Source organism: Veillonella sp. HPA0037, assembly GCF_000411535.1.
GTDB classification, from domain to species: domain Bacteria; phylum Bacillota; class Negativicutes; order Veillonellales; family Veillonellaceae; genus Veillonella; species Veillonella atypica.
Genome location: NZ_KE150483.1, coordinates 57,672 through 173,014, shown reverse-complemented (window position 1 = coordinate 173,014; position 115,343 = coordinate 57,672). Strand labels below are relative to the sequence as shown.

107 protein-coding genes (2 of these 107 cut by a window edge) are annotated in these 115,343 nt (G+C 38.0%); 6 read left to right on the top strand and 101 right to left on the bottom strand.

Features of this window, described 5'->3' with window-relative positions; translation table 11 throughout:
• The 23 genes from HMPREF1477_RS00790 to HMPREF1477_RS00680 form a co-directional block, all read right to left on the bottom strand.
• Window positions 1–1,953, bottom strand: the 5' portion of a protein-coding gene (locus HMPREF1477_RS00790; protein ID WP_016475474.1) for a polyribonucleotide nucleotidyltransferase. 117 nt of this gene lie to the left of the window's left edge; only the first 1,953 of its 2,070 coding nucleotides appear in the window; it begins with the start codon at window positions 1,951–1,953; its stop codon lies beyond the left edge, outside the window.
• A 385-nt stretch (window positions 1,954–2,338) separates the two neighbouring features.
• Window positions 2,339–2,605: a 30S ribosomal protein S15 gene (gene rpsO / locus HMPREF1477_RS00785; RefSeq protein ID WP_005379030.1), complete on the bottom strand. Its 267-nt coding sequence runs from the start codon at window positions 2,603–2,605 to the stop codon at window positions 2,339–2,341.
• Between the two features lie 186 nt (window positions 2,606–2,791).
• On the bottom strand, window positions 2,792–3,589 hold the full coding sequence (locus HMPREF1477_RS00780) for an ABC transporter ATP-binding protein (protein WP_005379071.1): 798 nt from the start codon (window positions 3,587–3,589) through the stop codon (window positions 2,792–2,794).
• Window positions 3,590–3,599: 10 nt separating this feature from the next.
• Window positions 3,600–4,472 (bottom strand): ABC transporter permease, encoded by an 873-nt coding sequence (locus HMPREF1477_RS00775; RefSeq protein WP_005378866.1) that lies wholly within the window; start codon window positions 4,470–4,472, stop codon window positions 3,600–3,602.
• 14 nt (window positions 4,473–4,486) lie between these two features.
• Window positions 4,487–5,467 (bottom strand): ABC transporter substrate-binding protein, encoded by a 981-nt coding sequence (locus tag HMPREF1477_RS00770; RefSeq protein ID WP_016475473.1) that lies wholly within the window; start codon window positions 5,465–5,467, stop codon window positions 4,487–4,489.
• Window positions 5,468–5,491: 24 nt separating this feature from the next.
• On the bottom strand, window positions 5,492–6,469 hold the full coding sequence (locus tag HMPREF1477_RS00765; protein WP_016475472.1) for an ABC transporter substrate-binding protein: 978 nt from the start codon (window positions 6,467–6,469) through the stop codon (window positions 5,492–5,494).
• 133 nt (window positions 6,470–6,602) lie between these two features.
• A complete protein-coding gene (locus tag HMPREF1477_RS00760) occupies window positions 6,603–6,980 on the bottom strand; it encodes a hypothetical protein (protein WP_005383868.1) in 378 nt (125 codons plus the stop codon).
• A gap of 51 nt (window positions 6,981–7,031) precedes the next feature.
• On the bottom strand, window positions 7,032–8,423 hold the full coding sequence (locus HMPREF1477_RS00755; RefSeq protein ID WP_016475471.1) for an aminopeptidase: 1,392 nt from the start codon (window positions 8,421–8,423) through the stop codon (window positions 7,032–7,034).
• 46 nt (window positions 8,424–8,469) lie between these two features.
• Window positions 8,470–9,453: a 3'-5' exonuclease gene (locus HMPREF1477_RS00750; protein ID WP_016475470.1), complete on the bottom strand. Its 984-nt coding sequence runs from the start codon at window positions 9,451–9,453 to the stop codon at window positions 8,470–8,472.
• 3 nt (window positions 9,454–9,456) lie between these two features.
• Entirely contained in the window at window positions 9,457–10,494 is a 1,038-nt protein-coding gene (locus HMPREF1477_RS00745; protein WP_005380800.1) for a glycosyltransferase family 9 protein, read from the bottom strand.
• Complete coding sequence (locus tag HMPREF1477_RS00740) at window positions 10,494–11,513, bottom strand: glycosyltransferase family 9 protein (RefSeq protein ID WP_016475469.1); 1,020 nt, start codon at window positions 11,511–11,513, stop codon at window positions 10,494–10,496. Before HMPREF1477_RS00740 ends, HMPREF1477_RS00745 begins: the two co-directional genes overlap by 1 nt.
• A gap of 51 nt (window positions 11,514–11,564) precedes the next feature.
• A complete protein-coding gene (locus tag HMPREF1477_RS00735; RefSeq protein ID WP_005378926.1) occupies window positions 11,565–12,065 on the bottom strand; it encodes a D-glycero-beta-D-manno-heptose 1,7-bisphosphate 7-phosphatase in 501 nt (166 codons plus the stop codon).
• Between the two features lie 51 nt (window positions 12,066–12,116).
• Window positions 12,117–13,082 (bottom strand): ADP-glyceromanno-heptose 6-epimerase, encoded by a 966-nt coding sequence (gene rfaD / locus HMPREF1477_RS00730; RefSeq protein WP_005378797.1) that lies wholly within the window; start codon window positions 13,080–13,082, stop codon window positions 12,117–12,119.
• The gene (gene rfaE1 / locus HMPREF1477_RS00725) at window positions 13,079–14,557 is read right to left on the bottom strand and encodes a D-glycero-beta-D-manno-heptose-7-phosphate kinase (RefSeq protein WP_016475468.1); all 1,479 of its coding nucleotides are present in this window, start codon (window positions 14,555–14,557) and stop codon (window positions 13,079–13,081) included. Before rfaE1 ends, rfaD begins: the two co-directional genes overlap by 4 nt.
• A 42-nt stretch (window positions 14,558–14,599) precedes the next feature.
• Window positions 14,600–15,169 (bottom strand): D-sedoheptulose 7-phosphate isomerase, encoded by a 570-nt coding sequence (gmhA, locus tag HMPREF1477_RS00720; RefSeq protein ID WP_005381034.1) that lies wholly within the window; start codon window positions 15,167–15,169, stop codon window positions 14,600–14,602.
• Window positions 15,169–16,095, bottom strand: a complete 927-nt coding sequence (locus HMPREF1477_RS00715) for a dipeptidase (protein WP_016475467.1) — start codon at window positions 16,093–16,095, stop codon at window positions 15,169–15,171. Before HMPREF1477_RS00715 ends, gmhA begins: the two co-directional genes overlap by 1 nt.
• Before the next feature lie 9 nt (window positions 16,096–16,104).
• Entirely contained in the window at window positions 16,105–16,578 is a 474-nt protein-coding gene (nrdR, locus tag HMPREF1477_RS00710; protein ID WP_005379058.1) for a transcriptional regulator NrdR, read from the bottom strand.
• A 339-nt stretch (window positions 16,579–16,917) separates the two neighbouring features.
• Entirely contained in the window at window positions 16,918–20,364 is a 3,447-nt protein-coding gene (locus HMPREF1477_RS00705) for a pyruvate carboxylase (protein WP_005383880.1), read from the bottom strand.
• A 293-nt stretch (window positions 20,365–20,657) separates the two neighbouring features.
• A complete protein-coding gene (locus tag HMPREF1477_RS00700) occupies window positions 20,658–21,956 on the bottom strand; it encodes a M18 family aminopeptidase (RefSeq protein ID WP_016475466.1) in 1,299 nt (432 codons plus the stop codon).
• A 135-nt stretch (window positions 21,957–22,091) separates the two neighbouring features.
• Window positions 22,092–23,492 carry an anion permease gene (locus HMPREF1477_RS00695; protein ID WP_016475465.1) on the bottom strand — a complete coding sequence of 467 codons (1,401 nt, stop codon included), beginning with the start codon at window positions 23,490–23,492 and terminating at the stop codon, window positions 22,092–22,094.
• Window positions 23,493–23,585: 93 nt separating this feature from the next.
• A complete protein-coding gene (locus HMPREF1477_RS00690; RefSeq protein ID WP_005383883.1) occupies window positions 23,586–24,419 on the bottom strand; it encodes an Mrp/NBP35 family ATP-binding protein in 834 nt (277 codons plus the stop codon).
• Between the two features lie 184 nt (window positions 24,420–24,603).
• Window positions 24,604–25,797 carry a PLP-dependent aminotransferase family protein gene (locus tag HMPREF1477_RS00685; protein WP_005380789.1) on the bottom strand — a complete coding sequence of 398 codons (1,194 nt, stop codon included), beginning with the start codon at window positions 25,795–25,797 and terminating at the stop codon, window positions 24,604–24,606.
• Between the two features lie 43 nt (window positions 25,798–25,840).
• Window positions 25,841–26,578, bottom strand: a complete 738-nt coding sequence (locus tag HMPREF1477_RS00680; RefSeq protein WP_005380858.1) for a TVP38/TMEM64 family protein — start codon at window positions 26,576–26,578, stop codon at window positions 25,841–25,843.
• Window positions 26,579–26,748: 170 nt separating this feature from the next.
• Between HMPREF1477_RS00680 and HMPREF1477_RS00675 the strand changes: the two genes are divergently transcribed.
• A complete protein-coding gene (locus HMPREF1477_RS00675) occupies window positions 26,749–27,141 on the top strand; it encodes a thioesterase family protein (protein WP_016475464.1) in 393 nt (130 codons plus the stop codon).
• Window positions 27,142–27,181: 40 nt separating this feature from the next.
• On the opposite strand, the gene HMPREF1477_RS00670 is transcribed toward HMPREF1477_RS00675, so the two are convergent.
• The 3 genes from HMPREF1477_RS00670 to HMPREF1477_RS00660 all read right to left on the bottom strand — a co-directional run bounded on the left by HMPREF1477_RS00670 (window position 27,182) and on the right by HMPREF1477_RS00660 (window position 30,870).
• Window positions 27,182–28,300, bottom strand: a complete 1,119-nt coding sequence (locus tag HMPREF1477_RS00670) for an IS256-like element ISVesp1 family transposase (RefSeq protein ID WP_016475463.1) — start codon at window positions 28,298–28,300, stop codon at window positions 27,182–27,184.
• A 298-nt stretch (window positions 28,301–28,598) separates the two neighbouring features.
• Window positions 28,599–29,621 (bottom strand): branched-chain amino acid aminotransferase, encoded by a 1,023-nt coding sequence (locus HMPREF1477_RS00665; protein ID WP_016475462.1) that lies wholly within the window; start codon window positions 29,619–29,621, stop codon window positions 28,599–28,601.
• A 43-nt stretch (window positions 29,622–29,664) separates the two neighbouring features.
• Window positions 29,665–30,870, bottom strand: coding sequence for a hypothetical protein (locus HMPREF1477_RS00660; protein ID WP_016475461.1), 1,206 nt, complete (start codon window positions 30,868–30,870; stop codon window positions 29,665–29,667).
• A gap of 159 nt (window positions 30,871–31,029) precedes the next feature.
• Between HMPREF1477_RS00660 and HMPREF1477_RS00655 the strand changes: the two genes are divergently transcribed.
• The gene (locus tag HMPREF1477_RS00655; RefSeq protein WP_016475460.1) at window positions 31,030–31,695 is read left to right on the top strand and encodes a fumarylacetoacetate hydrolase family protein; all 666 of its coding nucleotides are present in this window, start codon (window positions 31,030–31,032) and stop codon (window positions 31,693–31,695) included.
• Between the two features lie 113 nt (window positions 31,696–31,808).
• Here HMPREF1477_RS00655 and HMPREF1477_RS00650 read toward each other — a convergent pair whose 3' ends face one another.
• The 13 genes from HMPREF1477_RS00650 to HMPREF1477_RS00590 form a co-directional block, all read right to left on the bottom strand.
• Entirely contained in the window at window positions 31,809–32,306 is a 498-nt protein-coding gene (locus tag HMPREF1477_RS00650) for a methylated-DNA--[protein]-cysteine S-methyltransferase (protein WP_016475459.1), read from the bottom strand.
• A 102-nt stretch (window positions 32,307–32,408) separates the two neighbouring features.
• Window positions 32,409–33,188 (bottom strand): protein-ADP-ribose hydrolase, encoded by a 780-nt coding sequence (locus HMPREF1477_RS00645; RefSeq protein ID WP_016475458.1) that lies wholly within the window; start codon window positions 33,186–33,188, stop codon window positions 32,409–32,411.
• 111 nt (window positions 33,189–33,299) lie between these two features.
• Window positions 33,300–34,067 carry an antibiotic biosynthesis monooxygenase family protein gene (locus HMPREF1477_RS00640; RefSeq protein ID WP_016475457.1) on the bottom strand — a complete coding sequence of 256 codons (768 nt, stop codon included), beginning with the start codon at window positions 34,065–34,067 and terminating at the stop codon, window positions 33,300–33,302.
• Window positions 34,068–34,078: 11 nt separating this feature from the next.
• On the bottom strand, window positions 34,079–35,419 hold the full coding sequence (locus HMPREF1477_RS00635) for a radical SAM protein (RefSeq protein ID WP_016475456.1): 1,341 nt from the start codon (window positions 35,417–35,419) through the stop codon (window positions 34,079–34,081).
• A gap of 21 nt (window positions 35,420–35,440) precedes the next feature.
• Window positions 35,441–35,926 (bottom strand): prolyl-tRNA synthetase associated domain-containing protein, encoded by a 486-nt coding sequence (locus HMPREF1477_RS00630; protein ID WP_016475455.1) that lies wholly within the window; start codon window positions 35,924–35,926, stop codon window positions 35,441–35,443.
• A 61-nt stretch (window positions 35,927–35,987) separates the two neighbouring features.
• On the bottom strand, window positions 35,988–37,010 hold the full coding sequence (locus HMPREF1477_RS00625) for a DMP19 family protein (RefSeq protein WP_016475454.1): 1,023 nt from the start codon (window positions 37,008–37,010) through the stop codon (window positions 35,988–35,990).
• Between the two features lie 56 nt (window positions 37,011–37,066).
• A complete protein-coding gene (locus tag HMPREF1477_RS00620) occupies window positions 37,067–38,581 on the bottom strand; it encodes an SMI1/KNR4 family protein (RefSeq protein WP_016475453.1) in 1,515 nt (504 codons plus the stop codon).
• Window positions 38,582–38,612: 31 nt separating this feature from the next.
• Window positions 38,613–39,083: a hypothetical protein gene (locus tag HMPREF1477_RS09795; protein ID WP_016475452.1), complete on the bottom strand. Its 471-nt coding sequence runs from the start codon at window positions 39,081–39,083 to the stop codon at window positions 38,613–38,615.
• Between the two features lie 50 nt (window positions 39,084–39,133).
• Window positions 39,134–39,493, bottom strand: a complete 360-nt coding sequence (locus tag HMPREF1477_RS00610) for a hypothetical protein (protein WP_016475451.1) — start codon at window positions 39,491–39,493, stop codon at window positions 39,134–39,136.
• Window positions 39,486–39,905 carry a hypothetical protein gene (locus HMPREF1477_RS00605; RefSeq protein WP_016475450.1) on the bottom strand — a complete coding sequence of 140 codons (420 nt, stop codon included), beginning with the start codon at window positions 39,903–39,905 and terminating at the stop codon, window positions 39,486–39,488. Before HMPREF1477_RS00605 ends, HMPREF1477_RS00610 begins: the two co-directional genes overlap by 8 nt.
• Before the next feature lie 28 nt (window positions 39,906–39,933).
• Entirely contained in the window at window positions 39,934–40,995 is a 1,062-nt protein-coding gene (locus tag HMPREF1477_RS00600; protein ID WP_016475449.1) for an ankyrin repeat domain-containing protein, read from the bottom strand.
• A gap of 26 nt (window positions 40,996–41,021) precedes the next feature.
• Complete coding sequence (locus tag HMPREF1477_RS00595; RefSeq protein WP_016475448.1) at window positions 41,022–41,819, bottom strand: ADP-ribosylglycohydrolase family protein; 798 nt, start codon at window positions 41,817–41,819, stop codon at window positions 41,022–41,024.
• A 200-nt stretch (window positions 41,820–42,019) separates the two neighbouring features.
• Window positions 42,020–43,600: a YadA-like family protein gene (locus tag HMPREF1477_RS00590; protein WP_016475447.1), complete on the bottom strand. Its 1,581-nt coding sequence runs from the start codon at window positions 43,598–43,600 to the stop codon at window positions 42,020–42,022.
• A 269-nt stretch (window positions 43,601–43,869) separates the two neighbouring features.
• Between HMPREF1477_RS00590 and HMPREF1477_RS00585 the strand changes: the two genes are divergently transcribed.
• Complete coding sequence (locus HMPREF1477_RS00585; protein ID WP_016475446.1) at window positions 43,870–46,149, top strand: TonB-dependent receptor; 2,280 nt, start codon at window positions 43,870–43,872, stop codon at window positions 46,147–46,149.
• Between the two features lie 129 nt (window positions 46,150–46,278).
• Here the strand turns inward: HMPREF1477_RS00585 and HMPREF1477_RS00580 are convergent, their stop codons facing one another.
• The 6 genes from HMPREF1477_RS00580 to HMPREF1477_RS00555 form a co-directional block, all read right to left on the bottom strand.
• Window positions 46,279–46,929 carry a DUF4304 domain-containing protein gene (locus HMPREF1477_RS00580; protein ID WP_016475445.1) on the bottom strand — a complete coding sequence of 217 codons (651 nt, stop codon included), beginning with the start codon at window positions 46,927–46,929 and terminating at the stop codon, window positions 46,279–46,281.
• Between the two features lie 68 nt (window positions 46,930–46,997).
• Window positions 46,998–47,417: a hypothetical protein gene (locus tag HMPREF1477_RS00575; protein ID WP_016475444.1), complete on the bottom strand. Its 420-nt coding sequence runs from the start codon at window positions 47,415–47,417 to the stop codon at window positions 46,998–47,000.
• Window positions 47,418–47,581: 164 nt separating this feature from the next.
• Window positions 47,582–48,334 (bottom strand): hypothetical protein, encoded by a 753-nt coding sequence (locus HMPREF1477_RS00570; protein WP_016475443.1) that lies wholly within the window; start codon window positions 48,332–48,334, stop codon window positions 47,582–47,584.
• 156 nt (window positions 48,335–48,490) lie between these two features.
• A complete protein-coding gene (gene rlmD, locus HMPREF1477_RS00565) occupies window positions 48,491–49,954 on the bottom strand; it encodes a 23S rRNA (uracil(1939)-C(5))-methyltransferase RlmD (RefSeq protein WP_016475442.1) in 1,464 nt (487 codons plus the stop codon).
• A complete protein-coding gene (locus tag HMPREF1477_RS00560) occupies window positions 49,954–50,622 on the bottom strand; it encodes a TerC family protein (RefSeq protein WP_016475441.1) in 669 nt (222 codons plus the stop codon). Before HMPREF1477_RS00560 ends, rlmD begins: the two co-directional genes overlap by 1 nt.
• A 161-nt stretch (window positions 50,623–50,783) precedes the next feature.
• Window positions 50,784–51,443, bottom strand: a complete 660-nt coding sequence (locus HMPREF1477_RS00555; protein ID WP_016475440.1) for a TerC family protein — start codon at window positions 51,441–51,443, stop codon at window positions 50,784–50,786.
• Between the two features lie 191 nt (window positions 51,444–51,634).
• On the opposite strand from HMPREF1477_RS00555, the gene HMPREF1477_RS00550 reads away from it, so the two are divergent.
• Window positions 51,635–52,990: an MATE family efflux transporter gene (locus tag HMPREF1477_RS00550; protein WP_016475439.1), complete on the top strand. Its 1,356-nt coding sequence runs from the start codon at window positions 51,635–51,637 to the stop codon at window positions 52,988–52,990.
• Between the two features lie 73 nt (window positions 52,991–53,063).
• Here HMPREF1477_RS00550 and uvrC read toward each other — a convergent pair whose 3' ends face one another.
• The 20 genes from uvrC to HMPREF1477_RS00450 form a co-directional block, all read right to left on the bottom strand.
• Window positions 53,064–54,902 carry an excinuclease ABC subunit UvrC gene (uvrC, locus tag HMPREF1477_RS00545; RefSeq protein WP_016475438.1) on the bottom strand — a complete coding sequence of 613 codons (1,839 nt, stop codon included), beginning with the start codon at window positions 54,900–54,902 and terminating at the stop codon, window positions 53,064–53,066.
• Window positions 54,903–54,985: 83 nt separating this feature from the next.
• Window positions 54,986–57,838: an excinuclease ABC subunit UvrA gene (gene uvrA, locus HMPREF1477_RS00540; RefSeq protein ID WP_016475437.1), complete on the bottom strand. Its 2,853-nt coding sequence runs from the start codon at window positions 57,836–57,838 to the stop codon at window positions 54,986–54,988.
• The gene (gene uvrB, locus HMPREF1477_RS00535) at window positions 57,835–60,015 is read right to left on the bottom strand and encodes an excinuclease ABC subunit UvrB (protein ID WP_016475436.1); all 2,181 of its coding nucleotides are present in this window, start codon (window positions 60,013–60,015) and stop codon (window positions 57,835–57,837) included. Before uvrB ends, uvrA begins: the two co-directional genes overlap by 4 nt.
• On the bottom strand, window positions 60,015–60,398 hold the full coding sequence (locus HMPREF1477_RS00530; RefSeq protein WP_005380954.1) for a hypothetical protein: 384 nt from the start codon (window positions 60,396–60,398) through the stop codon (window positions 60,015–60,017). Before HMPREF1477_RS00530 ends, uvrB begins: the two co-directional genes overlap by 1 nt.
• Window positions 60,388–61,323 carry a signal recognition particle-docking protein FtsY gene (gene ftsY, locus HMPREF1477_RS00525; RefSeq protein ID WP_005384208.1) on the bottom strand — a complete coding sequence of 312 codons (936 nt, stop codon included), beginning with the start codon at window positions 61,321–61,323 and terminating at the stop codon, window positions 60,388–60,390. Before ftsY ends, HMPREF1477_RS00530 begins: the two co-directional genes overlap by 11 nt.
• Window positions 61,323–64,877, bottom strand: coding sequence for a chromosome segregation protein SMC (gene smc, locus HMPREF1477_RS00520; RefSeq protein ID WP_016475435.1), 3,555 nt, complete (start codon window positions 64,875–64,877; stop codon window positions 61,323–61,325). The genes ftsY and smc overlap by 1 nt, the downstream gene beginning before the upstream one ends.
• Window positions 64,878–64,922: 45 nt before the next feature.
• Complete coding sequence (locus HMPREF1477_RS00515) at window positions 64,923–65,966, bottom strand: elongator complex protein 3 (RefSeq protein ID WP_016475434.1); 1,044 nt, start codon at window positions 65,964–65,966, stop codon at window positions 64,923–64,925.
• Window positions 65,967–66,072: 106 nt separating this feature from the next.
• On the bottom strand, window positions 66,073–66,816 hold the full coding sequence (rnc, locus tag HMPREF1477_RS00510) for a ribonuclease III (protein WP_005376738.1): 744 nt from the start codon (window positions 66,814–66,816) through the stop codon (window positions 66,073–66,075).
• Window positions 66,816–68,060 (bottom strand): beta-ketoacyl-ACP synthase II, encoded by a 1,245-nt coding sequence (fabF, locus tag HMPREF1477_RS00505; RefSeq protein WP_016475433.1) that lies wholly within the window; start codon window positions 68,058–68,060, stop codon window positions 66,816–66,818. Before fabF ends, rnc begins: the two co-directional genes overlap by 1 nt.
• A gap of 35 nt (window positions 68,061–68,095) precedes the next feature.
• Window positions 68,096–69,052, bottom strand: coding sequence for a nitronate monooxygenase family protein (locus HMPREF1477_RS00500; protein ID WP_016475432.1), 957 nt, complete (start codon window positions 69,050–69,052; stop codon window positions 68,096–68,098).
• A gap of 78 nt (window positions 69,053–69,130) precedes the next feature.
• Complete coding sequence (locus HMPREF1477_RS00495; protein ID WP_005376767.1) at window positions 69,131–69,361, bottom strand: acyl carrier protein; 231 nt, start codon at window positions 69,359–69,361, stop codon at window positions 69,131–69,133.
• A 51-nt stretch (window positions 69,362–69,412) separates the two neighbouring features.
• Window positions 69,413–70,156, bottom strand: a complete 744-nt coding sequence (gene fabG / locus HMPREF1477_RS00490) for a 3-oxoacyl-[acyl-carrier-protein] reductase (protein ID WP_005376748.1) — start codon at window positions 70,154–70,156, stop codon at window positions 69,413–69,415.
• 1 nt (window position 70,157) lies between these two features.
• The gene (fabD, locus tag HMPREF1477_RS00485) at window positions 70,158–71,099 is read right to left on the bottom strand and encodes an ACP S-malonyltransferase (protein WP_005376799.1); all 942 of its coding nucleotides are present in this window, start codon (window positions 71,097–71,099) and stop codon (window positions 70,158–70,160) included.
• Between the two features lie 12 nt (window positions 71,100–71,111).
• Window positions 71,112–72,056, bottom strand: a complete 945-nt coding sequence (gene fabK, locus HMPREF1477_RS00480) for an enoyl-[acyl-carrier-protein] reductase FabK (RefSeq protein ID WP_005380823.1) — start codon at window positions 72,054–72,056, stop codon at window positions 71,112–71,114.
• A gap of 15 nt (window positions 72,057–72,071) precedes the next feature.
• Window positions 72,072–73,067, bottom strand: a complete 996-nt coding sequence (locus tag HMPREF1477_RS00475) for a beta-ketoacyl-ACP synthase III (protein ID WP_016475431.1) — start codon at window positions 73,065–73,067, stop codon at window positions 72,072–72,074.
• Window positions 73,051–74,079, bottom strand: a complete 1,029-nt coding sequence (plsX, locus tag HMPREF1477_RS00470) for a phosphate acyltransferase PlsX (RefSeq protein ID WP_005380855.1) — start codon at window positions 74,077–74,079, stop codon at window positions 73,051–73,053. The genes HMPREF1477_RS00475 and plsX overlap by 17 nt, the downstream gene beginning before the upstream one ends.
• A gap of 3 nt (window positions 74,080–74,082) precedes the next feature.
• Complete coding sequence (gene fapR / locus HMPREF1477_RS00465) at window positions 74,083–74,646, bottom strand: transcription factor FapR (RefSeq protein WP_005381039.1); 564 nt, start codon at window positions 74,644–74,646, stop codon at window positions 74,083–74,085.
• A gap of 246 nt (window positions 74,647–74,892) precedes the next feature.
• Entirely contained in the window at window positions 74,893–75,069 is a 177-nt protein-coding gene (gene rpmF / locus HMPREF1477_RS00460) for a 50S ribosomal protein L32 (protein WP_005376859.1), read from the bottom strand.
• A 25-nt stretch (window positions 75,070–75,094) separates the two neighbouring features.
• Window positions 75,095–75,610: a DUF177 domain-containing protein gene (locus HMPREF1477_RS00455; RefSeq protein ID WP_005376813.1), complete on the bottom strand. Its 516-nt coding sequence runs from the start codon at window positions 75,608–75,610 to the stop codon at window positions 75,095–75,097.
• Window positions 75,611–75,711: 101 nt separating this feature from the next.
• On the bottom strand, window positions 75,712–75,846 hold the full coding sequence (locus HMPREF1477_RS00450) for a rubredoxin (protein ID WP_004693422.1): 135 nt from the start codon (window positions 75,844–75,846) through the stop codon (window positions 75,712–75,714).
• 303 nt (window positions 75,847–76,149) lie between these two features.
• Between HMPREF1477_RS00450 and HMPREF1477_RS00445 the strand changes: the two genes are divergently transcribed.
• Window positions 76,150–77,103: a nitronate monooxygenase gene (locus HMPREF1477_RS00445; RefSeq protein ID WP_016475430.1), complete on the top strand. Its 954-nt coding sequence runs from the start codon at window positions 76,150–76,152 to the stop codon at window positions 77,101–77,103.
• Window positions 77,104–77,114: 11 nt separating this feature from the next.
• Window positions 77,115–77,663, top strand: coding sequence for a gamma carbonic anhydrase family protein (locus HMPREF1477_RS00440; RefSeq protein WP_005376783.1), 549 nt, complete (start codon window positions 77,115–77,117; stop codon window positions 77,661–77,663).
• A 134-nt stretch (window positions 77,664–77,797) separates the two neighbouring features.
• On the opposite strand, the gene HMPREF1477_RS00435 is transcribed toward HMPREF1477_RS00440, so the two are convergent.
• The 36 genes from HMPREF1477_RS00435 to HMPREF1477_RS00255 form a co-directional block, all read right to left on the bottom strand.
• A complete protein-coding gene (locus tag HMPREF1477_RS00435; protein WP_016475429.1) occupies window positions 77,798–79,030 on the bottom strand; it encodes a chloride channel protein in 1,233 nt (410 codons plus the stop codon).
• Window positions 79,031–79,040: 10 nt separating this feature from the next.
• Window positions 79,041–79,538 carry an anaerobic ribonucleoside-triphosphate reductase activating protein gene (gene nrdG / locus HMPREF1477_RS00430; RefSeq protein ID WP_016475428.1) on the bottom strand — a complete coding sequence of 166 codons (498 nt, stop codon included), beginning with the start codon at window positions 79,536–79,538 and terminating at the stop codon, window positions 79,041–79,043.
• A gap of 128 nt (window positions 79,539–79,666) precedes the next feature.
• On the bottom strand, window positions 79,667–81,817 hold the full coding sequence (gene nrdD / locus HMPREF1477_RS00425) for an anaerobic ribonucleoside-triphosphate reductase (protein ID WP_009660855.1): 2,151 nt from the start codon (window positions 81,815–81,817) through the stop codon (window positions 79,667–79,669).
• A gap of 246 nt (window positions 81,818–82,063) precedes the next feature.
• Complete coding sequence (locus HMPREF1477_RS00420; RefSeq protein WP_005384219.1) at window positions 82,064–82,879, bottom strand: CpsB/CapC family capsule biosynthesis tyrosine phosphatase; 816 nt, start codon at window positions 82,877–82,879, stop codon at window positions 82,064–82,066.
• Window positions 82,880–83,125: 246 nt separating this feature from the next.
• Window positions 83,126–83,572, bottom strand: coding sequence for a VanZ family protein (locus tag HMPREF1477_RS00415; RefSeq protein ID WP_005384222.1), 447 nt, complete (start codon window positions 83,570–83,572; stop codon window positions 83,126–83,128).
• A 15-nt stretch (window positions 83,573–83,587) separates the two neighbouring features.
• Window positions 83,588–84,754 carry a nucleotide sugar dehydrogenase gene (locus tag HMPREF1477_RS00410; protein WP_005384223.1) on the bottom strand — a complete coding sequence of 389 codons (1,167 nt, stop codon included), beginning with the start codon at window positions 84,752–84,754 and terminating at the stop codon, window positions 83,588–83,590.
• Entirely contained in the window at window positions 84,755–85,849 is a 1,095-nt protein-coding gene (locus tag HMPREF1477_RS00405; RefSeq protein WP_005384224.1) for an NAD-dependent epimerase/dehydratase family protein, read from the bottom strand.
• Window positions 85,850–85,864: 15 nt separating this feature from the next.
• Window positions 85,865–87,316 carry a lipopolysaccharide biosynthesis protein gene (locus HMPREF1477_RS00400; protein ID WP_005384226.1) on the bottom strand — a complete coding sequence of 484 codons (1,452 nt, stop codon included), beginning with the start codon at window positions 87,314–87,316 and terminating at the stop codon, window positions 85,865–85,867.
• A gap of 191 nt (window positions 87,317–87,507) precedes the next feature.
• Entirely contained in the window at window positions 87,508–88,440 is a 933-nt protein-coding gene (locus tag HMPREF1477_RS00390) for an ATP-grasp fold amidoligase family protein (RefSeq protein ID WP_005380878.1), read from the bottom strand.
• A complete protein-coding gene (locus HMPREF1477_RS00385) occupies window positions 88,394–89,665 on the bottom strand; it encodes an O-antigen ligase (RefSeq protein ID WP_005380838.1) in 1,272 nt (423 codons plus the stop codon). Before HMPREF1477_RS00385 ends, HMPREF1477_RS00390 begins: the two co-directional genes overlap by 47 nt.
• A 47-nt stretch (window positions 89,666–89,712) precedes the next feature.
• On the bottom strand, window positions 89,713–90,780 hold the full coding sequence (locus HMPREF1477_RS00380) for a glycosyltransferase (protein WP_005380787.1): 1,068 nt from the start codon (window positions 90,778–90,780) through the stop codon (window positions 89,713–89,715).
• On the bottom strand, window positions 90,773–91,840 hold the full coding sequence (locus HMPREF1477_RS00375; RefSeq protein ID WP_005380938.1) for an NAD(P)-dependent oxidoreductase: 1,068 nt from the start codon (window positions 91,838–91,840) through the stop codon (window positions 90,773–90,775). Before HMPREF1477_RS00375 ends, HMPREF1477_RS00380 begins: the two co-directional genes overlap by 8 nt.
• Window positions 91,821–92,540, bottom strand: a complete 720-nt coding sequence (locus HMPREF1477_RS00370) for a 2-C-methyl-D-erythritol 4-phosphate cytidylyltransferase (protein ID WP_005381038.1) — start codon at window positions 92,538–92,540, stop codon at window positions 91,821–91,823. The genes HMPREF1477_RS00375 and HMPREF1477_RS00370 overlap by 20 nt, the downstream gene beginning before the upstream one ends.
• 17 nt (window positions 92,541–92,557) lie before the next feature.
• Window positions 92,558–93,418 (bottom strand): phosphorylcholine transferase LicD, encoded by an 861-nt coding sequence (locus HMPREF1477_RS00365; RefSeq protein ID WP_005384240.1) that lies wholly within the window; start codon window positions 93,416–93,418, stop codon window positions 92,558–92,560.
• A gap of 9 nt (window positions 93,419–93,427) precedes the next feature.
• Complete coding sequence (locus tag HMPREF1477_RS00360) at window positions 93,428–94,114, bottom strand: sugar transferase (protein ID WP_038148166.1); 687 nt, start codon at window positions 94,112–94,114, stop codon at window positions 93,428–93,430.
• On the bottom strand, window positions 94,111–95,310 hold the full coding sequence (locus HMPREF1477_RS00355; protein WP_016475424.1) for a DegT/DnrJ/EryC1/StrS aminotransferase family protein: 1,200 nt from the start codon (window positions 95,308–95,310) through the stop codon (window positions 94,111–94,113). The genes HMPREF1477_RS00360 and HMPREF1477_RS00355 overlap by 4 nt, the downstream gene beginning before the upstream one ends.
• A 22-nt stretch (window positions 95,311–95,332) precedes the next feature.
• On the bottom strand, window positions 95,333–95,953 hold the full coding sequence (locus HMPREF1477_RS00350; RefSeq protein WP_016475423.1) for a CpsD/CapB family tyrosine-protein kinase: 621 nt from the start codon (window positions 95,951–95,953) through the stop codon (window positions 95,333–95,335).
• Window position 95,954: 1 nt separating this feature from the next.
• Window positions 95,955–97,394: a GumC family protein gene (locus HMPREF1477_RS00345; protein ID WP_005380966.1), complete on the bottom strand. Its 1,440-nt coding sequence runs from the start codon at window positions 97,392–97,394 to the stop codon at window positions 95,955–95,957.
• 50 nt (window positions 97,395–97,444) lie between these two features.
• Window positions 97,445–99,271: a nucleoside-diphosphate sugar epimerase/dehydratase gene (locus tag HMPREF1477_RS00340; protein ID WP_016475422.1), complete on the bottom strand. Its 1,827-nt coding sequence runs from the start codon at window positions 99,269–99,271 to the stop codon at window positions 97,445–97,447.
• A 46-nt stretch (window positions 99,272–99,317) separates the two neighbouring features.
• Window positions 99,318–100,016 carry a polysaccharide biosynthesis/export family protein gene (locus HMPREF1477_RS00335; RefSeq protein ID WP_005380865.1) on the bottom strand — a complete coding sequence of 233 codons (699 nt, stop codon included), beginning with the start codon at window positions 100,014–100,016 and terminating at the stop codon, window positions 99,318–99,320.
• 356 nt (window positions 100,017–100,372) lie between these two features.
• The gene (locus HMPREF1477_RS00330; protein ID WP_005380876.1) at window positions 100,373–101,083 is read right to left on the bottom strand and encodes an ABC transporter ATP-binding protein; all 711 of its coding nucleotides are present in this window, start codon (window positions 101,081–101,083) and stop codon (window positions 100,373–100,375) included.
• 1 nt (window position 101,084) lies between these two features.
• Window positions 101,085–101,846, bottom strand: a complete 762-nt coding sequence (locus tag HMPREF1477_RS00325; protein WP_005384247.1) for an ABC transporter ATP-binding protein — start codon at window positions 101,844–101,846, stop codon at window positions 101,085–101,087.
• A 12-nt stretch (window positions 101,847–101,858) separates the two neighbouring features.
• A complete protein-coding gene (locus HMPREF1477_RS00320; RefSeq protein WP_005380802.1) occupies window positions 101,859–102,869 on the bottom strand; it encodes a branched-chain amino acid ABC transporter permease in 1,011 nt (336 codons plus the stop codon).
• Window positions 102,869–103,750: a branched-chain amino acid ABC transporter permease gene (locus tag HMPREF1477_RS00315; RefSeq protein ID WP_005380973.1), complete on the bottom strand. Its 882-nt coding sequence runs from the start codon at window positions 103,748–103,750 to the stop codon at window positions 102,869–102,871. Before HMPREF1477_RS00315 ends, HMPREF1477_RS00320 begins: the two co-directional genes overlap by 1 nt.
• A 16-nt stretch (window positions 103,751–103,766) precedes the next feature.
• A complete protein-coding gene (locus tag HMPREF1477_RS00310) occupies window positions 103,767–104,915 on the bottom strand; it encodes an ABC transporter substrate-binding protein (protein WP_005380797.1) in 1,149 nt (382 codons plus the stop codon).
• A gap of 148 nt (window positions 104,916–105,063) precedes the next feature.
• Window positions 105,064–106,980, bottom strand: a complete 1,917-nt coding sequence (locus HMPREF1477_RS00305) for an ABC-F family ATP-binding cassette domain-containing protein (protein ID WP_005380863.1) — start codon at window positions 106,978–106,980, stop codon at window positions 105,064–105,066.
• A 32-nt stretch (window positions 106,981–107,012) separates the two neighbouring features.
• Window positions 107,013–108,212 (bottom strand): type II secretion system protein GspD, encoded by a 1,200-nt coding sequence (locus HMPREF1477_RS00300; protein ID WP_005380847.1) that lies wholly within the window; start codon window positions 108,210–108,212, stop codon window positions 107,013–107,015.
• Window positions 108,188–108,835, bottom strand: a complete 648-nt coding sequence (locus HMPREF1477_RS00295; RefSeq protein ID WP_005381035.1) for a hypothetical protein — start codon at window positions 108,833–108,835, stop codon at window positions 108,188–108,190. The genes HMPREF1477_RS00300 and HMPREF1477_RS00295 overlap by 25 nt, the downstream gene beginning before the upstream one ends.
• 142 nt (window positions 108,836–108,977) lie before the next feature.
• Window positions 108,978–110,405, bottom strand: a complete 1,428-nt coding sequence (locus tag HMPREF1477_RS00290; RefSeq protein ID WP_016475421.1) for a hypothetical protein — start codon at window positions 110,403–110,405, stop codon at window positions 108,978–108,980.
• 12 nt (window positions 110,406–110,417) lie between these two features.
• Complete coding sequence (locus HMPREF1477_RS00285) at window positions 110,418–110,696, bottom strand: DUF1294 domain-containing protein (protein WP_005384261.1); 279 nt, start codon at window positions 110,694–110,696, stop codon at window positions 110,418–110,420.
• Between the two features lie 10 nt (window positions 110,697–110,706).
• On the bottom strand, window positions 110,707–111,624 hold the full coding sequence (locus tag HMPREF1477_RS00280) for an NAD-dependent epimerase/dehydratase family protein (RefSeq protein ID WP_016475420.1): 918 nt from the start codon (window positions 111,622–111,624) through the stop codon (window positions 110,707–110,709).
• 17 nt (window positions 111,625–111,641) lie between these two features.
• On the bottom strand, window positions 111,642–112,304 hold the full coding sequence (locus HMPREF1477_RS00275; protein WP_016475419.1) for a viroplasmin family protein: 663 nt from the start codon (window positions 112,302–112,304) through the stop codon (window positions 111,642–111,644).
• Window positions 112,305–112,312: 8 nt separating this feature from the next.
• Window positions 112,313–112,804 carry a Cys-tRNA(Pro) deacylase gene (gene ybaK / locus HMPREF1477_RS00270; protein WP_005380842.1) on the bottom strand — a complete coding sequence of 164 codons (492 nt, stop codon included), beginning with the start codon at window positions 112,802–112,804 and terminating at the stop codon, window positions 112,313–112,315.
• An 11-nt stretch (window positions 112,805–112,815) separates the two neighbouring features.
• Window positions 112,816–113,814 (bottom strand): nucleoid-associated protein, encoded by a 999-nt coding sequence (locus HMPREF1477_RS00265; protein WP_005380848.1) that lies wholly within the window; start codon window positions 113,812–113,814, stop codon window positions 112,816–112,818.
• Between the two features lie 24 nt (window positions 113,815–113,838).
• Window positions 113,839–115,128, bottom strand: a complete 1,290-nt coding sequence (locus HMPREF1477_RS00260) for an AMP-binding protein (protein WP_016475418.1) — start codon at window positions 115,126–115,128, stop codon at window positions 113,839–113,841.
• A 14-nt stretch (window positions 115,129–115,142) separates the two neighbouring features.
• Window positions 115,143–115,343 carry the 3' end of a thiolase family protein gene (locus tag HMPREF1477_RS00255; protein WP_016475417.1) on the bottom strand. 906 nt of this gene lie beyond the right edge of the window, so the window shows 201 of its 1,107 coding nt (coding positions 907–1,107); its start codon lies beyond the right edge, outside the window — the gene reads right to left on this strand; the stop codon is at window positions 115,143–115,145.

The following is a 115,343-nucleotide window of genomic DNA, read 5'->3' as shown; positions in this document are numbered from 1 at the left end:
TTTTGCAAGTTTAGAAATATGTACAAGACCTTCTTTACCTGGTAATACTTCTACGAAAGCACCAAATGCCATCAAGCGAGTTACTTTACCAAGGTATACTTCACCTACTTCAACCTCTTTAGTAAGGTTTTCGATGATTTGTTGCGCTTTTGCAGCACCTTCTTGGTCTACAGAAGCGATGAATACAGTACCATCATCTTCGATGTCGATTTTTGCACCTGTTTCGTCAATGATGCTACGGATTACTTTACCGCCAGAACCAATTACGTCACGGATTTTGTCTGGATCAATTTTCATTGTAATGATGCGTGGTGCATATTGAGACATTTGTTTACGAGGTTCAGCAATGGTATCTAACATAATGCCCATGATGTGCATGCGGCCTTTATGAGCTTGTTCCAATGCTTCATGAAGGATTTCACGGGACAAACCGGAAATTTTAATATCCATTTGGATAGCAGTTACGCCTTTAGCTGTACCAGCAACCTTAAAGTCCATATCGCCAAGAGCATCTTCCATACCTTGGATATCTGTTAAGATTGTGTAGTGTTCACCTTGTGTTACAAGACCCATTGCGATACCTGCTACAGGAGCTTTAATAGGTACACCAGCATCCATCAAGGACAATGTGGAACCACATACGGAAGCCATGGAGCTAGAACCATTAGATTCTAATACTTCAGATACTAGACGCAATGCATATGGGAATTCTTCTTCGCTAGGAATTACAGGTACCAATGCGCGTTCAGCTAAAGCACCATGACCGATTTCACGGCGTCCAGGACCACGGGAGGAACGAGTTTCCCCTACGGAGAAGGATGGGAAATTGTAGTGATGAATATAGCGTTTTTCTGTTTCTAAACCAATGCCATCAATTGTTTGTTTTTCAGACAATGGCGCTACAGTAGCTACGTTCAATACTTGAGTTTGACCACGTGTGAATAGACCGGAACCATGTGTACGAGGCAATACGCCTGTACGACAAGAGATTGGACGAACTTCATCAAGTTGACGGCCATCTGGACGGATTTTTTCAACAGTGATCATATGACGAACAATTTCCTTCGTCATAGCATCGAATGCTTTATTCACATCAGCTAAGTTATCTGGGTAGATGTCTGCGAAATGTGCTAAAACGTCTTCACGTACTTCTGTTTCTTGTGCATCGCGTTGTTGTTTATCTGCACAACGAACGGCTGCGTCAAGTTTATCGTGACCATATGCGCGAACTGCATCAGCGACTTCAGCAGGTACGTCTTTGCTTTCAAATACGCGTTTTTCCTTGCCTACTTTAGCTTTTACATCTTCTTGGAATGCTACGATTTTCTTAATTTCTTCGTGAGCAGCCATGATAACTTCAAGAATGGTTTCTTCCGGAACCTCTTGAGCGCCACCTTCAACCATGAGGATAGCGTCTTTTGTTCCAGCTACTACGATATTAAGGTCAGTTTCTTCTAATTGTGCTTTTGTTGGGTTTACAACAAATTCACCATTTACACGACCCATGCGAACGCCCGCAATTGGGCCAGCCCATGGGATATCGGAAATAGATAATGCTGCAGATGCACCAATCATACCACAGATAGCAGGATCACAATCTTGATCTACGGACATAACTGTAGCTACAACGTGTACTTCGTTACGTACACCTTTATCAAATAGTGGACGAATAGGACGGTCAATCAAACGGCTATTCAAGATAGCAGATTCAGGTGGACGTGCTTCACGTTTAATAAAACCACCTGGCAAACGACCAATAGCATACATTTTTTCTTCATAATCTACTGTGAGTGGGAAGAAATCGATATCCTTCGCCTCTTTAGAACCTGTAGCGGTAACGAGTACGCGTGTATCGCCATAACCAACCATTACGGCACCGCCAGCTTGTTTTGCAAGTTCCCCAGTCTCGATCGTAAGCGTACGACCAGCTAGGTCCATTTGGAATTGTTCCATTCCTATTCCTCCTAAAAATCTTCTTATACGTATACCTTATTATTATATATCATCTAATTAAATTAAGCTATTTTTTCAGTTCATATGATATACTTTAATTGTTGCTAACTCCTATTCTGGCAACAGAAAGGAGGTGTTTCTATAGTGGATTATGTTGTTTCCCTTATAATCACTATCATAGGTGGTGTAACTTGCCATTACATCATCAAGTGGCTAGATAGTAGATTTAAATAGCAACTAGCACAATAAAAAGGACAGAGTCGCCGCTCTGTCCTTTTTTCTGTGTTTCCACAATAGATTATCGGCAGTTGTTTCCCTTTGCCTAAATTCATTATAACACAAGGAAATAAAATAAAAAAGCCGTCCAAATGGACGGCTAATTGTATTATTTACGAAGACCAAGACGTTCGATAAGGGAACGGTAACGTTCGATATCTTTACGACGAAGGTAGTCAAGCATGTTACGGCGTTGACCAACCAATTTCAACAAACCACGACGGGAATGATGATCTTTTTTGTGTTCTTTCAAATGTTCAGTTAAGTATGTGATGCGGCTTGTCAAAATCGCAACTTGTACTTCTGGAGAACCAGTGTCACCTTCATGAGTAGCGTATTCTTTAATTACTGCTAATTTAGCTTCTGTAGTTAACATTAATGTTACCTCCTAAAAAAATAATAATCCCGATAAGCTTAAGTAACCGTTGGAGATTCGAATACTTCGCTTACGATATGTCTTATGACTTAGTTAAGTATACAGTATAATCCCCATAGTGTAAAGGTTTTCATGAAAAAAGAGAGGATAATATCCCCTCTTTTTTAAACCATATTATTTAGGTACTTATTTTGAACCGAGCATCATACGATCGCTTAACGCACCTTCGCCAGCTACTTCAAATTTTTGTAACAAATCAGCAACTGTTAATTTTTTCTTTTCTTCCCCTTTTACATCATAGATGATACGACCAGCGTCCATCATGATAAGACGATTACCAAAGCGCAATGCATCACGCATGTTGTGCGTAATCATAAGGGTTGTTAGATTATGTTCTGAAACAAGTTTATCTGTTAATTGTAATACATTTTCAGCTGTCTTAGGATCAAGTGCTGCTGTATGTTCGTCCAAGAGTAATAAATCAGGACGAAGCATAGTAGCCATAAGCAATGTAATAGATTGACGTTGACCACCAGATAATAGGCCCATCCGTGCAGATAGACGATCTTCAAGGCCTAGACCTAATAGTGCAAGGCGTTCTTTAAAGAATGCTTGTTCACTATCTTTGAAAGCCCATTTAAGACCCAAGTTTTTGCCACGGCGCATCGCAAGGATCAAGTTTTCTTCGATTTGCATATTGCCTGCTGTACCAACCATAGGATCTTGGAATACACGGCCGATGTATTTAGCACGTTTGTATTCTGGCATTTTTGTTACATCAATATTATTGATGGTAATACTGCCTTCATCGACAGGAAATACACCAGCGATGGAGTTTAGCAATGTACTTTTACCAGCACCATTACCACCAATTACGGTACAGAAATCGCCTTCTTCTAAACGAAGGTCGATGCCTTGTAGTGCAGTTTTTTCATTAATTGTGCCCTTAAAGAAGGTCTTTACCATATTTTTTACTTCTAACATAGTGTCCTCCTTAACGAGCTAACCATTTGGCTTTCAATGTAGGCAAAGAAAGCGCGATGGCAACAAGAATAGCAGTGAATAATTTTAAATCGTTTGGTGGCATACCCATGTAGAGTACGGCAGCGATAACGATACGATATACGATGGAACCAAGTACTACAGCAATGAGGCTACGAACAAATGATTTTGTACCGAATACAACCTCACCGATGATTACAGACGCCAAGCCGATTACGATGGTACCAATACCCATGCCTACGTCGGCAAAGCCTTGGAATTGACCGATAAGCGCACCAGACATACCAACGAAACCATTGGAAATCAATAGGCCAAGAACGATCATATTATCTGTGTTCACGCCTTGGGCGCGAATCATTTGAGGGTTAACGCCTGTTGCACGTAATGCGGTACCAATTTCAGTACCGAAGAACCAGAACAGTAACAAACATACAACAACAGCTACGATAACACCAACAATGGCAGCAGACCACATATTTGGTGTATGAAGCACGCTACCAATAATTGTATAAATTGTATCCATGCGAAGTAAGGATACGTTGGCTTTCCCCATAATATGAAGGTTAATGGAATATAAAGCAATCATCGTTAAGATACCAGCTAACAATGCAGGAATCTTTAATTTTGTATGAATCCAACCTGTTACAGCACCGGCAGCCATGCCACCTACGCCAGCAATCAAGATAGAAAGAATTGGATTCATACCAGTTGTAATCAAGATGGCGGAAATGGCCGCCCCCATTGGGAATGTCCCTTCAACAGTCAAGTCGGCCACATCAAGAACGCGGAAGGTAATGAATACACCGACCGCCAACAAGGACCACAAAAGGCCTGTTGTTATGGTGCCTACCACTAAATCTAACATCAAAATCTCCTCTTTTATTTCATATCTTTACGAAGTGCATCAGGAATTGTGATACCTAATTTTTTAGCACGTTCTTCGTTGACAGTCAATTTAATATCCTTTTGTGTTTCGATGGCCATATCGCTAACTTTTGCTTCGCCAGAAAGAACTTTAGCTGCCATCAAACCTGTTTGATAACCCAATTTATAATAATCTACAGAATATGTCGCTACACCACCAGTCATTGTCATGCCTTCATCAGCTGCAAATACTGGAATTTTAGCAGCATCTGTAATTTGTGCTAAGTTAGCCATAGCAGAGGCTAATACATTATCTGTTGGTGTATAAATAGCTTGTACATCTTGATTTACAAGATTTGTTGCTGCTTGTTGAATATCGTTTACGTTGGAAACTGTAGCTTCAACAACTGTAATACCTTTTGTAGCAGCATAGGCTTTCATTTTTTCAACTTGTAATTGGGAATTAATTTCAGAGGATGTGTAAATCGCACCAATACGTTTAACATTTGGAACTAATGCGATGATAAGATCTACCTCTTTTTCAACAGGTGTCATATCAGAAGTACCAGTTACGTTGCCACCTGGGTGTTCATTGGATTGAACAAGTTTAGCTGTCACATAGTCTGTAATAGCTGTACCTAAGATTGGCATATCATGAGATGCATTTGCCATCGTTTGAGCCGCTGGCGTTGCAATCGCTAGTACTAAATCCTTTTTATCGGATACAAAACGTTGTGCAATACTATTCAAATTAGATTGGTCAGCTTGTGCATTTTGTTGGTCGATTTTTATGTTTTCCCCATCTTTAAAACCTTTAGATGCAAGACCATCTACAAAACCTTTATTAGCAGCATCAAGGGATGGATGTTCTACTAATTGAATAACGCCAATTTTCTTTTGGTCACTAGTAGTAGTATTATTGGAACCACAACCAGCTACCATTGCCATAACAGTAATGGCACTAAGTGCCACTGCAATACCTTTTTTCCAGTTCATGTGTAACTCCTTACCAGTTAAGTACTAAATCATAGTTGCTTTGTTCATCAAATCCTCTGGTAAGGTGATGCCCAATTTTTGTAATTTATCTTTATTTACAACTAATTTGAATTCTTTTTGCATTTCAATCGGCATATCTTCGACTTTAGCTTCACCAGTTAGCACCTTAGCCGCCATCAAGCCAGTTTGGTAACCAAGTTTGTAGTAGTCTACTGACAAGGACATAACCGCACCGCCTTTTACGTGGTTATCTTCACCGCCGAATACAGGAATTTTTGCAGGGTCGGTAATCGCTACAAGATTGCTCATAGCAGATGCTACCACATTATCTGTTGGTACATAAATGGCATCAACATGTTGAGATACAAGGTTTTGTGCCGCTTGTTGAATATCGTTTACATTAGAAACAGTAACCTCTTCAACCTTAATGCCCTTGGTCGCTGCGTAAGCTTTCATCTTTTCAACTTGAATTTGAGAATTTACTTCGCTAGAGCTATAAATCGTACCGATTGTTTTAGCATTTGGCAATACTTTTAAAATCAAATCTACTTGTTGTTCTACAGGGTTCATATCAGATGTACCGGATACATTACCACCTGGATGTTCATTAGATTTAACAAGTTTAGCAGCTTCGTAATCGGTAATAGCTGTACCTAAGATTGGAATATCATGAGTTGCATTTGCCATGGATTGAGCCGCTGGCGTAGCAATTGCTAAAATCAAATTTTTACGATCAGATACAAAACGCTGTGCAATACTATTCAAATTAGATTGGTCAGCTTGTGCGTTTTGTTGATCAAAGGTAATTTTATCAGATAAGCCCTTTTCCTTAAGAGCATCAACAAAACCTTTATTTGCCGCATCTAGTGCTGGATGTTCTACGAGTTGTACAACACCAACCTTATATTCTCCATTAGATGTAGTTTCATTTGTGCCACAGCCTGTAAAAGCCATCAATGCTGCCGCCGTGAGCGCGAGGGCAATGCCTTTTTTCAAGTTCATTGGGTCTTCCTTCCTATATTCGAAATAATAATACTTCTATTATAAACAACTTTGAGCACTACATCAATGTATCAGACTAAAGTATTTTACATTTGTCCTTATGTAGAGCACATATTGTATTCTAACAGATTTATTATTTATCTAGAGAAGCTAGCATATCCTCTGTCAATTCATTGGCTGCTAGAATGTATTCTTTTAGTGTCCCCTTATCGAGGGCCACCTTCATTACGGGCACTTCAAATGGGTCAAGAATGACACACATTAAAATTTCTCCCGTTACATAATAGCCCACAACGGCTTCCCCTTCATCTTCATCTAAGGTTTCCCGTTTAACAGTCACACAATATGGTTTCATGACCTCCATAGCAGCTTTAGCCACCTCTTCGCGGGTAGCGATATATTCTTTTGCCTTTGTTTCAGGAATATCAAAAATATCGACCTTTACGGTCTTAACCTCTGTTGCCTCTCCCTTCGCCGCCTCGATAGCAGCGCCTAATTCCGTTTGTTTCATCCTATACCTCACAGAACATGGACTTTCACCAATGGTGAAAGCCCCATCATACTAGATTGTTTCATCATCTGCATTCAAAAATGCTACGTAACAACGTTTTGCTTCATAAATATCGGCCTTAGATGTAACCTCCCATGGTGCATGCATGCTAAGAACAGCAACGCCGCAGTCGATTACATTCATACCATATAAGGCCATGATATACGCAATGGTGCCACCACCGCCAAGGTCAACCTTGCCGAGTTCAGCCGTTTGGTATGTTACGTTATTAGATTCCATTACACGGCGGATAAAGCCCATATATTCTGCATTGGCATCGTTGGAACCGGATTTACCACGAGAACCGGTAAATTTATTAAATACGACGCCCATACCGAGGTAAGAAGCATTTTTCTTTTCAAAAGCAGATGCATACAATGGATCATATCCAGCGCTAACATCGGAGGATAGCATACGCGAATTTTCCAATGTACGGCGCACATTTACTGAATTAGGTTTACCCATCAATGTTAAGATTTCTGCTACCGCATTTTCAAAGAAGCGAGATTGCATGCCTGTAGCACCAACGGAACCAATTTCTTCTTTATCTACCAATAAACAGCAAGTCGTACGTTTTACCTTATCAACTTCGAGCATAGCCACCAAGGATGTATACGCACAGACACGGTCATCTTGGCCGTATGCTAATACCATGGAGCGATCAAAGCCCATATCGCGCGCCTTACCAGCTGGTACAATTTCAAGTTCAGCAGATAATAAATCTCGTTCTACAAATCCATATTCTTTTTCAAGGAGGTTATTAATAAATTTAGTAACCCCTTCTTTTTCTTCATCTTTAACAGGACGACTACCGATGAGAAGATCAAGAGCCTCACCTTCAATTACCTTGGCTGCATTCTTTTGCATTTGTTCTTGTCCTAAGTGAGGCAATAAATCTGTAATGCAGAATACAGGATCAGACTCTGTATCACCAATATTAATGTTGATGCGTGTACCATCTGTTTTTACTACAACCCCATGAATGGCAAGCGGCATAGCTACCCAGTGGTATTTTTTTATACCGCCATAGTAGTGTGTATCCCAAAACACCAAATTACTATCTTCATATTGAGGGTTTTGTTTTACATCAATGCGCGGGGAATCGATATGAGCACCAAGGATATTCATACCGAGGTCTAAATCATCGGTACCAATATTAAATAGCGCAATAGATTTATCCATATGAGTATAGTAAATCTTATCGCCCGATTTAATTGGCGTGTTAGATTTAATCAAGTCTTTTAAATCAACATAGCCAGCTTTTTTGGCAGCTTCTACAGATTGAATGACACATTCCCGTTCTGTTTTACCATTATCCAAAAATTGACAATACGAGTCACCTAATGACATCACGTCTTGTAATGTTTGTTCGTCATAATTATGCCAAGCATATTTACGTTCCATAATTTCATCCCTTTCTATATAAGCATACAGCACAATATATCGTGTGTTATGCTTTTGATTTTTCTACTAATTCTTTTTGACGGCGCTCATAGTAGAGCCGCTCTTTCTCTCGGTTAATTTCCGATTTTTCTCTATATAGTTTATCGATTTCATCAGTACTATGACTCAATACCTTTGTTACATAAAACTTGGTAATTCCCGACTTAATCGTATATTTTCCTACCTTTAATTGAATGGCAAATTCTCCATGTTTTGGACAAACGCCAATGGCTAAATGCTTATCCCCTTGTACCCGCTCAGGACGTGTTGTTTCCAACCGGCTTTGGCAATAGGGACAAAAGGATAATCGCACCCGTCTATCATATACGATACGTTTCTTTTCTTGAAAGTTATCGTACATAAAGAAGGTCAAACCCGGTGGATATAAAAATGGATTTGGCGCCTCTTTCCGTATGGAATCATAATGCAATAATGCTGTTGGCAAATCTAGCTTTTGGCAGATATGTGCCGTAAATATAGCATCGTGAAGCGCATTATGAGCAGATAATTCTTCAGATGATATATGTAAATCCTCCATCGCATGAGCTACGGAGTACTGTTGTGTCGTGCCATATCGTTGATAGCTGTATAGCATCTGTGCATCCGCCCAAGAATCATAGTCGATACTCTTTAATTTATGGAGCAATAAATTTTCTCGCAATATAAGAATATCGTCAGCGCCCCAAGATAGGAGCATATAATCCTTGCCACACCATTGTTGAAAATGACTGTAGGCCGCCCTAAATGGGACACCGCGATTCAAATCTTGATTGGTGATTCCTGTAAGGGCCTTTACATGCTTATGCATATGTGGTAAATATTTAGGTTTTACATACATTGTGAACGAATCCACAATCTCTAAATTCTCATTGAGCTTAATAGCTCCGATTTGAATGATTTCACCGGTCAACGGCATCCGTGCTCGCTTCATAAAGCTAATGTCGTTGCTATATGGTTGATTCCACTCTAAATCAAAAATAATATAATCCATAACTTACGATTCCTGCAGTAATGTTTCAGCTGCCTTAATCACTTGTTCTTCGGTAATAACAGAAATACCTTTATACTTGCCTTCTTTAATAACCTGTTTCATACTTTTACCAATTTCATAATGGTCCATCGACTCAAGTACAATAGATTTTGCTTGGTACGGACCATAGAAAAATGGATTAGACGGTCCATAAAGGGCTACGATAGGAACACCCTGACTAATGGCTACATGCATAGGTCCAGAATCATTCGTAATCAACAAGTCACACCATTTCATGGCCGCAGCTAAAGGGCCCAATTTAAAAGCACCTGTAGCCACGATTGGCGACGTCTTCATCTGTTCTACAACAGGTTTTACCATATCCAAATCCATGGGGCCCCCAAAGAATACAGTTTTATACCCTTTATTGCCAAAATAATCGGCTACATCCGCAAAACGCTCTGCGGGCCATCGTTTTTCAGGCACTGCACTGCCGATATTAAAACCAATAATCTTATCACGAGGCATAACGCCTTGGCTTTTATAAAAACGGAATACCTCGTCATTCCATTCCTTACTAGTCTCGATATGTAATCCGTGATTAGCTACGTCGGTGACGCCTAATTGCTCTAATACATTAATGTACATATCAGCAGCATGACGCGTCTTGCGATCAAGACGGGTATATTTCGTCATAAATGGTCTAAATAGGAAATGACTCATCCCTGTCGTTACCTTACCGTGAATTTTCCATGCCAAATATGATGTACGTTCATTAGGATGCAGGTTGATAACGATATCTGGACGACCTTGGTCGTTAATGCGACGAGCGATTTCATTTAACCCTTTAATGCTATTATGACGTCCTTTTTTATCGACCGTAATCAAATCATCGATATAAGGATTGTATTTCATCACATCTTGTAACTTTTCATCAATCACATAGGTGATATGACTATGAGGTGCTGCTTTACGCAACACCTCTAGAAATGGAGTCGTTAATACTACATCACCTAAATGCATGAGAAAGGTTACGACAATACGTTTATAATCAAGCTCCATCATAAATCCTTTCTCAACATTTCAGAATACACATCCCACACTGCATCTGTTGGAATTTGTGCCATACAGTTGGGATCATCTACTAGCGGCTGTTCAGGTGTAGCCTTAGATGTAGGGGAAATAATAAGATGCACATGACTGCCCCCATACGGGCCCGTTCTATGCGGTGATGTCGTACCAAACAACGCGATTAATGGTTTCTTTAATGCGTTTGCAATATGTAAAGGCCCCGTATCAGCGCTGATGAAAATATGGCAGTGACGAATCAACTCGATTAACTCAGCCATGGTCGTTTGACCAACTAAATTAATGAGATTATCGCTCTTCACATAGTTTTCTATAAATTGACCTTTTTCACTATCATCAGGCGAACCTGCAATGACCACCTTTTTACCACTTTCACAAAGGCGAATACATAATTCACCAAAATTTAATAACGGCCATTCCTTAACAATCCATCGAGCACCAGGTACAACGACAACATAATCATCGGTTACACCTAGTTCAGACAGCCGGTTGCGAATCTTCCCTTCTGCTGCATGGTCATGGGGCATTGGAAATTCCACGCCATCCACTTCGCCACCTAAGGCACGTACCGTATCGAGATAGCGCTCAATAACGTGATCATATTTATGAGCTCCTACTAGAGCTTTATTAACTAATTGACTGCCCTCGCGAAGTTCCCAATAGCCATATTTCTCAGGAGAACCCGATAGTAGAGATACAATGGCACTTTTGGCGATACATTGTAAATCTAAGGTCATATCGAAATGACGACTATGTAGTTCTTTACGAAGATTCCATAAATAAGACGGCGATTTTAATTGTTTCTTATCGATGACAATTACTTCGTCCACCCAAGGGGTACCTGGCAAGAGGCTCGCAAATTGTTCATGTATGGCCCAGGTAATTTTTGCGTGCGGCAAATTTTGGCGCAATGCATATAATGTTGGCAATGCGTGAATGACATCACCTAAGGAACTCATTTTTATGATGAGTATATTGGAATAGTCCTTCATAATAACCCCTCTATGAACGAAGAATACACACAAATGTGGTTCATCCAAAAATTAATGCTTTAAAATCTTTTTCATGAAATGTAATAGATTGGATTCTGTAAACAAATATCCTTTTACCCCTGCAGCCTCAGCAGCATCTACATCACGTTGGCTATCACCGATGAGAAAGCTATGTTCTACATCAACATCAAAATCCTTGATAGCTTGCAAAATCATACCAGGTTTTGGTTTACGACAATTACAATCGACAGCATAGCGTTCTACAGTGCCATCCTTGTGATGTGGGCAATAATAGAAATGTAAAATAGGTGCACCCGCTTTAAACAGTTCATTCCCCATATAATCATGTAGGATTTGTACATCGGTTTCCTTATAATAACCTCGTGCCACACCACTTTGGTTTGTTACGACTATAAGTTCATAACCAGAATCATGGGCTAATTTCAATGCTTCTTTTGCACCATCAACCCACTGTAGATCCGCTATCTTATAGAGATAGGAAACATCCTTGTTGATAACCCCATCTCTATCGAGGAATAACACCTTTCTCATACTACATCCTTTACAATTATCAAAGAATTGACATTAATCTGTCACAACAAATTAACGCAAGTAACCTTCGTTATTATCTAATAATTCACAATATTCTTTTACGGCATCAGCTAATGGTGTAAAGCCTTTATCATAGCCAGCAGCCATCAATTTAGTTGTGTCTGCTTCGGTAAAGCTTTGGTATTTACCAATCAACACTTCTGGGAACGGAATGTATTCAATGCGACCTTTACCATTATAGTCAATAACAGCTTGCATGAATTCATTGAAGCTATGTGCGTGACCTGTACCGCAGTTGAATGTACCAGAAATTTCAGGATGTTCCCAGAAATAGAAGTTTACATTTACCACGTCTTTGACATAGATGAAATCACGTGTTTGACCACCATTTTCATAGCCATCTGTGCCTTCAAACAAATTGATAACCCCTGTTTCTTGGTTCTTATAGAACATTTGGCGTACAAGAGATGCCATTTTATCCTTATGTGCTTCATTAGGACCAAATACATTGAAATAACGCAAACCTACCACTTGCGCTGTATATTCGCCTTCAAATTTACGTACATAGCGGTCAAATAATAGCTTAGAATATGCATACGGATTCAACGCTTCTTCTGCTTCTGGCTTTTCAACAAAGCCATTTGTACCATTGCCATACGTAGATGCAGAGGATGCATAGATAAATGGAATAGCACGATCTTGGCAATAGTGGAATAGATTTTTGGAACCTTCGTAGTTGTTCTTCATCATATATTTGCCATTGTATTCCATCGTATCTGCACATGCACCTTCATGGAAAATGACTTCAATAGGACCTACATTGAATGTGCCGTCTGCAATGGCAGCATCAAAATCATCACAGTCAATGTAATCTAAATAATCTAAATTTTGGAGATTACGAATTTTACGACCATCTGTTAAATCATCGACGATTAGAATATCATTGCGACCGCGTTCGTTTAAGGCTTTCACAATATTACTACCAATAAAACCGGCACCACCAGTTACAATAATCATAATTTCCCCTCCTTAGCCATCGTGGCTATTTTCTTTACGATATCCGATGTAGAGTATCCTTCTTTAAATGAAAGTACCTCTACTTCATCTACAGATTCTCTACCAACGATATCCTCTTTTTTATAATCGCCGCCCTTAACAAGAATATTAGGGCGTAAGTACGCTAATAATTCGGCAGGTGTATCCTCCTCAAAAAGGACAACACCATCTACACATTGTAAGGCGCTTAATAAGGCTGCTCTATCCTCTTCGGATACAATAGGTCTTGTTTCACCTTTTAAACGTCTAACAGACGCATCAGAGTTAAGTCCAATAATGAGGTGAGCACCAAGTTGTGCCGCCTCTTGAAGATACGTAATGTGTCCTCGATGCAAGATATCAAAGCAACCATTTGTAAATACGACGGTTTCGTCCATGCTTTGCCATTTATCGATTAACGCCTTCATTTCTTCTTTTGTATATAATGGGCTAGATGTTGTCAATTGGCGTACAGAGCGCCATAACTCAATCAACTCTTGGCGATGAATTGGATATGTTCCCACCTTAGATACGACGATGCCAGCAGCGCCATTAGCAATATGTAGGGCTAAACGCATGGATAAACCACTGGCTAAGCATGAAATCATCATAGCTACGACCGTATCACCAGCGCCACTCACATCGAATACATCCTGTTGTGTTGCTGGATTATGCCAAGTTCTACCATCCTTAGCCACAACGGTAATACCCTTAGCGGAACGAGTACCGATAATATATTTAATATTAACCTTATTAAGTACCTCCTTAGCCGCCTCAATAACTGAGGTATCATCATTTGGAATCACACGACCTAATGATTCACCCAATTCTTTTACATTCGGTGTAATACATGTAGCACCATCATATTTGGACCAATCAGCACCCTTAGGATCTACGATGGTCTGTACTTGATACGTGTTCGCCAACTTGAATACATGTTGCAACAATGTCGGTGTGCATACGCCTTTTCCATAATCGGATATGACGATGCCTTGTAATCCACGTTGACAAAGCTCTTCTAGCCAACTGATTAATTGTTCTTCTTCAGCAGCTGTAATAGGTGTAATCGTTTCAAAATCGAGGCGCATCATTTGTTGACGGTCACCTAAAATACGCATTTTAGTAATCGTAGACCGACTTTCATCATGGATGAGACCGGATGTATCAATATGATCAGCGGCCAATAAGTTATCGAGCACTCTACCATGGTCATCGACACCAGCTACGGCTCCTAAATAGACATGGCAATCGAGATTGGCTAAGTTAGACGCTACGTTACCTGCCCCGCCAAGTACTTCTTTCACAGAGGATACGCGATTGACCGGCACAGGAGCCTCTGGTGAAATACGACTCACATCGCCAAATACATAACGATCCACCATAACATCACCGATAACTGCAATGTTTAGGTTCGGTAATGAATTTGTCAAAAACTCATTCACTGTTTTTGTAATCATAGGTCCCCTTTCAAGAAATCTGTGATTTCTTCCCTATCTCGATTAATAATCTTCTTCAATAAGTTCGCAAATGATATGACCAGCTAAAATGTGCATTTCTTGAATACGCGCCGTAACAGTACTTGGAATAGCTAGTGTAAGATCGCATAATTCTGCCAATTTACCGCCACCTTCACCGGTGAAAGCAATCGTGTGCATACCTGTATTTCGTGCCATTTCCACGGCTTTCACAACATTTTTTGAATTACCCGATGTAGAAATACCGATAAGTACATCCCCAGAACGGCCTAAGCCTTCAACTTGTCGCGCAAACACTGCATCATAGTCATAATCATTGGCAACAGCTGTCAAAATAGATGTATCTGTGGTAAGCGCAATGGATGCAAGAGAGCGGCGTTCTTTTTTAAAACGTCCAATAAGTTCTGCTGCAAGATGTTGAGAATCCGCAGCGGAACCACCATTACCACAGAATAAAATTTTATTGCCACTATTCAAAGCCACAATACAGCGGTTAGCAATTTCTTGAATAACATCCATCTGATCCATTGTTTTACTAAACACATCAAGATGGTCTGTAAATCGATCCGCAATGATTGGATTTATATCTGTCATTATAAAATCTCCTTTAGTAGGCGATCCGCGTTTTTCCAAAATAGTTTTTCCGTTTGTTCTTCTGAAAGCCCGGCGCCTCGAAATGCATCATACAAACGATGCATATCTGAAATATCCTCAATTTCTGTATTTGGCTTGATACCATCAAAATCAGTGCCTAGAGCGATTACATCTTCACCGCCCTTATTGATGATATACAATCCGTGCTTCACAATATCATCGATGCGACTGATAGGTGAAGTCCCTAAAAAGGATTGAGCAAAGTTCAAACCAATAACGCCACCCTTTTCACCAATTAAACGGATCAAGTGGTCCGGCAAATTACGACGATGAGCTGTCACTTCTCGCGCATTAGAATGAGATGCAATAAAAGGCACATCAAGAATATCGCCTAATTGTTCTGTTCCCCCATCATTAAGATGAGAACAATCAACAATCATGCCTAATTCTTGCATCCGTTCTACAAATGCAATGCCTGTTTCAGTCAATTTCTTATGAGGGTCTCCTGTATTAGGTTCCCCCAATTCATTAGGATAGTTCCAGGTCAATGTAATAAGTCGAACACCATCAGCGTAAGCCTTGTCTAACTTAGCTAAATCGCCTCCCAGAACGCCCCCCTCTTCAATGGATAATAAAGCTGCTACTTTATGATTTTCATAACACGCTGTAATATCATCATAAGAACGCACATGACTGATATAGTCGCTATATTTTTGTATCTGACTATCGAACAATTGGCGCATAGATTCGTATCTACCATACGAATCGTCTTGTTCCTCTAAGTCTACAAATAATGCAAAATCCTGTAGTCGACTATGACCTTTTATGAGACGTTCTATATCAATTTTCCAATGATTGGAAAATAAATCACCATCATGAGGGTGATCGATTAATTGCATTATCGTATCACAATGTAAATCAATCATATATTCACGCTATTTCTTTGCTTTTTTAGCATCTAATTTTTTTAATGCTTTAAGTTCAGCCATAAAGCTATCAATATTATCAAACTTTCGATATACAGAAGCAAAACGTACATATGCAACTTGGTCGATATCTTTTAGTTGTTGTAATACAAGTTCACCAATACGATCTGTAGAAATCTCTTGGTTTACTTCATTGCGAATGTCGCGCTCTACATTATTGACCACTTCTTCCATAACGGACATAGGAACTGTTCGTTTGTCACAAGAACGCAACAAACCATTTAACAATTTACCACGGTCGAATAATTCACGGCGACCATTCTTCTTTGCTACCATGAGTGGTACTTCTTCGATGATTTCATAAGTAGTAAAGCGGCGTCCACAATTAATACACTCCCGACGACGACGGATACTGTTTCCTTCATCTGTCGTTCTTGAGTCTGTTACCTTCGTGTCTGTATGTTGGCAATAAGGACATCTCATTGGCTAATACTCCTTTTCTAATCAGTCATTTATCATGAAAAAGGCACAATACACCTATTTTCTTATACCTTATATACTACCATATTTAGTAGGAAAAGTACAAAAAGAACCATATAATGATACTTAATAGTACCGACTTGTCTAAATCTTTTTCATTTAGTATACTATTGTTAATCATAAACTGACTAACACTCACTTGTCCGCTCGATTGGACGTTATTGACTGTTAGTTGGTTTATTTTTTTATTATATGATAAAATTTAGAAAGTCCCCCATATAATACAAAGGAGTATTATATGGGGGACTTTTTTTATGCACTTACGTGCTAAATCGTATTAAATTAACGTTTAATAGCATCTTCAATGTGTAACAAGCAATCACCGGATTCGATACGGCTACCTTCACGAACAAGAATTTCTTCAACGATACCACCGATAGGAGCTGTAATTGTTGTTTCCATCTTCATAGCTTCTGTTACGATTAATGGTTCACCTTTAGTTACGGATTGACCTTTCTTAACTAGAATCTTAACAACGGAACCAGACAACGTAGCACCAATTTCACCAGGGTTGGATTCATTTACTTTACGACGAACAACGCCAGTTGTTTTAGCATGTTTATCATGAACTTTAATAGAACGTGGTTGACCATTAAATTCAAAGAGAACGATGCGATTACCATCTTCATCAGGATCGGATACACCATTCATCTTGATAATTAATGTTTTACCTTTTTCAATAGTAACTTGAATTTCTTCACCACGTTTCATACCAAAGAAGAATGTTGGTGTATCTAGTACAGATACATTACCAAAGTCTTTAGTAAATTTAGTGTAGTCTTTAAATACTTTAGGATACAAGCAGTATGCACTTACATCTTCATCAGTAGTATTAGCACCCATTTCGTTTAATTCATTACGAACATGTTCGAAATCAGTTGGAGGTAATACAGCACCAGGACGAACAGTAATAGGGCGAGCACCTTTCAAGATGATTTTTTGAAGTTCTTCAGGGAACCCTTGATATGGTGTACCTAGACGACCTTCGAAGAATTCTACTACTGATTGAGGGAAATCAAGAGTATCACCTTTTTCATAGATATCTTTTTCAGTCAAATTATTTTGTACCATGTACAATGTCATATCACCAACGACTTTAGAAGAAGGTGTTACCTTGATGATATCACCAAACATCATATTAACTTGGTGATATACTTTTTTAATGTCTGTCCAACGATCACCAAGTCCAACCATTTTAGCTTGTTGTTGCAAGTTGGAATATTGACCGCCTGGCATTTCATGTTGGTATACTTCTGTATTTGGATATTTTTCAGCTTTATCAACGCCTCTGTAGTAAGGACGAATACTACCGAAGTAATGAGACATTTCTTCCATGTAGTCGATGTTCATTTGTGGTTGACGTTCTGTACCTGCCAATGCATAGTACATGGAGTTCATACTAGGTTGGCTTGTACCATTTGCAAATGCAGAGTAAGCTAAGTCTATTACGTCTACACCAGCATCTACAGCGCGGCCATAGGAGTAAATCGTATTGCCAGAACCTTCATGAGAATGCAAATGAATTGGTACTGTTACAGCGTCTTTCAAAGCGGATACTAAGTTGTATGCAGCTTGAGGTTTCAACAAACCAGCCATATCTTTAATAGCGATAATATTAGCACCTGCATTTTGCAATTCTTTTGCCATTTTTACATAGTAATCAAGATTGTATTTAGGACGATTGCTGTCGAGAATATCGCCTGTGTAGCACAATGCAACTTCAGCAATCTTATTTTGATTGCGAACTTCATCGATGGCAACCTTCATATTGTCAAGGCTATTCAAGCTATCAAATACGCGGAATACGTCGATACCATTTTTAGCGGACAATTGAATGAAATTACGAACTACATTATCAGGATAGGATGTATAACCAACGGCATTAGCACCGCGAATCAACATTTGAAGCAATGTATTAGGCACTTCTTTACGGAACATGCGCAAACGTTCCCATGGATCTTCGTGCAAGAAGCGATAGGATACGTCAAATGTTGCACCGCCCCAACATTCTAAGGAGAATAGATTTGGTACACCTTTAGCGGCATCGCCAGCTACGCGTGCCATATCGATGGTACGCAAACGTGTAGCAAATAAGGATTGGTGAGCATCACGCCATGTTGTATCTGTGAAGAATACTTGTTTTTGGTCAGCCAACCATTTACTGAAGCCTTCTGGACCTAATTCATCGAATTTTTGTTTTGTACCAGGTGCAGGAGATACATCCAGTTTAGATGGCAATTGCATTGGTTCAAAATCAGGCACTTCTTGAGGGCCTGCACCGGAGTAACCATTGATTGTAGTATCCGCAATGTAGCGAAGCAATTTAGTACCACGGTCGCGATCTGGTTTTAATTCGAATAATTCAGGATGGTCTTCAATGAAGTTAACTGTGTAGTTACCGCTTTGGAATTCAGGGTTTTCAAGAACGTTAATCAAGAAATGAATGTTTGTTTTAACGCCACGAATACGGAATTCTTTCAAGCAACGAAGCATTTTACGAATAGTTTCTTCATTGTTAGGACCGAATGCAGTTGCTTTTACCAATAGGGAATCATAGTAAGGTGTTACTACGGCGCCTGTGAAAGCATTACCGGAGTCTAATCGGATACCAAAACCGCCGGAACTACGATATGCCAAGATTTTACCAGTATCTGGCATGAAGTTGTTCTTAGGATCTTCTGTAGTGATACGACATTGAATTGCAGTACCTTTACAAGGAATTTCATCTTGTTCAGGAATGCCTATTTCTGGGCTGTGCAAATCATAGCCTTCAGCGATACGAATTTGAGAATGAACAATATCGATGTCCGTAATCATTTCTGTTACGGTATGTTCTACTTGGATACGAGGATTAACTTCGATGAAATAGAAGGAACCATCAGAAGTTACCAAGAATTCAACAGTACCAGCATTAACGTAGCCAACATTTTTCATGATTTTTACGGCTGCATCACATACGGCTTTACGAGTTTCTAATGGCAATGCAAAAGCTGGTGCCATTTCAACAACCTTTTGGTGACGACGTTGTACAGAGCAATCACGTTCATGTAAATGAACGACATTACCATGTTCATCACCTAAGATTTGAACTTCGATATGTTTAGGTTCAACGATGAGTTTTTCTACGTAAACATCATCATCGCCAAATGCTGCTTTAGCTTCGGATTTAGCGCGGTCATAAGCATCGCGTAAATCTTCTTTGCGGTGAACTTCGCGCATACCACGACCGCCACCACCGTTTACGGCTTTAATCATCAATGGATAGCCGTGAGTTTCAGCAAATTCTTCTAATTGTGCAAAATCACGCAATGCCCCATCAGAACCAGGAATCATTGGAATGTCTGCCAATTTAGCTTGTGTACGAGCATTAACCTTGTCGCCGAACATATTCAAATGTTCTACGTGAGGTCCAATGAAAATGATACCTTCTTCACCGCAACGACGAGCGAACTCTTCGTTTTCGGATAAGAAACCATAGCCAGGATGGATAGCATCAATGTCATGCTCTTTAGCAATGCGGATGATATCTTCAATATCCAAATAGGCATCAACTGGTTTTTTACCTTCCCCAACCAAATATGCTTCATCAGCTTGGTTACGGTGCAAGGACAATGTGTCTTCTTTAGAATAGATAGCTACTGTTTTAATACCCATTTCGTTACATGCACGAAATACGCGGATTGCGATTTCGCCACGATTGGCTACCAAAACGGATTTAATTTTCTTCATAATTGCCTCCTACCGAGTCCTATCGAATGATAGATTTGTGTGCATTGATATACATTGTATGTATGCATATCGAAATACATGTTTTACTTAAACATTTATCACTTTTTTTGATATCCGACTATGAATCAAATATACTTATATTATACAATAATTTTCAGATATTAAAAGCATTAATCATCAATATGGTTATATTTATAAATTATTTAACCTAATATAGAAATTATTCTATTCATTAATTTTTCATATGTATTTTTACATACACCGGATGTGGAATAAGATTATATTTATGTAATTTATTCATCACCCAAGAAATGTTGCATTAAATGATTCAATTGTTCTTGGTCACGAGCCCCCATCGTTTCAACAGCGGAATGCATAGCCAATAATGGTAAGCCAATGTCCATCGTCCGCATTGGTAACATAGCTGATGAAATAGAACCAACAGTTGAGCCACCCGGAATATCAGAACGATTAACATAAATTTGGTAGGCTACATTAGCTTCCTCACAAAGGCCTTTCACAATGGCAATAGCCTTTGCATCGCCTGCATAAGATTGGCTACAGGCCTGTTTTAATGTAACCCCTCCATTGAGTACCGGAAAATTGGTAATATCATTTTTCTCTGGATAATTTGGATGCAATCCATGAGCTACATCAGATGAAATCATGAAGCCACGAGCCACATCTAGATCCATATCATCACGGCTTAATCCTAAACTGCGATACACACGTTCTAATAAGTTTGGCAATAACATTCCTGCTCCGCCTTGTTTAGTACGGCTACCCACCTCTTCATTGTCGAATAGGATTGCACAGCGAATACCGTCAACTTTATTTTTCTTTGCCTCTACAATACCCGCGAGAACACCGAAGCAAGACGTTAAATTATCAAGTCTTGGAGAACTAATGAAATCGAAATCTGTACCAACTAATGCACCTTCTGTTACAGGATAGAGTGTAATTTCATAGGATAGAATTTCAGATGGATCACAATTAATCTCGTCTGCTAAAAATTGATTCCATGCCTCCTCCTCAGATTTTGTCGTATCTCCATCTGGCTTCATCATGATGATAGGTAACATTTCTTTTTGTCGATTCAATGCTACCCCATCATTCACATTACGATTCATATGAATTGCTAAATTAGGAATAATAGCGATTGGCCGCTTCGTATCAAATAAAACGGAATCAACATCATATGGGTTCTCACCTTTTAAAACAACGGTCCCCGCCGCACCTAAAGGTCGATCTAACCAGGTATTTTGAATTAATCCACCATACATTTCAACATTGAGCTTTGTGTACCCTTTTACATCTGTAATAGGATTTGGCTTGACCCGTATAGCAGGAAAATCTGTATGAGCCGATGCAATGCGTAAAGAATGACGATAGTCCTCGCCTATGTGAAAGGCAAATAATGTTGTACCATATACATTAACTACATAATCACCAGATGTTAAATTCCAAGGTTCTTCCAAGGATAACTCTGTAAATCCTGCATCTAATAATAGCTGTAAACTGGTATCTACCGTATGATACGGAGATGTACATCCCTTGATATATTTTATTAATTGAGGATTATCAAATTTCATATGACCTCCTACTCAATTATTACATGCAAATTGTTATGTAATATACATAATCTATTGCCATTGTATCACAAAAACGCCGTCCCACAAGGGACGGCGTCATGTATACATAATCGTATACGTTTATGTAATTGTATGTTACCACATACCGATAACTTTCATCCAAATAGAACCTAATCCTACAAAGATGATTAAGTTGATTACGGATGAGAAGAAACCAAGTTTCCACCATGCATTTTGAGGAACATATCCAGTATTGAAAATAACTGGAGATGGACCTGCAGCATAGTGAGTCAAAGACATACACAAGTTAGATGTAAATGCAATCATCAACAATGTCAACATTGGTGGTGCACCTGCAGAGATAGCAATAGCGGAGAATGCTACGAACATGGCAGAAATATGTGCTGTTAAGGATGCGAATACATAGTGGGAATATGTATTAATAAGTACAGCTATAACGAAGGCAATAATCCAAGATCCTTCTGGAATATAAGCGCCTACAAGTACTGTTGCCCATTTAATGAAGCCCAATTTGGACAAGAAACCGGCAAAGCCCATTAAGGTACCCATCCAAACTAATGTATCCCAAGCACCTTTTTCACTTTTAACATCGTCCCAAACAAGAACGCTAGTAGCAAGCAAAATAGAAATACCTAAGAATGCAACAGTTGTAGCATCAATTTTTGTGAATTGAGAAGTAGCCCATAACACTAAAGCTAAAATAAATACGCCTAGCATAACCCATTCTTGGAAGGACATTTTACCAAGACCTTTTAACTCTTCTTTAATCATTTGTTGTGCTTCACGAGCATCTTTAATTTCAGGTGGGTATACTTTATAAATGAAATATGGCATTATAATCAATGCAATAACACCAGGTACGATGGCTGCCATAGCCCAGTCGCCCCATGTGATACCGATGCCAAAAGATTGAAGCGCTAATGCTGCAACCAATGTGTTACCAGCCATGGATGTTTGGAACATAGCAGATGTAATCGTATTCACTTGATAAATGGATTGCATCAAGAAGGAACCAATTTTACGAGGTCCATCTTGAGGTTCAGAACCGAAAGCTTTTGCCAAGCTTGTAGTAATCGGCATGATAACACCACCTACACGGGCTGTATTAGATGGAGTTGCTGGAGCTAAAATTAAATCAGATAATGCTAATGCATAAGCCAAACGCAAGGAACTACTACCAAAAGCAGCAATCAAATTATACGCAATACGTTTCCCCAAACCAGTTTTAATAAAGCCACGAGAGAATAAGAACGCACCTACGATTAGCCAAATAGCAGAGTTAGCAAAACCAGATATAGCTTCGCCGATTTTCAAAGTACCTGTCAAAGCAGCCACAGTAATTACAACGATGGATACGCCACCAATTGGTAATGGCTGAGTAATAAAGCCTACGATGGTAGCAACAAAAATGGCAAACAAATGCCAAGATTGAGGTGTTAAACCCTCTGGCGTCGGAATAAACCATAGGCCTATACCAAAGACCGCTGGAATAATCCAATTTAACAGTTTTTTCATACACATACCTCCTACATAGGAAAAAAAATTAAACTTTGTATGAAAAAAGCTGTACATCTAAAACTATGCACAGCTTTCATCGTCATATATATCCTACTCAGGCAAAGATACATCCTCTAAATTTGTTTTGTCGATAGACTCAATATCACCTTTATCGCAAAGGTTTGCGATGTTTGGATCAATTGGCAAACGATTCAACAATAAAAGACCGTATTTTTGGAGGATTTCTTCAATGTGGCTTTCACCAAAGATTTGGTAATCCTTACCGTTATCTGGGCAATGGAAGTACGAATAGTTTTCCACTACACCAATAATAGGCACTTGCATTAAATCAGCCATCTTAACTGCTTTTTCAACAATCATGGATACCAAGTCTTGAGGAGATGTAACAATGATGATACCATCCAATTTCAAGGATTGGTATACAGTAATCGCTACGTCACCCGTTCCTGGTGGCATATCAACGAATAAATAATCGATGTCTTTCCAAATAACATCACTGTAGAATTGTTTTACAACATTGCCTAGAATAGGACCACGCCACAATACAGGATCTGTATCATTTTCAAGCAACAAATTAACAGACATTACATCAATGCCATATTGCTTAGTTTTAACAGGATACATACCAACTTCGTCAGCGTAAGCCTTTTCTTTGATACCAAACATCTTAGGAATGGATGGACCAGTTATATCAGCATCAAGAATACCTACTTTATAACCTTTACGAGCCATCGTTAAGGCCATCAAGCTTGTAACGGAGGATTTACCTACACCACCCTTACCGGATACAACACCGATAACATGTTTAACGGAACTCAATTCATGCAATGGCGCCGTCATATCTTGAGGCTGTTGTGCACCACCGCAACCTGCGGATTTGGATGGACAACTATTGCAATCACTACTGCTGCTACCGCAACCCATAGTAAACACCTACTTTCTTCGAGGACTTCCCTCAACAATATATAGTTAGAAAATTATTATCTCATTGTAAATATCGTTCATTGTGAAAGCTCTTTCTACAACTAACACATCATATATTTACAGTGTTATTGTATCATGGTAGTTTAATAATTTTCAATATACCTATACACTTTAAACGACTAAATTATTCACCACAATAGTCCTTTGTAAGAGCACAGAGGATTTCCATCCCCTTCTCAATTTCTGGAATTGTTGGCACCGTATAGCTCAAACGGAATGCATGACCATTTTGTACACCATCCGCTGCAAAAGCACCACATTTAATAATGCCTACATTTTTATTCATGCACGCTTCAAAGAATTCATCACAATCAACAGTATCCGGCATTGTCATCCATGCGAACATACCACCTGTAGGTTGAGTCAAATGAACCTTGGAACTACCTTTGTCTTTAAAGACACGCATCATAGCATCACATTTAGATTTATATACCTTCCGTACATTTTCTAAATGTGCATCATAATCGATGTGGTCTAGTACGTGTGCTACCACCTTTTGTGTAACTAATGGCATTTGTCCCGCCGTATTATTTTTTAGCGCTTGGATAGTGCCGATAACATCTTCTGGGCCCAACAAGAAACCAACACGCAAGCCTGCCGATAATGTTTTAGAATAGGAACCTGCATAGAGAACACGATTTTCCGTATCAAAGGATTTAAATGTCGGTACATGTTCACCAGCAAAACGGATTTCACCATATGGGTCATCTTCATAGATAAACAAATCATATTTTGATGCTATGGCGTAAATCTCTTTGCGACGTTCTAGTGGCATGGTAATGCCTGTTGGGTTTTGGAAATTTGGAATTAAATAGATATATTTCCCCTTGCCTGATTGAGCCGCTTTTTCCAACTCACTTGGAATCATACCGAACTCATCAGTTTTGATACCGACTGCCTTAGCCCCCATATTGCGTACAGAATTGATAGCACTTGTGAAAGTATAATCATCCATGTACACTTCATCGCCAGGTTCACACACAGTAATTGGCACCAAGCCCAATAATTGACCAGCCCCATTAGAAATAATCAAACCTTGACCCTCTAAATTCATATGGTGAACTTTCGATAAACGTTGTAAGGTCAATTCTGCTAATCGCGCATCCCCTTGCATCGGACCATATTGTAATAAACTCATAGGATTATCATGAACGATGAAATCAAAGGCATCTTCGATAACTTTCACAGGAATTGCCTCTGGTGCTGGATTACCAATACCAAAACTGATAAATCCAGGTACACCCACACCACGTTCAAATACTTCACGGATGAAATTAGGCCCTTTTAATATTACGCGTTCAGGAAGTGAAAAACTCATAGTATCGCCTCTTTTATTTTAATTACATAGAAATACATGTTTATTAAGCATTAGGATCATGTTCTCGTTCTGCATTACGTTTATTAATATACCGTTTATATACTTTCCATAAAATGAAATATACAATGGCTGCTACGACGACAATAATACCTAGACGCCCCATATTTTCTTGAAAATTTACAATATCTGTGCCAATAGCAACTTCAAGGGCTGTAGACGGAAATTTACCAATTAAATTTGCTAAAATATAGTCACGCGGTTTAATCTTACTGATAGCCCCTAGCGCAGTGATGACACCAGATGGAAAATAAGGTAATGATCTAGCAAATAACATGACCACAAAACCATTATTACCGGAAAAATCATCAACCTTCATCAATGTGGTACTCTTAGAAATTAGCTTATCCGCCGCATCTCGTAAGAAATAACGCATAATGTAAAAGCTGATGACTACCCCAATGGTTTCAGCGAGCCATGAAATAATAATGCCAGGCCACATACCGAACACAAGACCATTCGCTGTGGAAATAAAGATGGATGGCAAAAACCCTACAGCATTGACAAAAATATCAAGGAGCATGCTCACCACCATGGCCATAGGACCATAGCCTTGAATATACTCGGCAATTTCCTCCATAGAACCACTCGTTGCTAGATGCCACATAGTTGGGTAAAATGTAGGATCTACAATATTAATGATGATTAGTAGTACGACAAATAATACGCCTGCTATTACCTGCACCAAGCCTTCACCAGAAGGCGAAAATTTTCGTTCTTTCATAGTTACCTCGTTTAATAAAACTAGTACTATTATAGCACGGATTCTATAGAGTCTGTATAATTAAGTCTATTTTAGGAATAATAAATTTTATCATTACAAAATTAGCATATATACTCATAAGAGTTGTATAATACAAATATATTCTAGTTCATTACGAAAGAAGGTTTACTATGATACAAGTTGGTCAATCTGCGACAGCAACAGTTACAGTTACAGAATCTAATATTGCAAAAACAATGAAGTCTGGTTCTCTTGAAGTATTCGCTACTCCTGCTATGTGTGCACTTATGGAAGAAGCTGCACAAGCAGCGGTACAACCAGAATTGAATGATGGTGAAGGCACGGTAGGCATCTCCCTATCCATTAGCCATGATGCTCCCTCCCCTATGGGTGCTACAATTACAGCCACTGCTACAGTAACAGCTGTGGAAGGGCGAAAAATCTCCTTTGTCATCGAAGCATCTGATGGTGTTGGAATTATTGGTAAAGGCTCACATGAACGATTCGTCATTAACAACGAGAAATTTATGACTAAGGTCGGTGCACGAAAAGCATCAAACTAAATCGATAGATCCGGGTTATAGGACAAAAAGTGTTGCTATTTTAGTCCCAAAGATTGGTAAATAGGCGATCATAATTATGCAAATCACTCCAAACAATAGCATCACCCCAAGTCGGAATAGAAGCTTCTAACCTAGATTGTTCATGTATGGTATGATATATATCAGAAATACTCTTGTTGGTCGGCATAACCTTAAGTATTTCTGCATTAGAAAGCGGGTTTGGTGAGTGCATATAGCACCACCAGAACACCGCTTTTATTCGTCTTTCAATAGACATTCCTCTATGATTACGTAACATAGTGCGTAACTGAGCATTTACACCACCTTCTATACGATTATTAGTAGCTGGGCAGGTACATGTTAACGATGCATCTAAGTAAGTAAATAAACATCTTTTGTTAATCAATTTAACTAAGGAATTTTCTGCTTTTATAAGTCGTTCATGTTTAGGTCGTATCGTACCGTTTTCATCAACTGTTATTTCTGATAGGAATACCCTATGTCGTACTTTCCATGACATAACGTTTTGTACCCACTTCATAGCATGATCTTGCGTGTGTATTGTTAATAAATCCCTTGCAATTCCATATAACTCACAACCAGCAATCGTTTTAGGACGTATTGTTGTATAGCGTTTTACTTGTTGAAATGCATGAAATAAGCACCTTTGTAGTTTGGCTTTCGGCCAAACTTTTTTTAATGCCTTTTGAAAGCCGGTACCACCATCGGATATAACTACTATAGGTGATGAAATACGTCGTAATAAAGCCTCCCAAGCCTTAGAATGCTCATATCTACAAACATACCAGCCTAAGACATGCGTCTCATTACAACAGATTAAAATACAAGCATTTCTAGCTAAATAAATACCATCAACAAATACCACACTACTTGATGATTCAACTTTTGGTGGTAATGGCCAAAGCTCCCAAAACTGTGATGTTTTTCTACGAAATGAACGTCCATCGCCAGCCATATCTAACTGTGTGTGTTTACCAAATAACCAATCCAAAAATATCTGTAAATTATTGTTAGTTTTATTCACTTTATTTGTGAATGAGCAAGAACATTGATTACAATACCAACGTTGAGAACCCGCATTTGTTTTACCATTTCTCTTACAAACGAAACCACAATTAGGGCATCTGACTAGTTTCATAATTATACTCCTTCTAAAAAATATATCTCTTTAGAAAGATAAAACCTTATTTGAGTCAGTAAAATCAAGGGGTTTCAGACTTTTTAGCAACACTTTTTGTCCTATATGTAAAAGTTACTCAAAAGATAAAATGCCGATGGAGCTAGTATTTAACTAGTTCCATCGGCATTAAGAGCAACACTTTTTGTCCTATAACCCATAGATCCAATCAAATAAATTCTATAAGCGCAAACATCCTCCACAATCTTCTGATTATGGAGGATGTTTTAATATTATATTATTGTATATTACTTAAAGATTAGCAAATCTTAACTACCCAACCTTCTGGAGCTTCGATTTCACCATGTTGGATACCAAGTAATGTATCATATAATTTTTTAGTTACAGGGCCCATATCATCCATGCCAGCTGGTACATTGATAGTGCCTTCTGGAGTATCGATTTGACCTACTGGAGAAATAACCGCTGCTGTACCGCATAGACCCATTTCAGCAAAGTCTTTTAATTCATCTTTATAAACAGTGCGATGTTCTACTTTCATACCAAGATAATGTTCTGCTACATACATCAAGGAACGACGTGTAATGGATGGCAAGATACTATCAGATTTAGGTGTTACTAATTTGCCATCTTTAGTGATGAAGATAAAGTTTGCACCACCAGTTTCTTCTACATGTGTACGAGTAGCCGCATCAAGGTACATGTTTTCTGCATAACCTTTGTTATGAGCATCAGTGATAGCATATAAACTCATCGCATAGTTTAGACCAGCTTTGATGTGACCAGTACCATGAGGAGCTGCACGATCAAAATCAGTGATACGAATTTTGATTGGTTTAGCGCCACCTTTGAAGTAAGGTCCTACTGGTGTAGTAAATACACGGAATTGATATTCATCTGCAGGTTTTACACCGATAACGGAGTTTGTACCCATCATGTATGGACGAATATAAAGACTTGCACCATGACCATAAGGAGGAACAAAGTCTTTGTTTGCTTTCACAACTTCTTTTACAGCTTCAAGGAAACGACCTTCAGGTAATATAGGCATTACAAGGCGTTCCGCAGATTGATTTAAACGCTCTGCATTAAGATCTGGACGGAAACATACAATGTGACCATCTTTAGTGTAGTATGCTTTTAAACCTTCGAATACAGTTTGTGCATATTGGAATACACCTGCACATTCATTAAGAACAACGTTAGCATCAGTAATTAATCCGCCTTCGTCCCATTTACCATCTTTATATGTAGTCAAATAACGGTAGTCGGTTTCTACATAACCAAAACCGAGATTATCCCAATCGATATTCTTGCTCATAACAATAACCTCCATGCTTATTAATATACTTATAATCTTAACACTATGAGCAAGTTATTTCAACATATTCTATAGAGGTCGGAAGTTTATCTATAATAAATTTAGTTCGGTTCAAATCATAAGGTACGTCGTAACGCGTATGATATGAAATAGATTCTACACGACCAGTACGAACCGCATTATCGGATCCAAACGGAACTTTTACAATATCCCCTTCATATATATCATTTCTATCAGTACGATAATAAAATTCCTGGTTTATCTTAAAAATATATACGGAACAATACGTATAAATCCTTCTATCAGATGTATGATTTGATTGTAAAAACTCTTGTAAAGATTTATCTCTTGTATGAGCATGTATAAAATTAATTAGATTTTTATACCAAGTGGGCACATACTGATTAGTTACATTCCCTATAAACAATGTATCCTCTTTATGCGCCCATTTAATACGTACTGTTACTATACCACCACGAGCAGGGTCTCTATCAAGGTCATGACTTTCACTAAGACTAAAGGAATCTAGACTATATAGCGTTTCGCCAATGTGAAAGTCAATATCTTGCTTCAATTGATGAATCATTTGATTATCTACATACTCGCTATGACTATGGCTAGAGTGACCAAATTGCTTACTATTACAATCAATGGAAATAGACGGCTCATTCCAATTAAAATTCAATGTATTTACGTCACCATATTCTTGGTACATATTTTTTTGCACTTCAATATGAATCTCTTGAATTCTATCTTTTTCTCGATTTCCATCAAATAAAAGTAATGTAGGTATACCTAGGATTTGTCTGAATAGTATAGACATGGCCCTCAGGGTATTATCAAAAGGAAATTCATATATAAATTCCTGATCCTCGGTGTTGATGAGCTGCACTTTGACAGCACACTCATCCTCATCATATAGGTCAATATCATCGGAAAATCTACGCCCCATAAGCTCTAATAGATATTGTTTTTTAGATTCGTCAATTGAGTACTCCTTAGTAGTTAAGGATTCTATTTTACCCTCTACAGGTTTCGAGATATGCTCCCATTTAATGCCATAGGTAACACTAATGTCTTCCTTAATAGAAATATGTTGTATCTCTTCAATATAGTAATCTTTACGATTTAATTTCACTTCCTTTGGAACGCCATCTGGTAAATCACCATACCAGCTACCCGTACTTATAATGTCACAAGATACTACGGTACCTATAAATTTATCTGTCACATTTCTATGCATATACATAGGGACTCCTCCTTTTATTACTTTAGTTTAAGTATAACAAACAGGATGTGACAAAAACGCCTCTATATAATTATTTCGTCAAAAATATTCTTTACATACCGATTTATATTATAATTAACTTACGATATATGTATCTCATCTCTTAAGGAGGTATCTCTCATGAAAGAATCTAATAACCATACCCTAATTACTAATCCTAAAAACATTATCTGTATCGGTTTAAACTATACAGACCATATAGAGGAAACTAGTCTTGCTACACATGATTTTCCAGAAATCTTTATGAAAACATCTAATGCATTGGCATCACATCAAGATATAGTTCCCATTCAAGATGAAAATCTTCATTATGATTACGAAGGAGAACTGGTTATCGTCATTGGTAAGGCGGGTAAAAATATATCTCGCGACCAAGCTAAAGAACATATCTTAGGATATACCATAGGTAATGATGTATCAGCTCGTAGCTTGCAGTTTAGAGGCTCTCAATGGATTCTTGGCAAATCCTTAGATAACTTTGCCCCTATCGGTCCTGTTATCGTATCACCTGACGATTTTGATTTTGAAAATGCTACCATTACCACAACAGTAAATGGTGAGGTGCGTCAACAAGCTAAATTAGAACAAATGTTATTTAAACCAGATGCAATCATAGAGTTTGTATCTCAGTATATTACACTACAAGAGGGTGACATTATCTTTACCGGTACACCTAGTGGTGTTGTACTCGGTAAAAATGAAAAACGATATGGTTGGTTAAAATCAGGAGATACCGTATCTATATCGATTAGTGGCATTGGTACCTTAGTAAATCAATTTAAATAGTCCCCCTATATACACCAAAAGAGATTACTTATGATGTGTCTATCCATCATGAGTAATCTCTTTCTTCTTTTTCTATAAGTCTATTTAAATATGATTTTACAATCTAATATGTACTATTTATGTTTCGCTTCAAGATCTAGCAAATATTTCTTGCGTTCAATACCACCCGCATATCCTGTCAATTTACCATTACTACCGATAACGCGATGACATGGAACGATAATAGATATAGGATTATGTCCTACAGCACCTCCTACAGCTTGAGCAGAGAATGTTTCTTTGCCTTGTTTTTCAGCAATCTTCTTACCTATTTCGCCATAAGTTGTCGTTTCACCATAAGAGATAGTTTGTAATATAGACCATACAGACTTACGAAATTCTGTTCCTTCTAATTGAATTGGTGGAGTAATAAATGGTTTTTGACCTTTAAAATATTGGTCTAGCCACATAATGGTCACTTCAAAGGGGCCTGTTAGTTGTTCAATATATTCCGTATCATCATAAGTAGGAGCATGGCTTTCATCTACAAAAAATAAATCTGTTAAATACGTTAATGTACCAAGCATAATCATAGTTCCTAATGGGCTTTCATAGGTGTATTTATAATTCATAGTACATTAACTCCTTATTAAACTAATAAATCTTGTAATACTTGTTGTATATCATTATTAAATGATACAGTATTTTCATGAATTTCAAAAGGAGTATATTATTTATCCCAATAATTTGTTGTAGATGTCATAATCTATATCCTTAAACACATTAAATACCACTTGTATTTTACTATTTGTTTCTTTTAAATATGTTCGTACCGTATCTATGGCAATCTGTGCTGCTTCTTCATTAGGGAATCTAAACTCACCAGTAGAAATACAACAGAATGCAATGGAGTGTAAGTTATAAGCATTAGCTAGTTGCAAACAGTACCGATAACATGATACCAGTTCATTTCTCTCCTTAGCTGTTACCTTCTCATTAATAATAGGTCCAACCGTGTGAATTACATGTTTTGCGGGCAAATTATACCCATAGGTCATACGAGCTACACCTGTTTTCTCTGGCATTTCCATATACTCAGTCATTCTAGCACATTCCATACGAAGTTCAATACCTGCAAAGGTGTGAATGGCATTATCGATACATTTATGATTTGGAGCAAAACATCCTAATAATTGATTATTGGCTGCATTTACAATAGCGTCTATAGATAATCGAGTAATGTCTCCTTGCCACAGATAAATCTGAGTCTCTCGCTCTTCCATATCATTAATGGTTACGATGCCCTTTTCATGGGCCAATATATTTAAATATTCACCCTCTATCTTCATCCATTCAAGAGGCATTCCACCAGCAGGGCGAATATTACATAGAGATCTAAAGAGAGTAAATTGCTCTTCTTCAATCACAGGGATCTCTATATGTTCGTTATGCTTCTCTTTGTATTCTGCTACTAAGCCTTCCACCAAATAGCGTAACCGTTTTTGCTGTGTCATATGTAACCCCTTTTAGTATAAATTATACTTTTACCTATTATAAAACAAAAAACTGCTAGCAAAAATGTATATGCTAGCAGTAACTTTACTGAAATTATATCTTATTCAGTTTTAAGGTCTTACAAACACTTGACCCCCATGGTTAACGAGGATATCCCCTTCTAAAACCTTTGTAGTAACGTTTTGTAGGCTACCTTGGATTTGACTCATCATGAAACGATATCCCGGACTATTTACATGTTTATTGAAAGCTGATTCATCGCTATAAATTTGAATTACATACCAGTGAGTTTTATTATTTCTTTCACGTAATACATAACCTGCCTTATAACCCGCATCATCACGAATAGCACGGTCAATATCTAATTGATATTGTTTTTGTACTGTATCAACTTCATTACCGTCTACTGTAAAATCTGTTAAGGTCACAACAGATTGACCGTCATTAATCAAAGATAACGCATTTGGTTTTTCAATCAATAACAAAGGCTGTACATCATACAATTTACGATTTGTCAGTTTAGAACCAACCTCGTTAATATAGTTTTGGAAATGCTCAGATTTGCGGTGTGTTTCTAAGGCAGCCGTATCTTTATATACCTCCACTACGTATGATTCAGATGGATTACCTTTTACATGAGCTACATTCATAGATAATGTATTAGGCTCGTTAGCCATAGAGGCTGTTAAATTCTGAACACCTGCAGTATTATACGCACCTTGTAATTCAGCAGGCACCTGATAACGATATAAACCTACAATAGGGGCTGTATCTACTTGTTCTTGTTTATCAAATGTGAATGCTGCAAACGATGTGCTAACGCCTAATATGGCAATAGCAGAAGTTAGCAAAATTCGTTTTATCATTCTCTTATTCATTAATAACTCCTTTACATATATCTTGATAATTTTTCAGCCCATAATCCAATACGTTTATAAGTTAAAAGTTCACATACTTTTGATGTAAAATGGCCAAATCTACGATAAAAGAAATTAAAGGTTAAATAGGCTGGTATCGTTCCGATAGTCTTAGGCATACGACGGAATATATTTCTTATGGAATATAACTCTTGATATATCCAAAGATATCCTTCTTCTAATTCCTCTTTAGACATACCAAGCGGCGTTACAACTACATGAGACGTATTGTATTTAGATAAATCATGATCAAAAATTCTATTCTGAGCTTCCATTCTCTTGTAAAATTCAGTCCCCGGATATGGAGTTACAATATGAGAGGTAATGGTATCAATTTTCTGGCTAATAATCCAATCTAATGTATTTTTAAATGTCTCTGGCGTGTCCCCATCTAGACCAAATACAAAGCTAGCATTGACCATAATGCCACGCTTATGTAATTCACTAATAAGTCTTTCAAACTCTTCACGATTGTTTTGCATCTTATGAACACTAGATAAAGACTGAGGACTGATACTTTCAAAACCAATAAATAAACTCTGACAACCAGTTTCTTTCATCAAATCCATTAATTCAGGGTATTGTCCTATTTTCATAGTAACCGCTGCATTCCAGTTTAATTTTAAAGGTTTAATACGCTCTAAAAACTGTTTAGTCCAAGAAATATTACCAATAAAATTATCATCAATAAACATAATATGCTTTGTGCCTAAACTTTTAATATCTGCTAATACATCATCTATATTACGATTTATATATTGATGAGTTCCAGAACTATTATAGCAAAAATCGCATTTATGAGGGCAACTGCGACTTGTAGAAACAACGTTATACCATAAATAATCAGTCTTATCTATCATGTCATATGCAGGCGCTACAATATCATTCCCAGAAGTTAAAGACTTAGATACATATTCAGATTGTAATCTATTATGTTTCATGTCCTCTATAATTTGAGGCCATGTATTTTCTGCAAAACCAATACATAAGCTATCAAATGCATCCTTTGGCACAGAGCTAGATGCAGTGGTAATATGTATACCACCAGCAATAACCTTAACACCTTTTTGTCTATATATAGATGCAATTTCAATAGCTCTAGGTAAAACATCTACAGTAACTGCTATGCCTACTAAGTCAGGCACATCATCAAAATCAATGGGTCTAATATTTTCATTTTCAATTGTAACTTCACAATCATGTCGAATAATATTAGCCACAGTCAATAATCCTAAATGAGGGGACATGCGTATTTTTAAATCTGTATCCATAGGACGTTTTAACATACGCGGTTGAATCAATTTAACTTTCATGTAAAACCTCTTATGTTACATCTATATTGTTATATATTCAATTATTGTACCATGCTCCTCTATAAGCTTAACAAGGTCTTTTCCTTGTAACCACACGGTCGCATCATTTTGGTTAGGATGTATACCGATTAAATTATCCTTATAATCCGCATCAATGTAGTAATGCACCTTACGCTCCTCATCGTGGAGTAAGCAGAATGGTGATACATGACCTGGTTTAATCTTCAAAATCTCCCATAACTCTTCTTCAGAACCAAAGGAAATCTTTTTAAGATTGTGGTCCTTACGGAATTGTTTTAAATCTACACGCTTTGAACCGCGTACAGTAATTAAATAGTAATGCTCCCGCTTATGGTCTCGGATAAATAAATTCTTCGCATCCCATTCTGGATATGGCAGGTCTACATCTGGTTTATCGTCCATACTAAATAGCGGTGCGTGATCCGTAACTTCAAAATCGATATGATGGTTATGCAAACAATCATATACGCCTTGTTTATCTAACATGTAATACCTCTAATACATATATTGTTAGTGAAAGTAGCACTTATATGCTATATCACTACATTTATTCTGGAACTTTATAGGTCCCATCAAATACAAATAATTCAGGATGTGCATGTACGAATGTGTCTTCATAGATTCCATCATATTCATATACCACATCATCTTTTTTATCAAGGAAATCGAACAGTTCATCCTCATTTTCCCAATCTTTTAAAATGTTCCATCGTTCTTCCCTATCAAATGGAACTGAGCCACCAAAATAATCGATGACAGATTGTAAATTATCCGCTAGTATATCCATCCTAAATAGTCGTAAACCTTCTAGAGCATCTTCCCATACAATACCGGAAGAGTTATAGAAGAATTGATGATGACCACCATTATTAACCTCTGCGAAGTACCAAGATATAGCATTAAGATAGCGTTGCTCTAAGGTGAAAGGTTTTGCGGATTCTATATAATCATCATAAGATCCATATATATTGATGGTCCAATACATGGGTTCATTAATGGTCCATACATCGTCTGTAGCCATGATTTCTTGAACCGTGATAGTGCGATGACGAGGTACACCTTTACGTTTCTTCTTTTTCTCTGCTACGTACTCATTATAGGCTGCACATAAATCAGGATAGTCAGCTTCACATGTTTCAAAATCCATTTTCAAATAGCACATATCAATGACTTCAAAACAATACGATTTTATATCATCTAGTTTAGCTTCTGTAGCTAAACGTACACCTTTATCTACTAATCTTAGCATCTGTTGCATAGTATTCGATGTGTACCCGTCACTATTATCCAAGACAAGGGCTCCATACGCATAGGCACAGCGATAATACCACACCGCATCACGATACTCTTCATCAATAGCTTCTAATACCTTAATAGCCTCTTTTTCATTGCTATTATTGTTATAAGCTCTACCAAGCTCACCTAATAGAGGTACAGATAAATTTTCTATACCTACACTAGTTAACACATCAATAATAGTTTCTACTTTTCCCGTATCATTAAGCTCTTTTATAGTTTGTAATTGCTCCGCATCAGAAAATGCTTTAAATTGTTCAACCGTTAATGCCATTATGTCACATCCTATCATATTTCATATATAGTCTTAAAATAAACATTATCTAGAAGCTAGCTACCACAAACAATATAGAATACAGGTATACCGTCTTCGTTATCTATTAGACCATACCCTTCACATTCATGTCCTTCGTATTCGATGCCTTCAAAGAATACGTGATCACCCAATTCTTTATTAGCCATTAAATTATGCAATTTAAAGAGTAATTCTTCTCTAGTAAAATATGTACCATTATCCGCCACAAGATGAGCCATAATTTCTACCTGCCACATACCATCTTCTTTATCGTCTTCAAGTAGTTCTTCATCGGTTACACGTTCATTATCAAAGAGTTGGTCTACACTTTCAATCCAAGCTTCATAGGTTACTAGAATTTCAGGTTCTTCTAATCTATCATCGTCATCTGCTTGATCATCATCTACATATTTCTTTACATTTTCATTGTATTCTTTGGAAAACTCTTCTCTTCTATATGTTTGCTTATTAAATACCCAATGTACTACATCATATGTAGGATAGTTATCCTCTTCGTATTCATTAGCGTCTTCAATATGGTTATCTTCTGTAGTCTCTTTACTATTTTTCTTATCAAAGAGATTCTTAATGGTTTCAAATATCACAGGATAATCCTCCTTGTACTCTTTTGGCTTAATTTGAGTTAATAGATATTTTACAACTTCACAGCACCAACCAAGTTGTTTATCTAAATTGGCTGCTTTCGTCATTTTTATGCCCGTCTCTATTAACTGTAATGCTTTTTGTACATGTTCAGAATCATAGCTTTCACCACACCCTAAAGATGCATGAGCATAGCCACAACGATAATACCAAGACCAATCGCGATGTGCCTCATCTATACGATTAAATAACTCGATAGCCTCTGCTGCACGGCCATTATTGTTATACATACGTCCTAAGGCGCTTAACAATATAGGCGACAAATTATCAATGCCTATGTTAGTTAATAACTCCATCGCACGCTTGATATCGAGGCACTCTTGTTCATTAAGGAGCTTAACCTTTTCTGTATCACTTAATTCTTGAAACTCTTCATCCGTAATTTCTTCTATACTGAAATATAAGTTCTTAATAAAGTCACCAAAATTATCTGCTAACGGCGTAATTGAGTAATCCCCTTCTTGGTCTACACGGACTACCTTAGGTTCACCGGTTGGACCGCACTCACGATAATCAAGGAAAATCATATCATGACCACCGGAAATCGTATCGGCTACAACGATACCGATAGGGGGATATTTTACTTTTGAAATCCAAAACTCATTACCCATCTCACCTAAAAGAGAGTATTTTTTATCTCTATCGATGCCATATATTCCTATTATATATACACAATCGTCATCATCGTTAATAAAACAATTTTTCTTTACTACACCACCATTATGGTTTTTAAGTAGTTCAATATACGCTTTAGGCAATGTATAGCCTAGTTCAGCTTCAGCATTCTTAATATCCTCATCGGTAATCTCTCTACCTATATAGGACTCAAATGCATAATCGGTGTCTTTCCAAAATCCAGTCCAATTGAAATCTTTTAGATTACTCATAATAATCTCTCCTATTTTAAACCGATACAATCTAAATTTTTAAATACTCCTTCATAGAATACGTTTTGATTAAAGCTTTCACCTCGCGTCGTATCAATATGGTATCTACAATATAGGCAATAATTATATAAGGAAATGAATTTATAATCGCTAGAGGCATTAATATGACTGCTGCCCGCAATAGATCTAAAGAATAGGCATACCACGTAATATCTATGGTATTTAAAATGGGTATAACATTGTATATTACCCGTATTTCCCATTGCATTAACGGGTTTAGGTCCTCACTGGTTCCTGCTATCCAAGCGAAAGTAACTCCAAAAATCAAGAAATATAATATACCAATGGGAATTAATATTTTTGCTCTCTTCTTTAATAGATTGCGATAAATTTCATCTTCTTCCTCTGGTGCTATATCATATAACATATTACATTGAATCTGAATCCGTCTAAATCGATAACGAATATACTTATACAAAATGTTATTTGGTGTGTATAGCATAATAGACTCCGCATGTAAGAGAAACAATAACTAAAATATATAAAAATATATCATCCATCTATGGCAAAGTAATGTAAATCTTTGAATTCATCATCCCAAAACACAAAGGAAAAGATGTGTGTATCATCAAATGTTTGCTCACAATAGGTCACAGCATCTCGCTCTGGCTCAATAATAGGCATACCTATCCGTGTTTTCACTTCATCAATAGTGACATCGCCATACCAATCTAGAATTTCGTTATGAATGAAAGTAACAATGGAATCTATATTCTTATGATAATTAGTAGCTAATAATTTAGCAGTATCTACATTAGCATCCGTTGGCTTCTCATCCCAACAAAATTGTATTCCTTCATAGGACCAGGCATATTGCTTTAACAGTTCATCATATATTATCTCATTAATCATTTTCACTATCCTTTACATAGCTTTCCATCTTAGGTCTTAAATCTAGCACGATTTCCCAATCAGCTAATGTTGGAACCTTATGATGTGCAATAAAGTCTTCTATGATCTGTAATACCTCTTGAGGTCCTAGCTCATTTTTACCGTATATAATAGCACCCTGCTCACCATCATTAGTAACACTTATCTCAATATGTAATAAATCAGTATCTTGATCGCTACAAACCTGTACAAAATTATATAATTTATTATCTATGGAGATTGCCTTTGATGGAGAAATAACTACAAAATCTTGCTCTTGATCCTCAATAGCATAGAGATTTTGCTCAACCTCATTCAGTGTAATGCCTTCATATTTGTACTCACCCACATCGATCGACCAATCTGTATATGTTTTCTCAAAGGTATCTGTCATATGTATCGCCTCTCCTTTATGATATCCATTAAAACAAAGTTTCTAATTGCCCTGCCATATCCGCTATAAACTCATCAAATTTACAGAGCTCTCGTAGTTCTTGATGTTCCATATCATAGCAAGCAATCTTTTTAGACTTAGGGTCCCAAACAATTTGATAATCGTTGTACTCACCTAGCTCTTTAGATAAACGTAATAGTTTACGACGACCCCATTTAAATGGAACTGTATCAAGTAAAGGTAAGAACTCTATAGAGATAAAATCTGAGTCTGGTAATTCAAAGTAAAGATTATCTCCCTCTAAAAAGGATATTAACGCTTTTGGAAGTTTAAATGGTTTTAATTGATCCATTTTATTCTGTCTATCATGATACTCAGTAGGCTCTAAATTTTTAAAATACTCGGCCATTTCCATATCGCCTTTTTCAATAGCAATACTATAGGGACGCATCCCATCCTTTTCTGTGATGGTTACATCTGCACCATGTTCTACTAGATATTTACACATCTGTAAATCCACATACCGAGCTGCTACACATAGTGGAGTTGGCTTAAATGGATATACAGAATCAGGCTTGTTGTAATTAATATCCACACTATTATTAATGAAGAAATCTAGGACCTCATAGTCTTGGTCTGTAATGACATTTCTGAAAGCTCGTCCACCATATTTCTGTACTGTATGTCCTAAATCATGAATGAGTTGTAAGTTCTCATATTTCTTGCCATATAAGGCAGCTTGAAAGGCATCTACATCCACAGAGTTCAAGGCGTTAATATTGGCCCCTTGAGCTACAACATAGTCTATAATCTCTTGATTACCATACCGTACTGCTAATAAGAAGCTTGGATTTTCTTTATCATTTAGATCTGCTCCATGTTCGACCAACCATTTTACACTTGGCAAACAGTTCATCACTAACGCTAATTGTAGAGGTGAATACTCACTATATTTACCAATTTGTATAAGTTTATGAATATCCAAACCATTTTTTAATGCGCTTTCAAGAGCGGTAATATTTCCATTTATAATATCTGTCACTAAATCTGGTACAGATTCAAAAGTGCCTAAATCCTTAAGATATATCATATCCCTCTCTCCTATATACTATTTACTTATACCACAACTGGTATAAACTTCTCTTCAAAGGCAGTTAATATACACAGCAGTTTAGTATCTAAAAACGACAGAGCCTGTTTTCTAATATCTGTTGGAATATCATAATATGCCTGTGCCACACCACCACAAATAGCAGCAACAGTATCACTGTCACCACCTATTGAGATGGCATTGCGAATGGCATCTTCAAAATCAGTGGATTCAAAAAAAGCTTGCAATGCTTGTGGGACTGTTCCTTGACAACTTTCATTAAACCTATAGGTATCTCTGATTTCATCCAATGTGAAATCCATGGTGTAATAATGCTGATTAATATAATCTCTGATTTCTTGTATATCTTTACCAGTTTTAGCTAAGTATACGGCAACTGCTGTCGCCTCTGCACCTTTCATGCCTTCTGGATGGTTATGAGTAACCTCAGTAACTAATTGAGAAAGAAGCTTTGCTTCGTCCAAACTATGTGCTGCAAATCCAGCAGCACTAACTCTCATAGCAGAACCATTACCATAACTATTATATGGCTTTGGATTCTCTGCAAAAATCCATCTATAGAACCGATCGCCATATCCATAACCTGGATAGCATCTCCCAATCGTCTGCATACATTCCACTGCATTTTTTGAAAGATTTCTGTAATTTGGTTGGCTCATAAGAATTGCCTTTGCTACAGCAAGTGTCATGATACTATCATCAGTTAACACACATTGATCTGTAAAGAAATCAAAGTCCTTCCGTCTAATATTATTAAATTCGAATCGTGAACCAACTATATCACCAATGATTGCTCCTAACATGTTAATCCCTCCCTGAATTTGTTGAATTTATTATTTAGCTAATTTCTATCGTATTAACTATATACATAAATGTTCCGCCAATACTATCCATTTAGTTTAATTATATTACATTTATAAGTATGAGTGTATAGTAAAAGCCCTTTGCACAAGCAAAGGGCCCTATTTATATAATCCTTATTTAATCTTTAATGTATATAGAATTATTTCTTTGAACGCTCTAATTCTTGAATACGTTTTTCTAATTGAGCGATTCTTTCATCAGTGGATGTTGTATTTGATTTAGATTCAGATCCTACCTTAAAGCTTAGTCCACCATTAAAACCTTGGTTACCATTGCCTACTACAGTACCTACATTAAATTGTACATTTCGGCTTGGGCGATAGTAAGCGCCTAATGCAGTAGCTGTTTTGCCATGATAATGACCAAATCCTACAGCTACACCTAATCCAGTTTCTCCTTCAGAGAAATTTGGTTGTAATGCAGCTAATGCATAACTTGAGGCTGTTGCCTTATTAACTGTAGTTTCTAAATTCGATCCTACCGATTGAACTTGGCTTATAGCAGATTCTAATTGACCTACTGTTGCTGCATCATGTGCATCGACACCATCGGCTACTTTCACCAAGCGATTATATTTAGCATCAGTGTATGTAGTAGGTGTTATTGTTGGTTCCTTATCATAATCTGGCACAGTTTTTTTATAACCTAAGTGTGTGGTGATTTCTTTATCTGGATATTTTACTGTGTAACCAGAAACATCACCTGCATCATGACCAAATGCAATAGTTCCTTCTTCGGTGGCTACGCTTTCATAACCAATAGCAGTGCCATATTTGACAGTAGTACCTGCCTTATGACCTAACGCCAAACTGTTCTCGGCCTTAGAACCTGTAAAACCACCGCCTACAGAGGTAGACGCAAGACCAAGTGTCATTCCATTCGAACCACCCACAACCGTACTACCATTGCCTACGGTCATAGCATCACGAGACCCAACAATGGTGCTATACTCACCATTGGCAATATTTTTATGGGTTACAAATTTACGACCTGTAAATTCACGGCCTCCACCGCCAAGTATGGATGCACCAGTGCCTACAGCTTCATTTTTACTGCCCCCAAACACGGAGGACCACATGCCAACACCAGTGTTTCCTAAACCGCCCGCAAGTGTACTTCCTTTTCCATCTGCATTATTTTGAGAACCGCCTATAACAGAACCAATTTCACCAGCTGCATTATTGCCACGACCACCAGCAATAGAACTATGTAATCCATACGTACCATTGGAATTACCACCTGAAATAGATGAGGACTCACCATACGCAATATTATCCTCCCCACCGCTGATTGTGGCATAATTGCCAACTAAGGTTCCTACTGCTTCAATCTGATTTTTTGTACCACCAAGAATGACCCCATTTTTAATTTCTTCGTGAACAATATTTTGAAAGCCCCCTACAATAGCGGTATAAGGGCCTTCGGTCATATTTTTTGTTCCCCCAAGGACTGCACTATTTTCACCTTCTGCTAAGTTAGGTGCCTTATCCTTACCACCACTGACAACGACACTACCATCGCCTAACGCTTGGTTACCAGTCGTATAACCACCAATTACTTGACCTGCAGCCCCTACAGTTAATGTATTTAACATAACACCTACACCAAATGTTAATGCAAATACACAAGCAGTTGCAGTTGTGCTAAAGCACTTTACATTCTTAAGATTATACTTTGGGGAATTCATCTTAAGAATTAACATCTTTTGTACTTTATTCATTTTCTCTTCTCTCTCATCTCTCTATAAATATACAAAATCACAAACAAAAAATAACTACACATTAACCCCTTTCATACTATACACAAGATTTCATATATATTTTTATTCATAAAAATATAATATTTAAATTAATTATAAACTAATTTCACTAGTTATATAATTATCATTACTTATAATCATATAACTAGTATTCATAATGTTTTATTTTTTTCAATGCTATACTAAAAATGATGTGTTTTAACTATTTATCAGTGTAGAGGGTCATAAATATGAAAAAAGGTAAACGAAAGAAAACAGTAACTAGTTTTAAACAAACTAATACATCAAAAATCATGTTATTTTCAATGATTTTAACGGCTATGAGCGCATCCATTGTATATGCAGCAGATACCAACGTGGCCGATGAACCTAAAGTATCACATACCATCACGGTAACTGCTACTAGAACTATGGAGGATATCATAAAAACACCAAGTGCTGTATCTGTTGTAACAGACAAAGATATTGAAACACGAAGAGTTGATACCGTAACAGATGCTCTACAAATGTTACCTGGCGTGTATAAAAGCCAAAAAGCAAACGGTGGATTACAAATTCGCGGTTTTGATTCTACTGACATCTTAGTATTACTCAATGGTGTACCAATGAATAACACCTTTAATAATGGTGTTGATTGGGAAGCTATACCAGTACATTCTATTGAAAGAATCGAATTAGTACGTGGTCCTAGCTCCTCTTTATATGGTGGCAGAGGTGTTGCTGGTGTTATCAACATTCAAACAAAACAACAACAACCAAAACAATCTGTAAAAGATATCCATTGGCATGGACAAATTGGATATGGATCTCATGGGACACTAAATAATGAGTTAGGGTTTGATGCACAAGTATCTAATCGTATTACTGTCGGTATGTCTGCAGAGCAAAGAAAAACAGATGGTTATCCAGGTTTCTTTATTACCGGCAGAGCTGCCAACATAAGGCCGTCTACTGTAACAGTTACACCAGATAACCCAGTTCCACAAACCAAAGATGGTTCCTATCTATTAGGTAGTCGAGGAGATAAGTCATTTAATAATAAGAATCTATCTGCGTATGTAACGATGAAACTCCGTGATAGAGAATCATTAACCTACTCTTATCTATATACGAAAAATAGATATGCTTATGAGAATCCAATGAGTACCATAACCGTAAATGGTGCACCTATCTTCTCTGGAAATGTCAAAATTAACAATCAAAAATATGTAGCACTTAGAACAAGTAGATACTTAGGCTATGATGGATTAAAAGAATATCATGCTCATAACCTACAATATAAAAATGACAAAAATAAGCTACAAGTTACTTTCAATATATTAGATCGAAAAAAAGATGGATTCTCTAGCCCTAGCAATCCAAATACACCTAACTACAGCGGCCCTGGTGATGATTCATTCTATCCTGGAAAAACAATTAATTTTGATGCACAAAAAGTATGGGATCGTATGGGGAAACATAGCGTTGTTGCGGGCATTAACTGGAAAAAGGAAAGCTTTGAGCAAAAACGAAGAGAATTAACTAATTGGAGAAATCATTCTTCCTTTGATTCAACCACATATCCTGGTGGATTGTATGAAATCAACAAAGGTGCTACAAATAATTTAGCCCTATTCGTCCAAGACACATACCGTCCTAATTTCAATTGGGCTATTTATACCGGACTTCGTATAGACCGATTCAAAAAATTTGATGGTCAACACGTTACCTATGATACGAATAATAATAGATACGACACTATAAATCATGGTGAAGGTAGCTACACTGAGTGGAGTCCAAAATTAGCAATTGAACATTATGTAACCGATTCGCTAAACGTATATGCCTCATATGGTCACTCCTTTAACCCACCTCCACTCAGCCAAGTATATCGTTACAGTGATGTAGTGCGAGCAAATCCTAACCTTAATCCAGAGCGTTCAGATACATTTGAAGTTGGTATGAAAAAAGAATGGGGCACAAAAACTGCATTAAATCTATCTGCATTCTATGTAAAAACGAAGGATAAGGTTAAATATGTAACACATTATGATAATAATGGTGATGTAGATTATAAAATGTATGAAAATGTAGACCAAGAAACTCGTCGCGGCATAGAATTAGAACTTCGCCACCAACTATCCTCAAAATGGTCTGTATTTGGAAACTATACATGGCAAATGGGTCGTATAAAACATAAAGATCTTCCTAACACAAATGCAAGCGGATATGAGGAAATCAATTATGATATACCTAAACACATCTTCCATGCAGGTCTTGAATATACTAATGGTAAATGGAATGCCCTTTGGGATGCTCAATATGTAAGTCGTCGACAATCAGTAGATGATATTACAGGTCAATACGGTTCCTCAGATAGCTACTTTATCTCTAATGTAGCAATGAATTACAAATTCTCCAAAGAAGCGACATTACAATTAGGTATTCAAAATGTGTTTAATCGTGTTTTCTTTGATGATGAAGCTACCGCAGGACGAACATATTCTGCAAGTATGAAGTTTAAATTTTAGTAATCATTCATCAAATTTTACTATATAACTTCTATTTGCTTTAACCACAACCATATAAAATCTATCTAAATTTAATATATAAAAGCAAAAAAAGGTCCATCGCATATCGTTTCTATGCGATGGACTTATTTATTCTTCTTCAATTATTATTCCATTTATATATGCAAATTCAATCATAGTGGATCCATAAAATTCACTCACGCCTAATGAAATATTTTCTTTAGGAATTTCTTTCAACTGATTATAAAAGTCAATATACATACTTCTTAACTCAGAATTTTTGATTATTTTATTAAAATATTGTTGAGCTTTATCTTTTCCACCATAATGATAAATATAATACAGTAGATTATAATCGTTTATATCTCCCTCTATAAGTTTTTCAATATTACGTTCTGTATCTTCAAAACCTTCAAATAGCGGTATTATATATTCCTCACATAACTTGCTAACTTCATCTACAGTATATTGATAGCTAGCACCTGCTAATTGATACCAATGCCATTCCGTTCTATTTAACAAACGACCTAATTCTCCGCCATATACAAACCCGTTATGAATATTAGCTTTTTTCATAGATTTAGAATAAATGGCAATATGTGGAACAAACTCTACGCTATCTGCATAGTTATTTCTATTAGCTTGAAAGTAGATTTCAAAGATAAGGTCTTTATTCTTAGAGGTTTTCTTTAACTTCTGACCTTTACTAACTACCTTAAAATCAGGAAATTTACTTGCTATCTCCTGCCAAGCTTTTTCACATAACTCTCTAGGTTTCAAAATTGTAAAAGTCCTCCTAAATAGTGCTGTATTTCTTTTAAAGATTACTTTATCGGTAAAAACATGGGTTATTTTTTGACACGATACACCATATCGCCGCTATTCCAAATATACATAATGACAGATACGGGGGGTTGTCCGTTTTTCCAAAGCCAGCCTGTATATGTAGTTGTATTGGCAAAATAGCCTTCAGTAATTATTTCAAATTCTGAGTCTACATACTCATTTATAAAATCTTGTAAACAAAGAGACTTTCCATAAAAGCGACCTTCACCCAAGGTTTTGTTAAATATTAGTACCTTACACAAATCCACATCACAGTTGTTAAAACATATTTCTCCTGAGAATGCTTTTTCTTCACCATCTAACAATTGATACATTTCTTCAACTGTTAATGTTAATGTTTTATTATGAATTTTGATTCTATTTACTTTACTACCATAAAGACTGAAAAGGATATTACTTTTTCTATCATGTATAAACTCCATATTATTCCTCACAATATGAAATCTAAAATTGTAATTTAAATATATTATAAAACTATTATTTGATTATTTAAACGAAGTGTATTCTATTACAGCCGCTTTATTATATTAGGTCTAAATAAAAAATCAGATTTATTCAGTTCTAGAACAATGCACTTAAATAAATATTATTTCTTAGCGATAAACACTGCATCACCTCTATAAAGTGAATAAGAGTCATCCAAAACATACTTATTTGACGAATTTAATGCTGGAAACTGAATTACTGCATCTCCAACCTTAACAGCATCAGACTTAATATGAACTTCAAAAGGACTATTAGTATCAATCTTAGATAATTCAAATAATGATTGATAACCTACTGTTACCCACATACCAGGACCTTCATATTGATCATCGCCACGTACTGTTTCTATTGGATAATATGTATATCCATTTTGTACTATAGATATAACGACATTATTAGTATCATTATACATCTTACTTTCCGGCATATAAAGGAAAGATCTAACCTGTAATATATTAGTAGCATTTCTTGTTGAATAAGTACTTGCTACACCTCTAGCATCCTCCAATGCCGTATTTGCAAAAATTGCGAATGGAGTTTGAACATATACGATACCTTGCAATTCATTTCTTGGGAAAATTCCACCATAACGTCTTTTAATAAACTTTTTCTTAGCAGTAGATATCATTTTGATATTTTTCTTTTCTACTAAAGACTGTCCATAAGATGTTGCTGATGCAATATCTTCATTTGTAATTTGGTGTTTCTCAATAACTTGAGGATTATAAGTACTAATATCTTCAGCAGATACTGCCATAACAGACATAGCTAAAATTGAAAATAAAACAATTTGTTTCTTAAAGTTCATAGTCTCACCTACAAAACATATATTTTTAAAAATAAGCTTTTCCATAAATTTTGGACATCTCTAATATGAGCCATTCTAATCCTCACTACATCGCTTCGCTTCTAGTTAGCAAAGCCACTGCCTCAGTGGTTCGGCGTTTCCAATCGCACTTCGTCTTCGTCTCGTGTTCCTAGACGCCTATCACATGGGCAGTGCTAATGCTCACTGCGTCGCTTTGCTCCTAGTGAGCAAAGCCACTGCCTCAACATGCGCTGTCATTGGAAACATGTCTACAGGTTGGACTTCTTTTAGTTCATAGCCGTAGTGTGTAAGGATTTCAATGTCTCGAGCCATAGTAGCTGGGTTACAGGATACGTAGACAATGCGTTTTGGTTCCATCCCTGCTGCAGAGGTTAGTACTTCTTCTTTACAGCCTGCCCGGATTGGATCGAATACAATCACGTCTGGTCGTACGCCGGCTTTATAGAGTTTTGGCATTTCAACAGCCGCATCAGCGACGATGAATTCAGTATTGTCATAGCCATTATTTCGAGCATTTTCACGAGCATTGATAATGGCTGGCTCTACAATTTCAATGCCGATAACATGTTTCGCTTTATGAGCCAAAAACAGTGAAATAGTACCCGTACCACAATACGCATCGATAACGGTTTCATTACCTTTAAGATCCGCATAGGCTAATGCCTGATCATAAAGCACCGTTGTTTGTTCTGGATTCACTTGGAAGAATGAATGTGGCGATACATTAAATTGTAGGTCCTTAATATGATCTGTAATCGTCCCATCACCGTAGAGCACATAGTTAGTAGGACCTAAAATAACATTAGTACGCTTACCATTCACATTATGAACGATGGTTTCCACTTGTGGAATACGATTTGTTATGTTCTTAACCCATGCTTCTTGATGCGGTAAATAATCAGTAGCAGTTACGAGAATAACCATCCATCCAGATTGACCAATGCGACCGATTACATGTCGTAATACACCTTTTCCTGTATGTTCATCGTATGGCTCAACATCAAGTTCTTTAGCAATGTCATAACACACTTGAGCAATTGTATTATTTCCATCATCTTGGATAGGGCAATTCGTCCCCTGTACGATATCGTGAGACCCCATTGCATAGAATCCCATTTGAATGTCGCCTCTAGCACCACCGACAGGCATTTGCATCTTGTTTCGATACGCCCAAGGTTCTTTTGGTCCTAGTGCAGGTTTTACAAGATCAGGATTTTGATGACCAATTCGTTCAATAACGTCTTTCACCTTTTGTGTTTTTAGTGAAAGCTGTCCTTCGTAGGTAATGTGTTGTAATTGACAACCACCGCATACGCCATAGAGTTCACAAGTTGGTTCTATACGATTATCAGCAGGTATAACAATGTCAATTAATTTACCTGTAGCATATGTCTTTTTCACCATGTTTATAGATACTTTCACAATTTCACCAGGCAAAGCAAAGGGAACAAAGACGGTAAAATCGTCTACACGTCCTACACCTTCTCCACTACTGCCAATACCGTGAATGGTTACCAAAACCTCCTCACCAAGTTTAACAGGCGCATTTAGAATGGCCTGTTGTTTTTTAGAAAGTTTTCCACCTGTATGTTGTTGTCTACCTTTAGATTTATGTTTACGAGATGTACGACCTGTACCGTTCATTACGCGTCTCTTTTCTTCCAAATTTTAATGATACCAGTCACGATGAGTACAAAGAATACCGCACCAAATTTAACGAGTAATTCTTCCCCTTGAATATATGGTAAAAGAAGTGGATCTTCTACGATCATTTCACCCGCAACCCATCCAAGTAGTGCACCGCCAGCCCAAAGAATGGCTGGGAATTTGTTAATAATACGAGCGAATAGTGTAGAACAAAATACGATGATAGGTACCGTAATTAGCATACCAACGATAACAAGCTCTAAATGACCTTTTGCAGCGCCCACAACACCGATGACATTGTCGATACTCATCATAGCGTCGGCAACGATTATCGTCCAGATAGCACCCATTAAGGAATTTTTAGCCTCAATGTGAGCCTCTTCGTCATCACCTTTTAAAAGCTGAACGGCAATCCATATGAGCACAAGTCCACCGCCTAAATGAACGAGCGGAATCAAGGTTAACGCTTCTACCAAAACGGTGGCAAACAGAAGGCGCATTAAAATGGCACCTGCCGTCCCCCATATAACGGCTTTCTTTTGAAGTTCTGGTGCTAATTTACCGGCTGCCATACCGATAACTACAGCATTATCTCCGGCTAATAAAATATCTATCAATATAATCTTGCCAATCGTAACCCACGTGGCCGCTTCTAAAAATTCCATTATACGCACCTCAACTATAATTAATTCTATAACTATCCCTTAACTATACCATATTTTATGTATTTTCTCATCTAAAACAAATGCTTTAATATCTTTCATAATCTACTGCAAAAAAATATCTCTCCTCCTGTAAAAAAGAGAAGAGATATTATACATTCCAATTATTTTTTAAGCTGTTTTGCTACTAAAGATGCGCCTACTACGAGGATAACTGCAGCTATTTTAATATACAGTGCATACGGTTCGACTGTATGAGCAATCAATGTATCTTCCACACTCATGCCAGCACCAACCCATCCTAGGATACCACCACCAACGTAGAGAATAATTGGGAAACGCTCGATAACTTTCACAAATAATGTACTACCATACACGATGATAGGCACCGTAATAAGCATACCAATAGCAACCATTGTCATGTGGCCACCTGCAGCGCCCACTACGCCGATTACATTATCGATACCCATGATACCATCAGCAATGACGATTGTCATGATGGCAGCTCGCAAACTATCCTTGGCCTCGATATTATGCTCACTGTCATCATCAGCAACGAGCTTGTACCCAATCCATAATAAAAGGATACCACCTACCAAACGAAGCGCTGGAATTGTATTTAAAGCCTCAACGAAGAGGAATGCCATAACAAGACGTAAAATGATAGCACCTGCTGTGCCCCAGAAAATGGCTTTCTTTTGTAAATGAGCCGGTAAATTTCGTGCAGCCATGCCAATCACAATGGCATTATCGCCGGCCAACAGAATATCGATGACAATGATTTGTAACATTGCCAACAAACCTTGAACAGATACAATGTCCAATTCGTACCTCCTATAACGAAAATATTTAATATACTCATTATACTAAAGAGAATCTACCTTGTACAATACTGTAATGTATCCATCTATTCGTAATACGAATACCTGTATATAACTATATTCTATAGTTTTTAATACACCTAGCCATAATAGATAGACTATGTTAAAATATATCATCAATTTAGGAGGTCATTATGTATCAAACATATTCTATACTACAAAAATTATGGTTGTTCATTAAATTATTTACTCCTATGTGCATCACCCAATTTTCTCTTGTAGGGGGCACATTTATCGCCATCTTCTTAACAGGACAATATAGTACAATTGATTTAGCTGGGGTTGCTACAGGGTACAATCTATGGTTATTATTCTATATCTTTGCACAAGGGACCCTAATGGGTATTACCCCGATCATTGCACAGCTATTAGGAGCCAAGAAAACAGATAGTATACCTACCATCGTCTACCAAGGGTTTTATATTGCAACAACCCTAGCACTTATTATATTATTAATCGGTGTTTTCGGATTAGTACCATTACTAAATTTCCTTAATTTAGAACCTGCTGCTACGGCTGTTTGTATCAATTATTTGAAAGCTTTCGCACTTGGCCTATTCCCTCTGTTATGGGTTAATACATTGCGTAACACCGTTGATTCCCACGGGTTAACTCACTATTCTATGGCCATTGTAGTAACGAGTTTTGTAGTGAATGTATTCTTAAACTACTCACTGATATTTGGGCACTTCGGCTTGCCTGAAATCGGTGGTGTCGGTGCTGGTTATGGTATTGCCGGAGCATGTTGGACAAACTTTATTTTATTTAGTGCGATGGTGCTCTTCCATCCTAAATTAAAGGGATATCGTATCTATAAAGATTGGGTACGCCCCAAATGGCAATACATACGTGAGCAATTACAAATCGGCTTGCCAATCGGTTCTTCTATTTTTTTTGAAGCCAGCATTTTCAGTATTGCCGGCCTATTGATGGTACACTTTGGTTCCGCTGTCGTAGCGGCTCACCAATCGGTCATTTCCTTTACCAACGTGTTCTATTGCTTACCACTTAGCATTGCCATGGCTTCTACCATTGCTGTAGGCTATGAAGTCGGTGCTGAGCGACATAAAGAAGCTATTCAGTACTCCTACATTTCTCGCGTGTTAGCCATTGTCATTGCGATTTTGATTTGTGCTTTCACATTCACTCATATGGAAAGCATATCTGCATTATTTACAAATGATGAAGAGGTATATAATCTAATTTATAGATTCCTCGGGTATGGCGTTTTCTTCTCCGCCTTCGATGCCATTGGTACACCGTTACAAGGTATTCTACGGGGCTACAAGGATGTGAAAATTGTATTCTATATTTCTCTCATTTCCTATTGGGGCGTTTGCTTCCCTATTGCATACATTCTTGCCAACAACCCAAATTACGGCCCATTTGGTGTATGGATAGGCCTATTAGCTAGCGTAATTGTAGCAGGCATACTATTCACCATTCGAACATGGTATATTCAACACAAACAAGTACATATAAAAGCATAACGCACAAAAGCAGCACTGCAAGTCATAATCAGCAGTGCTGCTTTTCTAGTATAAGATATTAACTATTTTTGTATTACATTGTATTGCCTTGTAATACATCTTGTTTTTCAACATTCGACATGCGGAAAAAATTGTATAACGTTTCCGCAGTCTTATAGTTCATAGAATCGACCTTAGCTAATTCATCTATACTGGCTTTTTTCATGGCCTCTAAGCTATTGAAATGAGCCCATAAAGCCTTACGTCGTTTAGGACCAATACCATCAATGTGATCGAGTACGGATTCTAAGTTACGTTTGCCCCGCAATTTACGATGATAGGTAATAGCAAATCGATGGGCTTCATCACGAATTTGTTGCAATAATTGCAACTCTGGTGAATGATGACTCAAAATGATGCTATCCGATTGCCCCTCTACAAAGACCTCTTCTATCCGTTTAGCCAAGGATATGACTGGCACATCTGTAACACCTACAGCGCGTATGAGCGGTATAGATGCATTGAGCTGCCCCTTACCACCATCGATAATAATGAGGTCTGGCATAGGCCAATCCGTTTCATTACCATAGCGGCGTTCCATGATTTCTGCCATCGATTTAAAGTCATCGGGCTTTCCCTGTGTAGTCTTTAATTTAAAGCGTCTATACTCCTTCTTAGCTGGCTTACCGCCTTCAAATACAACCATGGAGGCTACGGTTTCAGAGCCTTGTGTATGGGAAATATCAAAGCACTCCATACGCTCTGGTAATCTTGGCAAGTCGAGGACCTCCGCCAATTTCTTAACGGCACCTCCACTCTTATCGATTTGGTATTGCCATTGGCGGCGACGTTCTTCAAGGAATGTTTCAGCATTTTCATGAGCCATTTTAATCATGTCCATCTTATAACCACGTTGAGGCACAAGGACATCGACCTGTTGGCCCTTCATGTCACTGAACCAATCCTTAAATAGATGTTGCTCAGAACTTTCCATAGGCAATAATAGCTCTTTAGGAATAAAGGTACTATCCCCATAGTACTGCTTAATAAAATCAGTCATAATGGTTTCTTCCGAGTCACCTTCATTTTGCACGAAGTAATTTTCTCGGCCTAATAGACGGCCACCTCGAATAAAGAGTAGTTGTACACATGCCAATTGACCATCTACAGCTATCCCCAGTACATCTAGATCACCACGTTGCGTTACCATCCGCTGTTTTTCTTGAATTTTCTCAATGCTCGTCAATTGGTCTCGATAACGTGCTGCATCTTCAAATCGAAGCTCTTCCGCAGCTATCTCCATCTTTTCCTTAATTTCTTTAAGCAATGGGATTGGTTTTCCCTCAAAGAGCGCTATAATTTCATCGATGTATTTGCGGTAATCCGGTACTGATATCTTATGAAAGCATGGCGCTTCACAATAGTGCATATGATATTGCAAACAAGGGCGTTCTACCTTCATCGATTTACAGGTACGCAATGGAAAATACTGACGAATCAACTTGAGGACTACATGAACGGCTGTTACATCGGTAAAGGGCCCAAAATATTTAGCCCCATCCCGTTCAAGGCGACGTGTCATATATACGCGAGGATAGTCTTCTTGAACAGAGATTTTAACATAAGGATACGTTTTATCGTCCTTAAGGGAAATATTGTATTTCGGCTTATGTTCTTTGATAAGCGTATTTTCTAATATAAGAGCTTCCATTTCCGTCTTTGTTTGAATAATCTCTACATCGACGGCACGCTTCATCATCGCCGTTACCTTAGGCGCCCGATTCGCATCATTACGCACATAGGATCGCACGCGATTGCGTAAATTAATCGCTTTACCCACATAGATGATGCGGTTATATTGATCACGCCATAAATAAATCCCTGGGGTGGTCGGTAAATGGCTAACCTTTTCTAATAACTCTTCAGACGGCATATATCCTCCTTTCTTCGTCAATTCTCCATATCATTATAATTAATACTTCATTGTCGCAACCATACAAGGCAGTGTCATACAAATTATTTCTTTTTCTTTGCAGCATTCATAAATGTATTAGTCTGTTCTAATACAGGACCTAAGAATTTTCCTGTATAACTTTCTTTCACATTTGCAATCTGTTCCGGTGTACCGGTAGCCACGATGGTACCACCTCGATTACCACCTTCAGGGCCTAGATCAATAATATAATCAGCCGTTTTGATAACATCGAGATTATGTTCAATAACGATAACTGTATCGCCACCATCTACCAGTTTCTGCAATACATCTAAAAGCTTTCTAATATCTTCTGCATGAAGGCCTGTTGTAGGTTCATCAAGGATATATAATGTTTTACCTGTACTGCGACGTGCTAGTTCTGTAGCCAATTTAACCCGTTGTGCTTCACCACCAGACAATGTAGTAGCCGCTTGGCCTAAACGAATATAGCCGAGACCAACCTCTTGCAAGGTTACCATTTTCTTGTAGATTTTAGGGATAGCACTAAAGAATTCTACTGCATCATCTACGGTCATATCTAACACATCGGCAATAGATTTGCCCTTATATTTAACCTCTAATGTTTCCCGGTTGTAGCGAGCCCCTTTGCAGACCTCACAAGGCACGTACACATCTGGCAAGAAATGCATTTCAATTTTGATGATACCATCACCACGACAAGCTTCGCAGCGGCCACCTTTTACATTGAAACTAAAACGCCCTTGTTTATACCCGCGCATCTTAGCCTCTGGTGTTTGGCTATATAATTCACGAATTGCATCAAATACACCCGTATATGTGGCAGGGTTAGAGCGAGGTGTACGGCCAATAGGGCTTTGGTCAATGTTAATGATTTTATCAATATGCTCTAGGCCTCGAATCTCTTTGTGAGCCCCCACCTTGTGATACGAACGATATAGCTGATTTGCCAGCCCTTTATATAAGATTTCATTTATCAAAGTAGACTTACCAGAACCGCTGACACCTGTAACTACTGTAAATAGTCCAATTGGGAATCTCACATTAATATTTTGTAGATTATTTTCTTTGGCACCTCGAATTTCGATGCAGTTTTTACCAGGTTTACGTCGTTCGTCAGGAAGAGCTATAAACTTGCGGCCGCTCAAATATTGACCAGTAATGGAGTCTTTCACCTGCATAACCTCATCTACAGTCCCTGCCGCAATGACTTGACCACCATGCTCGCCCGCACCTGGTCCAATGTCTACAAGGTAATCTGCAGCGCGCATTGTATCCTCATCATGTTCTACAACGAGCAGTGTATTACCAAGGTCACGCAACCCTTTTAAGGTATCGATAAGTCGATCATTATCTCGTTGATGTAAACCAATGGATGGTTCATCAAGAATGTATAATACACCAACAAGACCAGAACCAATTTGCGTTGCTAACCGAATACGCTGTGCTTCACCACCAGATAAGGTGCCTGCACTCCGATTCATAGTAAGGTAATCAAGGCCTACATTATTGAGGAAGCCTAGTCGAGCATTAATTTCTTTTAGAATCTGTGCACCAATCACTTGTTCTCTGTCAGTTAATTGCAAATGACTAAAGAAATCTAGCGCTTCTTTAATCGTCAACTGGGTTACTTCATTAATGTTCTTATCCCCTACGGTAATTGCTAATACCTCGGGTTTAAGACGAGCGCCATGACAGGTCGTACATGGTTTAATGGACATGAATTTTTCAAATTCTTCGCGCATAGAATCGGTAGATGCTTCGCTATGGCGGCGTTTCACCATAGGCAAAATACCTTCGTATTCAGTGAAAAATTCCTTTTCTTCACCGCGCATATTTTCATAAGTGAAAGCCACCTTATCCGTCGTACCATACATGACCTTCTTCTGTAATGCCTTAGGTAATTCATCATAGGTAGAGTCTAAGGAGTGTCCATTGGCTTTCAATAGACCTTCTAGCTGACGCATAAACCATGCGTTAGGATTAGAGCTCAACGCCTGTACACAACCATCGGCAAAACTAATAGAGCCATCTGGAATGACGCGCTCCTCATCAACCTCCATGGTAGAGCCAATCCCCAAACAAGCGGGGCATGCCCCAAAGGGACTATTGAAAGAGAACATACGGGGCTCAATTTTTGGCAATGAAATATGACAATCAGGGCATGCAAAGTTTTGACTATACATATGCTCTGGGCCATCGACCTCTTGAACAATAACGATACCTTCTGCCCATTTTGATGCGGTCTCCATAGAGTCTGCTAAACGGGATTCAATGCCTTCTTTGACAACGAGACGGTCTACAACAATATCGATGGAATGCTTTTTATTTTTCTCTAATACAATATCCTCATCCATCGTGCGTACCACACCATCAACGCGAGCACGGACAAAACCCTCTTTTCGAAGTTGTTCAAAGACAGATTTATGTTCCCCTTTTTTTCCTTGAATCATAGGTGCTAAGATTAAAATCTTAGTTCCTTCAGGAAAGCTCATTACATCATCTGTCATTTGTTGAATCGTTTGTTGTGTAATAGGTTTACCACACTCTGGACAATGAGCATGTCCAACACGGGCAAATAATAGACGTAAATAGTCGTAAATCTCCGTCACCGTACCAACTGTAGAACGAGGATTTCGACTTGTAGTCTTTTGGTCGATAGAAATGGCTGGAGATAAACCTTCAATATAATCTACATCAGGCTTATCCATTTGTCCCAAAAATTGACGAGCATAGGCCGACAAAGATTCTACATACCGTCGTTGGCCTTCTGCGTAAATCGTATCGAAAGCAAGAGACGATTTACCGGATCCACTTAAACCAGTTAAGACAATGAACTTGTCTCGCGGTAGTGAAATATCTATATTTTTAAGGTTATGCTGACGTGCACCTTTTACAATCAATTGATCTTTCATATATGTACCTTTTTACTTTTCGGTGATTGTTTCTTAGAATTTTTCCGTGGTTTTTTTAACTTACTGTCACCGACACTATGCATATCGGACCATTGTTGACGAAGTTCGCCCAATTGGTCACGTAATTTGGCAGCCTTTTCAAATTCCAACTGTTTAGCAGCCGCCTTCATTTGACGGTCAAGCTCTTCAATCTTGTTATATAGTTCTTCTGCCGTAATCTCTGCTACCTTAGTAGCATCTGCATCTTGAGCATATGGTTCGTGGCCATGGTCCATACCAGCTGCAGAGGACTTCTTTTTCCCCTTCTTTGGTGAAAGCCCTTTGCCATCGGTGACCATATCTTCTTCAATCTTAGTGAGCTCAATAAGCTCTTTCACATCTTTAGATACAGATTTTGGCGTAATATGATGTTCAATATTATATGCCTCTTGTACCGCACGACGACGATCTGTTTCGTCCATAGCGCGTTGCATAGAACCTGTTACACGGTCAGCATACATAATAACATGACCATTCACATTACGCGCTGCACGACCGATAGTTTGAATCATAGCTGTATCAGAGCGTAGAAAACCTTCCTTATCCGCATCTAAAATAGCCACCAAGGAAACCTCTGGCATATCGAGGCCTTCGCGGAGCAAGTTGATACCGACTAATACATCGAATACACCGGCCCGCAAATCACGAATGATTTCAGCCCGCTCGATGGTAACGATATCCGAATGAAGGTAACGAACACGAACACCCATTTCCTTCAAGAATTCCGTTAAATCTTCAGCCATCTTCTTCGTCAATGTCGTAACGAGAACCCGTTCATTCTTAGCGGCGCGCTTATGAATCTCACCAAGTAAATCATCCATTTGCCCCTTAATAGGACGAATTTCAATGGATGGATCAAGTAGCCCTGTAGGACGAATGATTTGCTCTGCTACATTCGTTTCTACTTCCATTTCATACGGTCCTGGCGTTGCTGATACATACACGATTTGATTGATTCGTTCTACAAACTCATCAAATTTCAATGGTCGATTGTCGAGCGCTGATGGCAAACGGAAGCCATATTCGATAAGAGATTCTTTACGCGCTCTATCCCCATTGTACATGGCGCGAACCTGTGGAATGGTTACATGAGATTCATCTACCATAATGAGGAAATCATCAGGGAAATAATCAATCAATGTATATGGTGCTTCCCCTGCTTTACGCTCCGACATATGGCGGGAATAGTTTTCAATGCCTGAGCAGTAGCCCATTTCTTGCATCATTTCTATATCATAACGGGTGCGCTGTTCAAGACGCTGCGCCTCGAGCAGACGATCTTCTGCTTTCAGTTTTGCCAGCTGCTCATCAAGTTCTGCCTCAATTCGCTCTACCGCAATTTTCATTTTTTCTTTTGTTGTAACATAGTGAGATGCAGGATAGACCGCAACATGTTTGCGCTCTGCAATGACTTCTCCCGTTAATGCATCCACCTCAACAAGACGGTCGATTTCATCGCCGAATAGTTCCACCCGAATGGCTCTTTCACTATAGGCAGCAGGGAAAATTTCTATGGTGTCCCCTTGTACGCGGAAGGTACCGCGAATAAAATTCATATCATTACGCGTATATTGGATATCTACGAGTTTAGACAGAATTTCATCACGAGATTTCGTCTGACCTAATCGCAAGGACAATACGAGATCAGAATAGTCCTCCGGATCACCTAAGCCATAAATACAGCTAACAGAAGCAACGATGATAACGTCTCGGCGCTCAAATAAACTCATGGTAGCACTATGGCGCAATTTATCGATTTCATCATTAATAGATGCATCCTTCTCGATGTACGTATCGCTAGAAGGGATATACGCTTCTGGTTGATAAAAATCGTAGTAAGATACAAAGTATTCTACCGCATTATTAGGGAAGAAACTTTTAAACTCGCTGCAAAGTTGAGCAGCCAATGTTTTATTATGGGCGATAATCAAGGTCGGTTTCTGAACCGCCTCGATGACCTTTGCCATGGTAAAGGTTTTTCCTGTACCAGTCGCACCTAATAGAACTTGAGCCCATTCGCCACGCTCAATCCCGTCTGTAAGAGATTGAATGGCTGTAGGTTGGTCCCCAGTAGGCGTAAAGGGCGCCTCCACTTTAAATGGTTGGCCCCCTTCATAGTTATAGCTATTATGTTTCATTACTGTTCATCCTGATGTTTACGGATAGCCTTGAGTTCTTCCTCTGACAAACGACGACCTGCATTTTCAGCTTGGTTCAATGTATCCTCACCTTCTAACACTTCGATGAGCATAGCAATGGAGAAGCGATCTAATGTAGGCGTGGTCTTTTGAATTTCATCGGCCATCATCCAATCTGATTCAGTATAGTTATTAATACGATCTGTAATTTCTTCCCAGTTTGAAAGTAGTAATCTCGTAATAGGACGATATAATTCAATACCGAAATACTCGATTAAGCTAACGATTTTTTCCATGTTTTCTAGGCTTACATTACATTCATTTTTTTTATTTTCAGATTCTACATATTCAAGTAAGAATTCCCGGTTATATTTATTTGTCACCTTGAATCATTCCTTTATTAAATAGTGCATTGGCAAATTCTTTTGCATTAAATGGACGTAAATCGTCCATGCCTTCACCAACGCCAATCCAACGTACAGGTACGCCTAGTTCTTCTTTAATAGAAATAACTACGCCACCTTTCGCAGTACCATCTAATTTAGTAACTACAATACCATTAACAGGTACGGCTTGACCAAATAATTTAGCTTGGCTTACCGCATTTTGACCTGTAGTGCCATCGAGAACGAGCAATGTTTGATGCGGAGCACCCTCTACATGATTGTTCGCTACGCGGCCCATTTTTTTAAGTTCTTCCATAAGATTTACTTTTGTATGAAGACGACCAGCCGTATCGACAATTACCATGTCTGCATTACGAGCCTTTGCGGCTTCCATCGCATCATATACAACGGCAGCAGGGTCCGCACCTTCCTTATGTTTTACGATAGGTACGCCTACGCGGTCAGCCCAGATGGATAATTGGTCCGCCGCCGCCGCACGGAATGTATCTCCAGCAGCGATGATAACCTTTTTACCTTCTTTAGTATAGTAGTTTGCCAATTTAGCAATAGTTGTAGTCTTACCCACACCATTAACACCAACAACCAGGATAACCTCTGGGTGGTGAAGTGTGATTTCATCCTCTTGGTCAACTAACATTTCTGTGATGCGGTCTTCCATGAATGGCATTACATCACCAGTATTGTTAATAACACCTTCTGTAACACCACGGCGGATTTCCTTCATCAAATACTCTGTAGTCTTAGGACCTAAATCGCTAGTGAGCATGACCGCTTCTAAATCATCAAGAAAATCATCATCGATTTCTGCATAACCAATGATCACTGTTTCTACATTTTTTACAAAGGACTTACGAGTTTTTTCTAAGCCCTCTTTAATTTTATTAAAGAATCCAAATGCCATTATGCTAGATCCTCCTTCACATCTTCAAATGAAACCGTTAACAATCGAGATACACCGCGTTCCACCATGGTAACCCCTTGTAATACTTCGGCAGCTTCCATCGTTTTCTTACGATGTGATACGACGATAAACTGTGTTTCCTTATTTACCCGATTCAAATAAGAACTAAATCGCTCTACATTTGCTTCATCCAAAGCAGCATCAACTTCGTCAAGCACACAGAATGGAGCCGGACGATAGTCGAGGAACGAGAACAATAAGGCAATAACTGTGAGTGCTCGTTCTCCACCAGATAGTAACGTCAATTGCTGACGCTTTTTCCCTGGTGGTTGGATGTAGAAATCAATACCACCAGTCAAGATATTTTCTGGGTCGGTAAGTACGATTTGAGCCGTACCACCACCAAATAATTGACTGAATACGTGTTGGAACTGCTTACCTACCACCTCTAATACATCATAGAGTTGTGTGCTCATGGCCTTATCCATTTCAGCGATAACTGCCTGTAATTGCTCTTTTGCCGTATCGAGATCTGATAATTGATTCGATAAAAAATCATACCGAGTTTTCGTCTCTTCATACTCTTCTACAGCATTAGGGTTTACAGATCCAAGTTCTGCGATTTCTGCCATTAAACGAGCTTGTTCCATTTTCCAATCATTCACAGAGCCGACAATATTTATATGCTGTGCATCTTCCAATGAATAGCCTAATTCATTCAAATCCTCTACAGCACGATCACAATCCATGCGATAACGCGTCAATTTACCTTCTGCTTCAACTAGACGATTTTGAACCACCTTATACCGCTGGTTGAGTCGGTCTTGTTCAGCTAAAATTGATTCAATCTCCTCCCGTGCACCAGCAGTCGATTGATACGCTTCATCACGTAAAGTGCGAAATTTTTCAACCTCTCCACGAATCGCTTCAAGAGACTCATTAGCAACTCGAATTTGTTCAGGAATCACAACATTCAAACGCTCTTCACTAGAGTGTAATAACTCCATGAGAGGTTCTAAGCGAGATGCTATGGTTTCCAAATTTTGCTTTCGTTGCTCTTGTTGTACCTTACGTTCTTCTATAGTGCTTTCTAAACGTTCACAAAACAATCTAGAGGCTGTAAAAGCTTCATAGGCCTCTTGCTGTGCCTTTTGCAGCGTACTTAATCGTTCCATAATTGCCGATTGATCACCTTGTTGTTCAGGTGAATTATGTAACGCTGACAATTCCGATTCAGATTGTGAAAGCACATGTTTTGTTTGTCCCATGACCACGTCAATTTGAACGATACGTTCCTGTTCATCATGAAGCACACGCTTTTTACGTTCTAATTGATTTTCAATGTTCTGAATCTTCGTTTGACTGGCCGAGAACAAAAGATTGGTGTGTTGATATTGTTCATCCAACACACTTCGCTCACGTTGCGCCCGTTCAATACGATTTTCTTCATCCTTAATTTGTTGTTCCAGTTTGGCCGTACGCTCTTCTACAGAAGCTAATTCGGCCTCTAAACGAGCTGCCTCTTCACGACGACTTAACAAGGAACTGCGTTTTTTCTTCGTTGCACCACCAGTTAAGGAACCACCTGGTTGGAATTGTTCACCCGTCAGTGTAACGATGCGTAACTGCTGATTATATTTCTTTTGTAACGCAATAGCCCGTTCCATTGTTTCTACAACTAATGTACGGCCCAACAAGTATTGGAAAATATGATTATAGGCAGCATCAAATTCAATACAGTCGACAGCTGTCCCAATGACACCATCTTCCGACAATGCAGGAGTATCATAAGGTCGCCCTTTTACAGAATCCATAGGCAAGAAGGTAACGCGACCCCCTTGAATTGATTTAAGGAATTGAACACCTTCTGATGCGGCTTTAGCTGTCGTTGTCACAACATAGTTAACACTACCACCTAATGCGATTTCGATAGCAACAGTAAATCGGTTATCTACGGTAAATAAATCACCTACCGCCCCTTTAATCGCTTCACGCCATGGGCCCTTACCGTTAAGGATGTTTTTAGTACCTTCTAAGTAACCTTCATGTTGTTCTGCCCATTGTGCTAATAATTCTAATCGCCCCTGTGCCTTTTGCACATCGCTACTCATGCGATTTAATGCCTTTCGGGCTTCTCGCAATCGTTCTGATGCAGACCGTTCTTCATCAACTAAGGACTTCCGTTTATTAGATAACTCATTAAATTGAGTTTCTAAGGATTCATGTTCAGATTTCGCTGCCGATAAATTGGATTGAACCTCTTTAATTTCCGCTTCTAATGTTTCTACTTGAACAGCGGACTCAGATTTACGAGATTCTAAATTTCGCAATGTAGCCTTCGCTGTTTCAATACTAGCAACTAAATCTAATTGACGCTGTTGATAGGCTTGTCTATCGCTTTCTAAGGACTTCCATGCTGATTGTTCCGCCTCTAATTGAGCAATGGCCTTATTATAATTTTCCTCTAAAACTACGAATCGAGTGCGTTCAGATTCTAATTGAGCCGTTTCATCCTCAATAAGGCGATCTAAAATGAGCAATTGCTGCTCTTCACCCTTTTTAGACGCTTCTGCTTCGCTAATACGCAGAGAAGTATCTTCTACTTCGCGCTTAGTTGTACGCAACTGTTCTTCTAGTAGTGTTACAGTACCATTGATGCGTTCTTCTTCCCGTTGTTTTTCGCTAAACTGTGCTTCCCAAGATTTTAATTGTTCTTGATCCTTTGCATTTTCAGCTTGTAATGTATGACGTCGTGCATCGAGGGTAGATAATTGCGTTTGTAATTCAATGTCCTCATCCTTCAATGCAATATTGTCATTTTCTGCACGGGTTAATAATCTATCAGCCGTCTTGTAATTGTGAAAGCCGATAACACCATCATATTCACGTTTACTACGGCTTAATGCCATATATTTTTTCGTCGTTTCCGCTTTTTCTGCCAGAGGGCCTAATTGTTCCTCGATGGTCGCCATAATATCGCGAACGCGTTCCATATTCCGGTCTGTGCTCGCAATACGACGCAATGCATCCTCTTTATTAATTTTAAAACGAGAAATGCCTGCAACGTCCTCAAATATAAGGCGACGTTCTTCTGGTTTACTATTAAGAATAGCATCGATACGATTTTGCCCAATGATAGCCATCGAATCTTTGCCAAGACCTGTATCAGCTAATAACAAGTGAATATCCTTTAGACGGCAGGTCCGTTTATTAATGAGGAACTCACTTTCACCTGTCCGATAGATACGACGCGTAATGGCTACCTCTTGCATATCCACATCGAGTTGACCATCTGCATTATCAAATACAAGGGTAACCTCGGCGGCACTCATTGGTTTTCGTTTTTCTGTGCCAGAGAAAATGATATCCTCTGCACGTTGGCCCCGTAAATTACGCACATTGGATTCCCCTAGAACCCATTTCATAGCATCCGTAATATTACTTTTACCACTCCCGTTAGGACCAATAACGGCAGTCATCCCTGGGGAGAATTTTACAACTGTTTTATCAGCAAAGGATTTAAATCCTTTTAATTCTAGCCGCAGTAATTGCATGACTGCCTCCTTTCTTAGTATAACCCCATTAAATCATATCTTTAATTATACCACATATACAATGCCATCTATACTGCATTGTACTGTATCAATATCATTATTTTCTCGCCATGTGAATGTTATATGTTCATATGCTCGTTCGAAATATGTAACATTGCGTTTTTTTAATCCCCTTACCTTAGACGTAAGACATCGTGGATAGGATATCGTAATGGTACGAATTGGATTTCTAAAATATTCTGTATGCTCATCGATACAATATGCTATGCGCTGCTTCCACTGCTCATTAGTCACTAGTTCTCCCATGGCAGGCTCATAAGGACCTGCCAATAGACTAGTACCTGTATCGAGTTCTTCAGTGCTTTGCAATCCAGTCCGAATAACAGTAATATGATGCGATTCAAACCAAGTCTTTAAAAACGCACAATACTGTAATGCTAATTCCAATGATAATGGCTCATATATACCTGACTTATATTGTTCCGCCAATTCCGTATGATCTATGACGAGGACGGGATAAATACGTACAAAATCAGGCTGTAATGCAGTTATTTCAACAGCTGTTTGTATTATCGTTTCCCATGAATCGCCTAAAAGCCCCGGCAACAGTTGTAGTCCTACGGTAAATCCAAACTTTCGTAATTGTTTAACAGCCAATTTTACATCATCAGAGGTATGACCGCGTTTAGCTAAGGATAGTACGGTATCATCCATAGATTGTACGCCGAGTTCTATGGTCTTCATACCAAATGAACGCAGTAATTCTAATTGTCCATCACTTACGGCATCAGGCCTTGTAGAACAACGAATACCATCTATAATACCCGCTTGTAGCGCTTCATTAGCAGGTGCTAATAATTGTTTTTGTAATTCTTGATCAATAGCGGAAAAGGAACCTCCATAAAAACAAACCTCCCAATATTTATCCTCTCTAGACTCGCCTACATAATCTCTAATGGTCGATGTAATATATGCTGGAGTCAAATACCCTATGCCTGATATTTCTGTAATACGAGATTGATTACAAAATGTACACACATGAGGACAGCCCACATGAGGGATAAAAAATGGAATCATACCATATTTCATAAATATACCTCCTCCCTATTCTTATTTACGATTCTAATTACATACATTTCGATTTTAATGTTCTCATATTAATAGTTCCTATATAAAAAGCGCCTTGCGGCGCTTATTATATAGCAGCCATTAACCGTTCTAATGTCAATTGTGCTGCATGTTGTTCTGCTATTTTTTTACTTTTACCAGTACCTGCCTCATAGGTAATCCCATCGATGGATACCTCCATCATAAAAGTCTTAGCATGATCAGGACCAGACTCACTGATAAGACTATACACTATATGTTTATCACCATCACGTTGTACAAATTCTTGTAACAATGTCTTATAATCTTTACCACGCTTACCTTCTAATGCTTGCTTAAGATTAGGAGCTAACTGATGAAGAACAAAGTCCATTACTGTTTTATAGTCAGTCGTTATATATAACGCACCAATCAATGATTCAAATGTATCAGCTAATATGGATTTTCTATCACTACCACCAGAGGACTTTTCCCCATGGCCCAGTAATAAATAATCACCTAAATGCAATGTACGACTAACGGTAGCTAATGAATCTTCACAAACTGTAGCCGCCTTAATCTTAGTCAAATTACCTTCAGACATATCGGGATATGTTGTAAATAAATATTCACCGATGATTAAATCCAATACAGCATCACCAAGAAACTCTAAGCGTTGATTATGATGAATATGCTTAGATTTATGTTCATTCGCATAAGATGTATGAGTAAAAGCACAATCTAAAATCGAGATATCAATATTCGGTATATGTAAACGACTAACAAGCTCATGAAGAGAATCTTCACGAGCTTGTGTCATTATAGTATTCTTATGCGATACGTGACGCCCCATTAGTCTTCATAACGGCGAACACAAAGTGTACCGTTATGACCACCAAAGCCAAAGGAGTTGGAAAGAGCTGCTGTAACATGTAAATCACGAGAACCTTCACGTACATAATCAAGGTCTAAACCTTCATCTGGATTATCACAGTTAATTGTTGGATGAACCTTACCTGTTTCGATTGCCATTGCCATTACAATAGTTTCAATCGCACCAGCAGCGCCCAACAAGTGACCGGTCATAGATTTTGTAGAGTTAACAGCGATATCTTTTGCATGGTCGCCGAACAATTCTTTAATAGCCAATGTTTCGTTTTTATCATTCAAGCCTGTAGATGTACCGTGAGCATTGATGTAGTTAATTTCTTTAGGATCAATACCTGCATCTTTAATTGCTAATTCCATACATTTACGAGCTTGTACACCACCAGGAGCTGGAGCTGTAATATGATAAGCATCGCCATTAGTGCCATAGCCTACTACTTCTGCGTAGATATGAGCACCACGAGCTTTAGCGTGTTCTAATTCTTCAAGTACAACGATACCTGCACCTTCACCCATTACGAAACCGTCACGGTCCTTATCAAATGGACGAGATGCTTTTGTAGGCTCATCATTGCGTGTAGACATAGCTTTCATAGCCGCGAAGCCAGCTACAGCAGCAGGGGAAACAGCAGCTTCAGTACCACCTGCAAACATGATATCTGCATCACCACGTTGAATAATGCGGAATGCATCACCAATTGCATTAGTACCAGAAGTACAAGCTGTTACGTCTGTAATAACAGGACCTTTCAAACCTAGGCGAATGGATACACGTGCAGAAGACATATTTGCAATCATCATAGGAACTGCAAATGGGCTAACACGACCAGGACCTTTTTCAAATAATGTTGTATACACATCATGGATAGAGTCAATACCGCCAATACCAGTACCAACTACTGTACCACAACGGTCCAAATCTTCTTCATCAAGTGCTAATTTTGCATCATCAGCTGCCAAAACAGCTGCACCAATTGCAAATTCAACGGAACGGTCCATACGGCGAGCTTCTTTTTTATCTACGCCATATTGAGTAATATCAAAATCTTTTACTTCGCCTGCAATGCGTGTTGCATAGTCAGATGCATCAAAGCGTGTAATTGGGCCAATACCAGATTTACCCTCTAACAACGCATTGTAGAAATTCTCTTTACCGATACCTACCGGAGTAATCGCTCCTAAGCCAGTAATTACTACACGTTTTTCCAATTATTCCACCTCTTATAGCTATATAGCCCCTTTAATTAATCGATTTCTGCTACTTGTTGTTTTAACTGTGCAAAAATATCTTTAACTGGCATAATCTTATCGACTTTTCGCATATTATTGCCAGAGAATACTAACCCCGTTTCCACATCACCTTGTTGCGCTCTAGATAAAGCACGGATAATACAGAATTTATGGGAACAATGTTTTAAACAATTGTCACATACTGTTGGTGGCGCTACAGTGCCATCAAGAACAGATTCAGCAAATTTATTTTTAATAGCTTGGCCTGGTAAACCTACTGGACTTTGAATCAATACAATATCCTCAGGATTTGTAGCACGCACATACATTTTTTTCAATTCATCAGATGCATTACATTCATCAGAAGCAGCAAAGCGACTGCCCATTTGAACGCCATTAGCACCCAATTTAAACATATCTACGATATCTTTACCATCTAAAACACCACCAGCTGCAATAACTGGAATATTTTTAACGGTTGCTACAACTTCTGGTACGATTTCACGAGCAGAACGATCCGTTCCCAAGTGACCACCAGCTTCGCTACCTTCTACGATAACTGCAGCGGCACCTAAACCTTCAGAAATGCGCGCTAATTTTGCAGAAGAAACAATAGGTACGATTGGAGTACCAGACTCTTTACCCATTGCGAACATATCTCTTGAAAAACCGGCACCTGCCACTACAAGATCAATGCCCTCTTCGATGGCAGTTTTTACAAGACCCGCAAATTGCGTTGCTGCTACCATCGCATTTATACCAATAATACCCGTAGGTGATAATTTTCTAGCTAATTGTATTTCATATCTTAATTCATCAAAAGGCAATCCAGATGCTGCAATAAGGCCAATACCACCTTCATTTGCAACGGCTGCTGCCAACCGAGCTGTAGACAATCTAATCGCCATACCACCTTGAATAATAGGTACTTTGGCCACTAGATTCCCAATGCGAAGTTCAGGGAGCTTCACTATCAATTCCTCCTGTAAACAATACCGATTAGGGGAGCCACTCGGCCCCCCGCACGGCTGAATTGTCAGCTATACAGCTTATTTAGCAGAATCAATATATTCTACTGTATCCTTAACGGTTTTGATTTTTTCTGCAACGTCGTCAGGGATTTCAACATTGAATTCTTCTTCAAATGCCATGATCAATTCAACGATATCCAAGGAGTCAGCGCCTAAGTCGTCGATGAATGTAGAATCAATGGTAACTTCAGCTTCATCAACGCCTAATTGTTCCACAACGATTGCTTTAACTTTATCGAAAGTGCTCATTAGTGGTTCACCTCCTTTCAAATGAGATTTATATATAGTCTAATTTCGTAACTACATTACCATGCCGCCATCTACATTGATGACTTGACCTGTAATATAGCTAGCAAAATCACTAGCAAGGAATGTTGTTACGGCAGCCACTTCTTCAGCTTTAGCCATACGGCCCAACGGAATTTGTGTTACCATAGCTTCTTTTACCTTTTCAGGCAATACATCTGTCATATCAGTATTGATAAAACCAGGTGCGATTGCATTAACTGTGATACCACGGCTAGCTAACTCTTTTGCACAAGATTTAGTAAAACCGATTACACCAGCTTTAGAAGCTGCATAGTTAGCTTGACCAGCATTACCCATCAAACCCACAACAGAAGTCATGTTAATAATATGACCAGCACGTTGTTTCATCATGATTTTGGATACTGCTTTTGTTACCAAATATACACCTTTAAGGTTGATATCGATAACGGCATCAAAGTCTTCGTCTTTCATACGCATAAGCAAACCATCACGTGTGATACCTGCATTATTTACTAAAATATCGATGTGACCAAATGTTTTATGCGTTTCTTCAACCATTGCTGCTACTTCTTCAGCATTTGCAACATTGGCTTTAATTTTAATCGCTTTGCGACCCAATGCTAAGATAGCGTCTACTGTTTCTTGAGCAGCAGCTTCACTGCCACTATAGTTAACAGCAACATCAGCACCAGATTGTGCAAGTTGAATAGCAACGGCGCGACCGATACCACGAGAGGCGCCAGTTACGAGAGCTACTTTACCCTCTAAGTGCATTTTATCGAACCCCCTTTAAAAATTCAAGCGTTTTCTCTAAGGATGGAATGTCTTCTACATTAGCTAATTCCATTTCTTTATTAATCTTTTTAGTGAAACCTGTTAATACTTTGCCAGGACCAACTTCTACAAAGCGAGTTACACCGAAGTTAACCATTTCTGCAACACAATCTTCCCACAATACAGGATTAGCTGCTTGTGTTACTAAAGATTCTTTAATGTCACTAGCATTTGTCAAAATTTTGCCGGTTACATTAGCTACTACTGGAATCTTAGCATCGTTAACTTGGATCTTATCTAATTCTTCTTTTAAACGAAGCGCTGCAGGTTCCATAAGACGACTATGGAATGGAGCACTTACAGGAAGCATTACTGCACGTTTTGCACCGGCTTCTTTCATTTTTTCAGCTGCTGTTTCTACGGCAGCTGTTTCACCAGCGATTACGATTTGACCAGGGCAGTTAAAGTTTACAGCTTGTACAGAACCAACTGTATCATTAACTTGTTGGCAAATTTCAACAACTTGTTCTCTTGGCAATGCTAGAATAGCTGCCATAGCACCCTTGCCCAATGGTACAGCTTCTTGCATATATTCACCACGTTTATGAACTACATACACAGCATCCTTAAAATCAAGAACACCGGCAGCGACTAACGCACTATATTCACCTAAGCTATGACCACCTACGATATCTGGTGTAAAGCCTTGTTCTTTCAACACTTCATAGCAAGCAACGGAAGCAGTTAAAATAGCTGGTTGTGTATTAGCAGTCTTAACCAATTCTGTATCAGGGCCTTCGAAGCATAATTTAGAAATAGAATAGCCCAATGCTTCATCAGCTTCTTCAAAACGTTGTTTAACGATTGGGTATGCATTATACAAATCTTGTAACATGCCTACTTTTTGGGATCCTTGACCTGGAAATACGAATGCAGTTTTCATAGGATGGCCTCCTTATTTGCCAAAAGTTTGTAGATTTTTAATCACTGTTTCAGCTTCTGTCATAATGTCTGTAATGATTTCTTTACAAGGTTTCACATCGTGTAACATACCTGCGATTTGACCAATCATAACGGAGCCTTCTTTTACATCACCTTCAATAGCAGCTTTACGAAGTGTACCTGCGCCAAGATTTTCTAATTCTTCCTTGGAACCACCACTAAATTCAAGATTTTTATATTTATGTGCTAATTGATTCTCGATAATTCGAACTGGATGACCTGTTGTAAGACCAGTCATAACAGTAGAACGATCTTTTGCTTTCAATACAGCGTTTTTATAGTTTTCATGAGCAATACATTCTTCAGATAGGACAAAACGTGTACCCATTTGAACTGCATGAGCACCTAGTGCAAACGCAGCTGCTACGCCACGGCCATCTGCAATACCACCAGCGGCAATAACTGGAACATCGACAGCATCTACAACTTGTGGTAACAATGCCATTGTTGTAATATCCCCAACATGGCCACCTGATTCAGTACCTTCTGCAATAATCGCATCAATACCACCGCGAAGTAAACGTTTCGCTAAAAGAACGGATGCAACTACAGGAATAACCTTTGTGCCAATTTCTTTCAAAGCTGGAATATATACACCAGGATTACCCGCACCAGTTGTAATAACAGGAACTCGTTCTTCAACAACAACTTCCATAACTTCTTTTACAAAAGGAGACATCAACATAATATTACAACCAAATGGTTTATTAGTACGTTCTTTAACTTTGTGAATTTCGTTGCGGAAAATATCAGGAGGCATATGTCCTGCACCAATTATGCCAAGACCACCTGCTTCAGATACTGCAGACGCAAGTTCAGCCGTTCCTAACCAAGCCATACCACCTTGAAAGATAGGATACTCAATCTGTAACAAATCACAAATATCAGTCTTAATCATCTTGATGCTTCCTCCTTAATACCATTTCAAGACGAGGCTAGCCCAGGTAAGGCCAGCACCAAATCCTGCAAGTGCTACATTATCACCGCGTTTTAAGCAACCTTCTCGGTTTGCTTCATCCAACGCAATGGCCACTGATGCAGCAGATGTATTACCATACTTATGTAAATTTACAAACACCTTTTCTTTTGGCATATGTAAACGCTTAGCGGCTGAATCAATAATACGAATATTAGCTTGATGTGGGATAAAATAATCTAACTCATCTAAATTCATATTAGCTCGTTCTAGAGATTTTAATGCCGTTTTTCCCATTGTTTTAACAGCAAATTTATATACTTCTGGACCATCCATATGTATGAAAGTCAAGCCTTCTTCAATGCGTTGGTCATTAGCTACAACAGCTGTCCCACCAGCTGGTATACACAATGCAGAGCCGCCAGTGCCATCAGCGCCTAAGTCGACCCCTTTGATACCATAACCTTCTGGAACCTCAGAAACAACAGCTGCACCTGCACCATCACCAAATAGAATACAAGTTCCGCGATCTTTCCAGTTAACGCGACGAGACAAAATTTCTGCGCCTACAACGAGAACATTTTTAAATAATCCAGAAGCGATATAGCTTTGAGCAGTTATCAACCCATACACAAATCCGGAGCATGCAGCTTGTAAATCATAAGCTGCTGCATTTTTCGCACCAAGTTTTGCTTGCAACATACATGCGGCAGAAGGAATCACCATATCTGGTGTCAATGTAGCAAAGATAATCATATCGATATCTTCTACATCGAGCTTAGCCATTTGAAGTGCTTTTTTTGCAGCTTCAGTTGCCATATAGGATGTATTCATACCCTCTGGTGCAATGCGTCTTTCTTCAATGCCTGTACGTTCTCTGATCCATTGGTCACTTGTATCGACCATTTTCTCTAAATCAAAGTTAGTCACCACATTATCAGGAAGGAAGCTACCTGTACCAATAATACCGACAGGTTTATTCATCATACTCATATTTTACGGCTCCTTCAATTTCCATTGTTTCTCGAATATGTTCAATTATTTTGCGTTCTACTAAATCGGCTGCAATGGTAATAGCAGTCTTAATTTCTTTAGCCTTTGAACTGCCATGAGCAATCATAAACACACCATTTACACCAAGTAATGGAGCACCACCATTTTCAGTGTGGTCCACCTTCTTGGCCATTGGTTTCAACGCTGGTTTGATAAGCAATGCCCCAATTTTAGCTAATATTCCGCCATTCATGATGCTGTCTTTAATGAGCTGTGTCAAACCAGTTACAAGACCTTCTGCAAATTTAAGAATTACATTGCCTACAAAACCATCGCAAACGACAACGTCTACGGTTCCTTTCGGAATATCGCGGCCTTCTACATTTCCTTTAAAATTGATTGTTTTCATATTTTCCAAGATAGGATATGTAGCAAGCACAACTTCATTACCTTTAGTTGCTTCTTCACCAATATTTAAAAGGCCTACCGTAGGATTTTCTTTGCCAAGTAAAAGTTTCGCATACTCAGCCCCCATCAATGCACCTTGTACAAGATGTTTTGGTTTACTATTTGAATTCGCACCGGAATCCAACATAACGGTTATACCATTTACAGTTGGCATTGGTGTAGCAATAACAGGTCTATCGATACCTTTGATACGGCCTAGACCGAATAATGCTGCCGCTACAGCTGCACCTGTGCTTCCTGGGGCAATAACAGCTTCACATTCTTTGCTTCTAACCAAAGATGTAGCTACTACAACGGAGGCATCCTTTTTCTTGCGCAAAGCTTGACCAGGATGCTCATCCATTCCGATTACTTGACTCGCATGATACACAGAAATGCGAGGATTATTTGTTTCATTATTGTCTTCTAAAATTTTGAATATTTGAGTTTTATCGCCTACGAGAACAACATCAATATGTTCCGTTTCTCGCACTGCTTCCAAGGCGCCTAAGACGATTTCCAAGGGAGCAAAATCACCACCCATGGCGTCAATTGCAATTTTCATATACTACACCCGATTCTCCACAGACTCCATGATAAATTTAGCTCTAAATACTTCTTTTATTTTATCTCTAATTATAACCCAAATAAAGTATTTATCTCCACGACGACGAACAATTTCTGCTTTCGCCACCAAATTAGTACCAGACTCTACTGGATTTTTATATTTAATATTCCCCACCTCTGCAGAGCAAAGGGTTGAACCCATAACTAGCTTGGCCAAGGAATTTGCTTGAGCATACAAATACTGTGGATCAATATAACCAAAACGATCTTCCATGTCTGGCGTCGTATGTAACATGGATAAAGCTTGTTTTCCTTCCGTTACATCGATGAGTTCGCCTACAATTTCATGCTGTATTGGTTCCGGTTGCTCATCCTGAGCATGTTCGGTAGCCATCGCCTTAATACGCTCACGCAATTCAGGAATTCCCAATTCTAATCGATCGAGTCGAATTGTAGGTACACTGACACCAAAGTGCGATGCCAACTCTTCATCAGTAAGAAAAGGCGTAATATTCAGTTTTTCTGTTAACTGTTTCTGTCTTTCTTGCTTCTTCAACCTACTCATGGGACCACCTTTTATGACCTAGTATTAATATTACATCTTAAGTATATATAATAATTCCCATATTGGCAAGGTTTTTCGCATATATAGTGATATATTTTATGGTAATATACTAAATATTGTCCTTATTTTAAAATTAATTAATACTTTATAGGAGATATTAATATAAAACATATATTAATCAACAACTATCCATTTTTGGACAGTAAAAAACACCTACACAAATGTGTAGGTGTTTTACACGCTCAATTAGGCTTTTGCAACTACTTGTTCACCTTTATAGTGACCACATGTAGGGCAAACACGATGAGGCATCATAGGTTCGTGGCATTGTGGACATGCTACATAACCAGGAGCTTCTAATTTCCAGTTTGCACGACGACGATCGCGACGGCATTTGGATAATCTACGCTTAGGTACTGCCATTATCTGCACCTCCTTAGTACAATCATTAGGATAGTCTATCATCTTTCTCATCAAGCAAAGCACGTAACTCTGCGAATCGAGGATCCACCACAAAGGATTCACAAGAACAAGGTGAAACATTCAAATTTGCTCCGCAATGAACGCACAATCCTTTGCAATCATCCTGACATAACACTTGAGAGGGCTCATTGATGATTAATGTATCCCGAATCAGTTCGGTTAAGTCAATTTCCTCTCCGTTAAAAGGAATCACATCTTCATCGGCATCTCGAGAATCACTAAAGATTTCCTCGAAGGAATCGTTACGCTCATGTTCCGTAGTCGTTAAACAACGAGAACATTCGTAATCACCTTTAGAATTAATCGAACCTTGAACGATGTAGTTTTGACCATCAAACCAAAACTCACCACTAATAGTTATATCATGACGGCTCCAAGGAAAAGCAACTACGTCACTACCAAGTTCTTCACTCGGCATCGTATAGCTATAAGGAAATTTCTTTCCTATATGTTCTTTTGCTTGCTCTACTTGCAGTTTCATAATCTTACCTCGACTTATAATATTATAAACATGACAGTGTGCTTTGTCAAATAAAAAAGGCTATCTCAATATTGCTTAAGATAGCCTTTCTAATGTATCAATTACATTTTTTCGAATTGATCTTTGCCAACGCCACAGATAGGGCAAACATAATCAGCTGGTTGATCTTCGAATTTAACGCCTTCTACAGCTTCGTCATAAACCCAACCGCATACTACGCATACGTATTTTTCCATGTCTATTTCCTCCTTCACTTGAGATTATATTAATGTGTTCATATCGTTAAGATACTTTATCTGTAATATAGTATAGCAAAGACATCGAAACTTTTCAATACTCATTTTCCATTTTTCTACTAAATTTTCAATATCCTCTGAAAGCTGACTATTATTACTTTCATACGTAATTTTATAATGAAATCTATTATCAATTAGATTTTTATGATATACTATTTACTAGAAATATATAGTGGTATACTAAATATTCGCCACATAAGTAGATTTTATTATCTTATATATAACTATATTATAGGAGGATTCATGAGAACAAAACTGACTGAATTACTAAATATCGAATACCCTATCATCCAAGGTGCTATGGCATGGGTTTCTGAGGCTACATTAGTTGCAGCTGTAGCTAACGCTGGTGCTACAGGTGTTATCGCCTTAGGCGGTCGCGATGCAGAATGGACTCGCAATGAGATTCGCGCATGCAAAGAATTAACAGATAAACCTTTTGGTGTAAATTTAATGCTTATGGCCCCAAATAAAGATGAATTAGTAGATGTTATCATCGCAGAAAAGCCTGCATTTGTAACACTTGGCGCTGGTAATCCTACCCCATATATTAAGCCATTCCAAGAAGCAGGCATCAAGGTCATTCCTGTTGTACCTTCCTTAAAATTAGCAAAACGCATTCAAGATGCTGGTGCCGATGCTATCGTCGTAGAAGGTATGGAGGCTGGCGGTCACATCGGTTCTCAAACGACAATGTCTTTGATGGAAAACATTCTACCAGAAATCACTATTCCTGTTGTTGTGGCTGGTTCCATCGTTGATGGTCGTGGTTTGGCAGCAGCTTTATTGATGGGTGCTGAAGGTGTACAAATGGGCTCCCGTTTCTTACTTGCCGAAGAATGTAAAGCTCATCAAAATATGAAAGAAGCAATTATCAAAGCAACAGATACGGACTCCGTTGTAACAGGTCTTCTCTCCGGTCATGGTGGTGTACGTAGCTTGCGCAGTGATTTTACAGACCGTTATATTGCAGCAGAAACTGATGGCGTTACAACAAAAGAAGAACGTAGCAAAATGTCCCAAGGTACAAATAAATTAGCTGCTATCGATGGCGACGTTGTCAATGGTGCTGTACAAGTAGGCCAAGCGCTTAATAGACTTAATGAAATTGAACCAGCTCAAACTATTGTACACGCTGTTATTAATGAAGCTATTATGGCAATCCGTAAAGCACAACGCTTTATCGAAGTAATTTAATAGGAGGTCCTATGTTACCTTATCATGGAAAGTATCCAAAATTAGATCCAAAATCTTGTGTTATGCCTGGTGCTGAACTAGCCGGCGATGTAGAGTTGAAAGAATTTGCCTCCATCTGGCAAAACTGTGCACTTCGTGGCGATGTTAATAAAATTGTAGTAGGTCGTTATTCCAACGTACAAGATAACTCTGTGCTTCACGTTGATGATGATGAGGCTTGTATACTTGGCGACTATGTAACTATAGGTCATGGCGCCATTGTTCATGCGTCTACCATCGAGGATAATGTACTCGTTGGCATGGGGGCTATCGTACTAAGTGGTTGTCATATCGGTACTGGCTCTATCATTGCAGCCGGTGCAGTGGTAAAAGAAAACACTACAATCCCTCCCTACTCTTTAGTCGTTGGTATTCCTGCACGCATCGTACGTACTGATGAATCCCAAGTTGAAAGAATTCACAATCAAGCATTAAAATATAAACACCTTTGGACTGTAGAATATGGTATGCTACCAGATTGTGGTGGCGAAGAATACGACAAAAGCGCCAAAATTGTATAACTACAATGTAAAAAATAAGGTTTTCTATAAATAAAGCCTTCACACATAAAATAGCGACTAGTTGATCATATGGTATCAGCTAGTCGCTATTTCTTTATCATCAGAACATCGTCCGATATGGTATATAGTTTGTTTTATAATTGGAATCTTGCTTTTACAATCTGCTGAGTTATCAATGCGGAGCCCATAGCTAGCGCCATTGGGAAGCACATTTCCACGGAAAATCGTGAAAGTTCTAACATAAACACACAGGATGTAAGCGGCATCTTTTGTGCCAATCCTAAGAAAATTACGGCCCCTATAAATGCAGCAAAGCCAAGGTGTACAGGGCTGACCATAATACTCCACAAGGCTGTAAAGGCTAATGCCAATGTACTACCTAGCATCATGGATGGCGTAATTCGACCACCATAAGCACCAGCCATTAAGGCAAGTAACACGGCAATCCATTTAGTAGCTAATAGACCTAATGCATAATCCCATCCTACTAAATCTGTAAAGGTCAACTGATTACCAGCTTTACCATTACCGAGGATTTCTGGAAAATACATGGCCATCACCCCAATAACAGCAAATGATAAAAGAGCTATGACAATCATTTTAGGGCTTTTTCTATCAAACTTAGGTAATAAAGATTGTGTTTTATCAAATAAAACAACGCCAATAGCAATGACAGCGCCAAGGACGATAGCAAATTCTTGATAGCTACCATATAAGGGTGGTTGTGGCATCGTATACTGAACAAGATCTCCTATCCCTGCCTGACGAACGACCAATGTAGCTAGTCCACACGATAAAAGGGCTGCACTCATGGCTCGAACATTCCATGTGATAAGTAATGTCTCTAGCGTAAAAATAGCAGCTGATAAAGGAGAATTATATACGGCAGCTAAGCCTGCACCAGCAGCACAAGCAATAATAAGCGACTTGTCCTCAGGGCGCATATCAACATAGCGCAATAATCCAGACATGATACCAGCACTAGCTTCACGAGGTGCTACTTCTCGACCAAGCGGAGAACCCATGCCGACCGTGATAATTTGCAATGTAGCATGAATAAATGTGGTCAACGGAGGCATTTCTTTTGTAGAATCCTGGACAGCTTTTTTTATATCTACCAGTGGATCTCCATAACGATGGATAAGAACCCAACCTACACCGCCAACAAGACCACAGGCCAGTAAGGCTAACAATCGATGTTCAGGCGATACACGTGCCACAGCTTGACCAAACGTCAAGCCATCGGATGTCGAATAGGCATACATAAAATGTTGAATATAGTGCATTAAATGGGTATAAAAAGAACCGATTAAGCCCGCCACCAGGCCAACGATTATTATTAAACCAAGTAAACGTTTATCTAACATACTCTCTATATCACTCCATAGCCAGGACTACTTCACCCTGTTTCAACGAAGATTGTACATCAATAATTCGCTGATTAGAGGAGCCTCTAAATCGTAAGGATGGATCTTTTAACTCATCTACAAATCGACCATCAACAAGGATATCGATTTGTTCCACTAAGCTACGGCGCGATGGATCAGATATAATATCATCCCAAACATAGCCAGAGTAAGCCCAAATAGGTTTCTCAGGCGCTGCTTCACGCACCGCTTTCACTATAGCTAGCATACCATCTACATTTTGAAATGGTTCACCGCCTAACAAGGTAAGGCCAGCACAATTAGGATCTTTTACATAAGACACAACCAGCTGTGTTTCTTTATCAGTCCATTCTTGACCAGCATTAAAATCTTGATATTCTTCATTAAAACAATTATAACAGCAATGGGTACAACCAGTTACAAATATAGATGTGCGTATACCTTCCCCATTGGCGATATCATATTGTCGGATCTGTCCATATCTCATAATAACCCCCATATTTGCCTGTGATCAACTTTGACCAAATCAAACATATAGATATATTTCAATTTATTATGTATATAGTAAAAGCTGTGCCGATGGCACAGCTTTTAACATGTTTACGATTAATAAAATTAAATATGCATTACACGATCTTTAATTTCTTTTGTGCGACCTTCGTTCCAGAAGTTTTCACCAAGGTATCCACACGTACGGCGGATAACTGTTAATTTATCGCGGTTTGTATTATGACAACGAGGGCATTCCCATTGATTGTCATCATTAACCTTGATTTCACCATCAAATCCGCATTCATGACAATAGTCAGATTTCGTATTGAACTCTGCATAGGAAATATTGTCGTAAATATATTTAATCATCGTCAATACTGCAGGAATATTATTGGTCATATTCGGAATTTCCGCATAGGAAATGCAACCGCCAGTCGATTTCTTTTGGAATTCAGATTCAAAGGCAAATTTATCAAATACGTTAATTTCTTCACGAACGCTTACATGATAACTATTCGTATAGTAACCTTTGTCCGTCACATCTTCTATAATACCAAAGCGTGCTCGGTCCAAAGAAGAGAAGCGATTTGTTAAGCTTTCAGCAGGCGTACCATAAAGGCCAAAGCCTAAGTTATGTTTTTCACGCCATTCATTAATAGCTTGGTTCAAACGATCCATAATTTTCATGGCAAAAACACGACCATGTTCACCTGTATTAGATTCGCCAGTAATCAAGCGACATGCTTCATAAATGCCAATATAACCAAGGGAAATCGTCGCATAGCCACCAGTCAAAAATGGAGCGATTTTTTCACCTTTTTTAAGTCGCGCAATAGCACCATGTTGCCAGTGAATTGGGGATACATCACTTACTACATCTTTCAATAGATTGTAACGTAACATCAATGCTTTTTCAGCTAACTCAAGGCGTTTATCCAAGATTTCAAAATACTTTTCTTCACTACCGCGTGCTAAAATACCAATTTGTGGCAAATTCAAACTTACTACGCCCATGTTGAAACGGCCATCAAATTTATAATTGCCTTCTGCATCCTTCCAAGGAGATAAGAAGGAACGACATCCCATAGGGCTGAATACATTGCCTTCGTAATTTTCCTTCATCTTCTTTGCAGAAATATAATCAGGATACATGCGTTTAGCCGTACATTGAGCAGCTAATTCTGTTAAATAATAATATGGGCTATCCGGATGAACATTGTGTTCGTCTAATACATAAATCAATTTAGGGAATGCTGGTGTAATGTATACATCGGCTTCATTTTTTACACCCTTAATACGTTGACGTAAAATTTCTTCCGTAATTAATGCCGCTTCCTTAGCGTATTCATAATCCGGTTGGAAATACATAAACAATGTAACGAATGGGGATTGGCCATTTGTAGTCATCAATGTATTGATTTGGTATTGAATGGTTTGAATGCCGTCCTTTACCTCTTTACGCGTGCGTTTCCAAGCAATTTCACGAGCCTTTTCCATATTTGGTTCCATGCCGTAAATCTCAACTTGTTCTTCAATTACATTATTGAGGATTTTTTCATAAGATTTACGTACGAATGGTGCCAAAATACGGTCAATACCATTAATACTTTGACCACCATATTGACCAGATGCTACTTGTGCAATGATTTGAGTTGTTACAGTACATGCTACTTGGAATGATTTTGGCGTGTCAATGCGCTTACCGTTAATAACTGTACCATTTGTCAACATATCTTCTAAGTTGATTAAGCAACAGTTAAACATCGGTTGGATGATATAGTCCATATCGTGGAAATGGATAGCACCGCTATCATGTGCTTCTAGTATATCTGTAGGAATCAACTTACGACGCGCAATATCCTTGGACACTTCACCAGCAATTAAATCGCGTTGTGTAGATACAATGGCAGCATCTTTATTAGAATTTTCATCAAGAACACTAACATTACTACGATCCAACAAACCGATGACATCTTCGTCAGTCGTGTTTTGGCGACGTTTGAAAGCTTGTACCGCTTTATAACCTTCATAAGCACGAGCTGTTGCAGGATTATGATACTCAATCAACTTATAGTATACTTGATCTTCTATTGCATAGATTGTCATATCCTTTTGAAGTTTTATAGCATATGCTTCAATTTCGTCAGCAATGCGTTCAGCTAAGCCAGATTCATATAACCCCGTACTACTATGTTCTGCCTTTTCAATAGCTACTGCAATTTTATGTTTATCGAAAGGTACCTTAGTACCATCCCGTTTAATGACCTGCAACATCTCGGAACCTCCCCGTTTCCCATACTCCGAATTAATTAATGTCATTACATATAAAAAGTATGGAAAAAACCATACTCAATCTATATTATTTACTACGAAAAATACAAAATTCAATAGATTATTTCGTATTTCTAACCGCTTTCATAGTATACTATATATAGTGTTTTATTGCAATAAAAAATACAATATCATGTAAAAAAGAGTCTTTTTGCTATACTTAAACGGCATAACAAAAAAACTCTTTTTTTATAAAGCGATTGAAAGAAGTCGAGTCCAGAAATTAGGCCGTTTTCCTGCCCAATGATCCGGTACCGTAGGATAAAATACTCTATCCGCTAATAAATCGCGTTCATTTAATCGGACGTCACTAAGTAAATCTTTCTTATATTCAACATCTAGTTTAGAAATTACATCTACATAGCTACCATATTGATTGTTCATCACATCATAACCAGTACCAAAGAAGTGTATTAGACCATTCGTATATAATTCAATAGCTTTCGTATAATGCTCAGAATGATGTGTAAAAGACATAATATTACATTCAAATAAAATGCCCTTATCAACCCATTCCAATAGTTGTTCAGGTTTATTAAAGAAAAGGTCATTACGTTCCACTTCACTTATGATAGGCGTAATACCTAAGTCACATAAAGTCTGTAACCACGCATCTACATGATATAACTTACAATCTTGTGGAATAGTAACTAACATAAAATGGCTATTACCTAATACAAGTGATTCTTTATGATTGCGTATATAGTCAATCATACCATCACCTAACTCAACAACGGCACCACTATGTAATGTAACCGGTATCGCTTGTTCAGATACTACTTGTGTTAAATTTTCTACCTGCTCCACTACTGACTCAACAACGGTCTGTACATTTAGCTCATTAACCTTAGGTGTACAAAAAATATCTGTAATACCAGAACGGACTAAATCTTTAACCATTTGCACAGATTCAGCCATGGATTGAGGTCCCTTTCCATCTGCCATAGCCGGCAAAATATATGTATGTAAATCTAAAATGCGTTTCATCTTCTTCCCCATTCTCATCTTTATATCGCCCCTTACCTCGATATAAATCTCTTAAATATAATCTCTTTAATTACTCAAATTCATTTTGTATTCATATTATACCAATGAATCTATGTCTTGAAAAGTACCTATACCTAAACTTTTGATAATATTTGATTGCTTAAAATTAAAGATTATTTAATAATTTCATTTTGTTTTCACAAAAAAACAAGGCTCCTATAAATAACTCATAGAAGCCTTGTATATTTAATTAAAATCCATCTATTAACTATGCCGTATTCTTTGATAAATAGACAGTATAACTTGTACGACAGCAACACCAATGATGACGCCGGCTGTATCGATTGCTACATCGCGAATCGATGCATGTCTACCAATACTTGCAAGTTGCAAGCATTCATCCATAACGGCAATAACTAATCCTATAAAAATCACTTTAAGTCCTGCATATTCACGATTAAATTGATGCAATGCTACATACAAACATCCACCAAGTACAGCAAACTCGAACACATGCGCCATCTTGCGGACAATGCGATTTAAGGACCACATGTCACCGGTGAGACCCAGCTTATACAGAATCGGACTCAACCATTGTGTCATCTTAAGACTCAAACCATCTGAGGAAATATCATTTTGTAGCGAATTATCCCAGATAAAAAGGATAACGAGAACAACTAAAGTAAAGCTTATCCAATGTTTCTTTAACATCTACTATCACCGCCACTAATCTCGGTCAAAAATATCTCTAGTATAAACTTTATCCTTTACATCGGCCAAGGAATCATCCCAACGATTGGCTACAATCACATCACTAACACGTTTAAAATCATCAAAATTTCTAATGACTGGTGAGTGGAAAAAATCATCAGCATCTAGTGTTGGTTCATACACAACAACAGCAATCCCCTTTGCCTTAATACGCTTCATGATCCCCTGTACCGCAGAAGCCCTAAAATTATCGGAATTTGTTTTCATTGTTAATCGATAAATACCAACAATCTTAGGATCCTTACCAATGATAGCATCTGCAATGTGATCTTTTCTTGTACGATTTGCATCAACAATGGCAGATATGAGGTTTTGTGGCACATCATTGTAATTTGCCAATAGTTGTTTTGTATCCTTTGGCAAACAGTACCCGCCATATCCAAAGGAAGGATTATTATAGAAATCCCCAATACGAGGATCTAAACATACGCCATGAATAATCTCACTCGTATTTAATCCACGCACCTCTGCATAGGAATCTAGTTCATTAAAGTAAGCTACACGCAATGCTAAATAGGTATTAGCAAACAATTTTATAGCCTCTGCCTCTGTAGAACCAGTGAAACATAAAGGTATATCATCTTTAAGAGCACCTTCTGCTAATAAGTGAGCAAACGTATGAGCACGTTCCGAATCTTCACCAACTACAATACGAGATGGATATAAATTATCATATAACGCTTTACCTTCACGTAAAAACTCAGGAGAGAAAATTATATTCTTCGTATTAAACCGTTCTCGCATCTGTTCTGTATAACCTACAGGGACTGTAGATTTAACAATCATAACCGCATCAGGATTAATATCTAAAACTGTTTTAATAACAGATTCTACGGATGATGTATCAAAAAAATTCTTTTGTGGATCATAATTGGTAGGTGTAGAAATTATAACATATTCAGCACCTGTGAAAGCTTCGTTAGGATCTAATGTAGCACGAAAATTCAGCGACTTATTCTTTAAATAGTCGGCCAACTCTGAATCAACAATAGGTGATTCTTTACGGTTAATCATATCTACCTTTTCAGGAATGATATCCAGTGCAACCACTTCATTATGTTGTGCTAATAATACGCCATTTGAAAGGCCAACATATCCCGTACCAGCTATTGCTATTTTCATTTATTTACCATCCTTCATATAAAAATCTTTATACCATATTGCAAAACGTCTTAAACCTTCTCGAAGTGTTGTACTCGGTTTAAACCCAAAATCCGTTTCTAATGCAGATGTATCAGCATATGTAATCGGCACATCTCCAGGTTGCATCGGTACGAGTTCCTTATGGCGCTCCATGTTAAAATCTGCTGGTAACACACCAGCACCTATTAACTCTTCACCTAATATTGTCACAAAGTCCAATAGATTTTCAGGACTATTATTACCGATATTATAAATTGCATATGGTGGTACTGGTAATCCATCAGCTCCATTTCTTCGTTCAGGAGCTACTTGCATAACCTTATAAACACCTTCAACAATATCATCTATATAAGTAAAGTCACGCTTACAATTACCATAGTTAAAGATTTTAATCACTTCGCCTTTGCGCAATGTGTTAGTAAATCCAAAGTATGCCATATCAGGACGCCCTGCTGGGCCATACACAGTAAAGAACCGAAGGCCTGTACATGGGATGTTATACAACTTAGCATAGGAATAGGCTAATAATTCATTAGATTTCTTTGTAGCTGCATATAAGGACACAGGATTATCTACTTGATCATCTGTAGAATAAGGAATCTTTTTATTAGAACCATAAACGGAAGAGGATGATGCATATACAAGATGTTCAACACCTTTTGCCCCATTATCATACGAATGACGGCAACATTCTAATATATTGTAAAAGCCAATAATATTTGATTCTATATATGCGTCTGGGTTCGTAATAGAATAGCGTACACCTGCCTGTGCTGCTAAGTTCACAACTACATCCGGTTTATATCTATCAAAAATAGATTGTAAAAACTCTTTATCCGCTATATTCCCTTTTTTGAATATCCATTGATTATCATGTTTTACGGAGGAAACAATCTGTTGAAGTCTATACTCCTTTAAACTCACATCATAATAATCATTAACAGAGTCAACACCTATGATGAGGCTATTTTCAATATTATTAAAAAGCGACATAACAAGATTGGCACCTACAAATCCTGCAGCCCCAGTAATGAGAATTACCTTGTTATGTAATGATACATTTTGTAAAAGCATAGTCTGTCCTTTCCTTTAGGAACGTCTTAGTCGTGCTAAGGCGCTATCCCATATTTTAGCAAGTACAACCCTCTCCGTTGGAAATAAATACAACACAACAAGATACGAAATAAGACTGACACATATACAGAAAATCGTCCAAATCATACTATTATATAAATGCAACAAAGCATAGGAACCAATACCTACAATGGCGGAGGTAATGATATAGGCTTTAATATTAAAAATTACACTCCACGCATTCATCTTCACATACACAGCTAAGAGATATAAAAGTACACCAATCATTTGAATCCGTACTATAGAACGAGCATAGACAAATGTAGTGAAATCATATTGAACACATATGTATATAACCGGAATTAATACGATGAGATGTAACATCTGTGCAAGGAATGAAATATTTGGCATTCCCTTAGCACGAAATGCTTCAGATATTAAATATGAAATAGCGGTCACGAGAGATGAGCTTAATGCCCATGATCCTAGCACTATTCCGGCTAACTTCCACTGAGGTCCCAATAAAATTTGTACAATAAAATCTTGATATACAAACATACCAACACCTAATGGAACCAAAAATAAGGCCATATATCGTTGAAATGTTAAAAATGTTTTTTCAAACTCCTCTTTATTATGTTGATGTCGTGATAAAGCAGAGAATAAAACAGGAGCCATCGAAGATGTAGCAATAGCCATAACAGTAGTAACTATAGCTGTTGGCATCTTATAAACGCCAAGATAATATGCGTTCAAAAAATGACTAATAATGAAGGTATCTACCCATGCCGTAAGCCATATAGAGAATGCCTCCGCCAAGGACCATGCACTAAAACTGAACATATTACGAAATATAGGATACGAAAAATAGATGGATATCAATTTTTCTTGTCTCACACATAATGCAATAGCTGTAAATAGTTGTGCCACTAAAAGCCCAGCAATCAAAGACCAATAATCAAAACCTGATAATGCCATTGGTATAGATACGAACAAAGGAGTAATGATAGTAATCATTCGTATGCTTAAGAGAAATTTGAAGTTAAAATTTCTTCTATACATTGCCATTTGAATGCTACTAAATGCACTCAATGGTAACATAGCCCCCATCACAGCTAAAGGAATACCTAATCCTTCATTGCCAACCAATGATGCTAACTCATCACGGCAGACAATGATAGCAATCCATAATACAATAGCTAGTACTATATTTGAAATAAATGCAACACTAACACTTTTCTGTTTAGCCTCTTCACTTTCAAATTCGTATTGAACAAGAAATTTCTGGAATCCCGCATCTGCTAACATTTCCGCAAATGAAATAACCATCATTATAGTGGCTAAAATACCAAATGCTGTAGGGGCCAAAATATGCGCCAATATGATATTTGTAATTGGTGTAATAAGCTTTGCTAAGATCTCCGTTATAAGTGACCACTTAGCAGCAGCTACAACTTTAGTATCCATTGATATTCAAATCCATTTAATTACGATTTATATTCTTTAAGCCTTGTAAAAATAACTCATGATGCGCTTCACATGACAAATAATTCTGTATTGCTGTAAACCCATTAATCGTTTTTGTAGGTGATTTTAAATTTATAGATTCCATATCACCATTTTCGAATAATATACGATTTATATCTGTAGGAACAAAATCAGCTCCGATGTATACCTTCAAGATGTAACCACTCTCCCATTTCGTAATCAAACTCCATTGGTTCCATCTTTATAAATCCTGCGCCAGGATACAATGTTAATTCTCCAATATAAAGATGATTATTCACGTCATAAAAATCAACCCGTAAAAACGGAAAATCCTTAGATAATTGTTTGCATAATGATCTCATCTCTTCATAGTGTGGCGGTTTTTCAAATGTTTTGTTAGAGGGCTCATAATGAAGAACGGAAAGATTAATATAATTCCAATCCTCATCATAATAGTTCATACGTGTTCCACCTTTAGAAAATCGTTCAGAACAAACTACAGTTAGCTTTGGTTCTCCGTGAAAGGAATACATCTTATAGTCTAATAAATCTGCATTTCCTAACTCATCTATATACTCTTCTGCTAAAATACGGCGACGTACATTTTTATAGGGCCATTCACGAGCTATAAGATAAAAATCACGCTGTAAAGATTTATTAATAATTTGACGTGCTCCTTCTTTATCAAACTTAGACTTATCTTTACAAATTACAATACCACCACTGTCATGAGTGCATTTCAGTACAAACTGATTCGGTAATGCATCAAAATCAATTTCATCAAAAGAATCCCATACACCTAAAGTAGGAATGATGTACTTTGAGTCAATCCTATCAGCTAAATACTTTTTAGCCTCATACTTATCAACCATAGTAGTATATATGGATTTACGATCATATAATTTCATCCACTGCATCTTTTCACTAAAGGTCTGTGGATTATCTAAATTTAATGGATATCCCATATATTGAGGAAATATCCTTCGTAGAAACGCTTCATCGCTTAAGGAATCATAAGCACCCATTTTTATCATCACCCGTAAACGGTAATAAGGATCAGAGATGAACCGCTTTCCCTTGGTCAAGATTGTTTGTATGTTCATGTAATTTCTTCCTTTTAGTCCGTAAAATCTGAACTTCTATAAAAAATAACATCATATAAAAGTAAGTACTTTTACTTTCATAGGAAACCAAACCCATATCCATAACTAATTGAGACATAAGTAATATAAATACCATGACATATTCATTGCTGTGAAAATCATGATATCGTATCATGTTATAAACGAGATAGGCATACATGGAGTAGTATGTGACCACACCTATAACACCAGTACCCGCCAGTAATTCAATGTAATTATTGTGAAGGTAGTAATTTTCTCGACCGAAAATAGAGTATGTATATACCGCAGGATTATTAATCCCAACGCCTATAATTGGAGACTGATGAAATAAATCCCAACCAATATCGACTAAGGCCATGCGAACAATAGCAGAAGAATCCCCACCAGTGCCTGTGAAAGCATCTACCATGGAACTCATACGTTCTAATACTTCACTAAAAATAGGTAGCTGTAATATACCTATAAAAGCAATAATTAATATGCTCAAATAAGCTACTAATTTAGCTAAGGAATTAACAATATTTTTACTACGAAAGCTTTTGAATACGAATAATAAAACGATACCTATAACGACAAATACCAATGCTTTCCGACTACCTGTAGCCGCCAATATACCTAATGTTGGTAATGCTATGATGTTCCACCATCGCGGTTTATCGTACATCATATAATACACGGTCATTACAATAGCATTGGCACCTAATAGTCCTACTGTATTTGCATTTAATGCGTCATTTGCTATACGAGCCGATGATGAAAGAACATTGATAAAATAATCGAGCCCATAGTAATACACCGTATAGAAACAGACAATATATCCTGTCCACATGCCGATTTTCAATAAGGAATCAACTGATTTTTCTCGCTGAAAGCACATATACAAAACAATGAGCATACAAAATATTTTTACAATATCAAAGCTTCTACTCATGGCTACAGATGGATCAAGAGCATTTAGAGAACTAAGATAGCAAACGCCTATGAATAGTAGCATATACATATGCATCCATGTAAATGACACTGTAATTCGCCCCTGGTCTCGTACGAGATAACATAGTATTAATCCAAACAAGCATACGAATAGCACATAGGCACCGTAATCTGCATCGCCGAGGGCGAACGATATGGTCAATGAAAGTACAAGAAATACTAATGTTATAAACCATATAAGACGATTAGATATGGTCGTAATATTTAACTTCAATACTGTCCCTCTTCTCTCAATATATGTACATCACAACACTAATTTTTCTATAAAATATCAATCCAACGTTTAGCAATTTTACTTAGTGGGAATGTATCTCGCACCTTGATTGCTTCAACAGATATACGTTTAGCCAACTCAGGACTTGCTAAGATGGATTTCATTTTTTCATACATCGTTTTCGTATCCCCTACAGGCACTAGTAATCCATTGACACCATCTTGAATGACCATACGCGCACCGCCTACCGGGCAATCTGTAACAACTACAGGTAGCCCCATTCCCATAGCTTCTAACATGGAGTTAGATATGCCTTCAAAGTCAGACGATGACACAAACATTGTACATGGTCGCTCTTGTTCCAAGATGTTAGTTGCGAACCCCGGTAAAAGAACTCTGTCTGCTAATCCTAAATTTGCAATTTGTTGACGAAGTTCATCCTCTAGGACACCTTGACCATAAATGACAAGTTTATATTCCTTAAACTCATCTGCCAACATGCTAAATGCATTGATCATCATAGGTAAATTCTTTTGCGGATGCAATCGACACGCGGTTACAATAATCTTTTCACGTTCTCCTTCGTAAGGTTCTGGTAAATTGCCATTAATCGGATTTGGAATGATATGCCCTCGTCTTTGTATAGAATTTGAAAAATACGATTTTGCATCTTCAGTTTGAAATACTATGGCATCAGCAAATCGAAATGCAAAGTTTCGAAGTATTTGTTGATGTTTGCCGACAGGCACCTTACGCGGATTATTTCGTTCAGAAAATACCATGCGATTTTTCACAAACCACGAACTAATAGCCAATATAAAACTGGACGCACTCAGAAATGATAAACACGTTGCATTAGGACGTTGTTTTAATATGCCAATAAGTGCTTTAATTTCTTGTAAAAATCGAAGAATCTTATTGGAACTGGTCGTATGTATTTGAATTTGCTCTATACCTTCTGGCAATGCATATTCGGTGCCATAGCGATTAGGACTTGTTTGAATAACTGTAATCTCGTGTCCATCATGATGCCATTGGCGGGCCAATTCTGTTAAAATTCGTTCAGCTCCATCATTACCGAGGGAAATCGTAACAATAATAATTTCTTTACCCATTTTGACGCTCCTCTGTGATATATTCGGCTAAACGTATATATGCGTCTTTCATTGTTACCTTTGGTTCCCATGATAGATTGCGCATCTTCCTAGAATTTAAAAACATATGAACTGTAGGCGCATAGCCAAAGGAGGACACATTTTCAGGTATATCAAAGACGACAGAAACTTTATCGCCCCCCACATGGCACGCTACTAAATTGGCAATACTAGCAATACTACGAGTTTCCTCGTCATGGCACACATTATAAGCTTCGCCCATATCACCTTGGGTCATCAAAATAATAATGGCCCGCACTGCATCCGTAATATAACAGAAGTTGGACATGGAATCGCCCTTAGTATGAAGGATAATATCACGACCATCCAAGGCATGTTGGGTGAACTGCATAAACACCCGATTATCATCTAACGGCACACCAGCGCCGAACGTCTGCGCAAGGCGAGCGATTTTAACAGGAACACCAAATTCAACAGCATAGGATTTACAGTAACATTCGCACATACGCTTACTTTCAGAATAGGAACTACGAACGTTTAGATGATCTAAATATCCAATGCGATCCTCCGTCATAACTTGACCAGATTCATAAGGTATACCATACTGTTCCATGCTCGATAGATATACCATACCTAAAATCCGCTGTTCTTTTCCCATTTCTAACATACGTTCCGTACCATGTATTGATGTACGAATCGTATCCACCGGATGTTCTACAAAATATTTAGATTTTGTAGGGGCAGCCCCATGCATAATATAGTCACATGCTACAGTTAGAGAATCTAATGGCCTATCAACAAATGTGATTGCTTGTGAATTTAGAATATCCTCAAACATAGAATGTGCCTTTTCTATATTGCGCACATGGCATATGACATGTAATGAAAGATGGTAGGCATCATTGGCGGCTACTAATGAACGAGCCACCATAGAGCCTATTAAACCTGTAGCACCTGTTACAAGTATTGTCTTATCCTGAAACGCCTTAAATATGTGAGAATCACCTATAATTTCTTGTATGTCTCGTTCAACAACCGTATTAATTGCCCTCACCTCCACTTTCTCTATTTTTTAATATACCTGTGAACATATAATAATCTGATGGGGTTGTAATCTTAATATTTTCAGGTTCCCCCCATACGGGGTACAAGGGATACCCATAATGCATCATCATAGATGCAGAATCGATAAAATCATGAATTCCTTCAGCTATTGATGTATCATGAACTGAAAGAATATCAACGAGCCTAAAACTTTGAGGCGCTTTTGCCATCAAACATTGTTGACGATTTAAAATCGTTTTGATTTCTCCATCATCAGTAACCATAACTGTTTCAATAGCAGGAGTTACCGTAATGGCACTCCCCTTTGTTTCAACAGATCGTATATTTCTAACAATGGTAGAACGATCAACTAAAGGTCGTACACCATCATGAATTAGTACTGTTATATCATCAACACCATATAATCGTTTCACTTCAAGCAAACCGTTATATTGAGAGTCCAGTGCAGTCTCGCCACCAGGAACAATGGATACTATTTTTTGAAGGCCTTCTTTTGCTATCAGAGCCCTTGCATAATCCATCCAGTCTGACTTACACACTAATACAATGCCATCAATGAAGGGTTCTTCTTCAAAAATGGATAGTGTTTGTATCAGTATAGGCTTACCATTCCATTCAAGGAATTGCTTTGGCATTTTATCATTTTTCATACGGGATCCTACGCCACCAGCAAAGATAACTGCTATTCTTTTCATAGAACCTCCCTTAACTATTAACGATGTGTATTTACTAAATAATGAATGCCCTTGTAATTGGTATAACTACGATCCATATCGATATATACGGCATCATGCTTTGCTACACGCTGTTCCACTGGAGGCAATTGCATATAGTCGCCCCAAATCAAACGTAAGTATCGTTCATAACCAGCCATAACGGGAATTTGATGACCTTCAAATTCCTTATATACAACGTGATCAAAATCTTGGCGTGGATGGCGTAGCTTCATACCTTTCAAACTACCAATCAGTTCCGTTACTTCATGGGATGTGTCAAAATCATATTGGCTCATTTGTTTTTCTGCAAAGCGCCATATGTGATAACGCCACGAAGGTTTAGAAATCACCTTATAAATGCACCCAGCCAACATGCGATATACCTTGCCCTTGTTATCAGGCAACCGTTGTGCATTAAACAAGGCAAAGGTCATGGCCCACATTAATTGAAAGAATCGTTTGACAGTACCCTTGGGACAGCCATCGATAGGCATAATTTCAAGGGCTAATCCATGACAAATATCTTCATTCACACTATGGCGATTGATGAAAGTCGTTTCTTCATCGCGAATTGATGCACCCGCATCATGATAGATCTTATCTCTCGTTGTTCTACAATAGGTATATCGTTTATCACCGTGTATAGGCCAAAGTTCAGCCAATCTTTCATAATCAGGACGAGGCATAAAAATATCTAAATCATCATCCCAAGGGATAAACCCTTTATGTCGAATAGCTCCTATAAGACCGCCACCACATAAATAGAATCGTAGATTATGAGCATCACAAAATTCTTTAAATACTAAAAGCATATTCAATTCTTTAGCTTGTATATCATGAGCTGTTGTTTCTGCCATACTACCTTTCTAACGTATAACGGCCAATACCGTTTCCACCATAACTTTTAATTCTCCAATGAACGAGAATTCTTTAAGACTCCGTAAATTCCATTCCATCTTTGCAGGCAATACATTATGAATATAGCAATCATCAATATCATCTGCCGCATCTAACAAGATATCTTCATCCTTATACCGAATACTAGCTACACTCGTTACACCTGCAGGCAGTAACAATGTCGCTTTCATTTCATCTGTATAAGCTGCTACATACCTTGGGACCTCTGGACGCGTACCGACAAAACTCATGGTACCTTCCAATATATTTATCAACTGAGGCAATTCATCGAGTCGACATTTTCGCAAAGCCTGTCCTACAGATGTAACACGCATATCGTCTTTAGACGTAACTTGTGCACCAAGCTGTTCAGCATTTTGTACCATAGTTCTAAACTTATAAATTCTAAAGGATTTACCATACTGCGTGACCCGTTCTTGTCTAAAAAATACAGGGCCTTCACTATCTAGTTTTATCCATACCGCTAATAATAGAAATATGGGACTTAATACTACTAATAGAATGGCTGCCATTAAGCGATCAAATACAGACTTAAGCATTAAATCACGATGTTTGGATACTAAGATGTCGTAATAAGAACGAACTGCTTCACATCGCATATCATTGGGCAACTCCTGCCATGATTTCCAAATCATAATGCACCTAAACATTCTTTAAATGTATGAATCACATAGCTTACCTCTTCATCCGATAAATTAGTATGAAGGGGCAATGTAATTTCATTTTTGAACTGATTATATGCATTCGGATAATCATCGATAGAAAATCCCAAGTTTTTATAAGCCGTATGCATTGGAATTGGCTTATAATGCACATTTGTAGCAACACCTTTTTCTGCCATTCGTTCAATTAATTCATTACGTTGTTCTATGGTTGCATCATTGATACGCACTAAATATAAATGACCACTACTCATATGCTCATCCGTATAATGAGGTACTACAGATACAGGACAAACTTTAAACGCGTCATTATATCGATCAATAATTTCACGACGCCGTTCTAATAGGCCAGGATATCGTTCTAATTGGGCCAATCCAATAGCAGCCATAATATCCGTCATATTGCACTTATAATAGGTACCTTTAATATCATATTCCCAGGCCCCCATCTTAGTTTTGGCCAATGCATCCTTATCCTGACCATGTAAAGATAATAGTTGAAATTCCTTATAGAGAGCTTCATCATCAATGCCCTCTATATGATTCCACGTAGCACACCCACCTTCAGCAGTGGTAAAGTTTTTTACCGCATGAAAGGAAAAACTACTAAAGTCAGCTACATTGCCTGTATGCATCCCTTTATAGGTTGCCCCAAAAGAATGTGCACAGTCTGCGACGATTGGAATTCTACCTAAAGCACGTTGTATATCATTACTTGGTATAAATAAAGATTTTGCATCATTTACAATTGTAAATAAACGGTCATAATCACAAGGTACACCACCGATATCGACAGGAATAATGGCCTTTGTCTTATCGGTTATGGCAGCAGCCACCTTATCATAGTCCATTTCATAAGAATCAGGTGCTGTATCGATTAATACTAGTTTTGCCCCTACATGAACTACAGGACTTGCACTAGCCGTATAGGAGTAAGCACTAGTTATAACTTCATCACCTGGTCCAATACCCAATACGCGAAGAATCATTTCTAAGGCTGCAGTTGCTGAATTTAAGCACACTGCCTTTGGCGTCCCTAAATACGTTGCAATACGTCGTTCTAATTCCTTAGTACGTGGTCCAGTTGTAATCCAACCACTTTTTAACGCTTCTACCACCTCATTGATTTCTAATTCTGTAATATCTGGAGGAGAGAAATTAATTTTCATAGCTTTCACCTATACTTTCCATTTATTCCATATCAATAAACACTGATCCGATAATAGGTACTCCAATTTGCTCTAATCGTTGTTTAGCTAATGCCATATCATCAGGTTGAACATAATCACCTTTTACAACCAAGAGAACCCCATCAGCTTTCTCAGCTATTACCAAGGCATCCGTAACACTTAACACCGATGGTGTATCCACTATGATGACATCATATTCATCACGAATGTACTCAAATACCGTAGATAATCGATGGGAATCAACCACCTCTGACGGAGATTCCACTGCAATCCCACTGGTAATTAGATCTAGATGAGGCATCACATGACGATGAATCGTCAAATCTTCATCCATAATGATATGATTTGTTAATCCTTGATTTTTTACATCAAATACAATATGTTGCACTGGATTGCGTAAATTACCATCGATTAACAGCACCTTGTCATTATTCTTGGATAAAGAAATCGCTAAATTAGCGGCCACCTCCGATACACCTTCACCTGTTGTAGCAGATGTAACACACAACATTTTTCTATTTTCTGCATTACAGCGATACTGTAAATTGCTACGCAATGTTCGATAAGATTCCACAAAAGGAGTATCACCATATTCATTTGAAATTAATCGTATCGTATCCATCTTAACCTCTCACCTTGTACAACCAACGCAACACTTTATTCTTAGGTTCTTCTGTTACCGATTTTCTGTGATTAGGAATGACACCTAACATTGGCACCTGTAACATATCTTCAACATCTTTTGCAGTCTGTATTCTACGATTTCGCAAGGAGTTAACTAATGTATACAAACAGCCTAAAATTAAACCGATAACAGCACTGGCAACCATAACAAGTACACGACGAGGAGCAATCGCTTTTTCTGGTAATGTAGGAGCATCGACAATTTGTACCTCATTCGGTACCATAACCTCTGCCACCTTAGCTTCTTCCAGACGTTTAGAAAGCATTTCATAAATATCTTGGGCTACATCTACATCACGCTTAGCTTGAATATACCCCCGTTCCTTTTCAGGGAGTGCTTTCATCGCATCTTCGTTATCTTTATCTAAATCAGCTAACGTAGCCTCTTTACTTTGAGCTACTGCTAAAGCAGCTTCATTTTTAAATTTATCTGTTAATAACCCTTGTTGAGCGGAGTTACTTGATGGAGCTTGCTGTGAAACAATAGCATCGATTTCCTGTTGTAAACCGGCTTGTGCTTTAGCAATCTGATCATTTACTTCCTTCATTGCAGGATGTGAATCAGTATATTTACCTACGTAACTTGCCTTACGAGCCTCTAAATCTGCTAGTTGTGATTTATAAGCTTGTACCGTTGAACTATCTGCAATACTAGCACCTGCCGAACCTAAATCAGCATTAATGCTACCTAATGCAGCTTGCGCCGTTTCTAAATCGAGCTTATTTTGTGCCTTTTCACGATCGATTAACGTAATCTTATCTGTAAGCCCCTTCATTTGATCATTGGTAGAATAAATTTTATTATCTACTTGAAATTGTTGGAGCTTTTTCTCTGCTTCAGACAATTCCTCCTTCGCTGTTACCACTCTTTTTTGTAAAAACTCACGAGTCGCTTTTTGTTCAACTTGGGATAACTCGGCTAAGCGTTTTAAAAATGTATCAATTAATAACTGATTAGCTTCTTGTGCCTCTTCTGGGGACTTACCAGTCACACTAACTTGTAATAACTGTGTTTCTTTATATGGCTTTGTTTCAATACGATTTTTAACAAATTCTTCATACGTTGGTAGCTTACTACTATCTCCGGCAATTTCATTGATAACAGGTTCCACAACATTACGACTTTTTAAAATCTCTGCATCAGTATTCATCAATTGACGAGCCATCGTATCAGAGTAGCTTGGGTCACTAGATAGCACTGAATTACCTAAGCCTTGCGTCTGTTTAATACGCAACATAGCTGTAGACTGATAGGTAGATGGTGTCACGATTAAGTACGCACCGCCAAGGAGAATACAAATGCCAGTCACATTTATAATAGTTCGCCGTTTTCTAACAAGAATCTTGGCTATATCTTTTATATCTATAATTTGTTCCATCCCAATACCCCTTTCAAGTAGGCATACAACACCGCGGTCTCTCTTTCCGCTTAAATATTATGGTTAGGTGTATATGTTGGAATAATATCCTGTAATACGCCAATTACATCCATATCAGTTTCACAAGAATCAAAGGTGCTAATTTTTTCTATCAACCAATCACGATCAACGGTATCTAACGGGGCTTCAAAAATCTTTGTATGATTCGTTCGATTAGTTCCTTCTTCAGAGGTAAGTAATTCTTCATATTTCTTTTCACCTGGTCTAAGTCCTGTAATTTTAATATGAATGTCCTTATCAGGTTCCAATCCTGATAAACGAATCATATTTCTTGCTAAATCAATAATCTTTACAGGTTCGCCCATATCAAGTAAGAATACCTCTCCACCTTTACCCATAGCACCGGCCTGTAACACGAGTTGACTCGCTTCTGGTATGGTCATAAAATAGCGTGTCATTTCAGGGTCTGTCACAGTTACAGGGCCACCAGCTTCAATTTGTTTTTTAAATAAAGGAATGACGGAACCGCGACTGCCGAGAACATTACCGAAACGAACAGTAATATATTTCGTATCATATGTATCATTCATAGATATGATAACCTTCTCTGCAACGCGCTTTGTGGCACCCATAACGCTAGTTGGATTGACGGCTTTATCCGTAGAAATCATAACAAACCGTTCTACACCATGGCGACCTGCTACGTCGGCTACATTTCTTGTGCCATAAATGTTATTTAAAACGGCAGCCATCGGTTGAATTTCCATAAGAGGCACATGTTTATGAGCTGCTGCATGGAATACAACTTGCGGATTATATTGAGTGAATATTTGATCTAATTGTTGCTTATCTCTAATATCTGCAATAATTGGTATAATTGGGCCATCTTTATATATATTTTTCAACTCCTGATTGATCAGGTATATACTATTTTCACCATGGCCTAATAGTAAGAGCTGTTTAGGGCCAACACGCATAATTTGACGACAAATTTCTGAACCTATAGATCCACCAGCACCAGTAACCAGAACAACCTTATCGCGAATATAATGTTCTACAACATCCATATCGAGACGAACCTCATCACGTTCTAATAGGTCTTCTATGGATACAGGATGTAAATGGGATACTAGTACCTCATCATCTAACAATTGATACATCCCCGGTAATGTATTGACTTTACATTTAAGAGGTGAACAGATTTCCATGATATTTCTGATTTCATTACGTGTAACAGAAGGCATGGCAATTATAATTTCTTTCACCTTATTTTCTTTTACAATAGATGGGATATCATGGCGATTACCGAGTATACGAACGCCGCCCATTAGACGATTGAATTTAGACTCATCATCATCGATGAAACCAATTACCTTACGAGACCGTTTATGATACCGTTCAATTTCACGAGCAATTGTGGCACCTGCATCACCTGCGCCAATGATTAAGGTATTTACCATATCAGCATCAGTACTTTGTTTTCCACCATATCGCATGGCAATATAATGGAGTACCATTCTACCAATTCCGATAACACCGGTACTAAGAATCCAGCTAATCAAATATATAGATCTAGGTAAAGATTTATCAAATACATACATCCCTGTATAGAAAAGTCCTGCTCCTAAGGTGGTCGCAATCAATACCGCAACCATTTCGCGCATACCTGCATAGCGCCATATGCGCGTATATAGATGCATGGACAAAAGCATAACAATATAGGAGATTACCATTATAGGCAATGCATCTATCATCTGATGCAGATAATGTGATGTTATATAACCATCAAATCGTATAAGCAAACTGATCAATGCCACACCAATAATAGTAATAACATCTACAATAAGTAATAAGCCGGGTAATAAATATGAACGCAATGAAAGCCCCCCTTATATGACTTACATATGATACTATTTTTACTAATTAGTCTTTACCTATGCGAGATACCATGTAAGCACCTGTCAAAATAGGAGCAATATCTCTAGAGAAACTAATCTTACTGTTCTTAGTTAAGTACAAGATATCGCCTTCACGCATAACGTAATTTTGGGACATATCACCAGTTTTCAACATATTATTTAAATTGATTTCAATAGGTTTTGTAGGATCATTTTGATGAATTAAGAATATCTTCTTCTTAGCCGTATCCCAGTTGAAACTACCCGCGACCCCAATCGCATCAATAACGGTACTCGATTTTGTTAATGTATAAGCACCTGGTTTATTAATTTCACCAAATACATAAACGCGAACGCCACCTAATTTTGTAACATTAACCGACACATCAGGATTGATAATGTATATGGATAATGCGTTAGATACATTTCGGGTGAATTCTTCTACTGTCATTCCATCCGCCTTAATATTACCTGCCATAGGAATGGATACATATCCATCTGGTCGAATGGTGAAAGTTTTATTTGCACCTAAATCTGCTTGTTGTACTACATCAATCATGAGTTCATCCCCTTGTCGTAGACGATACTCTTGATCAGAACCAATTGTAGATGCAGACGTATTCATATTTGATGTTGTAACTACTACAGGAGAAACATCCTTTGCAAAACCCGTAGTGGCTATCGTACCTATGACAAGAGATAAAGCAATCCATTTTTGATTCATACATGCACCTCATAGCATTCATTTCAATTAACAAAACACCTTAACACAACTATTTAAATAAATTTAATATTTAATTAATTATCGTACACATATTTTATCATCGTTTCTTTGTAACTACTATATAAGCAAGATGAAGCTTCTTTATATGGTTTTCATGAAGCATCAAGAATACTGAAATTATCTATGTTTAATGCTTACCCGTATATGTGTATTTTTCTTCACATATCGAAGTGTTATTTTGTTCTATATATTTCTATTACTAATAAAAAATTTCTATATTTAGGAGTTTGCAAAAAAATGGATGTATATATCCGTTTAATAATAGATATATACATCCAAATAAATTGTATTTAATTTTATTCGACACGACCGCCCAAATAAGCTTCCATGACACGAGGATCATGTCGTACTTCATCAGCTGGACCAGACAATACCATTTTGCCTGTTTCCAATACATACGCATAATCAGCGATTTTCAATGCTTGACGGACGTTTTGTTCTACCAAGAGAACGGTGGTGCCTTCTGCACTAATTTCTTTAATAGTTTCAAAGATTTCGTTTACTACTAATGGTGCAAGCCCCATAGATGGTTCGTCTAGTAGCAATAACTTAGGACGGGCCATAAGAGCACGACCAATGGCAAGCATTTGTTGTTGGCCACCAGATAATGTACCACCTAGTTGATAGCTCCGTTCATCGAGAATTGGAAAGCGTTTAAATACCTTTTTAATGTCCGCTTCAATCTCATTATCATTGCGTATATAAGCGCCCATTTCAAGATTCTCGTAAACGCTCATATCTTGAAGAATTTGACGACCTTCAGGTACTAAGGAAATACCATTATGTACAATTTGATGAGTTTTATGTCCAGTAATGTCTTGACCCTCAAATAGCACCTTACCTGATGTAGGCTTTACAAGGCCCATAATAGTCTTCATTGTTGTCGACTTACCAGCGCCGTTGGCACCGATCAAGGATACGATAGACCCTTGTGGTACTTCTAAGCTAATGTCTTTTAAGGCTGTAATATGTCCATAACCAGCCACGATGTTTTCTAGCTTTAACATATTACACCTCCTCTTTACCTAAGTATGCTTCGATAACAGCCTCATTATTTTGAATTTCTTGAGGTGTACCTTCAGCAATCTTTTTACCAAAATTGAATACCACCAAACGGTCACAGATATTCATCATCAATTCCATGGCATGTTCAATTACGACAACAGTAATACCTAAGTCGCGAATTTTACCAATCAATTGGCGTAACGCTTCTGTTTCACTATCATTCATACCTGCTGCTGGTTCATCTAGCAAAATTAATTGAGGATGTGTAGCCAAGGCACGAGCAATTTCAAGGCGACGTTGTTTGCCATAAGGCAAAGATGTAGCAACTTCTTCAGCATCTTCTTCAAGTCCTACGAGTTTTAAAAATTCATAGGCAATGCCACGACAACGTTCTTCTTCAATACGTTGGCGTTTTGTTCTTAAGAAACTAGCAACGAAACCAGAACCAGTTCGACAATGCATACCAGTTAATACTGTTTCCAAAGCTGTCATATTGCCAAAGAGACGAATGTTTTGGAATGTACGAGCAATGCCCATTTCTACCGTTCTATGAGGTTTAATGCCTACAACAGACATACCATCAAATACAATTTCGCCAGAACTTACAGGGAATACACCTGTAATCAAGTTAAAGAGTGTAGTCTTACCAGCACCATTTGGTCCGATAACACCAAACACTTCACCTTGCTTAACACCAAAGGATATGCCTGTGAGAGCTGCAACGCCACCAAAGCTTTTACTTACGTCATTTAATTCTAATAGCATTCAGTTCCCCTCCTATCCTTGTTTATCTTGTTGTTTACGCTTATACGCTTCAAAACGTTCTGTTAATACTTGTGTTTCAGGAATGTATGGAGCTTTTTTAAAGCCTAATTTACGACTAATCTTATCTACCATAGATTCGGTTAAAATACCATCTGGGCGAACAGCCATCAAAATGACTAACAATGCACCATAAATGATATCGCGATAGTCGGATAAGAATCGCAATACTTCTGGCAACAATGTAAGAATGAAGGAACCGAGTACGGAACCCCACACTACATTAGAACCACCAAATACAGGGAACAATAAGATTTGTACTACTTTATGATAACTGAAGTCTGTAGGGTTGATAAAGTTTGTAATATGAGCATACAAACCACCACCGATACCAGCGATAAATGCACCGATGATGAAAGCCATCATTTTATAGTACACTACATTAATCCCCATCAACTCAGCAGCATGATCATCTGCCTTAATAGCGGCAAAGGCACGACCGACACGGCTATTGTTGATACGTACACAGAAAGCAATAATAAAAATCAAAACGATTAGTAAAATAATGATAGCCATAATGTTGCCCCATGCAACAGCATCGATTCCCATAAGGCCATCAATATCAATTTCGTAAGCAAAATTTGTCAATTCTTGAGGAATAGATGGAATGCCGGATAGACCAAGAGCACCATTTGTCACATCTAAGTTCAAGAAGATAACACGTACTACTTCACCAAAACCAAGTGTGGCGATGGCGAGATATAAACCTTTCAATCGAGTTGTTGGCAAACCGATGATAACGGCAACTAAAGCAGCTACAAAGCCACCTACTAAAATACCAACTACGATAGGTAAATCAGCTTTCAAAGAAAGCAGTGCACCCACATATGCACCAACACTCATGAAACCAGCTGCCCCAAGGGATAACTGTCCACTAGCAAGGGTGAAATAAATAGAGATACCAAGGATGGCATTAATGATGAAAAACATCACAATTTGTAGATAATAAGGGTTAAAAATATCCATTATGGTCTGCCCCCCTTATCTTTAGAACCAAATAAACCTTGTGGTCTCCAGAATAATAAGACAATGATTAAACCGAAGGCTACCGCATCACGGAATGTAGATGCACCATAAGCAACGGAGAAGATTTCCGCAATGCCCAAGATAAAGCCACCTACCATGGCGCCAGTAATATTGCCAAGACCACCTAGGATAAGTACAGCCAAGCCTTTAAAGCCTATGATAACACCCATAGTAGGCTCAATAGCATTGAAGGAAAGGCCAACAAGTACACCGGCAGCTGCACCTAAAGCGGAAGCAATCATAACGGTAACAGAAATAATCATCGTTGGATTGATGCCTAAGAGAGCTGCTGTTTCCGTGCTCATGGATACGGCACGAATGGCTTTACCAATCTTAGTCTTTTTAATAACCACATTCAAAATAATCATTAAGAGAACAGAAACACCTAAACCGATAATTTGCACCATGGAGATTTTAAATACCCCAAAGTCGATAAGGCCACCAATATAATCTGGTGGGAAGGATCTAGTTTGAGGGCCCCATAATAATAATGCCAAACTTTCAAGGAAGATGGAAACACCAATGGTACTGATAAGTGGTGCTAAGTGAGACACCTTTTTCTTACGTAGTGGGCGTAACGCCACAAATTCTAATAAGTAACCTAGTACGGCACCTACAGCCATCGCTACGATAAGGGCTACAAATATGTTTACGTTAAAAACAGTTACCATAAAAAGACCAACGAAGGCACCTATCATAAAGATGCCTCCGTGTGCCATGTTGATGATATTTAAAACGCCAAACACAAGTGTTAAGCCAATAGCGAGTACAGCATATAAGCTACCGAGGGTTAACCCGTTAACTAATTGTTGTAAAAACACTATACTACCTCAACTTTTATTTTTTTAATGCGTCAAATTGACCGTTTCTAATTTGCAATACTTGAACTTCCATGGAAGGATCGCGGTGATCATTGAATTTGAATTGACCTGTTACACCAACGAAGTCGGCAATATTTTTCAATGCTTCGCGGAATTTTTCACGATCAGTAGTGGAGCCAGATTTTTTCAATGCTGCTTCATACAAGTAAACTGCATCGTAAGCTTGCGCTGCGAATTGATCTGGTTCTTTACCGTATTTATCTTTATAAGCTTTACGGAAATCTTTTACCTTTTGGTCATCTTTGTTAGGGAACCAAGGTGTACCTACGATAACGCCATCAGCTGCAGCACCTGCGATTTTAATAAATTCAGGACTGTTGAAGCCATTGGAACCAACTACAGGTTGTTTCATACCCATTTCACGCATTTTTTTCATAATCAATGCGCCTTCTTGGTATAGAGAAGCAACAACGATTACATCAGGATTAGCTTGTTGAATCTTAGTTAATTGTGCAGAGAAGTCTGTATCTTTATCTGCGAATGTTTCAGTATCAACGATTTGTACACCTTCAGCTTCCAATGCTTTACGAGCTGTATTATTTACAGATACCATTTGGTCATTGTTGTTGGAGTACATAATAGCTGCAGTTTTAAAGTTCAAAGTTTTATGTGCTTCTTTAATTGCAGTATCTACTGCCAAGGATTCTGGTACAGCATTACGGAAAATGTAATCGCCGATATCAGTAATACCTTCAGCTGTTGTAGATGTGCCAAGAGCTACGACTTTACTTTTATTTGCTACAGGGCCAGCAGCCATCATTTCACCAGATAACATAGGGCCGATAACGCCTACAACTTTATCTTTAGAAATTACTTTATTCATCGCATTAATCGCTTCGTTTTTATCACCTTTAGTGTCTTCAACGAGCAAATTAATTTTTACATTGTTAGCGTCTGCATTGATTTCGCTAACAGCCAATTCTGCACCAGCTTTGATGGACTCACCATACGCAGCAGCACCGCCTGTAGTTGTTGTTAACAATGCGATTTTCGCTTCATTATTATTTGCATTACCTGCATCTTTATTGCTACCACAACCAGCAGCAACCGCCATTACACCAGCAAGACCGAAAATGGCTGCTTTTTTTAACATGGATTTATTCATGTTACACCCTTCCTTTAATCACAATAATAGCAACTATAATAGTATAAATTATATATACTTCTATATTATGAAATATTTTTTATGTTTGTCAATTAAATCATGTATATCTTCTATAGAATTCAGATATACACCTTATAATTTTTATTTATTATGCTAATAATTCTGAAAAATGTTCCCATTTCTCATACAACTTTTGTAAGTTGCTTTCCGTATCTGAAAGCTGCTTAGATATGTTTTCCATTTCCGCTAAATCTTGTTGGACTACAGGATTTGCTAATTGTACTTCATACATTTTCATGGTCGCCTCTAATCTAGCAATTTCTTCTTCCACTTCAGCTAATTGCTTTTCAACCATGTATGTATTTGTTTTTTTCTTAGGCTCATCAGATGGAGATGTAGAAATGGTTTTAGCTTCAGATTTCACATCTTCCTTAGCTACTTCTTCTACTACTTCTGTAAGAGCAGCTATATCCAGTTGCTCTTTTAATTTCTCTTTATAGTAAGAATAATTACCTAAGTATTCAGTAAGACCTTTATTCTCTAATACCAATGTTCTTGTAGATACTTGATCTAAGAAATACCGGTCATGGGAAATAATAAAACACGTACCACCAAATTGCTGCAACGCACGTTCGACTATTTCACGGGTAGGTACGTCTAAATGGTTAGTAGGTTCATCAAGAATGAGGAAATTATCACCTTGTAAGAATAATTTTAACAGAGCTAAACGCGCTCGTTCACCACCGGATAAATCACCTACTAGTTTAAATACATCATCCCCTTTAAATAGGAATGATCCTAAAACATTGCGAGCTTTCTCTTCGGTGAAATTATAATTATTGATAATCTCATCTACCACTTGCCACCGATCGTGTAATTCTTCATGTTCTTGTGAAAAATAGCCCACTTGTACACGGTTGCCAATATCGATATGACCTTCTGTAGGGAATAACTCCCCTACAATAGCTTTCACCATCGTAGATTTACCAGCCCCATTAGGACCGATCAAGGCAACAGATTCGCCGCGCCTAACAACTACAGATACATCATCAATAATTGGATCATCTGTTTTATAGCCAATAGACACATGATCTAGTACAAGTACCTTATCAGCACTCATAGCAGCCGGTGGAAATTTAAAATCTAACGAGTGTGAAGTTTCAGGAGCCTCTAGTCGTTCTAATCGATTTAGTTGAGATTGGCGTCCCCTCGCCATCTTAGACTTAATACCAGCGCGATACTTATCAATATACTCTTCTGTTTTCTTAATATATTCTTGCTGCTTTTCATAAGCAATCGTATCTGCTTTTAAACGTTCTTCTCGTTGTGCCACATAGCGACTATAATTACCGCGATATGTTGTGGCCTTGTGATGATCTAGTTCTACTACACCAGTAACGATGCGGTCCATGAAATACCGGTCATGGCTGACAATCAGAATGCCACCTCGATAGGATGATAGATAACCTTCTAACCACTCCAACATTTCCATATCCAAATGGTTTGTCGGTTCGTCGAGGAATAAAAAATCTGGACTCCGTACTAAGGCCTTTGCCAAATTAATACGCGTTTTTTGACCCCCAGAAAATGCATTAGCCGGTTTATATAGATCTTCATCGGTAAAACCAAGACCATACACTATGCGTTTTGTTTTTTGTTCATAGTCATAACCACCTAACCATTCCAATCGATTTTGTAAATAGTCTAAGCGTTGTAAGTCGCTTTCACTAGCCTCATGAGTCTCTAAATATGTGGTTAACTCTTGTAATTTATTTTCTAATGCATGAACATCTTCCCAAGCTGTTTCTATTTCTTCAGCTAAACTGGCATCGCCTAAGTTAACATCTTGTTGCAAATAGCCAATGCTTGCCACAGGAGACATTACAACTTGGCCTTCATCTAATTCCTCAATACCGAGGATACATTTCAACAGTGTTGATTTACCAGCCCCATTAGGGCCAACCAAGGCAATTCTATCGCCTTCTTTTATTTCAAAGGACACATTGGAAAACACTTGGCGCACCCCAAATGATTTTCCTAGGCCGATCATTCGAATGCGTTCCATTCAATACCTCCTTTATCATTTCGTAACTATTATTATACCACAGTCGCTTTCACCAAAATGACCATTTCCACGCTATCCTTTGTCTTCCGACTATGTCTAAATAATTTACCTAATAAAGGGATATCACCGAGTATTGGGATTTTTTCAATCTGTTTTTGATCACGATTATCCATTAAGCCACCTATGACCAGTACTTCTCCCGGTTGTAGACGCACTCTAGTCTGTGCTTGTCGAGTAGTTATTTTATAAGATTTCATCTCAGATACCATAATGGGTGAACTCACCTCAGCTCGTATAGACGTATCAATGGTACCATTTTTCGTGACTACCGGTGTATAGTCAAGTTTAATACCCACCTCTTCGTAATGAATGGATCTTTTTCTTTCACCATTAGAAATTGACTCTTCGATTACAGGAATTCGTTCACCTATCAAAATATGTGCGGCTTCACCATTTAAGGCCATAATGGAAGGGGTTGCAATAACAACTGCCTTTCCCGATGTTTCTAAAAGGCTAAGCTCAGGTTTAACAAAAAATTTATAAGCTTCCCCATCTGGAGCTTTTCCAAAAGAAATAGCACCATAAGAATTTGTCTTATCCTTACCATGGCCGGTTAAACTCAGCCAGGACCATCTAAATCCCGTTTCCTTCGTATAGGAATGCTCCATAGCCATAATGGTAGCTTCCAAGCGCACTTGTTTCATATCTCTATCTACAGATTGAATGATAGAGTTTACCCCTTTTTCCTCGTCTCCTGTTACATTTAATACAATCTGATTCGTTTCCTTATGCACAGCGAACTTTCCATTAGGTACTACTGTTTTTATGACAGATTCTAGCGATGTCGATGATGCCATCTTTGGTTCTACTACCACTACATGACGATGTTCCTTAGCACCAGAATGCCCTGTAACGGTTACCACGCCTTGATCATCCTGTATATCAAAATGATACATATCCCCTAAATGATGTAGCATGTCTAATGGTGACTTACCGTGTATCGTTCCTGTCACAGTTCCGTTCAATGTATTAATACCAAGTATATCCATTTTATAACTACGACTGATGGCCTCTACCACATCGGACAAAGGCGCCTTGCTAACCGTCATACTATATGTATTTTGACCTGACTCAGATTGTTGTACATGTATCGATTCTTTCGCCCATACACAAGGATTTTCTATTACACCTAAGAGTAAAACTATAATCATGATTCGCCAATAGATACACATCGTACATTGCCTCCTTCATCAAGGGTTACACCATTTTCATCTACATTAATTACCTTTACACCATGCCAAGAATCACCTTCCATAACAACAGTAGATTCTGTGCCACTGCTTAAAATTACAGCACATTGAGGGCCATGTATTACGCCATTAACATGAATTGTTTTCTGCTTATTATGTTTTGTTGTAACTGGTTCTGCACTAGAACTGCTATCTTGGTCTACTTTCTTCTGACTATGTCTCCGTTTACCTTGTTTTACCTTTGATGAATCATCTTTATTATTTAGGTTCTGCTGACCTCCACCGCTATGTTCTTCATCCATCATATGTATTGAAGATACATTACTTTTGTCTAATGATTCGCCTAATACCTCACGCCAAGGAAGAGCTCGCAAGTTATTACTCGTACTGTATAACAATGTTATTTCATGAGATTTATCTTCTGATTTCGACATTGCCGTTGAATCAGGCTCCATCTGGACATAATCAGCCTCAGGTGTATAAAATATGCCCCAACCAATTGCTATTCCGCCTAATACAAACAATACACCGAGACTCTTCTTGTATCGTTTACATTGAGTCACATAAGGATACAATTTTTCTCGTAAACGTTCCTGTATGTTCATTCATCAGGACTCCTTTCACATAGTAGAATTAAAATATCTATCTAGTATCAGTATGCAACACAAATATACATAAAAAAAGACACTAATAGTCACCCCCGTGACTATTAGTGTCCTTGACAAATCATACAATGTATAATAGCAATTATTGTTTTTTCATAGCTTGAAGTTTTGGACCAATCAACCGTTTATAAACTTCAACACCAGGTTGATCAAAGGCATCAACACCAGCTAAAATTGATTCAAAATACACAGCCCAACAATGCATGAACATTATTTCCCCTAAATGAAATGCATTTAATGTTGGTACAGATATGGTCATATTAAAACGATTATCTATAGATAGGGCCTCACGATTTGCATCAAGTGCGCTATTTAAGATATCACTAATAGGAATATCACCAATTGCATCAAGTTTATCATATTCACTATATAAATTAGGAACAACCAATGATGTATTCCAATCTCGTACCTTAATAAATTGAACAACCTTGTTAAGACGCCCCTCTTGGTGTTCTTGCACTTGTGCGTGCATATCCATCGTGCCTACTGCAGGAACAGGTGTACGTCCATAAGGAAGACAGGTATTACTCATTTTACCTAATGATTCGGATAAGAGCTGTACATACCAATCGGATAAAGAGTGTAGAGACTCACCATAAGGCATGAATACCTCTATAATACGTCCATATCGCTCAGATGCAATATATTTTAATAATGCACTAAATAGTGCAGGATTTTTATAAACATCCTCTTCTTGGCAAGCCATATCCATCGATGCAGCACCGGCTAAAAATCCTTCAATATCAAATCCCACAAGAGCAGCTGTAACGAATCCTACCTCAGTAAAAACGGAGAATCGGCCTCCTACACCATAGGGAACAGAGAAAGTTCTCCATTGATGCTTGATAGCCATATCATGAAGAATAGTAGGGTGTGTCTCATCATTTGTTTCTGTAACGACGGTAACTTCATAATTAATATGATGATCCTCTAGTGCTTTTTGAAGAATCATAAAATTAGCCATCGGTTCAATAGTGGAACCAGACTTTGATGTAACTACAAGCATAACTGTATAGTCACTACCCTTTTCACCGGCCTGAGATACTAAGGATTTAATTAGCCCTTCTAAGTATGGGCCATCTACATTAAACCCAGCAAAATAAAATCTCGGATAGCCGTTGCGTTCTTCATCAGTATAGTTATTCCAAAATGAACCACATTGCACATCAAAGAGTACCTTACTACCTAGATAAGATCCACCGATGCCAATAGAAACAACAGTATCAATACTTTTACGAGCATAGTCACCCAAGTCATGTAAACGGTCCATCATGTCCGGTGTATTGATGCCATTTTCTGATATATATGGCAACTGATAAAACAAGATTGGTTCTGGCTGACCATCTTTAGATAGGTGGCCTTCTTCATAACCTGTGGATCGCAAAATATTAGTATGACGCCATACATTTTGAATGGCCCGTTCAAAGTTTTGTATGTCCCTTGCCTGTATGCAGCTTTCATTATAGATATTGTTATAATCTAGCTCAAATCCAGAATCTAACTGTAACATCAAGTATCTCCTTTATGCACCAATCCAACCATAGCCATAACCGATACCAAATACGGACCAAAGAATAGCGATGGGAATCAATAACTTAAATTTCAATTTTGCTGTTTTATGATGACATACTACCATGCCCAATAAAGCGCCTAAACCACCAAAGGCAAAGGCTAAAAATAGCAATGTAAATTCAGAAATCCGCTCATACCCCTTTATAGCGGATAACTTATCATATCCATATATACAAAAGACAATAAAATTCCATACGGTCATAATAATCAGAAAATACGTTTCACTCATAATCCTATATTTATTTCCCCTTAAAATATGAGAAGGTATCACCCAATCCACAATCTAAACTAACAGTGGCTTCAAATCCAAAATCCTTTTTTGCTTTTTTATTACATAAACGAGAATGGCGTATATCTCCAACTCGTTCTGCTTCATAATTAGTTACAATTTCTTTACCACTGATAGATGTAAAATAGCCTACCAATTCATTGACAGATGTACTCGTATTGGTAGAAATATTATAAATTCCTGTTAAATCAGGATGATTCATAGCTTTAATATTAGCCTCAACTACATCAGCTACATATACAAAGTCACGTGTTTGCTCACCATCCCCAAAAATGGTAAGCGGCTTATCCTCATTAATGAGGCGGTTGAAAATACTGATTACACCGCCTTCTCCACCATCCCCTTGACGTGGCCCATATACATTAGCATATCTAAAGCATACTGTTTTTAATCCAAAAGCTTGTTCATAAATACGTAAATATCCTTCAGCTGTCAATTTTGTAAGGCCATAAAATGATGTCGGTTTACCAGACATGTCTTCTGTGAGTGGTAATGTATCGAGATCACCATACACTGCAGCAGAGGATGGCATTAGAAAATGTGAAACATTATGCTTTCTAGCTGCTTCGAGCATATTAATTAATCCCATTAGATTCACATCACAATCCATCTTAGGATTTTCCATAGATGCAGGTACCATCGTTTGTGCCGCTTCATGAAATACCACTTGAGGTTTAAAATCTGCAAAAATAGATTCCATGTTAACGTCTCGTACATCCATTTCTATGAATGTTGCTTTTGGATTAACAAATTCTCGTACCCCTGTTGTAAGATTATCTATTACCAATACTGTATGACCTAATGCTATGAGTCGATCGACCAGATGGGACCCTATGAATCCGGCGCCCCCCGTTACACAAACGCGCATTGTTTTCCCCTTTTAGATTATTTACCTATCGCTGCCCCTGCCTTTGCGAGTTGGTCAGCCATTTCATTATATGTATCACCAGTATGAGCATGTACCTTGTGAAAGTATACTTTCACATGTGGAAATATACGTTCACAAAATGCTGCATATTCATTGGTTAATACATTATTTCGTTTCCACTTCTTCGTGGCCCACATTTCTATCCCCATATAATCATAATATAAGGAACACTTAGAAATCCCATGAGTTAAAGCATATTCCATAACATGCATGGCCGCCAATAACTCACCAGACACATTCCAAAATTCTGTATATTTTGCATCCCGGGTACCGAATGAAAATGTTTCTTTATTTCCATTTAGAAACATAATACCACCGGAACCTACCGATTGATTATATTTGTCATAACTGCCATCGATATATGCAATTAAATGATTGGTTTCTGAGAAATCAGGAGCTATAGATTTCTTTGTATGGTTTGTTTTAGACGTTTTTGATGATGCTAGATAATCACCAATACTCATGCCTTCATCACCTATAAAAGCCTGGGCTTCTGACTTAGTGAAAAACGATTTATAAATAGCCCCACCATAGCCTTTAACCTGTTTTTCACAATCGCTCCAAGTTTCATAAATACCTGGCGTACGGCCTGCTTTTACAGCATAAAATTTCTTCGCCATACAACCTCCTAATGCTTCATGGTAAGCGGTACAAATTCAGCATTTACTACAGATTGTAAATCTTGTGGATTAACATGCATCTGCATGCCTCGTAAACCAGCACTAACATATACAGCCTCTTGAGCTTGCATCGTTTCATCAAAATATGTAGGAAATAGCTTTTTCATACCTACCGGCGAGCAACCACCTCGTAAATAACCAGTTATACCTAATAAGTCCTTAACATGAATTAATTCAACTGATTTATTACCACTGACACGAGCAGCCTGTTTCATATCTAGTTCTTCAGCTACAGGAATACAGAATACTACATATCCTGTTTTATCACCCTTGCCAACTAAAGTCTTAAATACTTCTTTTTCATCAAGACCTAGTTCATCAGCTACATGAACACCCTGACCTCGTTCTTCAGACCATTCATATTCATCAATCGTATATGCTATGTGATGAGTATCTAATATGCGTAATGCATTTGTTTTTTTATGCTTTTCCTTACTCATACAAGAGCCTCCTATTTATTAACAATTTTATTTATATTCTTTAATTCAATGCGTAAAGTACCATCATCATTAGTTTTAATTTCGATAAACTCTCGATTTTGCATATATTCTACAGGGAACGAAATTTCTATGCCTGTATCGGTTTTAATCTTATGATGTTCTCCTACCTTCGTAGCAAATTCACGATTTACTGGTAAAGGCCGCATCATATCCTGTTCAGCTAACTCCTTTTTAGCAGCTTCTTGTTGAATGGGGTTAGACTTAAATACCTCTTCCACAATGCGAATAGGATTAACCGTATCAGATACTTCTGCATTTTTAGCAATCATAGACTTTGCCATCGTCAGCTCTGCTACACCATCGGATTCGTGCGCTTGGGCCACCTTATCTATAATGGTTTTTACCTTTTTAACAGTATCTCTAGAGGATTGATCTGTACCGAGTTGTAACACCTTATCTGCTAAGATATAACAAACTTCACCGTCATATTCACCTTTTGGTTCAAAAATACGAACAGATAAATCCAATGTATTTATGGCAACAAAAGCTCGCAACTTTTGTGTCGGCATCGGCAATACCGCCTTATGTGGTACAAGTTCTGTCGATAAGGATCCATCATCTTCACTAAACAATTGATGCGTAAAGGCATCATGAGCCTGACATAATAGCATACAAATATAGGATGTGTCTGTCACCACATCGCATACAATAGTATCAATGACAACGCCTACTGTGGCTTGCTTCATATAGTCAAAGGTTTTCTCCCCTAACTCTTTTGCTAACGTGATAAAGGAGATTTCACCAGATTTATATTCACCGATTCGTTTTCCCATAGGGCTATGTGCATGTAACGTCCCTGTTCTCGCACCGGGATCTTTAAAAGCTTTCGTTACATGGCCTGCAATATAGTCATGTATGTCTTGCTCACCTATTTTTAATTCATGTTCAGAATAGACCGCTAAAGATGATGTAAAATCAAAAATCTCTAGGGCTGCTTTATTAATTTGCATGATAACTCCTAAAGGATAAAAATATTACTCTTTATTATACCATTCTTTTAGCAATTCTTTGTCTATTTTTGAACAATCTGTTAATGGTATGGCATCAATATATCGTAAATATTTAGGTTGCGCCTCATGAGGAATAGCTCTACGCACATTGGATTCTACCTCAGACACTGTAACGCCCTCTGCAGGCACGATAAAGGCCACAACCTCTTCTCCACGCAATGAATCAGGTACCCCAATAACAGCAACATCTTCTACTGTTTGTAATACTTGTAACTGCGATTCTAAATCTAATACAGCAATCTTATAACCACCTCGGTTAATAATATCCCCATTACGACCATCAAATATAATGTAATCTCCACACCAATGGCCCTTGTCACCAACTGTTATCATCCCATCAAGTCCGCATATACCAAACCGTGTGGATACATAAATATAATCATCTTTTATGTCAACAGTGACTCCTGGAAATGGACGACCTACGGTACCAGGATACGTATGCCATTCTTCACCAGTACAATGGCTAATATAGTTTAGCTCTGATGCTCCATAGTACAGAATGAATTCCATCGTTGGATATAGCATGTGTAGAGAATGTAATAATTCTCTATCTACAACTTGTGAGCCTGCAATAATATATTGTACACAAGAACAAGTACTGCTATTCCATCGTAATAGTAAACGCAGTTTTGTAGGCAACATATAAATATGAGTGCATTGATAAGAATGAATCAATGATTGCCATCTCTTCGGTTGCATTTTGTCACTCGTTACGATTTGACCGCCAGCCCATAAGACAGCTAACATCATATTCGTATTGCCTGTAAAACTAAAACTGCCATGTACAAATATACGCGTAACATGATTAATATGAAAGATATCATTTTGTATATCAAAATAATCCGCCCAGGATTTTTCAGTTCGCCACAAAGGTTTGGGCATGCCTGTTGTTCCAGATGTAAGGACGCCAAACTGCGCTTCTATCGGAATATCTATGGAACCAAGTAGACGCATTAATCGACTGCGATATGTATTATCCATGTGTGGATGAGAAACAATAGGAATATATCCACGATGTAAAGCAGCTAACCACAATATCAATTGTTCATATACAGACTCTGTATCTATAAAAATAATATGACGTTTACCGTTTATAATTGATGTAATACAGTCGTCATTCTCTATCCCTTGTACTCTTTCAACAACATCATCATATAAGTCCTTATAGGTATGTTCAAGCCCATCTATAATAATGGCAGTATCCAAGTTCTGTTTATGACCATGGTTAAATATGGCCTGTAATATCATATTCATCGTAAGATCCTTATCTATATACGTTCAATAATCATAGCGGTTCCTGTACCGCCGGCGCCAGCAATAGCACATAGTCCATAGTGACCATTACAGTACTCTAAAGCTGCCATGCAATGTATCAAAAGCATAGCACCAGAACAACCATACGGATGCCCATAGGCTAGTGCACCACCAAGCATATTATATCTATCAACAAGATTCGGATATTCTCGTCC

Bases quoted from the DNA above. Each gene is read 5' to 3' on its own strand.
- rpsO (WP_005379030.1), bottom strand. From the start codon at position 2,605: ATGTTAACTACAGAAGCTAAATTAGCAGTAATTAAAGAATACGCTACT.
- HMPREF1477_RS00780 (WP_005379071.1), bottom strand. From the start codon at position 3,589: ATGTTAGAAGTAAAAAATATGGTAAAGACCTTCTTTAAGGGCACAATT.
- HMPREF1477_RS00775 (WP_005378866.1), bottom strand. From the start codon at position 4,472: ATGTTAGATTTAGTGGTAGGCACCATAACAACAGGCCTTTTGTGGTCC.
- HMPREF1477_RS00770 (WP_016475473.1), bottom strand. From the start codon at position 5,467: ATGAACTGGAAAAAAGGTATTGCAGTGGCACTTAGTGCCATTACTGTT.
- HMPREF1477_RS00765 (WP_016475472.1), bottom strand. From the start codon at position 6,469: ATGAACTTGAAAAAAGGCATTGCCCTCGCGCTCACGGCGGCAGCATTG.
- HMPREF1477_RS00760 (WP_005383868.1), bottom strand. From the start codon at position 6,980: ATGAAACAAACGGAATTAGGCGCTGCTATCGAGGCGGCGAAGGGAGAG.
- HMPREF1477_RS00755 (WP_016475471.1), bottom strand. From the start codon at position 8,423: ATGGAACGTAAATATGCTTGGCATAATTATGACGAACAAACATTACAA.
- HMPREF1477_RS00750 (WP_016475470.1), bottom strand. From the start codon at position 9,453: ATGGATTATATTATTTTTGATTTAGAGTGGAATCAACCATATAGCAAC.
- HMPREF1477_RS00745 (WP_005380800.1), bottom strand. From the start codon at position 10,494: ATGGAGCTTGATTATAAACGTATTGTCGTAACCTTTCTCATGCATTTA.
- HMPREF1477_RS00740 (WP_016475469.1), bottom strand. From the start codon at position 11,513: ATGAAGGACTATTCCAATATACTCATCATAAAAATGAGTTCCTTAGGT.
- HMPREF1477_RS00735 (WP_005378926.1), bottom strand. From the start codon at position 12,065: ATGAGAAAGGTGTTATTCCTCGATAGAGATGGGGTTATCAACAAGGAT.
- rfaD (WP_005378797.1), bottom strand. From the start codon at position 13,082: ATGATTATTGTAACTGGTGGTGCCGGTTTTATTGGTAGTAATATTGTG.
- rfaE1 (WP_016475468.1), bottom strand. From the start codon at position 14,557: ATGATTACAAAAACAGTGAATGAGTTTTTGACAAATTCATTACCGAAC.
- gmhA (WP_005381034.1), bottom strand. From the start codon at position 15,169: ATGACAGATATAAATCCAATCATTGCGGATCGATTTACAGACCATCTT.
- HMPREF1477_RS00715 (WP_016475467.1), bottom strand. From the start codon at position 16,095: ATGATTGATTTACATTGTGATACGATAATGCAATTAATCGATCACCCT.
- nrdR (WP_005379058.1), bottom strand. From the start codon at position 16,578: ATGAGATGTCCTTATTGCCAACATACAGACACGAAGGTAACAGACTCA.
- HMPREF1477_RS00705 (WP_005383880.1), bottom strand. From the start codon at position 20,364: ATGAAGAAAATTAAATCCGTTTTGGTAGCCAATCGTGGCGAAATCGCA.
- HMPREF1477_RS00700 (WP_016475466.1), bottom strand. From the start codon at position 21,956: ATGAAATTTGATAATCCTCAATTAATAAAATATATCAAGGGATGTACA.
- HMPREF1477_RS00695 (WP_016475465.1), bottom strand. From the start codon at position 23,492: ATGAAAAAACTGTTAAATTGGATTATTCCAGCGGTCTTTGGTATAGGC.
- HMPREF1477_RS00690 (WP_005383883.1), bottom strand. From the start codon at position 24,419: ATGGGTTGCGGTAGCAGCAGTAGTGATTGCAATAGTTGTCCATCCAAA.
- HMPREF1477_RS00685 (WP_005380789.1), bottom strand. From the start codon at position 25,797: ATGAGTTTTTCACTTCCTGAACGCGTAATATTAAAAGGGCCTAATTTC.
- HMPREF1477_RS00680 (WP_005380858.1), bottom strand. From the start codon at position 26,578: ATGAAAGAACGAAAATTTTCGCCTTCTGGTGAAGGCTTGGTGCAGGTA.
- HMPREF1477_RS00675 (WP_016475464.1), top strand. From the start codon at position 26,749: ATGATACAAGTTGGTCAATCTGCGACAGCAACAGTTACAGTTACAGAA.
- HMPREF1477_RS00670 (WP_016475463.1), bottom strand. From the start codon at position 28,300: ATGAAACTAGTCAGATGCCCTAATTGTGGTTTCGTTTGTAAGAGAAAT.
- HMPREF1477_RS00665 (WP_016475462.1), bottom strand. From the start codon at position 29,621: ATGAGCAAGAATATCGATTGGGATAATCTCGGTTTTGGTTATGTAGAA.
- HMPREF1477_RS00660 (WP_016475461.1), bottom strand. From the start codon at position 30,870: ATGTATATGCATAGAAATGTGACAGATAAATTTATAGGTACCGTAGTA.
- HMPREF1477_RS00655 (WP_016475460.1), top strand. From the start codon at position 31,030: ATGAAAGAATCTAATAACCATACCCTAATTACTAATCCTAAAAACATT.
- HMPREF1477_RS00650 (WP_016475459.1), bottom strand. From the start codon at position 32,306: ATGAATTATAAATACACCTATGAAAGCCCATTAGGAACTATGATTATG.
- HMPREF1477_RS00645 (WP_016475458.1), bottom strand. From the start codon at position 33,188: ATGACACAGCAAAAACGGTTACGCTATTTGGTGGAAGGCTTAGTAGCA.
- HMPREF1477_RS00640 (WP_016475457.1), bottom strand. From the start codon at position 34,067: ATGAATAAGAGAATGATAAAACGAATTTTGCTAACTTCTGCTATTGCC.
- HMPREF1477_RS00635 (WP_016475456.1), bottom strand. From the start codon at position 35,419: ATGAAAGTTAAATTGATTCAACCGCGTATGTTAAAACGTCCTATGGAT.
- HMPREF1477_RS00630 (WP_016475455.1), bottom strand. From the start codon at position 35,926: ATGTTAGATAAACAAGGCGTATATGATTGTTTGCATAACCATCATATC.
- HMPREF1477_RS00625 (WP_016475454.1), bottom strand. From the start codon at position 37,010: ATGGCATTAACGGTTGAACAATTTAAAGCATTTTCTGATGCGGAGCAA.
- HMPREF1477_RS00620 (WP_016475453.1), bottom strand. From the start codon at position 38,581: ATGAGTAATCTAAAAGATTTCAATTGGACTGGATTTTGGAAAGACACC.
- HMPREF1477_RS09795 (WP_016475452.1), bottom strand. From the start codon at position 39,083: ATGCTATACACACCAAATAACATTTTGTATAAGTATATTCGTTATCGA.
- HMPREF1477_RS00610 (WP_016475451.1), bottom strand. From the start codon at position 39,493: ATGATTAATGAGATAATATATGATGAACTGTTAAAGCAATATGCCTGG.
- HMPREF1477_RS00605 (WP_016475450.1), bottom strand. From the start codon at position 39,905: ATGACAGATACCTTTGAGAAAACATATACAGATTGGTCGATCGATGTG.
- HMPREF1477_RS00600 (WP_016475449.1), bottom strand. From the start codon at position 40,995: ATGATATATCTTAAGGATTTAGGCACTTTTGAATCTGTACCAGATTTA.
- HMPREF1477_RS00595 (WP_016475448.1), bottom strand. From the start codon at position 41,819: ATGTTAGGAGCAATCATTGGTGATATAGTTGGTTCACGATTCGAATTT.
- HMPREF1477_RS00590 (WP_016475447.1), bottom strand. From the start codon at position 43,600: ATGAATAAAGTACAAAAGATGTTAATTCTTAAGATGAATTCCCCAAAG.
- HMPREF1477_RS00585 (WP_016475446.1), top strand. From the start codon at position 43,870: ATGAAAAAAGGTAAACGAAAGAAAACAGTAACTAGTTTTAAACAAACT.
- HMPREF1477_RS00575 (WP_016475444.1), bottom strand. From the start codon at position 47,417: ATGGAGTTTATACATGATAGAAAAAGTAATATCCTTTTCAGTCTTTAT.
- HMPREF1477_RS00570 (WP_016475443.1), bottom strand. From the start codon at position 48,334: ATGGAAAAGCTTATTTTTAAAAATATATGTTTTGTAGGTGAGACTATG.
- rlmD (WP_016475442.1), bottom strand. From the start codon at position 49,954: ATGAACGGTACAGGTCGTACATCTCGTAAACATAAATCTAAAGGTAGA.
- HMPREF1477_RS00560 (WP_016475441.1), bottom strand. From the start codon at position 50,622: ATGGAATTTTTAGAAGCGGCCACGTGGGTTACGATTGGCAAGATTATA.
- HMPREF1477_RS00550 (WP_016475439.1), top strand. From the start codon at position 51,635: ATGTATCAAACATATTCTATACTACAAAAATTATGGTTGTTCATTAAA.
- uvrC (WP_016475438.1), bottom strand. From the start codon at position 54,902: ATGCCGTCTGAAGAGTTATTAGAAAAGGTTAGCCATTTACCGACCACC.
- uvrA (WP_016475437.1), bottom strand. From the start codon at position 57,838: ATGAAAGATCAATTGATTGTAAAAGGTGCACGTCAGCATAACCTTAAA.
- uvrB (WP_016475436.1), bottom strand. From the start codon at position 60,015: ATGAAACATAATAGCTATAACTATGAAGGGGGCCAACCATTTAAAGTG.
- ftsY (WP_005384208.1), bottom strand. From the start codon at position 61,323: ATGGCATTTGGATTCTTTAATAAAATTAAAGAGGGCTTAGAAAAAACT.
- smc (WP_016475435.1), bottom strand. From the start codon at position 64,877: ATGCAATTACTGCGGCTAGAATTAAAAGGATTTAAATCCTTTGCTGAT.
- HMPREF1477_RS00515 (WP_016475434.1), bottom strand. From the start codon at position 65,966: ATGAAATATGGTATGATTCCATTTTTTATCCCTCATGTGGGCTGTCCT.
- rnc (WP_005376738.1), bottom strand. From the start codon at position 66,816: ATGGGGCGTCACGTATCGCATAAGAATACTATAATGACACAAGCTCGT.
- HMPREF1477_RS00495 (WP_005376767.1), bottom strand. From the start codon at position 69,361: ATGAGCACTTTCGATAAAGTTAAAGCAATCGTTGTGGAACAATTAGGC.
- fabG (WP_005376748.1), bottom strand. From the start codon at position 70,156: ATGCACTTAGAGGGTAAAGTAGCTCTCGTAACTGGCGCCTCTCGTGGT.
- fabD (WP_005376799.1), bottom strand. From the start codon at position 71,099: ATGAAAACTGCATTCGTATTTCCAGGTCAAGGATCCCAAAAAGTAGGC.
- fabK (WP_005380823.1), bottom strand. From the start codon at position 72,056: ATGATTAAGACTGATATTTGTGATTTGTTACAGATTGAGTATCCTATC.
- HMPREF1477_RS00475 (WP_016475431.1), bottom strand. From the start codon at position 73,067: ATGAGTATGATGAATAAACCTGTCGGTATTATTGGTACAGGTAGCTTC.
- plsX (WP_005380855.1), bottom strand. From the start codon at position 74,079: ATGAAAATTGCAATTGACGCCATGGGTGGTGATTTTGCTCCCTTGGAA.
- fapR (WP_005381039.1), bottom strand. From the start codon at position 74,646: ATGAGTAGGTTGAAGAAGCAAGAAAGACAGAAACAGTTAACAGAAAAA.
- rpmF (WP_005376859.1), bottom strand. From the start codon at position 75,069: ATGGCAGTACCTAAGCGTAGATTATCCAAATGCCGTCGCGATCGTCGT.
- HMPREF1477_RS00455 (WP_005376813.1), bottom strand. From the start codon at position 75,610: ATGAAACTGCAAGTAGAGCAAGCAAAAGAACATATAGGAAAGAAATTT.
- HMPREF1477_RS00450 (WP_004693422.1), bottom strand. From the start codon at position 75,846: ATGGAAAAATACGTATGCGTAGTATGCGGTTGGGTTTATGACGAAGCT.
- HMPREF1477_RS00445 (WP_016475430.1), top strand. From the start codon at position 76,150: ATGAGAACAAAACTGACTGAATTACTAAATATCGAATACCCTATCATC.
- HMPREF1477_RS00440 (WP_005376783.1), top strand. From the start codon at position 77,115: ATGTTACCTTATCATGGAAAGTATCCAAAATTAGATCCAAAATCTTGT.
- HMPREF1477_RS00435 (WP_016475429.1), bottom strand. From the start codon at position 79,030: ATGTTAGATAAACGTTTACTTGGTTTAATAATAATCGTTGGCCTGGTG.
- nrdG (WP_016475428.1), bottom strand. From the start codon at position 79,538: ATGAGATATGGACAGATCCGACAATATGATATCGCCAATGGGGAAGGT.
- nrdD (WP_009660855.1), bottom strand. From the start codon at position 81,817: ATGTTGCAGGTCATTAAACGGGATGGTACTAAGGTACCTTTCGATAAA.
- HMPREF1477_RS00420 (WP_005384219.1), bottom strand. From the start codon at position 82,879: ATGAGAATGGGGAAGAAGATGAAACGCATTTTAGATTTACATACATAT.
- HMPREF1477_RS00415 (WP_005384222.1), bottom strand. From the start codon at position 83,572: ATGTTAAAGAAACATTGGATAAGCTTTACTTTAGTTGTTCTCGTTATC.
- HMPREF1477_RS00410 (WP_005384223.1), bottom strand. From the start codon at position 84,754: ATGAAAATAGCAATAGCTGGTACGGGATATGTTGGCCTTTCAAATGGC.
- HMPREF1477_RS00405 (WP_005384224.1), bottom strand. From the start codon at position 85,849: ATGCTTTTACAAAATGTATCATTACATAACAAGGTAATTCTCATTACT.
- HMPREF1477_RS00400 (WP_005384226.1), bottom strand. From the start codon at position 87,316: ATGGATACTAAAGTTGTAGCTGCTGCTAAGTGGTCACTTATAACGGAG.
- HMPREF1477_RS00390 (WP_005380878.1), bottom strand. From the start codon at position 88,440: ATGAACATACAAACAATCTTGACCAAGGGAAAGCGGTTCATCTCTGAT.
- HMPREF1477_RS00380 (WP_005380787.1), bottom strand. From the start codon at position 90,780: ATGGGTAAAGAAATTATTATTGTTACGATTTCCCTCGGTAATGATGGA.
- HMPREF1477_RS00370 (WP_005381038.1), bottom strand. From the start codon at position 92,540: ATGAAAAGAATAGCAGTTATCTTTGCTGGTGGCGTAGGATCCCGTATG.
- HMPREF1477_RS00365 (WP_005384240.1), bottom strand. From the start codon at position 93,418: ATGGCAGAAACAACAGCTCATGATATACAAGCTAAAGAATTGAATATG.
- HMPREF1477_RS00360 (WP_038148166.1), bottom strand. From the start codon at position 94,114: ATGATTTGGAAATCATGGCAGGAGTTGCCCAATGATATGCGATGTGAA.
- HMPREF1477_RS00355 (WP_016475424.1), bottom strand. From the start codon at position 95,310: ATGAAAATTAATTTCTCTCCTCCAGATATTACAGAATTAGAAATCAAT.
- HMPREF1477_RS00350 (WP_016475423.1), bottom strand. From the start codon at position 95,953: ATGGATACGATACGATTAATTTCAAATGAATATGGTGATACTCCTTTT.
- HMPREF1477_RS00345 (WP_005380966.1), bottom strand. From the start codon at position 97,394: ATGGAACAAATTATAGATATAAAAGATATAGCCAAGATTCTTGTTAGA.
- HMPREF1477_RS00335 (WP_005380865.1), bottom strand. From the start codon at position 100,016: ATGAATCAAAAATGGATTGCTTTATCTCTTGTCATAGGTACGATAGCC.
- HMPREF1477_RS00330 (WP_005380876.1), bottom strand. From the start codon at position 101,083: ATGTTAAAGCTAGAAAACATCGTGGCTGGTTATGGACATATTACAGCC.
- HMPREF1477_RS00325 (WP_005384247.1), bottom strand. From the start codon at position 101,846: ATGCTATTAGAATTAAATGACGTAAGTAAAAGCTTTGGTGGCGTTGCA.
- HMPREF1477_RS00320 (WP_005380802.1), bottom strand. From the start codon at position 102,869: ATGGATATTTTTAACCCTTATTATCTACAAATTGTGATGTTTTTCATC.
- HMPREF1477_RS00310 (WP_005380797.1), bottom strand. From the start codon at position 104,915: ATGAATAAATCCATGTTAAAAAAAGCAGCCATTTTCGGTCTTGCTGGT.
- HMPREF1477_RS00305 (WP_005380863.1), bottom strand. From the start codon at position 106,980: ATGGAACGCATTCGAATGATCGGCCTAGGAAAATCATTTGGGGTGCGC.
- HMPREF1477_RS00300 (WP_005380847.1), bottom strand. From the start codon at position 108,212: ATGTGTATCTATTGGCGAATCATGATTATAGTTTTACTCTTAGGTGTA.
- HMPREF1477_RS00295 (WP_005381035.1), bottom strand. From the start codon at position 108,835: ATGAACATACAGGAACGTTTACGAGAAAAATTGTATCCTTATGTGACT.
- HMPREF1477_RS00290 (WP_016475421.1), bottom strand. From the start codon at position 110,405: ATGTTACAGTTAGATTCTGGATTTGAGCTAGATTATAACAATATCTAT.
- HMPREF1477_RS00285 (WP_005384261.1), bottom strand. From the start codon at position 110,696: ATGAGTGAAACGTATTTTCTGATTATTATGACCGTATGGAATTTTATT.
- HMPREF1477_RS00280 (WP_016475420.1), bottom strand. From the start codon at position 111,624: ATGCGCGTTTGTGTAACGGGGGGCGCCGGATTCATAGGGTCCCATCTG.
- HMPREF1477_RS00275 (WP_016475419.1), bottom strand. From the start codon at position 112,304: ATGGCGAAGAAATTTTATGCTGTAAAAGCAGGCCGTACGCCAGGTATT.
- ybaK (WP_005380842.1), bottom strand. From the start codon at position 112,804: ATGAGTAAGGAAAAGCATAAAAAAACAAATGCATTACGCATATTAGAT.
- HMPREF1477_RS00265 (WP_005380848.1), bottom strand. From the start codon at position 113,814: ATGCAAATTAATAAAGCAGCCCTAGAGATTTTTGATTTTACATCATCT.
- HMPREF1477_RS00260 (WP_016475418.1), bottom strand. From the start codon at position 115,128: ATGAATATGATATTACAGGCCATATTTAACCATGGTCATAAACAGAAC.